The following is a 115,343-nucleotide window of genomic DNA, read 5'->3' as shown; positions in this document are numbered from 1 at the left end:
CGTGCAGGGCGAGCAGGTTGGTGGTGCCGAGGCCGCGGACCAGGGTGAGGATGTCCAGCTGATAGCGGATGTCGAGGTGGTTCGTCGGCTCGTCGAGGACGAGCAGGCGGGGCTGCTGCACCAACGCCCGCGCCACCAGGGCGCGTTGGCGCTCGCCGCCGGAGAGGCCCGGGAAGGCGCGCTCGGCCAGGTCGAGGACGCCGACGCGGGCCAGCGCCTCGGTGACGAGCCGTTCGTCGGCGGCGGTGTCCGGCTCCCAGAACCGTTTGTGCGGGGAGCGGCCCATGGCCACGACCTCCCGTACGGTCAGCTCGAAGGCCGACTGGCCGTCCTGCGGGACGGTCGCGATCCGCCGGGCCCGTTCCTTGGCGCCGGTCAGCTCGGTGCCGTCGACGAGGACGTGTCCGGACGAGGGCCGCAGCGTCCCGTACACGCAGCGCAGGAGGGTGGTCTTGCCGCTGCCGTTCGGGCCGACCAGGCCCACGGTCTCCCCCGTGTCCGCGTGCAGAGTGACGGCGTCGACGAGGACGCGGCCGCCCGTCTCGTACGAGATCTCCTGGAGCTGCAGCATCAGGCAGCCACCCCTTCGGCAGAGCGGCCGCGGTGCAGCAGCCACAGGAAGAACGGTCCGCCGGTCAGGGCGGTGAGCACGCCGACCGGGATGTCCTGAGGCGCGGCCGCCGTGCGGGCCGCGAGGTCGGCGGCGACCAGGAACACCGCGCCGCCGAGCGCGGCCACCGGCAGCAACCTGCGGTGGCTCGCGCCGACGATCATGCGGGCGGCGTGCGGCACCATCAGGCCGACGAAGCCGATGGCCCCGCTGTACGCGACGGCCGCGCCGGTCAGCAGCGAGGTCAGCACGAACACGGCGGCGCGGAAGCGGCCGGTGTCCAGGCCGAGCACGGTCGCGCCCTCCTCCCCCGCGAGCAGCAGGTCGAGCGGCCGGGCGAGCGCGAGCAGGAGGAGGGTGCCGGCGAGCAGGGCCGCGGCGGGCAGCGCGAGCATGTCCCAGCGGGCGCTGCCGAGGCCGCCGAGGGTCCAGTACAGGACCTCCTGGATGTGGTTGGCGTCGGCGGACGTCACCAGGAGCAGGCTGGTCAGGGCGGACAGGATGTACGCGACGGCGACGCCCGCGAGGACCAGGCGCGCCCCGGTCATGGCGCCGCCCCGGCCGCGCGCGAGCACGTAGACGAGGGCAAGGGAGGCCATCGCGCCGGCGAAGGCGGCGGCCGGGATCGTCACGGACATCGCGGCGCCCGCGCCGATCCCGAGCACGATCACCGCGACCGCGCCCGCCGAGGCCCCGGAGGAGACGCCGAGCAGGAACGGGTCGGCGAGCGGATTGCGGACGAGGGCCTGCAGAACCGTGCCGATCACGGCGAGTCCGGCGCCGATGACCGCGCCGAGCAACACCCTGGGCAGCCGTACGTCGAGCACGATCGTGCGCAGCGGGCTCGGCTCCGCGCCGCCCGTGAGGATCCGTACGACCTCGGCCGGTGCGATCCGCACCGGGCCGAGCGCGAGCCCGGCGACGGCGGCCACGGCCAGGGCCGCCGTCAGGGACACGATGACCAGGAGGTAGCCGCGCCTCACTTCGCTTTTGCCGCCGCGCCTCGCTTCACTCTTGCTGCCGCGCCTCACTTCGCCACGTCCGGGTGGAGCTGCTCGGCGAGCTTCTCCACCGCGGCGGGGGCGCGGACCCCGAGGACCGCGTCGGACAGGGGCAGCACGGCGAACCGCTTGTTCCTGATCGCCGGCACGTCCGCGAGGGCCGGGTCCTCAAGGAGGCGCTTCTTCTTCTGGGCGACGGTCTGGGCGCCGTAGTCGTAGATCACGATGACCTCGGGGGCCCGCTCGACCACGTTCTCCCATGAGGCGTCGCCGAAGGACTTGTCCAGGTCGGCGAAGACATTGCGGCCGCCGGCGCGGGTGATGATCTCGTTGCCGATGCCCTGGCCGCCGGCGGTGAACGCGGTCTTGTCACCGCTGTCGTACACGAAGACGGAGAGCGGCTTCGTGCCCTTCAACTGCCGTGCGGTGTCCGCGAGTTCCTTCTCCGCACCGCGCACCCACGCATCGGCGCGCTCCCGCACCCCGAAGGTGCCGCCGACCTCCCGCACCTCGCGGTAGAGGTCCTTCATCGTGACGGCGGACTTCGCGCAGCCCTCGACGTTGAGCCGGGTCTCGATGCCGGACTTGGCGAGCGCGCCGCGTGAGCGGCCCTCGTTGCCGGCGAAGGCGCTGGCGTACCCGCCGTAGACGAAGTCCGGGTTCACCGAGAGGAGCTTCTCGTACGAGGGGTACTCGTCGGCGAGCACTGGGCGGGACTTGTAGTCCGCGGCGTACTTCGGCAGGACCTCGTCGTCGAGGTAGGCGGTGCCGGCGATCCGGTCCTTCAGACCGAGTTCGAGCAGCACCTCGGTGACGTGCTGGTTCATGGTGACGGCGCGCTCGGGCGGTGCGGTGAAGGTGGTCTTCACTCCGCAGTTCGTCACCGTGTACGGGAATCCGGCGGCGGTCGCCTGCGGCTTCGCGGAGTCGGCGGCCGGGGAGCAGGCGGCGAGCGGGAGAAGCAGGGACGCGGTCGCGAGGGCGCGCGTCGGTATACGCCAGGACATGGCTGGGCCTCCTGTGGGGATTTCCTCGTCCCCAGTCGGTGGAAGAAGGCGGCAGGTCAGTTCCTGACTCTCCGGCCGGTACGCGTGCATCGGAATGCACGGCGTCCCGACCGGTCACAGTGGCGGGACCGTCCCGGATTCACACCGGGTTCCTGGGTCCTGCAGCCCAAGGTCGAGGCTCAGTATGCCTGGACGACCTTCACCTCTTCTTCGGTGACCTCGCCCTCGACGATCCGGTAGGAGCGGAACTGGAACTCCCCCGCGCCGTCCGTGTCCGCCGTGGAGACCAGCACATAGTGCGCGCCGGGCTCGTTCGCATACGTGATGTCGGTACGGGACGGGTAGGCCTCGGTCGCCGTGTGCGAGTGGTAGACGATCACCGGCTCCTCGTCGCGGTCGTCCATCTCGCGGTAGAGCTTGAGCAGATCGCCCGAGTCGAACTCGTAGAACGTCGGGGAGCGCGCGGCGTTCAGCATCGGGATGAACCGCTCGGGGCGGCCCTCGCCGACCGGTCCGGCGACGACACCGCAGGCCTCGTCGGGGTGGTCCTCGCGGGCGTGGGCGACGATCTGGTCGTACAGGGCCTGGGTGATGGTCAGCATGTGGCTGAGCATAAGCAGGTGGGCCAGGGATCCGAGATCCCTGGCCCACCTGGTGAGACGCCGCCGTGAGACGGAGAACGGGGACGGCCGTCCGGCAGGAAACGGCCGTCCCCACGAAGAGCTAGCTCTTCACGTCCTCCAACTGCCCGGTGTTCTTGCGCTGCACGAACTGGTAGCCGATGAAGAGGATCAGCGCCCAGAGCGGAGCCGCGTACAGGGAGATCCGCGCGTCCTTGTCGATGCCCATGAGCACGATCACCATGAAGATGAAGGCGAGTGCGAACCAGCTGGTGAACGGGGCGCCGGGGGCCTTGAAGGAGGACTGCGGCAGCTCGCCGCGGTCGGCCTTGGCGCGGTAGCGGATCTGGCTGATCAGGATCATGATCCAGGCCCACATGCCGGAGATGGTCGCGAAGGAGACGACGTAGTTGAACGCCTCGCCCGGCCACTCGTAGTTGATGTAGACGCCGACCAGCATCAGGGCGGCGGACACCGAAGTGCCGTACAGCGGAAGGCCGTTCTTCGTCAGCTTGGTGAAGAACTTCGGGCCCTGGCCGTTGAGCGCGAGGTCGCGGAGCATACGGCCCGTCGAGTACATGCCCGAGTTGCAGGAGGAAAGGGCCGCGGTCAGCACCACGAAGTTCACGATGGCGGCGCCGACGCCCAGGCCCATCTTCTCGAAGGCGGCCACGAACGGGCTGACGCCGGGCTGGAAGTGCGTCCACGGCACGACCGACAGGATCATGATCAGCGCGCCGACGTAGAAGACGGCGATACGCCACGGCACGGTGTTGATCGCCTTGGGAAGCACGGTCTTCGGGTCCTTGGACTCGCCCGCGGTCACACCGACCAGCTCGACGGCGAGGAAGGCGAACATGACCATCTGCAGGGTCATCAGGGTGGAGCCGATGCCGTTCGGGAAGAAGCCGCCCTGGTTCCAGAGCATGCCGACCGAAGCGGTGTCACCGGCGTCCGAGAAGCCGATGGTGAGGATGCCGGCGCAGATCAGGATCATGCCGACGATGGCGGTGACCTTGACCATCGAGAACCAGAACTCCAGCTCGCCGAAGAGCTTCACGGAGATGAGGTTCGCGCCGAACAGGATGACCGTGAACAGCAGCGCGAACACCCATTGGGGTTGATCGAGCCAGCCGTCGGCGTTCTTCGTCCAGTACTGCATGTACGCGGAGGCCGCGGTGACCTCGGTGATGCCGGTGACGACCCAGAACAGCCAGTACGTCCAGCCGGTCACGAAGCCCGCGAACGGGCCGATGAACTCCCGCGCGTACTCCGAGAAGGAGCCCGACACCGGGCGGTACATGAGGAGCTCGCCGAGCGCGCGCATGATGAAGAAGATCACCAGACCCGCGATGGCGTACGCGAGGATCAGGCTGGGGCCCGCCTTGTGGATGCCCTTGCCGGCACCCAGGAACAGGCCGGTGCCGATGGCACCGCCGATCGCGATCATCTGGATCTGCCGGGCTCCCAGTCCTCGCTGGTAGCCCTCCGCGGACGTGCTCTCGCCGTCCGCCACGGCCTCACTGCCGTCGTTGTGCTTGTCGACCTGCACTGAGGTCATGGTGGTGCGCCTTTCTCCATGCCGACCCGTGCCGTACGTGCGGTGTACGTGCCCGGATCGGGTCCCGATCCCCCCGGATGTGGATGGAGCTGTGCCTGCCGGCGGTCTGCCGGTGGGGCGCCCCTGCCGGGCACATGGGTGGCGTCCCGGCAGGTGGTCGTGAACATCTATCACGCGCACAAGTGGGACGAAACGCTGCCAATGTGGCGGGCGCCACAGGAAGAAGCGGACATAAGTCGTCGAGGCGACGAAGTGAGGCGGCAGTTTTTGAGTGTTCTTTATGCGGAATTGAGGCTCCTCTGAGCGAACGGACGCCTGGATTCCGGTGCCTCGTACGGCCGTCCCGGTTCCGCAGACACGAACGGGCCCGCCCGCACCGTTGAGGGTGCGGGCGGGCCCGTCGGCGGATACGGGTCCGGTCAGACCTTGAGGAGGTCCTTCTTCTCCTCCTCCGGCTCCGGCTCGCCGTTGTCACGGCGCTGCGCGTAGTCGAGGAAGGACTTCAGCTCCCGCCTGACCACCGGGAACAGCAGGTAGAGACCGATGATGTTGAACACCGCGAGGATGAACAGGACCGCGTCGGCCAGGCTGAACAGCGCCGTCAGCGTGAGCAGCGAACCACCCGCGGCACACACCGTGTACAGCACGCGGAACAGCGTGAGGCTGGGCTTCGAGCGGCCGAACAGGTGCGACCAGGCCTTCTCGCCGTAGTAGCCGTAGGTCAGCGCGGTCGACAGCGCGAACAGGATGACCGCCACGGTCAGCACGTACGGGAACCAGGGCAGGACGGTCGCGAAGGCGTCGGAGGTGATGACCACGCCACCGGGGGCGTTCGGGTCGGTCCGCGCAGCCTCCAGCGACGGCGGGCTGACGACCACGACCGTCAGGGCGGTCATGGTGCAGATGACGACGGTGTCGATGAACGGCTCGAGCAGCGCGACCAGGCCCTCGCTCGCGGGGTGCTTGGTCTTCACGGCGGAGTGCGCGATCGGGGCGGTGCCGAGGCCGGCCTCGTTGGAGAACGCGGCCCGCTGGAAACCGGCGATCAGGGCGCCGATGAGGCCGCCGGCGAAGCTCTCCGGGTTGAAGGCGTAGGAGAAGATGTCGGTCACGGCGCCCGGCAGCGCGCCGGCGTTGACGGCCAGGACCGCGAGGCAGCCGAGGATGTAGATGATCGCCATGGCCGGGACCAGCTTGGAGGTCACGCTGGCGATCGACTTCATGCCGCCGATCAGGACCACACCGATGAGCAGGGCGACGACGATGCCGAAGACCATGGCGCCGGCCGAGGAGTCGATGAAGCCGTTGTCGCCGCCGGTGGTGTTGGCGAGCTGGCTGTAGGCCTGGTTGACCTGGAGCAGGTTGCCTCCGAAGAGGCCGAAGAACAGCACAAACACCGCGGCGCAGACGCCGAGCACCTTGCCGAGCTTGTGGCCGAGGGAACCGGCACCGAAGCGGTCGGCGAGACCGGCGGGCAGGTACTGCATCGGGCCGCCGGAGACCGTGCCGTCGGCGTGCACCTTGCGGTACTTCACACCGAGGGTGACCTCGACGAACTTGGTGGCCATGCCGAGCAGGCCGCAGACCGCCATCCAGAACGCGGCGCCCGCGCCACCGATCGTGATGGCGACGGCGACACCGGCGATGTTGCCGAGGCCGACGGTGGCGGAGACGGCGGCGGTCAGCGCGCCGAAGTGGTTGACCTCGCCGACCGCGCCCTTCTCGTCGTACTTGCCGCGCACGACCTTGAGGGCGAGCTTGAACTTGCGTATCTGGAGGAAGCCGAAGAGGCCGGTGAACAGCAGACCGGCGACGACCAGCCAGGCGACGATCAGCGGAAGCTCGGCGTCACCGACAGGCACGGAGTAGAAGACCCACTTGGTGAGAAATTCGGCCACGGGATCGACCACGCTGTTGACGCTCTCCTCGATGGAGTTCGTCAGGGATTCAAGAGACATCGGACACCTCAGGGCAGGCACATGGGGGGTGTGCGGAACGGCGGCATCCGGCGAGGGATGCGGCAGGCAGGGCGGTGGGGGCACGAAGGGAGCGAACGCCGTTGTCCGGTCGGCGACTTGAGGGCGGCGGTCCGTGGACGCGGAACACGCGGCCCTGGTCGTACGGGTCGTGCGGTCGTGCTGGGGCCAGACTGCCTGGCGGTGCGCCAGGTCTCCGAGGGCGGCGAGGGGTGGTGCCGCCACCGAAGTGCCGAAGTTTTACCACGGCCTTAAGGGGTCTTTACGTGACGCGCATCACGGCCTGAAGTGCCGAGACGCCCGCCACCAGGCATAACGGCAGCGGGCGTGACGTGATCGTTATTCGGACAACGCTCACCGGTATCCGGACGTCAGCACCGTCCCTGGAGTGTGGGCCTTACGCCATCAATGTCTCGACGAGCGTCTCCTGGAGCCCGCCGAGCCACAGGTAGGCCATCACCATCGGCTTGCGCGGATCGCTGTCCGGCAGCCGGTAGAGCAGTTCGGTGTCCTCCTCGCTGATCACGTCGAGCCGCGAGGCGATCGCGAGCCGCAGATCGTTCAGGGCGCCGAGCCACTGCTTGGAGTCGTCCGGGGTCAGCTTCAGGACCGCGCCGCCCTCGCCGTCGAGCGTGAGCGCGTCGAGGGTGCGGACGACCGCGAGGGCGTTCTCGCGCTTGCCGGCCCGCAGGTCGTTCTCCGTGAAGCGGCGGAACTCGGCCGAGTACGCCTTGAGTTGATCGTCGGGCACGGCCTCGGGATCGCCGTACGCGTCGGGGAAGAGCCGCTGCAGGACGGGGTCGCTCGGCGGCTCGCTCGGGCCTTCGGCGAACAGCTCGGCCAGCGGGTCGGGGTCCTTCTCGCCGCCGGGCCCGGGGCCGATCAGCTCCAGGAGCTGCACGGCGAGCGAGCGCAGGATGGAGACCTCGACCTCGTCGAGTGCGACGGCCGCGCCGCCGCCGGGTACGGGTTCGAACATCCCGGCCATCAGTTGCGGTCCTGGCTCAGCGTCGCCCACAGGCCGTAGCCGTGCATCGCCTGCACATCGCGCTCCATCTCCTCGCGGGTGCCGCTGGAGACGACGGCGCGGCCCTTGTGGTGGACGTCCATCATCAGCTTGTGGGCCTTGTCCTTGGAGTAGCCGAAGTAGGCCTGGAACACGTACGTCACGTAGCTCATGAGGTTCACGGGGTCGTTGTGCACGATCGTGACCCAGGGGACGTCGGGTTCGACCACCGCCGCGTTCTCTTCGACGGGGTTGGTGATCTCTACCGGAGATACGTCAGGAGCCACACTCACTTGTCCCATGCTGCCACTTGGTCGGGGGGCGCGCACAAACGGGGCCACCCCCGATGGCGGCACCGAAATCGTCAGAGTGACGAGATGGGAGTACTCTGCGTCGTATGAACACAGCGGACCTTGGGCTGCCGGTGGATGTTCCCTCGACGGCGCTCTTCACGGACCAGTACGAGCTGACGATGCTGCAGGCCGCTCTGAAGGCCGGTACGGCCGAGCGCCGGTCGGTCTTCGAGGCGTTCACGCGGCGGCTGCCCGAGGGGCGGCGCTACGGCGTCGTCGCCGGGACCGGGCGGGTGCTGGACGCCGTGGAGAACTTCCGGTTCGACGCGGGGGTCCTGGACTTCCTGTGCGAGCGGAACATCGTCGACGAGCCGACCCTCGAATGGCTCGGTGACTACCGCTTCCGCGGCGACATCTGGGGCTACCCCGAGGGCGAGGTCTACTTCCCGGGCTCGCCTATCCTGCGCGTCGAGGGCTCCTTCGCCGAGTGCGTGCTGCTCGAGACCGTGATCCTGTCGATCCTCAACCACGACTCCGCGATCGCCGCCGCGGCCTCCCGTATGTCCGCGGCCGCCGGCGAGCGGGGCCTGATCGAGATGGGCGCGCGCCGCACCCACGAGCTGGCCGCCGTCGCCTCGTCCCGGGCCGCCTACATCGGCGGGTTCAACTCGACCTCCGACCTGGCCGCCGGATTCCGCTACGGGATCCCCACGGTCGGCACGTCGGCGCACGCCTTCACGCTCCTGCACGACAACGAGCGCGACGCGTTCACCGCCCAGGTGGACTCGCTCGGCCGCGGCACCACGCTGCTCGTGGACACCTACGACGTCACCGAGGCCGTACGGCTCGCGGTCGAGATCGCCGGGCCCGAGCTCGGCGCCGTCCGGATCGACTCCGGTGACCTGCTGCTCGTCGCGCACCGGGTGCGTCAGCAGCTCGACGAGCTCGGTGCCGCCCGTACGAAGATCGTGGTGACCAGCGACCTCGACGAGTACGCGATCGCCTCGCTGGCCGCCGCCCCCGTGGACGCCTACGGGGTGGGCACCCAGCTCGTGACCGGGTCGGGGCACCCCACCTGCTCGATGGTCTACAAGCTCGTCGCGCGCGCCGAGTCCGCCGATCCGGGCGCCCCGCTGGTCCCCGTGGCCAAGAAGTCCCTCGGCGCGAAGTCCTCGATGGGCGGCCGCAAGTGGGCCGCGCGCCGCGTGGACGAGGACGGGGTCGCCGAGGCCGAGGTGATCGGCACGGGCGAGGTGCCCGCCGAGCTGGCGGGCCGGCAGCTGCAGGTCGAGCTGGTCAAGGGCGGCGAGGTGCTCGGCCGCGAGCCGCTCGATGTCGTACGGGACCGGCATGCCGCCGCCCGCGCCTCGCTGCCGCTGTCGGCGACCCAGCTGTCGCGCGGCGAGGCCGTCATCCCCACCGAGTACGTGTGAGCGACGGGTGCGCGGCGGGTGCCCCGAGGGCCCACACCCGCCGCTCACCCCCAACCGCCCTCTCCCACAACTGACTTGAAGTCTCTACTCTCGGTCAGAACGGCCGAGCCTGACGACCGCCGACAAACAGAAGGACAGGGATCATGCGCCGCGCCTTGATCGTCGTGGATGTGCAGAACGACTTCTGCGAGGGCGGCAGCCTCGCTGTGGCGGGCGGCGCGGATGTGGCCGCCGCGATCACGGACCTGATCGGGGAGACCGGCGGGCCCTGCTACCAGCATGTGGTCGCCACCCGTGACCACCACATCGAGCCGGGCGGCCACTTCTCGGAGCACCCCGACTTCGCCGACTCCTGGCCGGCGCACTGCGTGGCCGGCACCGAGGGCGTCGGCTTCCACCCGAACTTCGCCCCGGCCGTCGCCTCCGGCGCCGTCGACGCCGTCTTCGACAAGGGCGCCTACGCGGCCGCGTACAGCGGCTTCGAGGGCGCGGACGAGAACGGCGTGACGCTCGCCGACTGGCTACGCGCCCGCGAGGTCACCGAGGTCGACGTGGTCGGGATCGCCACGGACCACTGCGTACGGGCCACGGCCCTGGACGCCGTCCGCGAGGGCTTCCGCACGCAGGTCCTCCTCGACCTCACGGCCGGGGTCGCGGAGGACTCCACGGAGCGGGCTCTGGAGGAGCTGCGGGCGGCGGGCGTGGAGCTGTCGGGCAAACCGGTCGTCTGAGGACCCCGGCGGCTCCCTGCCCGAAAGAGACGCCCTAGACCACGTACCGCGTGGACGGCGGCGTCATGGTCCTCAGGAGCGCCCTGATCGGGTGCCAGAGCTCCTCGGCCGTGTCCGGTGCGCCCCGCCATATCAGGCCGTCCGGATGGTGCAGCACGGCCGTGACCTCGTCCGGGGTCGGCGGGGCGGCGTTCCCGCGCAGGTAGACGGCGCGCAGCCCGAGGTTGCGCAGCCGCGTCAGGGCCCGGGCGCGGTTGGCCGCGTGGATCACGACGCGCACCCCCGGAGCCCCGCTGGGACAAGGGTTCGGCAGGTCCAGAGCCACGACCACATCGCCGCCGGGCAGTCTGCAGAAACCGCCACCAGCCATCCGTATCACTCCCCCGTGAGACGTCATGTCAATAAGAAATCCACAGCAGGCACATAAGCACGTTCGGCCGCCGCCCGCTAGAGGGCGACGGCCGAACACTCTGTGACCTGCGGTTTAACGGATTACTTCGCGGACGGACCCACCTTGAGGGTGATCGTCGAGCCGCTCAGCGGCTGGTCCACGATCGCGATCCTCGTGTTGGTGTCAGTGATCTTGACACCGCCGAAGGGGTTCGCCTCGTCGTAGTACGAGCTGCGCCCGTCGTCGAAGACCGGGACACCCGCCTTCCAGTTGATCTTCGCCGCGACACCGTTGCGGTGCAGCGTGAAGCCCTGGGTCGGGAACCAGCTGAACGGCGAGTCGTACGCCTGGATGCGGTTGCGCATCACGTCCTTGCCCGGGACCTTGTCGAGGTCCTCGGTCCAGCGCTCGGCCTTCGCGTGCGAGTCCACCGGCAGGATCAGGCCCTCGCCCGGGTGCTGCGAGGTGTTGTTGTCGCCCTGCGAGGTGTCCCACTTCCAGACCATCAGACCGCGCTGGTACGGGAAGTGCTCGACCCAGTTGTCGCGGGTGGAGGCCCAACCGAAGTTGTACGGACCGGTCTTGAGGGTCTTGTCGTACGACACGTACTGGCGGTTCTCGGCGATGTAGAACTGGTCGTGATCGCTCGTGATCGCCTCGCCGACCCGGGCGAAGCCCTTCGCGGTCCAGCCGTTGTCGTCGCCCTCGGCGCCGTCCGTGAAGAGCGCGGCACCGTCGGCGATGACGCTGATCTCGTCGCCGGCGAAGCCCTTCTCGTTGTAGCCGCCGTCGGTCGAGTAGCGCAGGCGCAGGTCGAACTTCTGGCCCGCGTACGCGTCCAGGGAGTACGAGAGCTTCTTGTACGCCTCCGAGTGACCGGTCAGGGCCGGGGTGTCGGAGCCGTCACGGGTGATCGGCGCACCGTCGGCCGTGCCGTCGAGCGCGGTCCAGTTGGCGCCGCCGTCCGTGGAGACCTCGGCGTACAGGTAGTCGTAGTTCTCCTCGATCTCCCACCAGCCCGACAGGTCGAAGCTGGCCTTCGACTTGCCGGTCAGGTCGACCGGACGGGTCAGGGTGTTCTTGAGGTCGTCACCACGGCCGCTGTACCACTGCTTGGTGCCCGCGGCGGGCTTGGTGATCGGCGAGGTGACCGTCTTCTTGGGCAGCTCGACGATCAGCGCCTGCGGGTTCGAGGTGTTGTACTCCGCGACGCCCAGCTTGTGCGTGGACTTCGTACCGGCCTTGGCCAGGTCGTAGTCCAGCCAGCCCAGCTGCAGCTTGTCCCAGGCGGTCATGTCGCCCGGCAGGTCGCCGATCGACTCCTCGCCGCGGCCGAGCCACGAACCGGAGGACATCAGCGACCAGTAGCCGGTGGAGTTCTCGCCGCCGCCGGAGGTGTCGTACAGGTCCGGCAGGCCCAGGTCGTGGCCGTACTCGTGCGCGAAGACGCCGAGTCCGCCGTTCTCCGGCTGGACGGTGTAGTCGCCGACCCACACACCGGTGTCACCGATCTGCGTACCGCCGGCCTTGTTCTCGGACGGACCGGTCTTGCCGGCGTCCGTGCCGTACGCGTACCAGCGGTGCGCCCAGATGGCGTTGGTGCCCTCGGCGCCGCCGCCCGCGGACTCGTCCTCGCCCGCGTGCACGATCTGGAAGTGGTCGATGTAGCCGTCGCGCTCGTTGAAGTTGCCGTCGGCGTCGAAGTCGTAGCGGTCCCACTGGTCGTACTCGGCCAGCAGGGCCTTGATCTCGGCGTCGGTCTTACCGGCGGCCTTCTGGTCCGCGGCCCACGCGTTGGTGCCGTCACGGACGACGTCCCAGACGTTGGCGCAGTTGCTGGAGCCGCAGTAGTTGGAGCCGTAGCGCGCTTCGTTGTACTCGACCTTGACCCAGTCGGAGACCTGGCCGTCGACCGAGTAGCGGCCCGAGGACTGCTTCTCGTAGTACTTCTTGACGGACTCCTTGTCCTTGTCCGTGGAGAAGTACAGGTCCTGGAAGTGCTGCTGGTTGAAGTCAGCGGTCCAGTCCGTGGAGTTGTCGTTCTTGCGGTCCGGCTCGGGGATCTCGTTGTGCTGCGGACCCGGCGTGCCGCCGTACTTCTTGACCGGCGGCTTGGGGCCCTCGCCGTCCGGGTCGTACATCGTGGTGTCGTCGACCTTGTCGCCGAACTCCACCAGGATCGTGAAGATCTTGTCCGTCTTCTCACGGCCGAGCTCGACGTACTTGCCGTCGTCGAGCTTCACGACCTTGGAGGCGCCGCGCGTCTCGGCCTTGGCCTCGCCGGAGACGACCTCCTGGAGGGCGGCCTGGCGCTCGGCGGCCTGCTGCGCGCTGAACGGACCGTCCAGGTCGTGATCCACGTGCCCCTTGTGGGGCGCGGGGTCCTTCCGCTCGACCCCGGCCGAACCGGCCGGGGCGTGGTTGTCGGCCTGAGCGCTGCCGTACGACATCGCACCGGTGGCCGCCAGGGCCACACCGACGGCGAGCGCGCGTATGGAACGGCGTCTGCCTGACTGACTGTTCACTTGGGTGTTGTCCTCCCCCGCGACTGCGTCTGCGGATGGGGGGTCCGGAATCGGAGCGATCCGCGCGCAGTGTCGCGTCACAAGTGACGACATTCGACCGGAGTTACGGGAGAAAAGACAGACCTTGACTTCGGACGCCCAAGTACGTTAGTTGCAGCGCGAGTTGCACTATCCGGACACTCGCAGGCCGCCGACGGGACACCATCCGGGTCCCGTACGGCGCGCCCATCTCAGGGCATGAGATACGAAATGAGCCCGTGCGCCCCCCATGCATCGGCACCGTGGGTTAGGTCACGCTTACTGGCCGTTCCGTGCGGGAACCCAGCTCAATAGAGTCAGTTGACGGTGATTTTGCCGGAGCAGCCCACCCGACCGACCGAGACCCCCGCACCCTCTTAGAGGACGGTTCGCCATGCCGCGCCCGACTGCTGCACAGCTCGCCTACGGATCCGTGACGGTCGTGGTCGCCACGCTCGCCATGCTGCTGCTCTCCCAGACCCGCACCGGTCTCGGGGTCGCCGTCATCACCGTCGCGGCCCTGGGGCTCGGTCTCCTGGTCGCGGTGACGGTACCGACGCCGCGCCCCGCGCCCGCTGCCGCGACTGCCCGGCCGGCCGAAGTCCCCGTGGAGCGCGTGCCGTTGCCGCGCGCGCACTCCGGGGCCGAGGTCCGCGTCGAATCGCGGGTCGGGGAGCACTCGCTGCGCAACTGAGCGGGTGACAAGGCTTTTGGGACAGGGGCACACGTGAGCGGCGGGACCGTGCGCATCGCACGGTCCCGCCGCTTGTGTTCGCCGCCCCCTGGGGTCAGACGGTGCTGACCACCACCGTCTTCGCGGCCTTGTCGTGCAGGCCCTGCTTGTACGGCTTGTCGACGGCCATCATCACGATGACGATCAGCCACCACACACACGGGCAGCACAGGAGCGCCGGGAGCCAGAGCACGGCTCCGCGCATGAGCGCCGCGTTGGACAGCGGAGTGGAGCCGTCCTGCAGGTTGGCCACGCGCAGGTTCATCAGCTTCTTGCCGACGGTCTGGCCGTTCTTCTTGACCATGAACCACTCGTAGCCGACGAAGGCCACGCACGCGATGATCGTCCAGATGAAGGACGAGCCGCTGTAGCTCTGGCTGACGACGTCACCGAGGTCGTCGGTGTCGGTCTCGACCTTGCGGAACGGCAGCTGGATCAGGGCCAGCGGGACGCCGATGATCAGCGCGTCGATGATCCGGGCCACGACGCGCTTGCCCATGTCGGCGAGCGGGGGCATGCCCTGGAGCGGGTCGGGGCCGCCGCCGTAGCCGCCGAAGGCGCCACCGCCTCCGCCGTACGGGTCGCCGCCGCCGGGGGGCGGGGGCGGCGGAGTGCCGTACGGGCCCTGAGGGCCTCCGTACGGGGAGCCGCCCGAGGGCGGGGGCGGCGGCGGAGGCGGGGTGCCGTAGGGGTCGCCGGGCGGCGGCGTGGCGCCCTGCGGGCTGTCGTAGGGGGAGCCGCTGCCACTGCCGGACGGCGGCTGCTTCCTGAAGGGGTCGTCCTCCGGCTGGCCTGAGCCCGGGGGCGGCGGTTCGGTGGTCATGCCCTCGAGTCGACCGTGCGGATGCCTCTGCCGCATCCGGGTGTGGGCCGACCGGGTTACGGGGTGGCCGCGTGGCGCCTGCGGGTGGGTGGGGGTGCGGGTGGGTGGCGCCTGCGGCGGGCTTTTCTCCCCGACCCGCCCCTTCCCGAAACCGGGGCTCCGCCCCGGACCCCGCATCCGAGCTGCGCTCGGATCTGCTCAAGCGCCGCAGGGGCTGAACAGTCAGCCCGCCACGAACGTGCGGGCCGCCTTGTCGTGCCAGCACTGGCGCCAAGGGCGGTCGAAGAGGCACCAGATGATGCCGACGACGCCGATCAGCAGGACGCCGGGGAGCGTGTAGACCAGCCAGCGCTTCACTGCCGCGCCGAACGACGGGGCGTCGTGCTCCTCGATGTCGCGGACCGAGAGGCCGAGCAGCTTCTTGCCCAGGGTGCGGCCCCACTTGGCCGTGGGGAGCGCCTCGTAGAGCAGGCCGACGACGAGGAGTACGCCGAGCACGATGCCGAGGTAACCGGCGATCGTGCCGTCGAGCAGCCAGACCGTGGTCTTCAGACCCGACATCTTGGCCTCGTCGATCTTCGCCTCGATGTGGTCGATCGCCTTGGGCACCACGGGGATCGCGGCCGCCGCGGTGACACCGCCCACGATCAGGGTGTCGACGAGGCGGGCCGCGAGCCGCTTGCCGAGTCCGGCGGGCCGGGCCGAGGCCTGCGCGCTCGCCATGGCGAGGAACGGGTCCTCGGCCACCGGCTTGAACGGCGTCACAGGGCCGCCCTCGGCCGGGGCCGGCTGGGCGAGCTGGTGCACCTGCTGGGCCCAGGAGGCGCTCCCGCCGCCGGGACCCGGCGTGACGGGCGAGCCCGCCTGCGGATAGCCGTAGCCGGACTGCGCAGGCTGCGAGGTCCGGGCCGCCGCGGGGGCGGAGGGGGTCGCGGGCTGCGGATACCCGTAACCCGGCCCCGGCGAGGCGGGCTTGGCCTGCGCGGGCGGTGCCGCCTGGGCGGGCGGTGCGGCGGCCGACGCCTTCGGCGCGGCGGCGGACGGCTCGACCCGGCGGATCGACATCGTGCCGTCCGTACGGTGGGACGGTCCCTGCGGCGCCGCGTTGCCGGCGTCGCCCGCGCGGGGCCGCACGGCGCGCTTCGTCATGGTGCCCTCGGCCTGGACGTCACCGGTGGCGGATGCCTGGGCCGGGGCGTGCGCGGATGCCTTGGGCGGGGCGGACGCGGAACCGGCCGCCGAGGCCGGGGCGGACGAGGACCCGGCGGCCGAGGCAGGGGTGGATCCGGCCGCCGAGGCCGGCACGGATCCGGCCCCCGCTGCCGATGCGGCACTGGATTCCGTACGGGACGCGGTGCCTGATCCCGTACGAGAGGCGGCGCCCGATCCCGTACGGGAGGAGTCCGCCGGGGACGCCGTACGTGAGGCGTCCGTGGGAGAAGGGGAGGACGCGGCGATGCGCGGGTCCTGGCCGGAACCGGCCGGTGCGCCCCACGACACCCGCTGGTCCTGCTCGCCGCCGAAACCGGACTGCCGGCCCGCGTCGGCCTGCCACGCGGAAGCGGGCTCGGGCCGTGCGCCGTGCAGTTCCTCCGGCTCAACGGACGAGGACGAAGCGGCAGAGGCGGACGAAGCGGCAGGGACGGACGAGGCGGCAGAGGCGGGCACCGCGTCGGCAGGCTCGGCGGAAGCCGGCACCGCGTCGGCGGGCCCCGCCGAGGCCGGCACCGCGTCCGACGGCTCCTCGTCGAAGAACATCGGCCCGGTCTCGTCCGCCCGCGGCCCATGCTGCACCGGCACCGCGGGCGCCGCCACGCCGCCGGGCGGGGCCGGCATGGCCTCGCCCTCGGACGGAGCGGGGCGGCTGGTGCCCGGGACCCAGGCAACTCCGTTCCAGTACCGGACATATCCGGGAATGGACGGATCGGGGTAGTAGCCCGCGCGCGGGCTGGTGTCGCCGGGTGCCGGGGTGGGGGCGCTCATGGTCCGTCGTCCCGTATCTGCTCGGGGGCCTTCATTTAGTGGGTCCACATCTATCAGACCGCCGCCCGCACACGGGCCCGTCCCGCCTCATCGCCCCCTAACGAGCGGGCTCCCCCACGGACACCGGCGTGACCCAGGTCACCTTCAACTCCCCCAAGAAATCAGAGAACCCGCGTAAGCAATCCGCCGTACCCCGCTCTCTCCTTCTGTGGGCCGCCCAGGAGCCCGCAGAAGGAAAGGAAGCTGACGCACATGCACACCGTGGTGGAACGCGAGCTGGAGCTGAGGCTGGTCCTGTCGCCGGAGCGGAGCATCCCGGTGCCGGCCAGGCTGACCTATCGCACGGACGACCCGTACGCCGTGCACATCACCTTCCATGTCAACACCGATCTGCCCGTGAACTGGACGTTCGCCAGGGAGCTCCTGGTCGAGGGCGTGTTCAGGCCGTGCGGGCACGGGGACGTAAGGGTCTGGCCGACGAAGGTCGAGGGGCGCAGCGTGGTGCTCATGGCGCTGAGTTCGCCCGACGGGGACGCGCTGCTGGAGGCGCCCGCCGCCGCCGTGTCCGCCTGGCTGGAGCGCACGCTGCGGGTGGTCCCGCCGGGTGCTGAGTCCGAGCAGCTCGGCATCGACGAGGGCCTGGCCGAGCTGCTCGCACCCGCACCGCGCGGTCACGACGATCTGTGGCTGAGCGACCCCTGGCCCTCGGACGAGTCGAAGGACGGTGAGTGATCTCCGTACATGAGAGAGCTAGAACAGCTTGCCCGGGTTGAGGATGCCGAGCGGGTCGAAGGTCTGCTTGATGCCCCGCTGCAACTCGACGCCCACCGGGCCGATTTCGCGCGCAAGCCACTCCTTCTTGAGGACGCCCACGCCGTGCTCGCCGGTGATCGTGCCGCCGAGCTCCAGGCCGAGGGCCATGATCTCGTCGAAGGATTCGCGGGCGCGCCGGGACTCGTCGGGGTCCTGTGCGTCGAAGCAGACCGTGGGATGGGTGTTGCCGTCCCCCGCGTGGGCGCAGACCCCGATCGTCAGGCTGTACTTCTCCGCGATCCGTGCGGTGCCTTCGAGCAGGGCGCCGAGCTGTGAGCGCGGCACACAGACGTCGTCGATCATGGAGGACCCCTTGATCGCCTCCAGTGCGGTGAGGGACAACCTCCTTGCCTGGAGCAGCAGTTCCGACTCGGCGTGGTCCTCCGCCGGCACCACCTCGGTGGCGCCCGCCGCCGTGCACAGCGCGCCCACGGCGGCCAGATCGGCCGCCGGGTCCGGGGTGTCGAAGGCCGCGAGCAGGAGCGCCTCGGTGGTCTCGGGCAGACCCATCTGCGCCATGTCGTTGACGGCGCGTACCGTCGTACGGTCCATGAGTTCGAGCAGCGACGGCACATGGCCGCCTTCCATGATCCTGCATACGGCGTCGCAGGCGGCCGCGGTCGAGGCGAACTCGGCCGCGAGCACCAGCTGCTGGGGCGGCTGCGGCTTGAGCGCGAGCACCGCGCGGACGACGATGCCGAGGCTGCCCTCGGAGCCGACGAAGAGCCGGGTCAGGTCGTAGCCCGCGACGCCCTTGGCCGTACGGCGTCCGGTTTTGAGCAGTCTGCCGTCGGCGAGCACGACATCGAGGCCGAGGACGTACTCGGCGGTGACCCCGTACTTCACACAGCACAGGCCGCCCGATGCCGTGCCGATGTTGCCGCCGATGGTGCACATCTCCCAACTGGACGGATCCGGCGGGTAGTACAGGCCCTGCTCCCCCACCGCGCGGGACAGGACGGCGTTGATGACGCCGGGTTCGACCACGGCGATACGGTCCACGGGGTTGATCTCGAGGATCCGGTCCATCTTGACGAGGGACAGGACGATGCAGCCGTCGCTCGCGTTGGCCGCTCCCGAGAGTCCGGTGCGCGCGCCCTGGGGGACGACCGGCACGCGCAGCTCGGTCGCGGTGCGCATGACGTGCTGCACCTCTTCGACGGTGCGCGGCAGGACGACCACGGCGGGTGCGCCCGCCTCGCAGAAGCTCGCCATGTCGTGGGCGTACGAGGCGGTGACATCGGGGTCGGTGAGGATCGACCCGTCGGGGAGCGCGGTGCGCAGGCGCTTGAGGAGATCCGGAGCGGCGGTCATGATCTCCAGCCTGGCACCCGGGGCCATCGGTGTGAACCCGTCGGTCAACCGCTTGCCGTACATCCGTGTGCTCTTCATATGGGCGCACAGTTGCGCCATGGAGAACGAACAGGAACGTGAGGCTCCGGACGCGGGAGCCCTCACCACCCAAGCTCAGCGCACTCCACCGCCCCGCAGCAGCGCCCAGACCCTGCGCCGGACCATGATCACGTCCGTCGTGGGCTCGGTCGTCCTCTCCTGCACCGTCTTCGCGCTCCCGCTGCTCGTGGACCACGGCCCCGAGCCGGCGCCGGGGCCGGTGGGCCGGGCGATGCAGGCCGTGGGCGCCGGGGCGCCGGCCGCGCTGACGGACCTCGGCGCGCTGATCGCCGACCGCGAGGCGCATCTCGCGAAGCACCCCGGGGACGAGGAGTCCTGGGCGGTGCTCGGCGGCGCGTACGTGGAGCACGGCAGGCGCACCGCGGACCGCGGGCTCTACACCCGGGCCGAGCAGGCCCTGAACCGTTCACTCGCGGTGCTGCCCGCCGACAAGGGCAACATCGAGGCGCTCGCCCAGATGGCCGCGCTCGCGCACGCACGGCACGACTACCGGGCCGCCAAGAAGTGGGGCGAGCTTGCGGTGATGCAGAAGCCGGGGCGCTGGAACCTGTATCCCGTCCTGGTCGACACCTATGACCGGCTCGGCGACTACAAGGCGGCCGACAAGGCCCTGGAGAAGCTCCAGGAGCTGCACAACAACGCGGCGATCATGGCGCGTTCCGCCGAGCTGTACGTGGACCGCGGCTGGCGCGAGAACGCGGCCGCCGCGATCGCGGACGCCGCCGCGCTCGCCGACGCACCCGCCGAACAGGCCGCCTACCAGCACAGCGTGGGCGAGCTGGCGTGGGAGCGCGGGGAGGCGGCGGACGCGCTCCGCTGGTTCGAGACGGCGCTGCGCACCGACCCGGAGCACTACCCGTCCCTCGGCGGCCGGGCCCGCGCGCTCGCGGCGCTCGGGCGGACCACGGACGCCCTTGCGGGGTACCAGGACGCACAGCGCAAGCTGCCGCTGCCGCAGTACGCGGTGGAGCTGGGCGAGCTGTACGAGTCGATCGGGCTCGACGCGGCGGCCAACGCCCAGTACGACGCCGTACGGCGGCAGTTGGCGGACCCGGGAGCGGATCAGCTGGTGCTCGGGCTCTTCGAGGCCGACCACGGGGACGCGGAGGCGGCCGTCGCACGGCTGACCGCGGAGTTCCGGCGGCATCCCGGGCGGCAGGTCACCGACGCGCTGGGCTGGGCACACTACAAGGCCGGGGACAACAAGCGGGCCCTTGCGTTCTCGAAGCGGGCCATGGACAAGGACGCCCCGCGCAGCGCCCTGTTCGCGTATCACCGCGGGCAGATCGAGCGGGCCTCGGGCGAGTACGGGGCGGCCCGGCGCTTCCTGACGGAGGCGCTGAAGGTCAATCCGTACTTCTCGCAGCTGCACGCGCCGGCCGCGCAGGCGGCCCTGGACACCCTGGGCGAGCCGCCGCCGGGCGGTCCGGTGAACGTCACGGGCGAGAAGCCGAAGCCGCCCTCGCTCGGCCGGTCCTCGGGGTCGGGTCAGCAGCAGACGCGGCCGGTCGGCCGGGGCGGGCCCAAGTCGTCCTCGCAGGACGGGGGTTCCTCGCAAGGGGGTTCCTCGCGTCAGGGCTCAGGTTCGGGCTCCGGTTCCGGCTCTGGGTCCGGCTCCGGCTCCGGCTCCGGCTCGTCCTCGTACCGGAAGCAGACCCCCCGTACACAGCAGGAAACACCGCAGGAAACACCGCAGCGGACGGCTCCGCGCAAGCAGAGCGGTGGCGGAAGCGGCGGCGGTACCAGCAGCGGCAGCGGGGGCGGCGGAAGCAAGAAGCCGGCGCCCAAGCGCACCGCACGCTGAACGCGAAGGGGCGGGACCCCGGAAGGTCCCGCCCCACTCGTCGCGCACAGGCCGTAGCGGCCTCACCCGGCCCTACAGGTTGCCGCGCTTCTCCTGCTCGCGCTCGATCGCCTCGAACAGGGCCTTGAAGTTGCCCTTGCCGAAGCCCATCGAGCCATGGCGCTCGATCATCTCGAAGAAGACCGTCGGGCGGTCCTGGACCGGCTTGGTGAAGATCTGCAGCAGGTAGCCGTCCTCGTCGCGGTCGACCAGGATCTTCAGCTCGCGCAGGGTCTCGACGGGGACGCGGGTCTCGCCCGCCCACTCGCCGAGGGTGTCGTAGTACGAGTCCGGGGTGTCGAGGAACTGGACGCCGCCGGCCCGCATGGCGCGGACGGTCGCGACGATGTCGTTCGTGGCGAGCGCGATGTGCTGGACGCCGGCGCCGCCGTAGAACTCCAGGTACTCGTCGATCTGCGACTTCTTCTTGGCGATCGCGGGCTCGTTGATCGGGAACTTGACCTTGAGCGTGCCGTCGGCGACGACCTTGGACATGAGCGCGGAGTACTCGGTGGCGATGTCGTCGCCCACGAACTCCTTCATGTTGGTGAAGCCCATGACCTTGTTGTAGAAGCCGACCCAGTCGTTCATCTTGCCGAGTTCGACATTGCCCACGCAGTGGTCGATGGCCTGGAAGGTGCGCTTGGCCGGCGGCTCCACGATCGGGTCGGCGGCCACGAAGCCCGGCAGGTACGGGCCCGTGTAGTCCTTGCGCTCGACCAGCGTGTGGCGGGTCTTGCCGTACGTGGCGATCGCGGCGCGCACGACGACGCCGTGCTCGTCCTTCGTCTCGTAGGGCTCCTCGAGGCCGCGGGCGCCGTGCTCGACGGCGTAGGCGTACGCGGCGCGCGCGTCCGGGACCTCGATGGCGAGGTCGATCACGCCGTCGCCGTGCTCGGCGACATGCGCTTCCAGGAAGCGGCCCCAGTCGGTGGAGGCTTTGATGACGGAGGTGAAGACGAAACGGGCGGCGCCGTTCTTGAGCACGTAACTGGCGGTCTCGCGGCTGCCGTTCTCCGGTCCGGAGTAGGCGACCAGCTGCATGCCGAAGGCGGTCGAGTAGTAGTGCGCGGCCTGCTTGGCGTTGCCCACGGCGAAGACGACCGCGTCCATTCCCTTCACCGGGAAGGGGTCGGCCTGCCGGGCGGTTTCGGGGCTGGAGTGAAGGGTCTCAGTCATGGCCGTAGGGTCTCTCCGGCTCGCAAGGTGCGCAATAGTCCCCGGATTCACTGGGCAATCTGCACAGCTGTACGCCAGGATGGCCGGACGATCTGTACATGATGACCAGTCGGAGTGTGAGCCACGCCATGCCTGCCTCCTCGTCCGGACCGTCCGGCATCGACGAGCTCGACGGCCGCCTCATCGTCCTGCTCGCCCGTGAACCCCGTATCGGCGTCCTGGAGGCCTCGCGGCGGCTCGGGGTCGCGCGCGGGACGGTGCAGGCGCGGATGGACCGGCTTCAGTCGAATGGAGTCATCCGGGGCTTCGGCCCGGATGTGGACCCGGCCGCGCTCGGCTACCCGGTGACGGCCTTCGCGACGCTGGAGATCAAACAAGGCCAGGGCGCGGAGGTACGCGCGCACTTGGCGACCGTGCCGGAGGTCCTGGAGCTGCACACCACGACCGGGCACGGGGACATGCTCTGCCGTCTCGTGGCCCGTTCCAACGCGGATCTCCAACGTGTGATCGACCGGGTTGTGGGTTTTGATGGCATCGTCCGGGCCTCCACGGCGATTGTTATGGAAAATCCCGTTCCGCTGCGGATCATCCCGCTGGTGGAGCAGGCGGCGGCCTGGGAGGACAGCGGCCCCTGAGCCGAGTCGGCCCCGATCCGAGAGGTGAGCTGGTGTGAACTTCTGGGATTACCTCAGCAGCCGCCACGAGCAGTTGCTCGCGGACGCGTTCCAGCACGCCAGCGCGGTCTTCCAGTGCATGGTCATCGCCACGCTCCTCGGCGTCCTGATCGGCGTGGTCACGTACCGCAGCGAATGGGCGGGCAATCTCGCCACCCTCACCACCTCGACGATCCTCACCGTCCCCTCCCTCGCCCTGATCGGTCTGCTGATCCCGATCGTCGGCCTGGGTGTCCCGCCGACGGTGATCGCGCTGACCCTGTACGGACTTCTGCCGATCGTGCGGAACGCGATCGTGGGCCTGCGCGGGGTCGATCCGTCGCTGGTGGACGCGGCCAAGGGCATCGGGATGTCGCGTACGGCGCGGCTCTTCAAGGTCGAACTGCCGCTCGCGTGGCCGCCGATCCTCACCGGCATCCGGGTCTCCACGCAGATGCTGATGGGCATCGCCGCGATCGCCGCGTATGCCTCGGGGCCCGGGCTCGGCAACGAGATCTTCCGCGGGATCGGCTCCCTCGGCTCCAAGAACGCGCTGAACCAGGTGCTCGCGGGCACGCTCGGGATCGTCGTCCTCGCGCTGCTCTTCGACGCCGCCTACGTCCTGGTCGGACGGCTGACCATCTCTAGGGGTATCCGTGTCTGAGACGACCACGACCGCGGCGCCGTCCGAGAAGCAGACCACGGGCGCGACCATCGAGCTGGAGAACCTCACCAAGCGCTACCCGGGCAGTTCCGATCCCGCGGTGGACAGCGTGAACATGGAGATCAAGGCCGGTGAACTGGTCATCTTCGTGGGGCCCTCGGGCTGCGGTAAGTCCACGACACTGAAGATGATCAACCGTCTGATCGAGCCCACGGGCGGCCGGATCCGGATCGGCGGCGAGGACGTCACCGACATGGATCCGGTGAAGCTGCGCCGCAAGGTCGGCTATGCGATCCAGTCCTCCGGGCTCTTCCCGCACATGACCGTCGCGCAGAACATCGCGCTTGTGCCGAAGATGATCGGCTGGTCGAAACCGAAGATCAAGGACCGGGTCGAGGAGATGCTCGACCTGGTGGGCCTCGACCCGGGCGAGTTCCACGGGCGCTATCCGCGCCAGCTCTCCGGCGGCCAGCAGCAACGGGTCGGCGTGGCAAGGGCGTTGGCTGCCGATCCGCCCGTACTCCTGATGGACGAGCCGTTCGGCGCGGTCGACCCGATCACCCGGGACCATCTCCAGGACGAGCTGATCCGGCTGCAGCACGAGCTGCACAAGACGATCGTGTTCGTCACGCACGACTTCGACGAGGCCATCAAGCTGGGCGACCGGATCGCGGTCCTGCGGGAGCGCTCGCACATCGCGCAGTTCGACACCCCCGAGGCGATCCTCACCAACCCCGCCGACGACTTCGTGTCGGGCTTCGTGGGCGCCGGAGCCGCGCTGAAGCGGCTGAACCTCACCCGCGTACGGGATGTGGAGATCCGCGACTACCCGACCGTGACCGTGGACGATCCGCTGCAGGAGATCTTCAACAAACTGCGCGACGGCACCACCAACGAACTGCTCCTGCTCGACAAGCGCGGCCGGCCCTACAAGTGGCTCAGGCGCGGCGACCTGATGCGGGCGCGCGGCTCGCTGGCCCGCGCGGGCGCGCTCGTGCACGACACGGTGACCCGCGACGCCACACTGCGCGACGCCCTGGAGGCCGTGCTCACGGAGAGCGCGGGCCGGGTCGCGGTGACCGGGCGGCGCGGCGAGTACACGGGCGTCGTCGACATGGAGACGCTGATGAACTCCGTGCACGAACTCCTCGAACAGGACCGGCTCGACGCCATCGAGCACCAGCACGACCTGCAGGACCAGCGCGCCGAGCAGACCCATCGCGCACAGGAGGGCGAGGGCGCCGGCTTCACGGAGGACGCGTCATGAGCCCGTCCCCGGCGGGCGAGCCGCCGCTCGGCCCGCACCCCGCCGAACCACGCCGCCCCGACGGCGAGCACGAGGTCAGGGGCCATACGTTCCGCGACACCGGCGAGGGCGAGCCGGAGGCGACTCCGCCGCTCTCCCCCGTACGGGAGCCGCGCCGGCTGACCTGGCAGAAGCTGACGTTCCTGCCGGTGACGCTGCTCGTCGTGCTGCTGATCACCTGGCTGTGGTTCCGCAACGCCGAGCTCGACTCGATCTCGCAGAACGCCCTCGCGGACGGCAATGTCTGGGTGCGGCTGCGCCAGCACATCGAACTCACCGTGATCTCCACGTTCTTCGTGCTGATCATCGCGATCCCGCTGGGGATCCTCCTGACGCGCAAGCGGCTGCGTCCGGCGGCCCCGTTCGCGATGGCGCTCGCCAACATCGGCCAGGCGACCCCGGCGATCGGCCTGCTCGCGCTGCTCGTCATCTGGATGGGCATCGGCAAGAAGGCCGCCCTGGTCGGCATGGTGATCTACGCGGTCCTGCCCGTGCTCTCCAACACCATCGCGGGCCTCAAGGCCAACGATCCGACGCTCCTGGAGGCCGCGCGCGGCATCGGGATGTCGCCGGCCGGCGTCCTCACCAAGGTCGAACTCCCCCTCGCCGTACCGCTGATCCTCGCGGGCGTACGGACGGCGCTCGTCCTGAACGTGGGCACCGCGACGCTCGCGACCTTCGGCGGCGGTGGCGGACTCGGCGACCTGATCTCCACCGGGATCACCACCCAGCGCATGCCGGTCCTGGTCCTCGGCTCGATCCTGACGGTCGCGCTCGCGCTGCTCGTGGACTGGCTGGCCTCGCTCGCGGAGCTGTTGCTGCGGCCGCGCGGACTGGAGGTGCGGTCATGAGACGGCTTGCGTACGGGGCCGCGGCGCTCCTCGTGGCCGCGCTTGCCGGCTGCGGTCTGCACAGCGGAAGCCCGCTGGTCGCGGATGTGGCGCCGGGCTCGATCGGCAAGGGCAGACCGCTCGACGGGGTCGATCTCACGGTCACGTCCAAGGAGTTCACCGAGCAGCTGGTGCTCGGCCAGATCATGGGCATCGCCCTGAAGGCGGCGGGCGCCGACGTCCTCGACCGCACCGGCATCCAGGGCTCGATCGGTGCGCGCGAGGCGGTCAAGTCCGGTGACGCGGACGGGATGTACGAGTACACGGGCACCGGCTGGATCACCTATCTCGGCAATACGGAGCCGGTCGTCGGCGCCGAGGCGCAGTGGAAGGCCGTGCACGACGCGGACCTGAAGAACGGCATCGACTGGCTGCCGCCCGCCGAGCTCAACAACACGTACGCCCTCGCCGTCAACCAGGCCAACGAGAAGAAGTACGGCACGAAGACGCTCTCCGACGTCGCCGCGCTCTCGAAGTCGGACCCGTCGGCGGTGACGCTCTGCGTCAACCAGGAGTTCGCCTCGCGCGACGACGGACTGCCCGGGATGGAGAAGGCGTACGGCATGAAGATCCCGCCGTCCCAGGTGCAGACGATGGACTCCGGGATCGTCTACACGCAGGTGTCCGGCGGCTCGGCCTGCACGTTCGGCCTGGTCTTCACGACGGACGGCCGGATCAAGGCGATGGATCTGGTCGTGATGGAGGACGACAAGCACTTCTTCCCGTCGTACAACGCGGCGCCGATGATGAACGCCGCGACGATGAAGGAGCACCCCGAGATCGCGGACATCCTCGACCCGATCACCAAGAAGCTGACGAACTCGGTGGCGCAGGATCTGAACGCCAAGGTGGATGTGGACGGGCAGGATCCGCATCAGGTGGCGTTGGACTGGTTGGTTTCGGAGGGGTTTGTCACGAAGAGCTAGGGCGGGTTTCGGCCACTCCGAAGTTACAAAGACTTGGTTGCAAAGAACCCGTTGCAACCAAGTCTTTGCATCGCTACGGTGGGGGCATGGCCGAACCGGAGAAGAACACCGAGATCCGCGAGCTCGACCCGCGTTCCCTGCGCGGTCTCGCCCACCCGCTGCGCATGCAACTGCTCGACGCACTGCGGCGCTTCGGCCCGGCGACCGCATCTCAACTGGCCGACCGACTGGGCGAGTCGAGCGGGGCGACCAGCTATCACCTGCGACAGCTCGCCGCGCACGGATTCGTGGAGGACGCCCCGGAGCACGGGAAGGGGCGGGAGCGCTGGTGGAAAGCGGTGCACGTCGGCACTCGGATGACGTCCGAGCTGATCCACGACCCGGACCCCACGGTGCGCGGAGCAGTCGAGTCGATGCTGCACATGATGGCCGACCAGCACACATCTGAGCTCAACACGTTTCTGGGGACGCGGTACCAACTCCCCGAGGAATGGCGCGACGCGGCCGACATGAGCGGCTGGCGACTCAGCATCACGCCCGAGCAGGCACGCGAGCTGAGCGAACGGCTGATGGAAGTGATCGAGAGCTACAAGCGCGACATGCCCGGCGAACGGGGGCCGGGCGAGCGAGCATTCCGTGTACAGCTGCACGCGTTCCCCCGTACCGACGAGGAGGACTCGAAGTGATACCCGAAGCACATCTGTACGTACATCACCAGCGCACCACCGAACTCCCGCACGCCCCCGGGGAGTTGAACTCCGCCGAGGAGCCGTCCGGCATGCGCGTCCGCCTCGGCTGGACCCTGGTCCACGTGGGCCTGCGCCTGGCCACCCCGGGCCGTCCGGCCCCCGCCTTCAGCAGCTAGGAACGTCCCCGCCCTTGTCCAGGGCCCTGAGCGCCTCCACCGTCTGCTCCAGGGAGGTGACCGGGATCAGCCGGAGTCCCTTCGGCAGCTCCGCCTGCGCATCCGCGCACTCGGCCTTCGGGACCAGGAAGACCGTGGCGCCGTCGCGTTTGGCCGCCTGGGTCTTGAGCGAGACACCGCCGACCGGGCCCACCTTGCCGTCCGCGTCGATCGTGCCCGTACCGGCGATGGAGCGGCCGCCGGTCAGATCGCCGCCCGCACCGTCGCCGTCGAGTTTGTCGACGATGCCGAGGGAGAACAGCAGCCCCGCGCTGGGGCCGCCGATGCCGGCGAGTTCGAGGTCGACCTTGACCTTGGCCGGGTCCTCGTCCAGATAGTTCAGGGCCGCCGCGACCGCGGAGTTCTGCGACTTCCGCATCTCGGCGACATTGTGCTCCTCGATCTCCTTGACGCTGCCGCCGCTCGGATAGACGGCGTCGCGCGGCATCACCGCACGGTCAGTGCGGAACCAGCCGTCGACCACGTCGCCGAAGTCGACGTCCGCGTCCGGTCCCGTCGCGAGGATCGTGGTCATCCGCAGCTCGCCGCTCGTGTCGCGGGTCTGCGCGCCCTCGATGGTGATCACGGGCTTGCCGTCGTGCTCACCGAGCACGTCCGATGTCCCGCCGGGCTGCGCCACGGTGAACGGCAGCGGGGCGAGTCCGGCGACGGCGAGCAGCGCGGCAACGGGCAGGGCGCTGAGGCCGAGGGTGGCGCGGCGGCTGAGGCTGAGGGGCACGGGGTCAATCTAACGTGGTCGTTCAGGGCCCTGCTCCCGTGGGACGCCCAACCGCCGCGCTTGCGTGGCGCGCGTGGGCGGCCGCGGGCCGGTGGCCCCTTCCCGCGCAGTTCCCCGCGCCCCTGAAGCGCCGGCTACGCCGGGCGCCCCACCCCCGCGTACAGGTCCCTCCGGGCCAGTGTGAAGCGCCGCAGCGCATCGGGGCGCGGGGCCGTTCCGATGCCCGGACCGGTGGGCACCCGCAGATGGCCCGCCTCCAGTACGAACGGGTCGGTGATGTCCTCCGCGAAGTAGCGGCTGGAAGCCGACGTGTCTCCCGGCAGCGTGAAGCCCGGCAGCGCCGCGAGGGCGAGATTGGGCGCGCGCCCGATCCCGGTCTCCAGCATGCCGCCCACCCAGGCCGGCACCCCGTGCGCGGCGGCGACGTCGTGCAGCCGGCGGGCCTCCAGGTAGCCGCCGACCCGCGCGGGCTTCACATTGACCACGCGGCAGGCGTCCATCGCGATCGCGGAGGCCGCGTCGCGCGCGTTGTGCAGGGACTCGTCCAGGCATACGGGGGTCGTGATGCGCTGCTGCAGCAGGGCGTGCGCGTGCAGATTGTTCTCGTCCAGGGGCTCCTCGATGAGCAGCAGCCCGTACGCGTCGAGCTTCCGCAGCTGCTCCGCATCCGCGAGCGTGTACGCCGTGTTGGCGTCGACTTGGAGCGGCAGCTCCGCACCGAACCGCTCGCGCACCGCACGTACCGGCTCGACGTCCCAGCCCGGCTCGATCTTCAGCTTGATCCGTACGTAGCCCTCGGCGAGATACCGCTCGACGTCGTCCAGCAGCGCGGGCACCGAGTCCTTGATGCCGACCGAGACCCCGGCGGGCACCCGCTCGCGGACCGCGCCGAGGTAGGTCGCCAGCGACATCCCGTACGACCGCAGCTCGGCGTCGAGGAAGGCCGTCTCGACCGCGGCCTTCGCCAGCTCATGGCCCTTGACCTGGTGCATCACCGGGGCGAGCGCGGCCGTCGTGAGCTGCGGCAGCGCGGCGATGCGGGGCAGCAGGAAGTCCCGGATGACGATCTCGGCCCCGGCCAGGAACTCCGAGCAGTAGTCGGGCGCGGGATCGGCCGCGAACTCCGACCAGCCCTCCGCCTCGTCCGTGACCACCCTCAGGAGGAAGGTGTCCTTGGCGGTCATCGTCCCGAAGGACGTACGGAACGGGGTGACCAAGGGGAGGGCCACATGGTGCAGTTCGACGCGTTCGAGCTTCACGCGCTCGTCCTCTCAGGGGTCCGTTCCAGGGTGTACCAGCCGTCGCGGGACATCGAGGTGGCGACGTACCCCTCGGCGAAGGCCTGCGTGAAGACCTCCCGTACGGCGTGCCGCCAGCGCAGCCCTTCGTCCGGGTCGGCGGCGCGCAGCCGGACGATGTCCTCGGGCACGCGGCACCGGACCGTGTCGCCTTCCCGGTACGCGAGGGCGGCGCCGTCGGGGGCGGTCGCGATGACGTCGCCCGTCGGCGCCGGGGGCTCCGCGCGCGGGGTGGCGTCGGGGGCGGTCAGATCCCAGGTGACGGTGAGGCGGTCGCTCTCGTCGCCGTCGTTGAGGCCGTCGGCCATCGGCCCGTAGAAGTCGACGAGGTACTCGGTGCCGGTACCGCCCAGCTTGACCAGGTTGAAGCGGGCGTTGCGGCCGACCAGCGGGTCGAAGGTCCACCGCATGGTGCGCGCCCCGCGCTGCACCGCCCACTCGCGCTGCGCCCGCTTCACGAGCAGGCCGACACCGCGGTCGCTGGTGCGCGCGGCGGCCACGAACGAGTAGCAGTCGCGGTCCGCCGGCTCCCCGAACACGGCGACGGCCGCACCGGCCAGGGCCCCGTCCGTGCCATACGCGGCGTGCACCGCGCCGCCCGCGTGCCGCAGGCTGTGCAGCACCTCGGCCGGGTACGGCGGTGCGCTGCGCGGCGTCTGCCACACCTCGCAGAAGAAGTCGGCGACGGCGGCGATCCCGGCGACGTCGTGCACGGTACGGACGGTGACGGTCATGTCCCGATTGTGCCGTCACTCCCGCTATGCCTCACCCCGGCATCCGCCTCCGCCCCGACCTCTCGCGCCTCCGCTCCGCCCTCTCGCACCTCCACCCCGGCCCTCTTGAGCCTGCGCCCCGGCCCTCTTGAGCCCTCCGGGCCGCCCGTCCAGACTGGTCCGATGCCTTCACCCGCCCAACTGCCCGCCGTACGCGCGGTGTTGTTCGACTCCGGTGGGGTCCTGATGCGGCCGGTCGGGGGCCGCTGGAATCCGCGGGCCGATTTCGAGCCGACGGTGCTCGCCCACTCCCCCGGGATCACCGGCGGCCGGTTCGCCGAGGCCGTCGCGGCGGGCGACCGCTTCCTCGGCAGCGCGGCCGACACGCCCTCCCGCGACGCCTACCACCGGTTCCTGCTCGGCCGGCTCGGCGTGGAGCCGGCCGCGGAGCTCCTCGCCGAGCTGGTCCGCGAGGTGGACCCCTGCACGGTCCTCGAGCTCTACCCCGACGTCCTCGGCACCCTCGACGAGCTACGGCGCCGCGGCGTGCGGATGGCCGTCGTGTCCGACGCATGGCCGGAACTGCCCGCGCTGCACGACCGGCTCGGCATGGCCGGCTATTTCGAGGCGTACGCGATCTCGGCGGTGCTCGGCTGCACCAAGCCTGACCCGCGGATGTACCGGCACGCCAGTGACGCCTTGGGTCTCGAACCCGCGCAGTGCCTCTTCGTGGACGACGATCCGGAGCTGGTGGCCGCGGCGCTCGCACTCGGTTACGAGGGGCGCGCGATGCTCCGGCCGGAGGCGCCGTGGGGACCGGCGGCACCGGCGGGGGTCGCGTCGGTCGGCTCGCTGACGGAGCTCCTGGAGCTGCTCTGACACTCCGGCCTCAGCCGGGCCGGACAGCCGATGGGGCACGCCGGCCCGTCCCGCCGGCGCATCGGGGGTGCAGGGGGCAGAGCCCCCGCGTGGGACGCGCAGGGTCAGGCCCGCTGATGAACAGCCCCGCTCACCTCAGCCAAACGGCCCGCCCCGCCAGCACACCGGGGGTGCAGGGGGCAGAGCCCCCGCATGGGACGCCGCGGGGAGCAGCCCGCTGATGAACAGCTCCGCTCACCTCAGCCAGTCCGTGAGCCTGCGCTCGCACTCGCGCAGCTGCGTCACGGGCACGAACTCCCCCGCCGTATGGGCGAGTACCGGGTCCCCGGGTCCGTAGTTGAGGGCCGGGACGCCGAGTTCGGTGAAGCGGGCGACGTCCGTCCAGCCGAGCTTGGGACGCGGCGTCACGCCCAGGAAGCCGATCAGGGAGGCGACCGCCGGGCGGTCGAGGCCGGGCAGGGCGCCCGGGGCCGCGTCGGTCACGGTGAACTCGTCGTACTCACCGGCCGGGAAGAGATTCCGTACGTACGCCTCGGCGTCCGCGAGCGAACGGTGGGGTGCGAAGCGGGCGTTGACCGTGATCACGCACTCGTCGGGGACGACGTTCCCGGCGACCCCGGCCCGTACGGCGACGGCGCTGAGGCCCTCGCGGTACTCGAGCCCGTCGATGACCACGCGCTCGGGCCTGTGGTCGGCCAGCCGCTGCAGGATCGCGGCCGCGCGGTGCACCGCATTGACGCCCATCCACGCGCGGGCAGTGTGAGCCCGGGTGCCACGGACCACGATCTCCGCTTCGAGCACGCCCTGGCACCCGGCCTCCACCCCCGCGTCGGAGGGCTCCATGAGGATCGCGAAGTCGGCGGCGAGCAGGGCGGGGCGGTGGCGGGCGAGCTGCAGGAGACCGTTGCGGTCGCCCTCGACCTCCTCGCACTCGTAGAAGACATACGTGATGTCCCGTGCGGGGGCGGTCAGTTCGGCCGCCAGGCGCAGGGCGACCGCGACGCCGCCCTTCATGTCGCAGGCACCGAGGCCGTGGATGCGGCCGTCCTGCTCGCGCGAGGGGAGGTTGCCCGCGGCGGGCACCGTGTCCAGGTGGCCGGCGATGACGACGCGTTCCGGGCGGCCCAGGGCCGTGCGGGCCACGACGGTGTTGCCGAGCCGCTCCACCATGAGGTGCGGGAGCGCGGCGAGGGCCGCCTCGACCGCGTCGGCGAGCGGGCCCTCCTGGCCGCTCTCGGAGGGGAGGTCGACCAACGCGCGGGTCAGGGCGACCACGTCGGCGGTGAGGTCAAGGCTGGTCACGGGTGCTCCTGGGCGTACGGGCGTGCGTAGGCACAGGAGATCACAGCGGGGCCGCCCGAGCACGGCCACCTCGGCGCGATCGCCTACCGCAGCACGGCCACCTCGGCGCGATCGCCTACCGCAGCGCGTCCACCTCGGCGCCATCACCTACCGCAGCGCGTCCACCTCGGCGCCATCGCCTACCGCAGCGCGTCCGCCACCTCGCGGGCCGCGTCCAGGACACGGGGGCCCACCCGCTCCGGGATCGAGTCGGACAGCATGACCACGCCGACGCTGCCCTCTATGCCGGTCACACCCAGCAGCGGGGCGGCGGCGCCACTCGCGCCCGCCTCCAACTCGCCGTGGGTGAGCGTGAATCCGGGGTCGTCCACGAGGCCCTGACGCGCGGCGAGTATCGCCTTGCCGGCCGCGCCGCGGTCGAGCGGATGACGGAAGCCCGTGCGGTACGCGACGTGGTAGTCGGTCCATGTCGGCTCGACCACCGCGACCGCGAGGGCCTCCGAACCGTCGGCGAGCGTCAAGTGGGCGGTGGCGCCTATGTCTTCGGCCAGCGAGCGCAGCGCGGGCAGCGCGGCCTCGCGCACCAGCGGGTGCACCTGGCGGCCGAGGCTGAGCACCCCGAGGCCGACCCGGGCGCGGCCGCCCAAGTCCCGCCGTACCAGCGCATGTTGTTCCAGCGTGGCGAGCAGACGGTAGACGACGGTGCGGTTGACCCCGAGCTTCGTGGACAGTTCGGTGACGGTCAGCCCGTGGTCGGTGTCGGCGAGCAGCTTGAGGACACGCAGTCCCCGGTCGAGCGTCTGGGAGGTCTCCGCGGTCACGACGCCCTCTCCTTAAGGTGAGTGGCGACGGCCTTGTACGCGGCGGTGTCCGCGATGAGCGGAGTCACCCCGTCGCCGGTCCCGTCGGCGACGCGCGTCAGAGGCCGCCGGTCATCGGCTCCCCCGAAGGCCTGACTCCCCCGGGAAGCTTCACGCACCGGCTGCGCTCCGCGGCGGCGCTGCCACGGGGCGTGTGCGTTGCCGGGACATTAGCGAGCGGGTCCGCTGAGCGGAAGACTCCGTCCAGAATCCGGTCACCGGGTGCCATCGGGCCGGGTGGTACGGGACGTTTGGCCGGGAAGGTCCCTGCGGCCCTCAGGACGCGTGACCGGGCCCGTGGTGTCAGTTCCGCGACCCGAGCCTGCGCCCGATGACCACCATCGCCGCGCCGATGCCGAGGATGAGCAGGGCCCCGAGCACGGTCCAGAGCCCGGGCATCAGGGGCGAGACGAGCAGGGCCGCCACCACCATCGCGGCGCACAGGGCGAACAACGCGATACGGCGGTGCTTCATGGCGGCAGGACCTCGGTCGGCAGGGACGGCTCAGTCGCGGGGCGGCCGCGATGCGCACGACCGGTCCCGGACACCAACGTAATGATCAAATAAGGAGCCGTTGCCCGGCGAAAGTCCCCAGCCACGGGGGCGAAGGTCCCGCGCAGGCGGCCTCGGCCTGCCCGCGCGGGGTCCTCACTTCATCCGCGTCGCCCACTCCTGCACCTTGGCGATCCGCTGCCGCAGCTGCCCGGCCGTGGCCTCCGCGCTCGGCGGTCCGCCGCAGACCCGGCGCAGCTCGGTGTGGATCACCCCGTGCGGCTTGCCCGACTGGTGGACGTACGCGCCGACCATGGTGTTGAGCTGCTTGCGCAGTTCGAGCATCTCCTTGTGGGAGACCACCGGGCGCCGCTCGGCGGGCATTTCGAGCAGATCGGCCTCTTCGGCGGGCTTCTTGCGGCTGTGCGCGATCTGCCGCTGCTGGCGCTTCTGCAGGAGCAGCTCCACCTGGTCGGGTTCGAGCAGACCGGGAATGCCGAGGTAGTCCTGCTCCTCCTCGCTGCCGGGATGGGCCTGCATGCCGAACTCGGCGCCGTTGTACATCACCCGGTCGAAGACCGCGTCGGATTCGAGGGCCTCGAACGGGAGCATGTCCTGTTCGCCGGTGTCCTCGTCCTGCTCCTTGTTCGCCTCGTCCATCTCCTTCTCGGACTCGGCGTACGGATCCTCCTCGCCGTCCTTCTTCGGCTTGTCGAGCACGTGGTCGCGCTCGACCTCCATCTCGTTGGCGAAGCCGAGCAGGTCCGGGATGGTGGGCAGGAAGACGGAGGCGGTCTCGCCGCGGCGCCTCGACCGTACGAAACGGCCCACAGCCTGTGCGAAGAACAGCGGTGTGGAGATCGTGGTCGCGTACACACCGACCGCCAGGCGCGGGACGTCGACGCCCTCGGACACCATGCGGACGGCGACCATCCAGCGGTCGGTGCCCTCGCTGAAGTCGTCGATCCTCTTCGAGGCCCCCGCGTCGTCGGAGAGCACCAAGGTCGCCTTGGTCCCGGTGATCTCGCGGATCAACTTCGCGTACGCACGCGCCGACTCCTGATCGGAGGCGATCACCAGACCGCCCGCGTCATGGATCGACTTACGGACCTCGGTGAGCCGCTGGTCGGCGGCGCGCAGGACGTTCGGCATCCAGTCGCCGCGCGGGTCGAGCGCGGTGCGCCAGGCCTGGCTGATCGCGTCCTTGGTCATCGGCTCGCCGAGCCGGGCCGCGATCTCATCGCCCGCCTTCGTGCGCCAGCGCATGTTGCCGCTGTACGAGAGGAAGATGACCGGCCGCACGACGCTGTCGGCGAGCGCGTTGCCGTAGCCGTACGTGTAGTCCGCGGACGAGCGGCGGATACCGTCCTTGCCCTCCTCGTACTGGACGAAGGGGATGGGGTTGGTGTCGCTGCGGAACGGCGTACCGGTCAGGGCCAGGCGGCGCGTGGCCGGCTCGAAGGCTTCGAGGCAGGCCTCGCCCCAGGACTTGGAGTCACCGGCGTGGTGGATCTCGTCGAGGATCACCAGGGTCTTGCGCTGCTCGACGCGGTTGCGGTGCAGCATCGGGCGCACGCCGACACCCGCATAGGTCACGGCGACGCCGTGGTACTCCTTGCTGAGCGGGCCCGCGCTGTACTCCGGGTCCAGCTTGATCCCTATCCGGGCCGCGGCGTCCGCCCACTGCTTCTTCAGGTGCTCGGTGGGGGCCACGACCGTCACCTGCTGCACCACATGGTGGTGAAGGAGCCAGGAGGCGAGGGTCAGCGCGAAGGTCGTCTTGCCGGCGCCGGGGGTGGCGACGGCGAGGAAGTCCCTCGGCTGCTCCTGCACATACCGCTCGAGGGCCCCCTGCTGCCAGGCACGCAGCTTGTTGGCGGTACCCCAGGGGGCGCGGCCCGGGAACGCGGGTGAGAGGTGGTGCGAGCTGCTGGTGGCGGTGGTAGTCACGGTCTCCGGTTCGGCAGGTCGGCTACGTGGGGCAGGTGGTCGGGGGCCGACGACGGGCGTGTGCCGGCTCCGTATGACAACCGGGCCACCTTACCGGGGCGGGAGATTTGGGCTGGGGTGACCGAGCCGGGTCGGGTGCGGGTGCGACATGGGTCACATGGTGGGGGTGGCCGGACGCGGGTGCCTCTGGGCTGGGGTGGGGCCAGGTGCGGGTGCGTCTGGGCTGCGTGGGGCCAGGTGCGGGTGCGTCTGGGCTGCGTGGGGCCAGGTCGGGTACGTCTGGGCTGGGGTGAGGCCAGGTGCGGGTCCGTGGGGGCTGGGGTGGGGCGCCTGCGGCGGGCGGATTTCCCCTACCCGCCCCTTCCCGAAACCGGGGCTCCGCCTCGGCCCCCCTCATCCGAACTTCGTTCGGATCGCCTCAAACGCCGGCGGGGCTGGGATTGCCGTCGGAGCTGGGATTGCCGTCGGAGCTGGATCGCAACCGCCCCGCCACCCACACCCCCACCGCAGCCACCACCACCGACAGCGCGAACACCGACGCGAACGCCACCGCCGGGCCGCCCGTAGCCCCATCCGTGCCGTGGCCCGAGAGAGCGCCGCCGCCCAGCGCCGCGAAAGCCGCGCCGCCGCCCGCGAGCAGCAAGGCGTTGGACAGGCCGTCGGATATCTGGAGGGCCGCCGAGTTGGCGCCCGCCTCCGTCGGGGCCGACAGGCTCAGCATCAGGACGCTGGTCGAGGAGATCACCAGGCCCATGCCGAAGCAACCCCACGCCCAGGCGAGCGCGATGATCCACACCGGGACGGAGTCGATCAGGACGGTCGGCGCCGCCGCTATCGCCGCCGTGACCAGGACCATGCCGACGCGGACCAGCGGCACGCGCCGGTTTTCGAGCCGCGGCCGTGACTGGATGTACGAACCGAGCGCCCAGGTCGCACCGCCGACCGCCAGGGCGAGCCCGGCCATGGTCAGGGAGAGCCCGCGGCGTGCGACCAGCATCAGTGGGATGAAGGACTCCGCCGCGATGAACGAACCCGCCGCGAGCCCGCGCAGCAGGATGACCGAGGGCAGACCGCGCCCCGCGCGGAACGTGCCGCGCGGCAGCAGCGCGAGCACCGACGGCACGAGCACCGCCAGCCCGGCCGCCGCGGGCAGCACCGAGAACGGGCGCAGATCCTGGCCCGCGTACTGCAGCAGGCCCGCGCCGAGCGAGATGCCGAGCGCGAGGCGGATGCGGCGGGACTCGAAGCGCACGGGCGCCCCGTCGGGCGGTCCGCCCGCGGTCCGCCGTATCGCCGGCAGGGCGAGCAGCAGCGGGAGCGTCACCAGGGCCGGAATGCCGAGGAACACCCAGCGCCAGCCGAGCTGTTCGGTGACGGTGCCGGCCACCAGCGGGCCCACGATCGCCGGGACCACCCAGCCGGCCGCGAAGGCCGCCATGATCGCGGGCCGCAGCCGCTCCGGATAGGCCCGGCTGACCACCACGTACAGCGCGACGATCACCAGTCCCCCGCCGAGTCCCTGCACCGCGCGCCCGGCGATGAAGAGCCACATCGCCCCCGCCGTGCCGGACAGCAGCAGCCCCGCCGCGAACGCCCCGATGCCCGCCGCGAGCGCGCCGAGCGGTCCGCGCCGGTCGGCCCACTGGCCGGCCAGGACCATGCCGAAGAGCGAGGTCGTGAAGTACCCCGAGAACGCGAAGCCGTAGAGCGCGACCCCGTCCAACTCCCGTGCCGCCACCGGCATCGCGGTGCCGACCGCGGTCGCCTCGAAGGCGATCAGGACGACGACCGAGACGATCCCGATGCTCAGCGCGCGCAGCCGCCGCCCGAGCACCCCTTCGTCCGGGGTGACGGTGCTCGGGAGCGCTGCGGTGCGCGAGTCGACGGCCATGCGAAGACCGTACGGTCCGGCACTGACAATCGCCCCTGGCCAGGGACGGGACCTTTCTCGTCCGTTGGTCCTACGCCCCGCCCCGCCCTCGGCTCCTTCGCCCCGCCGGGACATGAACGCGCTGTGGCAGTCGTATTGCAGGAGCGGCCGTTCCCTTGGCGGGCGCATCGGGCCCGCCTAGCGTCGAAGACATCGACTCGGCCGTGTACCCGAGTGGCTCAGGGACTTGTCTGCAAAACAAGTTACGCGGGTTCGAATCCCGTCACGGCCTCCACCGCAGCACCCGCCACGCCCCGGACCGCGCCGTGCGCCTTACGCGCCCGCGCCCGGTCCCGACAGCTCAAGACGCCACATGACTTCACCGTCATGCACCACATCCGTCACCGTGAGCCCGGCCGCCGCCGCGACCGAAGCCGACGCGTGATGGTCCGGGTGCACATGGGCGATCACCGCGTCCAGCGGCTCCTGCGCGAGCGCCACGACCAGCGCGCACGCCGCCTCCCGCGCGATCCCCCGCCCCTGCCACGGAGTGCCCACGGTCCAGGCGATCTCGGCGATACGGGAGTCGTCGGCGTACCCCTGCAGATGGGCCGGCGCAGGCCCCACCGTGGCCTGTACCGCGCCGACGAACCGGCGCTGGGCGACGAGCTCGACCACCCAGTTGCACCAGGTCACTTGAGGGTCGGGGGATCCGGCGAGCCACCGTTCGTACCGCGCACGCAGCTCCTGTTCGCTCTCGGGCGCGCCGCCGATGAACGTGTGCAGCGCGGGATCGCCGAGCACCCGCGCCATCTCGGCGGCGTACGCGGGCTTCACCGGCAGCAACCGCAGCCGGGGTGTGCGCAGTTCACGGAGTATCAAGCGGATTCCTCATGCGACAGGCCGGCGCCGTCATGTGACAGGCCGGCGTCTTCATACGAGAGCCCGGCGTCCCCGTGCACGAGCCCGGCGTCCTCGTGCAGCCAGCTCGTGAGCAGCACGCGCCGCCCCTTGGACTCGATCCACTCGGCCTCGTCCTCGACGAGCCGGTAGCCCGCCGCCTCCGCGACGGCCCGGCTCGCGAGGTTGTCCTCGTCGATCTGCAGGCGGAGTTCCCGTATCCCCAGTTCTTCATGGGCGTACGAGGTGAGCAGCCGCGTGGCCCGTACGGCGAGGCCCTGGCCGCGGTGCTCGGGGCCGATGGCGTAGCCGAGCGTGGCCATCTCCAGGTTGATCATGACTTCGCCGAGGGCGGTGCCGCCGTCGGTCGTGACGGCGAGCCGCAGGTGGGTCCCGGCGGCACGTTTCTGCCGCGCGTTCGCCAGGTGTGTCCGGGCCTCTTCGGGACCGAAGGGCGCGGGCAGCGGCGTGAACCGGGCGACATCGCCGTTGTCGAAGATCCCGCGCATGGCGTCGAGGTCCTCGTCCCGCCACTCCCGCAGCACGAGCCCGTCCCCTTCGACGACCACGGCTTCCCCGCTCACGACAGCCACGTGGCCCCCTCCTGCTCCTGCATTGCTGGTACGGAGCATACGTGCGCTCCCGGCCGGGTGAGCCAGGTCACATCAACTGCCCTGTCACAGCCGGGGATCCGGCGGCATCCCGTGGTTGTCACCAGCTCGCACCACCGCATACGAGGAGCCCGCCATGACCGCACGACTGAACCTCTTCACCAACGAACTCGCCGCGAAGCATCTCAAGTACCTGGTCTCCGCGGGCAAGGTCATCACCGACTCGTCGCTGCCGACCGTGCTCCAGGAGCTGGTCTCGCTGCGGGTGAGCCAGATCAACGGCTGCGCGATGTGCGTCGACATCCACACCAAGCACCTGGCGCACGAGGGCGAACAGGCCGTACGGATCCACCTGGTCGCCGCCTGGCGCGAGGCCACCGTCTACACGGAGGCGGAGCGCGCCGCCCTGGAGCTCGCCGAGCAGGCCACCCGTATCGCGGACGCGTCGGGCGGTGTCTCGGACGAGGCGTGGACGAACGCGTCCAAGCACTACACCGAGGACGAACTGGCGGGCCTGGTCTCGCTGATCGCCCTGATGAACGCGATGAACCGGCTCAATGTGACGGTGCGGAACCCGGCCGGCTCCTACGTGGTCGGGCAGTTCTGAAACGACACCGCCCGGGCTACTGCCCGGACACCACCGCTGCCTGCGGCCTGATCGGCAGCCGGTTCACCGGCCGCCCGGTGGCCGCGCGCACCGCGCCCGCCACCGCGGCCGGGGCCGTGACCACCGGGACGGCGGAGGCGGCCTTGGCGCCGAACGGGGCGACGACGTCGCGCTCCTCGACCAGCTTGACGATCTGGATGTCGGGGGCGTCCAGGGCGGTCGGCAGCGCGTAGCCCGTGAGGTCCGGGTGGCGGACCACGCCGCGCGGGGTGCGGAGGTTCTCGGTCAGGGCCGCGCCCACGCCCTGCGTGACGCCCGCCTCGATACGGGCCGCCAGCTGGGCCGGGTTGAGGACGCGGCCGACGTCCTGGGCGACGGCGAGTTCGACGACGCGGATCGAGCCGAGCTCGACGTCCACGTCGACCACCGCGCGGATCGCGCAGAAGGCGAGGCCGACGAAGGCGTCGCCCTGGCCTGTCTCGTCGAGCGGCTCGGTCGGGTGCGGACGGCACTGGGCCGTGGCCCAGAGTTCCTTGCCGTCCATCGCCTCGGTGACGGTCGTGGACAGGACACCGTCGTACGAGGTGATCTTGCCGTCGGCGATCTGGAGCAGCTCCGTGGACATGCCGAACTTGTGGGCCAGGGGCTGCAGAAGCTGGGTGCGGACCATCTTGGCGGCGCGTTCGACGGCTCCGCCCGAGACCCACGTATGGCGGCTGCGGCAGCCCGCGCCGGCCGGCGGCTGGTCGGTGTCGACGGCCGCGACGTGGACTTCCTCGATGCCGAGGGTCTCCTGGACGATCTGGCGGGCGAGCGTGGAGAAGCCCTGGCCGGTCTCGACGGCCGCGCAGATCACGGTCGCGACGCCGTCCTGGACCTTCACGGTCGCGGTCGAGACCTCGTCCGCGCCTTCCGCGCCGAGCATGTGCACCATGCCGAGCGCGTAGCCGACACCGCGGCGGACGGCTCCCGGCTCGCCCGCGCCCTCGGGGCCGCCCGGCAGGATCCACTCCTCTTCCGGGGTGTCCTTGGGGAGCGGGGGGAGGTCGAAGTCCCGTACGGCGCGCAGGAGTTCCGCGACGGGCGCCGGGCACGTGACCGTCTGCCCGGTCGGCAGGATGTCGCCGGTGGCCATGACGTTGCGCATCCGCAGCTCGGCCGGGTCCACGCCCAGCTTCGCGGCCAGCTTGTCCATCTGGGCCTCGTACGCGGCGCAGACCTGCAGCGCGCCCTCGCCGCGGACGTGCCCGGAGGGCGGGTTGTTGGTGCGCACCGCCCAGCCTTCGATGAAGGCGTGCGGCACGACGTACGGGCCGCAGGCGAAGGCGACGGCGGCAGCCAACGACTCCGAGGACGCATCCGCGTACGCGCCCGCGTCCAGCAGGATCTGCGCCTCGACCTTGACGAGGCGGCCCTCGGCGTCCGCGTGGTGGCGGTAGCGCAGGAGCGTCGGGTGGCGGTGGGCGTGGCCGAGGAAGGACTCCTCGCGGGTCGCGGTGAGCTTGACCGGGCAGCCGGTCTTCAACGCGAGCAGGCCGAGCGGCAGTTGGAAGCCGGGGTCCTCGCGGTCGGCGGTCGCGCCGGGCACGCCCGTGACGACCACCTTCACGCGGTCGGGCTCCAGGCCGTAGCAGGCGGCGGCCAGATCGCGGTCGGAGTGCGGGTCGGTGGAGGCCACGTACAGCTCGACGCCGCCGTCGGGACGCGGCACGGCGAGACCGGCCTCGGCGCCGATGGGTGCGGGGTCCTGGCGGCCGATGCGGTACAGGCCCTCGACGACGATCTCGCCGGTGGCCTCGGCGTCCCCGTACTGCAGCGGGATGTGCCGGATCAGATTGCCGTCGGGGTGCAACGGCTCGGCGGCGAAGGCCTGTTCGGGGTCGGTGACCGGTTCGAGCACCTCGTACTCGACGACGATCGCGGCCGCGGCCATCCGGGCCGTGTCCGGGTGGTCGGCGGCGACGGCGGCGATGGGCTCGCCGTGGTGCCGTACGAGCTCGGAAGCGAACACGGGACGGTCCGCGATCCGCCGCCCGTGCGCCGCGTCACCGGGCACGTCGGCGTGGGTGACGACCGCGTGCACTCCCGGCATCTGCTCGGCGCCGGAGGTGTCGATGGAGGTGATCCGGGCGTGCGGGTGCGGCGAGCGCAGGATCGCCGCCCACAGGAGGCCCTCGGCCCACAGATCGGAGGCGTACGGGAACGTGCCCTCCGTCTTCGCGCGCGCGTCCGCGGGCGCAAGGGAGGCACCGAGCCCGAGGTGCTTCTCCTCGGCGGCGGGTGCGGTGACCGTCTCCTGGCTCACGACCGGCCTCCGTCCTGCGGGTAGTTCACGCCGCCCGCGCCAGGGGGTGCCTGGTGCGGGATGCGTGCGTGGTCCTCGGTCTCGTCCCCGGACCCGGTGTCGGACGCGGCCGTCTGCCGCTCGGCGACGACGTCCTTGACCGCTTCGAGTACACCCTTGTAGCCGGAGCAGCGGCAGAGGTTGCCGCACAGCGCCTGGCGGGTCTCGCGCTCGGTCGGCTGCGGGTTGCCTTCGAGCAGATCGTGCACGGTCATCGCCATGCCCGGTACGCAGAAGCCGCACTGCACGGCGCAGCTCGCGGCGAGCGCCCGCTGCACGTCGGAGGGCTGACCGTCCTCGGCGAGGCCTTCGACCGTACGTACTTCACTGCCCGCGGCCGTCGCGGCGGGCACGAGGCAGGAGGCCACGAGGCGGCCGTCGACCTGCACTGCGCACGCACCGCACTCGCCCTGCGAGCAGCCGTCCTTGGCGCCGGCGAGACCGAGGCGCTCGCGAAGCACGTAGAGCAGCGATTCGCCGATCCAGGCGTCGGTGACGGGCCGGTCGGCGCCGTTCACGCGCAGCACGTACGAGGCGTGCGGGTGTTCGTCGCCGAAGCCGGAGACCGGGGCAGCGGGCTCGGCGCCCTCGGACGGGTCGGCCCCGTCGGACGGCTCGGCGTCCTCGGCGGCTTCCTGCGCGGGGGGTTCGGGCTGTCCGTCCTGCGGCGATACGTCGGGGTCGGCGGGCTGTTCCGCTGCGGGGGCGGCGGACTCGGCGGGCTCTGCGCGCTGCTCGCCCTGCGCGGCCGGTTCCTCGGGCTGCGGCTCCGGCTCCGGCAGGTGCTGAGCCCACGGCGCCGGAGCGCCGCCCGGCAGGGTCGCCGGGGCGCGGTCGGCCCACTGGTCGACCAGCGAAGAGGTGGTGAACTCGCCCGATTCATCCGGAAGATCACCCTGCGCCAGCGGAATCGACCACTGCCCGGTGACCTGCGATTGCGGGTGCGGATGTGGGTCCGATGGCGCCTGCGGGTGCGACTCCGGCTGGGACTGAGGCTGAGCCTGCACGGGCTCATGCCCACCCTGCGCGGACTCGTGCCCACCCTGCTGACCGGACTCGTGCCCACCCTGACCAGGCGGCTGCGTGAACGACCACTGCCCGGTCATCCCCGACTCGTGCGGAGGCGCGGGCTGCTGCGGCGCGTTGGGCTCGGGCCACTGGACAGGAGCAGGAGCAGGCGCAGGAGCAGCAGGCGCGGCCTCGGGAGCGGAGTGCTCCGCACTCATCTGCGGCACCAGCGAAGGGATCACGAAGGTGCCGGTCGCCGCCGGATCGGCCGCCGCTCCGGGCACGACCGAGATCTGCGGCGGTACGAAGCTGCCGCCGGGCGCCGCGAGCGGGGTGTCAGCGAAGCCTTCGGGCAGCGCGACGAAGGCCGTCGCGTCGCCGTCGTACTCGCCCTGGCTCGTGGGCTGCCAGCCGCCGTGCCCGTAGGAACCCTCGGTCCCGTTCCCGTAGGAACCCTCGGTCCCGTTCCCGTAGGAACCGTCGGTCCCGTTCCCGTAGGAAGCCTCGGCCCCGTTCCCGTACGAGCCCTCGCCGGTGTGTCCGTTGCCCATGCCGTTTCCGTAGCCGTTCCCGTACCCAGGAGCGCCGTTGCCCTCCGTGCCGCTCATGCCAGCGCCCTCCCCAGAGCACGCCGCGCGAGCACGGCGACCGTGCGCCTCAGCTGCTGTACGGCGGGTGGCAGCTCCTGCGGGGAGCCGTCCGGCGCCTGGTCGGGGATGCAGGCCGCGGCGACATAGTCGCCGAAGGCGTGCAGCGCCTCGGGCGCGAGGGCGCGGTCGGCGTCCCAGTCGATCAGCGAGGAAATCCAGCGCTCGGCTTCCAGCGGGCGCAGCGGCATCGGCGCCACGGCGCCCACCGCGCACCGCACTCCGCGGCGCGCGGGGTCGAGCACGAGGGCGACGGAGGCGAGGGCGCGCCCGGGGCCGGTGCGGCCGGTGGCCTTCAGATACACCTGCGGGGCGTGCAGGAGCGGAATCCGTACGTAGCCGATGAGTTCACCGCCGCGCAGCCGCTCCATCCCGGCGAGCAGATGCGAGACGGGCACCTCACGGCGTGCGCCGCCGGGGCCCGCGACGATCAGCTCTGCTTCGAGGGCGGCGAGCACGGGCAGCGAGTCGCCGGTCGGCGCCGCGGTGGCGATATTGCCGCCGAGCGTCCCGGCGTTGCGGATGGTGGGCGGCCCGGCCGCGCGGGCGGCGGCGGCGAGCGCGGGGATCAGGGCGGCGAAATCGGGGCGTCCCATGCGGGCGTGGGTGAGGCCGGCGCCGAGCAGCGCGTGGCCGTCCTGGTACTGCCAGCCGCGGATCTCGTTGATCTTCCCGAGGCCGACCAGACCGGCGGGCCTGAGCTGCCCCTTGTTCACCGAGCTCATCAGATCGGTGCCGCCGGCCACGGGCACGGCGGCGGGCATGGCGGAGAGTGCCGCGACCGCCTCGTCGAGCGAGGTCGGCAACGTCACGGACTGCGCCACCTGCGGTGCGTGCGTGGTCAAGACCGGCTGCCCCTTCCCGTGCCCGACTCGTGAGGCCGTGGTGTGTCTGCTGCTCCCCCAAGCTCTTCGAGCAGGGGGTGCCCCCGGTACGGTACGTGCTCACAGGCCGGACGTGGCAACTCTGGCACATCTTCCGGGCCCGCCGACGCCGGGGTCCACTAGACCCCTTTCGTACGGGAATTCGCGCAATGCCCGGATTTCGTAGGGCATTGCCCACCAGCGGTTCTCAGCGCTTCCCGACGGTCCACGGCGATGCGCGCCCACGCTCCCAGGGCCGCACCCCCGGGACACATGGGTCGTGCACACCTCACACGTTTGGGGGCGCCCCCTCGATCGGGCGTCCGAGCACACCCGGACGCTTTTGCCACGGCAACGGGCCACCGGGCGGCCGGAACTCGACGCCGAGGGCCTCAAGTCGGGCGTAGTGCGCGCCCATTCGCCGCTCGAATCCGGCGAAGTCCCGCTCCCCCGAGGACGGCAGCGCGCTCCAGGCCACTTCGGCGAAGGCCGACAGCCGGGGGAACGCCTGGTAGTCGACGCGCCCTTGGTGCTCCATCACCTCGGTCCACAGATTGGCCTGCGTGCCGAGCACATGCGCGGCCTCCTCGGCGGACAGCTGCGGCGGCACGGGCTCGAAGCGGTACACGTCCTCAAGCGTGCGTACATAACCGATCGGCACCGGCTCGTCCTCGCCGCCGCCTTGCCGGTGGTCCAAGTACACCTGCTGCTCAGGGCACATGACGACGTCGTGCCCCGCCTGCGCGGCCGCGATACCGCCCGCGTACCCGCGCCAGCTGGACACCGCGGCGCCCTCGGCGAGACCGCCTTCGAGGATCTCGTCCCAGCCGATGAGCCGCCGGCCCCGCCCGGCCAGCCAGCGGTCGAAGTGCCGGATGAACCAGGACTGCAGCTCGTCCTCGTCCTTGAGCCCCAGCTCCTGCATCCGCGCCTGCGCGAACGCCGACTGCTTCCACTGGTCCTTGAGGCACTCGTCCCCGCCGATGTGCACGAAGGGCGACACGTCCTCGGGGAAGAGGCCGAGCAGTTCCTCGAAGACCCCTTCGTAGAACCGCAGCACGTCCTCGGAGGGCGCCAGCACATGCGGACTGACACCCCAGTTGTCCCAGACGCCCAGCGCCGCCGTGTCGACGACATCGCTGTTCCCGAGCTCGGGATACGCTGCGATCGCGGCCTGCGAGTGGCCCGGGATGTCGATCTCGGGGACGACGCGGATATGCCGCTCCCTTGCATACGCGACGATCTCGCGGATGTCGTCCTGCGTGTAGAACCCGCCGTGCGGCTTGTCCTCCCACAGCGGCGACGCGCGGTGCCCGTACTTGGTGCGGGCCCGCCACGAGCCGATCTCGGTCAGCCGCGGGTACCGCTTGATCTCGACGCGCCAGCCCTGGTCGTCGGTCAGATGGAAGTGGAAGACATTGAGCTTGTGCGCGGCCATGAGGTCGAGGTAGCGCAGCACGCCGTCCTTCGGCATGAAGTGCCGCGACACATCGAGCATCATGCCGCGCCAGCCGAAGCGGGGCTCGTCCTCGATGCGGACCGCCGGCACCTCCCAGGTGCCGCGCCCGTCGAGGGGCGCGCGCCGGAACGCCTCGGGTCCGAGCAGCTGCCGCAGGGTCTGCGCACCCCAGAACACCCCCGCGGGGCCGCCGCCTTCGATCCGCACGCCGGCGTCGTCCACGGTCAAGCGGTAGGCCTCGGCGGCCAGTTCGGGGTCGATCCGCAGCGTGATGTCGGCACCCTCGGCCGCCGGGTCGAGGAACAGACCCGTGGCCGCCCCGACGGTGGTGCGCAGCCAGCGCGCGACGCCTTGCGTGCCGGGTCCGGCGTTCAGCATCGACTCGGCGACCAGCGGAAACGTACGGCCCGCGGTCCCTTCGTACGTGACCGGCAGGGGTATCAGCGCAGGAGGCGCGTCAGGAGTCGTCATGCCAACGACCCTGTCACGCCCCCCGCTTACTCAACGAGCCTCAATAATTCCGCGCCCAGGGGTCCAGGTGAAATCCCCACCCGGAGATCTGAGTGCCCGTACTCATGCCTCACCGCAGCCCGCGGACCAGCATGTCCGTACGCACGATGCACGCACCGGGATCGGGCGGACGAGGAACGGAGCACACCCCCATGAACCGACAGGCCACCCCGCCGCACTCCATGACGCCGGGCCTGCGCGAGCTCTACCAGCCGTCCCCGCTCGGGCAGTCGGCGCCGGGCGGACACTTCGGCCTGATCCTCCTGGGCAGCGCGCTGTGGGCGGTCTCGCTGCTGCCGATCGGCTATGTGGCGACGGTGATCGGGATGGCGCTGCTCTGGGGCGTGGCGGCCGACGCATCCGTGGGCGAGCCGGTGGCGGCCCTGGCGGGGATCGTCGCAGCCTGGGCGGCGGTCCTCACCGCGCTCGCGTTCGCGCCGGGGGTACGGCGGCTCCCCGGCCCCGGCCGCTTCGCGACGCTCGGGGCGGTCAACTGCCTGTTCACGGCGGCCGTCACGATCCTGTGGACCACCGCCGGCTGAACCCTGCGGGCAGCCGCAAGCATGCGAGCGGCCCCCGGCGCGCAGCACAGACGCACCAGGGGCCGGGCAGGGGCTACTTCTTGCCGCCGCCCTTGCCGTCCTTGTCCTTGCCGCCGCCGCTGTCCCCCATGGACTCGTAGATCTCCTTGCACAGGGGGCACACGGGGTACTTCTTCGGGTCGCGGCCCGGCACCCAGACCTTGCCGCAGAGCGCGACGACGGGGGTGCCGTCGAGGGCGCTCGCCATGATCTTGTCCTTCTGGACGTAATGAGCGTAGCGCTCGTGGTCGCCGTCGCCATGCGACACCTGGGGTGTCGGCTCTACGAGGGTCCCCGTACCTGCGCCGCGCTCGGGCTCAAGAGTGCTCATATCCAAAGGCTACCGAAGGCTTCGGCCAAAGGCGGTCGGGCGTCAACCCACACCCCGTACAAGCGAGCGCTCTCTTGATTGAGGGGCAGATCGCCTAGTTAAGGGATGGGTCGTCCGGATATGTCGCGATCATCGCCAGCTCACTGCGCTGCCGCCGCAGCACCGCGCGCCACAGCTTCTCCGGCACCGGCGAGGAGACATCCCCCGGCTCGGACTCCACCACGTACCAGGCACCATCGGCCAGCTCGTCCTCCAGCTGCCCCGGACCCCACCCCGAATATCCGGCGAAGATCCGCAGCGAACCGAGCGCGGCCGCGAGCAGCTCCGGCGGTGCCTCCAGGTCCACGACCCCGATCGCTCCGTGCACCCGGCGCCAGCCGAGCGGCGCACGCTCCGTGGAATCGCCCGGGATCACGGCCACGCCGAGCGCCGAATCCAGCGATACGGGTCCGCCCTGGAACACCACACCGGGCTCGCCGGCCAGCTCGGCCCACCCTTCGAGAATGTCGCCGACGCCCACGGGCGTGGGCCGGTTGAGGACCACGCCGAGCGAACCCTTCTCGTCGTGGTCGAGCAGGAGGACGACCGCGCGGTCGAAGTTCGGGTCCGCCAGGGCGGGGGTGGCCACGAGCAACCGCCCTGTGAGCGAGGACACCTCGGTCATGGTCGACATGATCCCGCATATTCGGCCGCTGTGGACAGAACGCGGGTGTCACAGCCCCATATCCGGTGGTGAGCGGGGCGCCGCGGCTTTCGCCCGGCCTCACACCCGGACCCGCGATCCGGTGACCGTACGCAACTGCGAAGCAACGGCTCGTGTTGTGGCGAACTCATGACGGTTCTGAAGCGTCTTCGGGCTTCCGGAACATGGGTGTACGGCCATTACGCTTGCACCTTCGGACCCCCCTGCCCGACTCATCGGAACGCGAGATACATGACCGTCAACGGCACCGACGACGTACTCCTTGTCCACGGCGGCACCCCGCTCGAGGGCGAGATCCGTGTCCGCGGGGCTAAGAACCTCGTGCCCAAGGCGATGGTCGCCGCACTGCTCGGCCACGGGCCGAGCCGGCTGCGCAATGTGCCCGACATCCGCGATGTCCGCGTGGTGCGTGGCCTGCTGCAGCTGCACGGTGTGACCGTCCGCCCCGGCGACGAGCCGGGCGAGCTCGTGATGGACCCCTCGCACGTCGAGAGCGCGAACGTCGCGGACATCGACGCGCACGCGGGTTCGTCCCGTATCCCGATCCTCTTCTGCGGCCCGCTCCTGCACCGCCTCGGCCACGCCTTCATCCCGGGCCTCGGCGGCTGCGACATCGGCGGCCGCCCGATCGACTTCCACTTCGAGGTGCTCCGCCAGTTCGGCGCGACCATCGAGAAGCGCGCGGACGGCCAGTACCTGGAGGCCCCGCAGCGGCTGCGCGGCTGCAAGATCCGGCTGCCGTACCCGTCCGTGGGCGCCACCGAGCAGGTGCTGCTCACGGCCGTGCTCGCCGAGGGCGTCACCGAGCTCTCCAACGCCGCCGTGGAACCGGAGATCGAGGACCTCATCTGCGTGCTGCAGAAGATGGGCGCGATCATCGCCATGGACACCGACCGGACCATCCGGATCACCGGTGTCGACAAGCTCGGCGGCTACAACCACCACGCGCTCTCCGACCGTCTGGAGGCCGCGTCCTGGGCCTCCGCGGCGCTCGCGACCGAGGGCAACATCTATGTGCGCGGCGCCCAGCAGCGCACGATGATGACCTTCCTCAACACGTACCGGAAGGTCGGCGGCGCCTTCGAGATCGACGACGAGGGCATCCGCTTCTGGCACCCCGGCGGCGCGCTCAAGGCCATAGCGCTGGAGACGGACGTCCACCCGGGCTTCCAGACCGACTGGCAGCAGCCCCTGGTCGTCGCGCTCACGCAGGCCTCGGGCCTGTCGATCGTGCACGAGACGGTGTACGAGTCGCGCCTCGGCTTCACCTCCGCGCTCAACCAGATGGGCGCGCACATCCAGCTCTACCGCGAGTGTCTGGGCGGCTCCGACTGCCGGTTCGGGCAACGCAACTTCCTGCACTCCGCGGTGGTTTCGGGCCCGACGAAACTCCAGGGCGCTGACCTCGTCATCCCCGACCTGCGCGGCGGCTTCTCGTACCTGATCGCCGCGCTCGCGGCCCAGGGCACGTCCCGCGTGCACGGCATCGACCTGATCAACCGCGGCTACGAGAACTTCATGGAGAAGCTCATGGAGCTCGGCGCGAAGGTCGAACTGCCGGGCGGTGCGCTCGTCTAGATCCTCTGCGGTTACGTTTCCGGGGCGGTGCCATTCGGTTGGCGCCGCCCCGGTTTCGTTTGCGGAGGTCACCCGTGGTCACTCTTCCTGTTCCCGCCGCCCTGCTCTGCGACATGGACGGCACGCTCGTGGACACCGAGCACGCCTGGCTCGATGTCGTACGGGAATTCCTCGCGGCCGAAGGGCGGTTGGCGCCCGCGCCGCTGCTCGAGCCGTTCGCGGGTGCGACGATCGCGGTGGCCGCGGATCTGCTCGTACGGAATCAACTCACCGCGCGTCCGCGGGATGAGGTGGCCCGCGTCCTGGACAAGGCCTTCACGGAGGCCGTGGCGGGCGGTGTGACGGTGCAGCCGGGTGCGCTCGCCCTTCTGGACCGGGTGCGGGAACTCGGCGTCCCCACCGCGCTCGTGACCTCTTCCGAGCGTCATGTGGCCGACCTGGTCCTCGACACGCTCGGGCGCCATCGCTTCGACGCCTCGTTCGCGGAGGGCGAGTCGGAGCGCGGGAAGCCTTTCCCGGACCCCTACTTGAACGCGGCCTCGTCCTTGGGCGTGGACCCGTCGCTGTGCCTCGCCGTCGAGGACACGCCCACGGGGGCGTCTGCGGCTCTTGCGGCGGGCTGCCGTCTGCTGGCAGTCCCTTCGCTCCCGGGCATCCCCAAGGGGCCGCGTACGACGCTCGTGCGGTCGCTTGCCGAGGTCTCGTTCTAGCCGGTTCGCCTTCGGGTGCGGGCCGGTTGCGCCTGCGGCGGGCCTCTTCCCCCACCCCGCCCCTTCCCGAAACCGGGGCTCCGCCCTGGACCCCGGCACCCGAACTCCGTTCGGATCTGCTCAAACGCCGCAGGGGCTGAATGGTCTGCCGAAGCGCCGCAGGGGCTGGATGGGGAATGCCGAAGGGGCCACCGGGACGGACCCGGTGACCCCTTCGCGAGACAAGGACTTACTTACCCTTGGCCGCTTCCTTCAGCTTCGAGCCCGCCGAAACCTTCACGCTGTAGCCGGCCGGGATGTTGATCGGCTCGCCGGTCTGCGGGTTGCGGGCGGTACGAGCGGCACGGTGGGTGCGCTCGAAGGTGAGGAAGCCGGGGATGGTGACCTTCTCGTCGCCCTTGGCGACGATCTCGCCGACGGTCTCGGCGAACGCGGCCAGCACGGCGTCGGCGTCCTTGCGGGTCACCTCGGCGCGGTCGGCCAGCGCGGCCACCAGCTCACTGCGGTTCATGTTGTTACTCCCGTGTTCTTCTTGCTGTTGAGGCGGTGCCACGCGGCAGAGCCTGTCGGGCACAGCCAAGCCGATGCTGCCAGGGTCCCCGGCGACCCCGTGACCCGGGTCCGCCGGCCGGACCCTCGCGCCCGTGGGTGGTGCCCCTCGGACTAAGCCCTTGGGGAAGCATCCTGCCCCCACCTCCGGCGGGAAAGCCAATCCGGCGCCCCGTTATGGGTAGCGCAGTCACACGAAAAGCGCCCATCGTAGGCAACATGCCCCGAAATGGTGACGCTCCGTCGGCTCCCGGCGAAGCACCGTAGGGCATGAGGGCGTGGATTCCGCCCGCAACCCTAGAGTGCCCCGGGGCGCGCCGCGTTCCGCGACGCGCCGCCAATCAGGCCGTGGTTCCGGTCACATCAGGCCGAAGGCGCGGAAGCGGCCGCGGCGCCCGCGGCCTTGGCCGCGTTGCGCACCGCGCCGGCCACCGCACCGGCGACCTTGTCGTTGAAGACCGACGGGATGATGTAGTTCGGGTTGAGCTCGTCCTCGGAGACCACGTCCGCCAGCGCGGTCGCGGCGGCGAGCATCATCTCCGTGTTGACGGTGCGCGACTGGGCGTCGAGCAGACCGCGGAACACACCCGGGAACACCAGCACGTTGTTGATCTGGTTCGGGAAGTCCGAACGGCCGGTGGCGACAACTCCCGCGGTCTGGCGGGCGATTGACGGGTCCACCTCGGGGTCGGGGTTCGCAAGCGCGAAGACGATCGCGTCGTCGGCCATGGCGGCCACGTCGTTGCCGTCCAGGACGTTGGGCGCGGAGACACCGATGAAGACGTCGGAGCCGACCACCGCTTCCTTGAGCGTGCCGGTGACGCCCTCGGGGTTGGTGTTGTCGGCGATCCAGCGCAGCGGCGAGTCGGCGGCGGCGTCGACCAGGTCGGCGCGGTCCGCGTGCACCACACCGTGGATGTCGGCGACGACGGCGTGCTTGACGCCGGCGGCCAGGAGCAGCTTCAGGATCGCGGTGCCGGCGGCGCCCGCGCCCGACATGACGACACGTACGTCGCCGATCGATTTGCCCACCACACGAAGGGCGTTGGTGAGCGCGGCGAGCACCACGATGGCGGTGCCGTGCTGGTCGTCGTGGAAGACCGGGATGTCGAGGGCCTCGCGCAGGCGGGCCTCGATCTCGAAGCAGCGCGGCGCGGAGATGTCCTCGAGGTTGATGCCCGCGAAGCCGGGGGCGATCGCCTTCACGATCTGGACGATCTCGTCGGTGTCCTGGGTGTCCAGGCAGATCGGCCAGGCATCGATGTCGGCGAAGCGCTTGAAGAGCGCGGCCTTGCCCTCCATGACCGGCATGGCGGCCATCGGGCCGATGTTGCCGAGACCGAGCACGGCGGAGCCGTCCGTCACGACCGCAACGGTGTTGCGCTTGATGGTGAGGCGGCGGGCGTCCTCGGGGTTCTCGGCGATCGCCATGCAGACGCGGGCCACACCCGGCGTGTAGACCATGGAGAGGTCGTCACGGTTGCGGATGGGGTGCTTCGACTGCATCTCGATCTTGCCGCCGAGGTGCATGAGGAACGTACGGTCCGAGACCTTGCCGAGGGTGACGCCCTCGATGCCGCGCAGCTCTTCCACGATCTCGTCGGCGTGCGCGGTGGAGGTCGCCGCGATGGTGACGTCGATCCGGAGCTTCTCGTGGCCGGACGCGGTGACGTCGAGGCCGGTGACCGAGCCGCCGCTGGATTCGACGGCCGTGGTGAGCTGCGAGACGGCGGTTCCGCTCGCGGGCACCTCAAGACGGACCGTCATCGAGTAGGAGACGCTGGGCGCCGTTGCCATGCCGACTTCTCTCTTTCACCTGTACATCGCGTGCGTCATCCGATCGTCGCACCTACCTGCCGGTACGAGGTAGCCGTCCCGGGTTTAGAACGTTTTGCTCGCGGACAGGGGGCGGATTCGGAAAACTACTTCCACCATACGAGAAGCTGGGTTCGGGGTGGAACCCCTTTCATGGGGCACGTATCGACTCTGTGGCTACCTACAAGGGCGGCCACGGGCAGAGCCACGCAAAAGAGGTCCACGCCCCGGAGGGCGTGGACCTCTGATGAAGATCAATGACACCGACCCGCCATGCTCGCCTCGCGGCAAGTGGTCGCTCGTAGCGACGAAGGTTGGGCCCGGGGGCTTGGATCGAGCCGGTGCCACGTCCAAGGTAACAAACGATCCCCGCAAGGCAATTCCCGCACCAGGCGATACGTTCCGGGCGATACGCCAATGGCCCAGAGGACCGCTCAGGGGACCAGGACGACCTTGCCCGCCACGGACCGGGATTCGGCCAGGCGCAGGGCCTCGGCGGCCTTCGCGAGCGGGAGTTCGGCGGCGATCGTCGCGTGGATCTCGCCGCGCCGCAGGCCGTCGAGCACCTGGGTCAGATCCGCGCGCAGCCGCCGCCTGAAGCCCTTCGGGGCGTAGGCCTTTCCCGCCCAGAGGTTGTAGAAGTACGCCCGCCGGCCGTTGGGCAGCGCCTGCAGGACCCAGATTCTGCCGAGGAGCTTGAGGAAGGGCCGCATCTTGGGGCCCTCGCCGTCGAGGGTCGAGGCACTGCCGTACGAGACGAGCGTGCCGCCGCGCGCGAGCAGCCGCCAGGAGTCGTCGATGCTCCGCCCGCCCACATGGTCGAACACGGCGTCGACCCCGCCGGGCGCGAGCTCGCGGACGCGCGCCGGGATGTTCTCGGTGCGGTAGTCGACCGGCTCGACCCCCTGGGCGCGCAGGGCCTCGTGGTGGCGGGCCGATGCGGTGCCGATGACCCGTACGCCCGCGGCGAGGGCGAGCTGGACGAGCAGCGTGCCGACGCCGCCGTTGGCGCCGTGCACGAGGACGGTCTGCCCCCTGCGCACCCGGGCCTTGCGGTGCAGCATCTGCCAGGCGGTGACGCCGTTCTGGATGGCGGTCTCGGCCTCGGCGGCGCTCAGCCCTTCGGGCACGGGGACGGCATCCTCGGCGTCGAGGACGACATGGCTGGCCCAGCCGCCGATCTTGGTGAGCGCGGCGACCCGCTGCCCTTCGAGCGCCTGCGGCGCTCCCGGTCCGACGGCCGTCACACGGCCCACCAGGTCGTAGCCGGGCACGAAGGGGAACGCCGGCTGGTCGAAGTACCGGCCGCGGCGCATCTGCTGTTCGGCGAAGGAGACGCCGGTGGCTTCGACGGTGACGAGGACCTGGCCCGGTCCGGGCGCGGGGACCGGGCCGTGGCGGAGCTGGAGACCCTCGGGCTCGACCTTGCCGGGCAGGACGATCTCGGTGAGCTGCTGCTGTGCGGTGGGCTTGGTGGACATGGGGTCCGCCTTCCTTGATGGCCGTGCCGACGTGGAGACTCTCGCTTTCGTTATAAGTTGTAACTCCTCGGCGGAGTTGGAGTCAATAGCTTCAGTGATAGGGTCTAACCATGACGTCGACGACACCCCGCGAGCGCTACCGCACACAGGTGAAGGCCGAGATCAAGGCGAAGGCCTGGGAGCAGATCGCCGTCTCGGGCGCGCCCGGTCTGTCGCTGAACGCGATCGCCAAGCAGCTCGGCATGACGGGGCCGGCGCTCTACCGCTACTTCTCCTCGCGCGACGAGCTGCTCACCGAGCTGATCCGGGATGCGTACGGGTCGTTCTCGGCCGCGGTCGCCGCGGCGGGCGAGGTTGATCTGGCAGGCCTGGCCCGGGTCGTACGGGAGTGGGCGCTGGCGGATCCGCAGCGGTACTTCCTGACGTACGGGACGCCGGTGCCGGGGTATCAGGCGCCGGAGGACACCCGGGCGACCGCGCAGCAGGTCATGGACCGGCTCGTGGCGGCGTGTGCGGGGCTCGGGCCCGATCCCGAGATGCGGGCGGTGCGGGCCTGGACCCGGCTGCACGGGGTGCTCTCCCTCGAACTGGCGGGCCACTTCTCGGGGATGGATCTGGATCCGTCGGAGTTGTTCGAGGCCGAGGTCCGCTCGCTGTCTTGAGGCGGGTGAGTGGGTGCCTGCGGCGCTTTCTCCCCCAGCCCGCCCCTTCCCGAAACTGGGGGCTCCGCCCCCAAACCCCCTTTCGCGCTGAACGCGCTCGGCCTCAAACGCCGGACGGGCTGAAATCCGCCGGTCCGGCAATCCAGCCCCTGCGGCGATTGAGCAGATCCGAGCGAAGCTCGGATGCCGGGGTCCGGGGCGAAGCCCCGGTTTCGGGAAGGGGCGGGTAGGGGAAAAGTCAGTCCCTCAGGAGGTCAGGCACGCCAGCAGCATCCGGTGCGTCCACGGGCGCCGAGACCACCGTCAGCTGCTGCGTCGCGCGCGTCAGCGCCACGTACAGGACGCGCAGCCCCGCAGGGGACTCGTCGGCGATTTCCGCCGGGGAGACGACGATCGTGGCGTCGTACTCCAGGCCCTTCGCCTCCAGGCTGCCGAGCGCGACCACCCGCTCGCCCAGCGAGGAGAGCCAGCGCCGGGCCTCCTCGCGGCGGCGCATCGCCACGACCACGCCGACCGTGCCGTCGACCTGGTCGAGGAGGCGGGCGGCCTCCGCCCGTACGGTCGCGCCCAGATCGTCGCGTACGACCGCGAAACGCGGCTCCAGGCCCGTCGAGCGGACGGCCTTCGGCGAGGGCATGCCCGGCATCGCGAGCGCGAGCACCCTCGCCGCGAGGTCCGCGATCTCGGACGGATTGCGGTAGTTGACGGTCAGCTCGAAGCGGCGGCGCGGACGCGTGCCCAGGGCCTCGTCGCGCGCGGCGGCCGCGTCGTCCGGCTCGGACCAGGAGGACTGCGCGGGGTCGCCGACCACCGTCCAGGTCGCGTGCCGGCCGCGGCGGCCGACCATCCGCCACTGCATCGGGGTGAGGTCCTGGGCCTCGTCGACGATGACGTGGGCGTATTCGACGCGCTCCTGGGCGAGCCGCTCGGCGCGCTCGCGCTGGGTCTCCTCGCGCTGCGGCATCAGCTCTTCCAGACCGCTGAGCTGGTCCAGGGGGTCGAGTTCACGCTTGCGCTTGGGGCGGGCGGGCGTGCCGAGGATCGAGTTCAACTCGTCGAGCAGCGCCACGTCGTGGACCGTGTAGCCCTCGCGGCGCAGCGAGCGGGCGACCTTGCGGACCTCGCCGGGGTTGAGCACCCGCCGTCCCCAGCGGTTCAGGCGGCGCTCGTCCGCCATCGCCGCGAGCACCTTGCGCGGGGTCAGCTCCGGCCACCAGGCGTTCAGGAACGAGGTGAAGCTGTCCTCGTCGCTCACGTCGTCGTCGAAGGACGAGCGGAGTTCGGCGGCGAGCTCCGGGTCCGTGTGCCGTGCCGCCGCGCCCGACTTGGCCCACAGCGCGTCGAGCAGCAGCTTGCGGGCGCGCGGGCGCAGGAGGTTCACCGGTGCGGTGCCGCCGAGGGCGACCTGGCGGATCCGGCGCAGTTCGTCGGCGTCCAGCTCCAGGCGGCGGCCGAAGGCCACGACACGGAGCAGGTCGGTACGGACCGGGCTGCCTGCTTCCCGTACCTCTTCGTCGACGGCGTCGAAGGAGAGCTGGCTCTCGGCGGGCGCGGGCGGCGCGTCGAGCACCCCGCGGGCCGCCTTGCGCAGGACCTTGAGCATCCGCGAGGCGCCCTTGACCCGGGCGACCGCCGGATCGTCGTACAGCGTCGCCTCGACGCCGTCGACCAGGGAGCCGACCGCGCGGATCGCGACCTGGCCCTCCTCGCCGAGCGAGGGCAGGACGCCCTCGGTGTACGCGACGAGCAGCGGGGTCGGCGAGACGATCAGGATGCCACCGGAGTAGCGGCGGCGGTCCTGGTAGAGGAGGTACGCGGCGCGGTGCAGGGCGACGGCCGTCTTGCCGGTGCCGGGGCCGCCCTCCACGTACGTGACGGAGGCGGCGGGGGCGCGGATGACCAGGTCCTGTTCGGCCTGGATGGACGCCACGATGTCGCGCATCGAGTGGCTGCGGGCCTGGCCGAGCGCGGCCATCAGGGCGCCGTCGCCGAGGACCGCCAGCTCCTCGCCGTTCAGGCGTGCGGTGAGCTCCGGGCGCATGAGGTCGTCCTCGACGCCGAGCACCTTGCGGCCCTTGGAGCGGATGACGCGGCGGCGGACGACCCGGCCGGGGTCCACGGGCGTCGAGCGGTAGAAGGGCGCGGCGGCGGGCGCGCGCCAGTCGATGACCAGCGGCGAGTAGTCCGCGTCGAGGACGCCGATACGGCCGATGTGCAGCGTCTCCGCGATATCGGCGGTGTTGTCCGGGCGCACGGCGTCCTCGGCCGGCTCGACCGAGGTGTAGGCGCCGTCGGGGCCCTTCTTGCCGTCCTTGCCGAGCAGCAGGTCGATCCGGCCGAAGAGGAAGTCCTCGAACTCGTTGTTCAGGCGGTTCAGATGGATGCCCGCGCGGTAGACCTGCGCGTCGCGCTCGGCGAGTGCGCCGGGCGTGCCGACCTGGGAGCGCTTGGCAGCGTCCTGCATCAGGAACTCGGCCTCGTGGATCTTCTCCTCGAGGCGCGCATAGACCCGGTCGAGATGCCGCTGCTCGACACCGAGCTCCCGCTCCCGGGTCCCTGAGTGCTCCTGTGTTCCGGCGGGCACTCGCGTGCCGGACGGCGAGGCGGCATTGACGTCGGCCACCGAGGTCCCCTTCTACGTGCTGCTGCTCGATATGAGCAGCCGTCCACCGTAATCGAAGGGGACCCCGATGCGCACTATGCCTTTACGTCCACGAGCTTCTTGCCCTCGAAGGTACGTACCTCGAAATGGTCGATCTCGTCCGGATTCAGGGCCGCGCCGCCGTGGACGTACAGCGGCTTGGCCGCCCACTTGTCCGTGCTGCCCTCGATGCCGTAGCCCTGGTCGGGCACGGCCCACGAGGTGACCGTCTCCTCCTCGCCGTTCTTGCCCACGGCGATCAGCGAGCACTTCAGCGGGCCCTTGACGTTCTTGAGCTCGAGGACGGTGTGGGTGCCCCAGCCCTTCTTCTCGAGCCCGACCGTGGCCGTGACGTCGGTGTCCGGATCGGTCGCGCTGAGCTTCTCGTCCATGTGGTGGAAGAACGCGTCCTCGGCCGGGCTGGTCGAGTGGGCGCCCGGGGTGGTCGTGCCGCCCGTGTCGTTGACGGCGACGACCGTCAGCGGACCGCCGATGATCAACGCGGCCGCGGCGGCCACCAGATAGAAGCCGCGCCTGCGCTTCTGCGCGCGCTTGTGGGCGACCTCGCCGACGAGGTTGTCGAGGAGCCGCCGGCTGGGCTGCGCGGAGAGCTGGTCGCCCACCTGCCGTACCGGCTGCTGCGGCAGATCGGCGAGCGCGGCGAGCATCGGCTCCATGCCGGAGAGCTCGTCGAGCTGGGCCGCGCAGTAGGGGCAGCCGGACAGATGGGCCTCGAAGGCGGTGGCCTCGGCCTCGTCGAGGATGCCGAGCGCGTACGCGCCGACGGTCTCGTGGATGTCGGGCGTCTCGTGCATGCCCTGTGTGTCGGGCCCGTAGAAGCCGCTCATGCCGACACCCCCCGCTCCTGAAGCGCCAGCTTCATCGAACGAAGCGCGTAGAACACCCGGGAACGGACGGTGCCGCTGGGTATGCCGAGCACCTCGGCCGCTTCGTTGACCGTGCGTCCCTTGAAGTACGTCTCGACGAGGACCTCCCGGTGCGCGGGGGTCAGATCGTCGAGCGCGTCCGAAAGTGTCATCAGCCAAAGCGCCTTGTCGATCTCATCCTCCGCGGGGATGACCTCAAGTGGTGCCGGGTCGACCTCCTGCGGCCGGGCCTGCCGGCTGCGGTGTCCGTCGATGACGATACGCCGCGCGACCGTCACCAGCCAGGGGCGGACCGAGCCGGTGGCGGTCTGCAGCTGACCGGCGTTCTTCCACGCGCGGATCAGCGTCTCCTGCACCACGTCCTCGGCGCGCTGCCGGTCCCCGGCGACGAGCCGGAGCACGTACGCGAGCAGCGGGCCCGCGTGCTCCCGGTAGAGCGCGCGCATCAACTCCTCGTCCGGGGGGTCCTGTTGTGAGGCCGAGGGCACCCGGTGCCTGGCCCGCGGAGGTCGCTCGTCGGCCACTGCGGAATCCTTGCGCACGCCTGCCTCCGGTGTCCCCTGGTCGACGGGGGCTGCTCCCTGCTGCTTCGCCCGCTGCATCGCTCACTGCATCGCTCACTGCTTGCTCACAGGAGAGTTACGGGGAGGGCGGGCCGCGTGTTCAACGGGTCCGGAAACTTTTTCCTGACTGGCCGTTCAGGGGCGGGGGCCGACCGGTTGTGCTCGGGCGATGGCCGTACGGACGCTCGGGTGACCGTCGCACGGAGGCTCAGGTGACCGCCATGCGGCGGCGGTGCCGGGCGACTCTCTCCCGGTTGCCGCAGACCTCGCTGGAGCACCAGCGGCGCCGTCGCCCCCGGGACGTGTCCAGGTAGATGCGCGGGCAGTTGTCGCCCTCGCACTGGCGGATACGGGCCGCGGCCACGGGGTCCGTGAGCAGTTCGACGAAGTCCCGGGCGATCGCGGCGAGCAGGGCCGCGCAGTCGGGTTCCGCGTGCAGGACCCGCACGAGCCGGCCGTCCTCGGCGGGCACGGCGCGGGGTGCGGGCGGGGGCGCGGCGGCGGCCTCGTTGACCCGGGCGAGCGCGGCGGCGAAGGGCTTGCCGTCCAGAGGCGGCTCGCCCGCCACCAACTGGGCCATGTCCTGGCGCAGTTGACGGAACCGCTGTACGCAGTCGAGCCCGATCCGGTGCAGCCGGGTCCCCGCGGGCAGCAGGTCCGCGCTTCTCAGCCACTCCCCCAGCGCCTCGGCGCCGTCGAGCCGTTCCTCCGGGTGGGACGTGGCGAGCAGGTCGAGGCTGACCCGCCCGGCGTCGAACCGCGGCTCGTACGCGGCCGTACTCGCCACCATGCGCCTGTCACCGCCTTGTGGGGGTCGTCGGTGATTCCCTCACAGAGTGCCCGGCCAGGCGCGCGGCCGGAAGACCCCCGGCCCCTCCGGGGCCCGATCCAGGACCGGCCCTAGGAGAGCGGCGGCGGGTCGTCGTGCAGGATGCGCTGGAAGAGGAAGTGGTCCCGCCAGGCCCCGTTGATGTGCAGATACATGGGGGCGAACCCGATCTTCTCGAAGCCGCACTTGGCGAGCACGCGCTGCGAGGCCACGTTGTCGGTCAGCGTGGAGGCCTCGACGCGGTGCAGGCCCAGATCGTCGCGGGCGTGCGCGAGCATCGCCTCGGCGGCCCGCAGCGCGAGGCCGCGGCCGAGGTACTCGCCGTCGATCCAGTACCCGAGGCATGCGGTGCGGAAGGGCCCGAGGACGATCCCGGAGAGATCGGCACGGCCGATGACCTTGTCCCCGTGCGTGACGACCCAGCGTGCGGTGCCGTGCTCGGCGAGACGGGCGCGCTGGCCCTCCACGGTGTAGAACGCGTCGGACCGCAGGGGATCGGTGGAGCGCAGGTGCTCCCTGTTGCGCAGGTGCGCCTCGACGAGGGCCTGGGCGTCGTCCGGGGTCGCGGGCCGGATCTCGAACTCGTCTTCCTTCGCTTCGATCATCGACGCACGGTACACGGACGCGGCGCGGCGTGGACCCTCACGTATGGCGGCGAGTGATTCAGCCATGGTCAACTCCGCTTTCAACGACTTGACTTGGGCACATGACGACGACGCGCATACAAGGCCGGCGCACCGGCAGTCCGCTCCTGATCGCCGCCGTGCTGGTGAGCGGGCTCATGGCCGGGGTGTGGTTCGCCTACGCCACCTCCGTGATGGGGGCGCTGGGACGGGCCGACGACCGGACGTTCATCTCGGTGATGCAGGACATCAACGAGGTGATCCAGAACCCGGCGTTCTTCCTGGCCCTGTTCGGCGCCCTGGTGCTGCCCGCGGTGGCCGCGTGGCGGGTGCGCGGGGACCGGCCGCTGCTGCGCTGGGTGCTGGCCGGACTGCTCCTGTACGTGGGGGTGTTCGTGGTCACGTCGGGCGCGAGCGTGCCGCTCAACGACCAGCTCGCGGCCGCGGGCGATCCGGCGAAGATCGCCTCACCCGGTGCCGTACGGGAGGACTTCGAGGATCCGTGGGTGCTGTGGAACCTGGTGCGGTGCCTGCTCAACGTGGCGGCCGTGGTGTGCCTGAGCCGGGCGCTGGCGATCGCCGGCAGGCGTGCCGCGTGACGCCTGCGGCTTCCCCTTCGTGAAGATCATGGTGAGGGATGGGTGACGGGCCAGTGGTGAGGCCGAGCCGAAAGGCCCAACGAGGGATGTGTCCACCCATGGAGTTCAAGCTGCCCAAGCGGGCACTCTCGCTCGCCGTCGTCGGCGCGAGCGCCATAGGCGCCTCCGCCCTGGCCACGGGGTCGGCGTCCGCGGCCGACTGGAAGTGCGTCACGTCCAAGCGCACCATCGACGACGCGTCGGTTCCGGCAACGGATCGGCGAGCACGGCCACCTTCAAGGTGCGGGTGGGCAGCACGAGCGCGTACACGGACGGGACGCTGCGCTTCAACTGGCAGAACGACGGCAAGGGCGTCAGGAGCTACGGCTTCACCGGGACCCCTTCGCGGTGACCTCCTGAGCGGGCTGGGCGGCCCCACCCCTGCACGACCGGCCGCCTAGTCCGCGTACTTCGCGTCCGACGCCGGGTCGAGCGCGAGCCGGTACCCCCGCTTCACCACCGTCTGGATCACCTTCGGCACCCCGAGCGCCGCCCGCAGCCGCGCCATCGCCGTCTCCACCGCATGCTCGTCCCGGCCAGCGCCCGGCAGCGCGCGCAGCAGGTCGGCCCGGGACACCACCCAGCCGGGGCGGCGGGCAAGCGCCCGGAGCAGGGACATGCCCGCCGGCGGCACCGGACGCAGATCGCCGTCGACCACCGCCGCATGTCCGCGGATCTGCAGCTGATGGCCCGCGATGGGCAACGTACGGGAGCGGGCGGGGAGTTCGACGCACAGAAGCTGGACGAGGGGGCCGAGGCGGAAGCGCTCCGGCTGGACGGTGGTCACCCCGTGCGCCTGCAGGGGCAGCGCGGTGACCGGGCCCACGCAGGCCGGAAGCACATCGTGTTCGAGCGCGGCGAGCAGCTCCGCGTCCTGGCCGCGCTCGGCGGCCCGGGTCAGGAGCGAGGCCGCGGCGGGTGCGCTCGTGAACGTCAACGCGTCCACGCCACGCGCCAGTACGGCGTCGATCAGCCGGTCCACCGGCGTCAGGTCCTCCGGCGGCATCCACCGGTACACGGGGACGCCCACCACCTCGGCGCCGCCCGCCCGCAGCGCCTCGATGAAGCCGGGCAGCGGTTCGCCGTGCAGCTGCAGTGCGATACGGCGGCCGTCGACGCCCTCGTCGAGCAGCCGGTCGAGCACCTCGGCCATCGACTCGGAGGCCGGCGACCAGGCCTCGGTGAGCCCGGCCGCGCGGATGGCGCCCCGCACCTTGGGCCCGCGCGCGAGGAGTTCGACGCCGCGCAGGCGCGCGAGCAGGTCCTCGCCGATCCCCCAGCCGTCGGCCGCCTCGACCCAGCCGCGGAAGCCGATCGCGGTGGTCGCGACCACCACGTCGGGCGCGTGGTCCAGCAACTGCTTGGTCGCGGCGAGCAGTTCGCTGTCGTCGGCGAGCGGCACGATGCGCAGCGCGGGCGCGTGCAGCACGGTCGCGCCGCGCCGTTCGAGCAGCGCGCCCAGTTCGTCGGCGCGCCGGGCCGCCGTCACGCCGACGGTGAATCCGGCGAGCGGCTGCCCGGCCGAGCGAGGTGGTGTCTGGTCTGCCATGGTCTTGTCCCATCGTGCGGTCGACCGAGCCTGCCAAGGGTGCATGACAGGCTCGGTTCGCCCTCATTGCGCAGGTGTTACGCGACCCGGGAACCGGGTCGCGTGGCTCACACCTCCGCGTAGCTGAGCTGCGGCTTCGGCTCGGCCGCCGGCTGCTCCGACTCGGTCACCGGCTCGGTCCTGCGCAGGTATACGGCCCAGGTCACCACCGAGCACACCACGTAGACCCCGAGGAAGACCACGAAGGCCGCCGTCCCGGTCCCCGCGGTCTGGAACGACTGCCGGAACGCCAGGTTGATGCCGAGTCCGCCGACAGCGCCGACCGCACCGATCAGACCCATGGACGCGCCCGACAGACGCCGTGCCCAGGCGTCCGCGGCCTCGCCCGCCAGGCCCTTCGCGTACGCCTTCGCCGTGAAGATGCCGGGGATCATCTTGTACGTGGAGCCGTTGCCCAGGCCGCTCAGGATGAACAGGGCGATGAAGCCGACCAGGAAGACGGGCAGCGACTCCCGTACGGAAGCGAAGATCACCACCGAGGTGGCGACGCCCATCCCGGCGAAATTCCACAGCGTGATCCGCGCGCCGCCGTGCCGGTCCGCGAGCCGGCCGCCGACCGGCCGGATCAGCGAGCCGAGCAGCGGGCCGATGAAGGTGAGCGAGGCGGCCTGCAGCGGGGTGCGTCCGAACTGGGTCTGCAGCACGAGCCCGAAGGCGAAGCTGTAGCCGATGAAGGACCCGAACGTGCCGATGTACAGGAACGACATGATCCAGGTGTGCGGGTCGCGTACGGCGTCGAAAGCGGCGCCCGTGTCATTGCGCACCGGAGCGAGGTTGTCCATACGGATTGCGGCGAGCACCGCCGCGATCACGATCAGCGGAATGTACGCGCCGAGCAGGATCCGCGGGTGGCCCGCGCCCGCCGTACCGATGACGAGCAGGCCGACCAGCTGCACCACGGGCACACCGATGTTGCCGCCGCCCGCGTTGAGGCCGAGGGCCCAGCCCTTCTTCCGCAGCGGGAAGAAGGAGTTGATGTTGGTCATCGAGGAGGCGAAGTTGCCGCCGCCGACGCCGGCGAGCGCGGCCACCACCACGAAGGTCGTGTACGAGGTCCCGGGTTCCATCACCACGAACGCCGCGATCGTGGGGATGAGCAGCAGACACGCGCTGACGATGGTCCAGTTGCGTCCGCCGAAGATCGCCACCGCGAAGGTGTACGGCACCCGGATGATCGCGCCGACCAGCGTGGCCGTGCCGATCAGGAAGAACTTCCCGGCCGGGTCGACCCCGTACTCGGGGCCCATGAACAGGACCATCACCGACCACAGGGTCCAGATCGAGAACCCGATGTGCTCGCTGAAGACGGAGTACAGCAGATTGCGGCGGGCCACCTTCTCCCCGGTCCGCGCCCAGAACTCCTCGTCCTCCGGGTCCCACTGCTCGATCCAGCGGCCCCCCTTGCGTCCGCTTGTGGCAGCCGGTGCTGTCATCACGCCTCCACTCCCGCGTCGTCTGATCGTGGATGACGCTAGGGAGCGGTGATTTCAGGGCGGTGCCCGATCAGATGACCGCGGCGCAACCTTGCTCTCACCCGGAGCGCGGGGCCTGTGTGAGCGCACCGCACACGGATCAGCGGCTGTGCGCGCCACTCTTCCTCTGCTTCGTGCGGTTCGCGCCCTTCGGGTCCTTCGGGTCCTTCGAGTCCTTCGGGTCCTTCGACTTCTTCGATCCGTCGGGCCACAGCCGCGGCTTGCGCTTCGCGGCGATGTCCTCGACCCAGCCGAAGCAGGCGATGGCCCCGAAGACCAGCGGCCAGGTCAGCACGAACACCCAGATCTGATACGTGTCGGTGAAGCTGGCGCTGAGGTCGTGGCCGAAGGCGTCGTACAGGATCGGCCAGTCCCAGACCTGGTTGAGGAGCGCGAGGGCCACCTCGATGGCGAGGTTGTGCCAGAGATAGATCGTCACGGCGCGGTTGTTGGCGAGGGTGACGAGCTTGTCCCAGGCGGCGAGTCTGCCCGGCAGTTTCTCCCAGGACGGCGAGTACGTGAGCAGGATGGCGACGGCGCCGAGGGACCAGACGGCGTTGGCGAGCGGTGCCGCCTCGATGCTCTCGCCGAAGCCGACCTCGCGGGTGTACCACCACAGGGCTCCGGCCATCGCGAAGGCGGCGCCCGAGACCAGGATGTAGCGCGGTACGCGCTGCAGCATCCCGTCGTTGTGGGCGAAGCCCAGCATCCAGCAGGCCGCGTAGACGCTGGTGTCGAAGACCGAGTTGCCGAGCTCGCCGGGGAGGCTGACCCAGCCCTCCATCATCACGGCGACGATGATCAGCGGCGCCACCATGGTGGGCACGGGGAACCTGCGGAACAGCGGGAGCAGCAGCGGTGAGAGCACCACGAGCCAGAGGTAGGTGCGCAGATACCAGAGGGTCTCCACACCGTTCTGCAGCCACGAGGACTCCAGCAGGCCGCTGGGGAAGGCCGCCTCCTCCGGGAAGGGCGGTGCGCCCGCGGGCACGACGAAGTTGAGCATCGACAGCCAGCCCGAGAAGCCGCCGTCCTCGCCCGGGTCCCAGCCGTACATCAGGCCGAGCGGCACGACGGCCAGGGCGAGCAGCCACACCGGCGGCAGCAGCCTGCGCATCCGGCCCCTGATCACGCCGAGCGCGGGACGCGAGAGCGAACGGGCCATCAGCGAGCCGGCCAGGGCGAACATCACGCCCATGGACGGGAAGACCAGCGGCAGCCACCACCAGCCGAAGGTGTGCAGAAGCACCACACGGAAGAGCGCGACGGCGCGGAGCAGGTCGAGATAGCGGTCGCGGACGGGCCGCTTCTTCGCCGGCTCCGCCTCGGCGGGCGCCGGTTCCTCGGGCCCGGACGGCGGTGCGGGGAAGGGCACTTGGTGGTCCCAGGCCTCCTGCTGCGGCTGCTGCTGCGTCCAGCCCTGATGCGGCGGCGGCTGCTGCTGCGTCCAGTCCGTCTGCGTCCCGTAGGCCGCACCCTGCGCAGGTGCCGGACCCTGCAGACCATCCCTGACCCAGTCCGGCTGCTGTTCCCGGCCCCAGGTGATCGGGCTCGGTTCCTGCCCGGGCCCTGCGTAGGGCGCCGTCGACCGCTGCTCCGGCACCCCGTACGAGGGCCGGGCCGCGTCGTCCGGGGCACCGGACGCCGACGGCTCGTGGCGGTGCTTGCTCATCCCACCGGCCTCCGGTCCCCGCCGTGCGGCTGCGCGGGGATGCCGGGGGCGGAGCCCACCACACCGGTGCGCCGCAGCTTCTGCCAGCGCAGCCGGCCGCCGGTCATGGCGGTGATCCAGGACTGGAGCAGCACGACGTACATCAACTGCCGGTAGAGGATCTGCTGCAGCGGCAGCGAGATCAGATGCCGCATCTTCTCGCGGTCGAGCCGGAAGGCGTACGCGGCACAGACGGCCTGGATCGCGAGGACGCCGAGCCACGCGATGATCGTCCTCTCGGTCGGGCCGAAGATGAGCCCGTACAGGAGGAAGACGTCGATCAGCGGCGCCAGCAGCGGAGCGAGCACCATGAACAGCGAGACCAGCGGAAGACCGACCCGCCCGAAGCGGCCCGAGGGACCGCGCTCGATGATGGCGCGCTTGTGCTTCCACATCGCCTGCATCGTGCCGTACGACCAGCGGTAGCGCTGCGACCAGAGCTGCTGCACGGTCTCGGGGGCCTCGGTCCACGCGCGGGCGTTCTCCGCGTAGACCACCCGCCATCCGTCGCGGTGCAGGGCCATGGTGATGTCGGTGTCCTCGGCGAGCGTGTCGTCGCTCATCCCGCCGACCCGCTCGAGCGCCGAGCGGCGGAAGGCGCCGACGGCACCGGGGATCGTGGGCATGCAGCGCAGGAGGTCGTACATCCTGCGGTCGAGGTTGAAGCCCATCACGTACTCGATGTGCTGCCAGGCGCCGATCAGCGAGTCCTTGTTGCCGACCTTGGCATTGCCCGCGACCGCGCCCACGCGCGGGTCGCCGAAGGGCTGCACCAGCTCGCGGACGGTGGACGGCTCGAAGACGGTGTCGCCGTCCATCATCACGATCAGGTCGTGACGGGCGTTCGCCACACCGCGGTTGAGCGCCGCGGGCTTTCCGGCGTTGTGCTGGCGCACCACCCGTACACCCGGCAGCCGCAGGCTCTCCACGAGGCGCGCGGTGCCGTCGGTGGAGCCGTCGTCGATGACGATCACCTCGATGGGGTGATCGCTGCTCACCAGCGAACGCACGGTGTTCTCGATGCACTTGGCCTCGTTGTACGCCGGGACGAGCACCGACACCGGCTCGAGCACCGGCGGGCCCCAGCGGAAGTCGCGGCGCCTGGTGCGGCGGGCGTGCACGACGGAGAGCACCAGCATCAGGCCGAAGCGGCCGATGACCAGGACACCGATCACGGCGAGACCCGCGACCAGGACGGAGGTCACGTGCTCGGAGGCCTGGACGGCGTAGACGAAGGCCTTGCCCTTCCACAGGTCGAGCCCGGTCACCTCGATATGGGCGCTCTGGACGTCGAGCGCACCGGTCAGATGCGTGAAGTCATAGCCCTTGGCCTGCAGTTCGGGGATGAAGCGGTCGAGGGCCGCCACGGTCTGCGAGCGGTCGCCGCCGGAGTCGTGCATCAGCACGATCGCGCCCTTGCCGCCCTTGGGGGTGGCTTTCTTGATGATCGCGTCGACGCCGGGGCGCTTCCAGTCCTCGCTGTCGTTGTTGTTGACGACCGTGATGTAGCCGCGGCTGCCGATGTACTCGGTCACGGGCCAGGACTGGTTGTCGAAGGCGTCGTTGAATGAGGAGTACGGCGGCCTGAACAATGTTGTCCGGATTCCGGCCGAGCCCGCGAGCGTCAACTGGTTCTGCGAGAGCTCCCAGTCGATACGGCTCTTCGACTGGTAGGAGAGATCGGGGTGGTTGAAGGTGTGCAGACCGATCTCGTGCCCTTCGTCGACCATCCGCTGCACGAGGTCGGGGTGGCGCGAGGCCATCGTGCCCGCGACGAAGAAGACGGCCTGCGCGTCGTGCTCCTTCAGCACGTCGAGCACCTTCGGCGTCCACGTGGGGTCGGGGCCGTCGTCGAAGGTGAGCACGAGCTTCTTGCGCGGGACCTGACGGGTGGTGATGGAGTCCTTGCGCGCGTCGATCACGGGCCCGCCGCCGAGCACGCGGTGCGGCACCTGGTCGGTGGCCGCGGGCGGGCGCACCCGGTGGTCGGCGAGGATCTCGCTGTGCGTGTAACCGCGCAGCATCAGCATCGCGAGCAGCGCGACGAGGAAGAGCAGCGGCAGCAGATACCGCAGGGGGACGCGGCGGCGGCGCACCGCGCCGGATGTGCGGGGGGTCATAGAGCGGCGCCTGCCTGAAGGACGTTGCTGTCGGCGGGGGTGTCCGCACCCGATTCGGCCACCACTCCGTTGACGCCGCCGTTCTGGTTGTCGGGCGGGTCAGGGGTCAGCGTGGGATCCGGGTCGGGCGTGGTGGGGTCGGGGCCGGGCTCCGACGGGGACGGGTCGGGGTCCGGTGTGCTGGGATCCGGGTCGGGATCGGGTTGGGTCGTGGTGGGCTTCCCGGAGGGCTTGGCGGAACTCGACGCGCTCCCGGTCGGCTTCGGCGAGCCCGTGATCCCTGTGGACAGCGTGGGATCCGGGGCGCCGGCGACGCTCTCACCGGGCCCGGGGGGCGTCCCCGTACTGGCGGTGGCATCGCCCGGACCGGTGGGCGAGGGTGACGGCTTCACCTTGCTCGCCGGTTTGTCGTCCTTGCCGATGTCCGGCATCCAGGGCGCGTCCGAGTTCCCCGAGGCGAGCGTGGACACGAGCACGACGGCGTAGACCGCGCAGACCACGCCCATGATCCAGCCGATCCGGCGGATCCTGCGGCCACGGCTGCCCGATTCGTCCACGAACACCGGTTTATCCGAGGCCTCTTGAGTCTCGGCTGCCACCAACTCGCTGTCCCTGAGGCGGCCCAGGCCGTCGATCTGAACGGTGACCTCGTTCGGATCATGCGTATGCCCCGACAGGGCGTCTTCGCGCCAATTCTCCACTGATGTACGCCTATTCCCCCAAGGAACCGACGGGGCTCACAAGAGACCGGTGCTCACCACTGAACCGGGCCCCCACCCGGTGTGCGGTGCACCTCTCTTCACTCCGCGCTTATACGACGAATGTAGCGCAGAAGGGTGACCCTCTGGTTCAGATGTCCATGGCTACAAGCCGCTCCCCGTACGTTCCTCCGGGCCGCACCCGCTCTCGCCTTCGCATCGTGGGGGACACGACTCGCCAGGAGGCTGGTTCCTCGGTTCGGCAAAACTTTCCCCATACGAGTCGGAGGTGCCCGCCTCCGACTCGTATGCCTTCGCGTCTCAGCAGCCCGGGTGCTTGCTCCAGGAGCACTCGATGTCCGAAATCACCTCGGCCGAGCGGTTCTTGAGTGGCTTGATCGTTGCGGCCCCGCCGGCATCGGAGGAGGCGAGCGTGACCACGACGGCGTCCTCGATGCTCTTCACGGACGAGGCGAGGTAGTTGTTGAGCACGATCGCGTAGACCAGTTCCCGACCGTCCTTGTCCTTCACGTAGCCGGAGAGCGCCGACGCGCCCGTCAGCGACCCCGTCTTCGCCCGGGCGTTGAGCGCGGCCGGCGTGCCGCACATACGGGACCGCAGGGTGCCGCCGACGAACCGGTCCGGGTCGCAGGCCACGGGCAGGGACCGCAGCCAGTCCGGGTACCAGGGCTCCTGCCGTACGGAGAGCAGCAGTTCGACCAGCTGCGCGGCGGGGAAGTTGTTCATGCGCGAGAGCCCGGAGCCGTCCACCTGCCGCATGCGGGCGCTGTCCACGCCCGCATGCTTCAGATACCCGCTGATGGCGGTGAGCCCGGCGCTCCACGTACCGCGGCCGGACTTCTCGTATCCGATGGCCTTGGTGAGCGCCTCGGCGTGCATGTTGTTCGACAGCTTCATGAACGGTACGAGGAGATCCTTGAGCGGCATGGAACGGTGAACTGCCAGCTCCTGAGCGGTTTGTGGCGCTTTGCGCCCGAGCTGTGTCCGGCCGAGGACCCGTACGCCCTCGTCCGCGAGCGCCCGCCGGAAGACGTCGGCCGCGTAGCCGGTGGGCTCCCAGACGGTGGCCCACTCCTTGGCGGGGTCGTCACCGGCCGCGATGCCGCCGCTGACCACGATCTCGTTCGTACCGTGCCGGCGTTCGACGGCGAGGGTGCCGTCCTGTCCGGCGGGCAGGGTCTCGGCCTGATTGACGATCTCGACGTATCCGGTCCGCGGCGTGACGGCGACGCGCGGCCGGTCGCCCGCCGCGGCGCCCGGGAACACCTCGACGATCACCGTTCCCGAGTCGTAGTCCTTGTCGGGTGCGACGGTGAGGGCGGAGATCTGTGCCGAGTAGTACGAGGACTCGTCGTCGGCGGCCCAGCTCCGGCCGAGCCGCTGGGAGTCGAACCGGGTGTCGTCGGCGACGAGTCCGCCGGTGACGGTCCGTACGCCGCGGTCCGCGACGGCGGCGGCGAGCGCGCGGTAGTCCTCCGCCAGGGCCGTGGGGTCCCCGCTCCCGCGCAGATAGAGGTCCCCCTGCAGTACGGAGCCGCGGCGCGGCCCGTCGGCCAGGGCCTCGGTGGTGAACCGGTAGTCGGTGCCGAGCAGTTCGGCCGCCGCGGCGGAGGTGACCAGTTTCGTGTTGGAGGCCGGCATCAGGCGGTCGCCCGCCTCGTGCCGGTAAAGCACCTCCCCGCTGCCGGCATCGGCGACGACGACGCTCGCCGCGCCGCCGTCCATCCGCGGATCGGCGAGGATCGTCTCGATGGCCTCGGTGAGCCCGGGCCTGGGGGCCGCCGCACTGTCCGCGCCGGCGGGCCCACTCCAGGTGAGCACGGTGACGGCGAGACCGACGACGAGGGGCAGGGCGAGAGTCCGCTTGCGCATACGTCCCAGAGGTCTGCTCATGGCACTGGAGCATCCCGGATTCGGGGCGGGTGCGACAGAAGGCGTGGGGGGCGGGGGCGCTTTCAGGAGGGTGCGGGTACTTGCGGGCGCGCGCCGGGGCCCCTTCACACATCGCCGGTAATTCGTTACGAATCGTCCCTATCGCCGCAATGGCGACTTCTTACGCTCGAAGCAGGGGACAGCGATACGGAGTACCACCATGACCTCGACTTACCCGCACACCACCCGCGCCGCGGCGGCGCCGGACACCTCGGCCGCCCTGTTCGGCCACGCGTCCCATGTCGTGTGCCTGCTCACGGGCTTCCCGTACCTGGCGTGGATCCCGGCCCTGTGCCTGAAGGCCGCCGCCAAGAACGACCATGACCGCGCCCACGCCACGACGGCCCTGAACTTCGCCCTGACCCAGCTGATCGTCTGGACCGTCTGGGCGGCGGCCTTCGTCACGGCGCTCCTGGCGGTTTCGTCGACCGCGGCCGCCGTCGCCCTGGTCGTCCTCGGCCTCGCCGGCCTGGCGTATTTCGCTCTCGGAGTGCGGCACACTTTCCGCGCGCTGTTCCACGCGTATCGCATCGAGCCGTTTCGCTATCCGGCGTATCTGGCGTTCCGTATGGTGCGGTAGGAAAGCGCACGCCTCTGCAGCGCATAACGCACGCCGCAGCCCCGCAATGCGATGTCCGATATCCGCCAGCGCCTGCCTTCCCGAGCGTGGATGCTGAATTCCATGACGCCGACTTACGCCATCAAGGCCATCGACCCGACCGTACTGAAGCAGCTCCGCGAGCAGGACGACGCCGGACACACCCGCGCTCCCCTCACCGATTCCGAGGGCGGGGCACCGCTGCGCTGCTGTCTGCGGCGCAGCGCGGTCGGGGACCGGATCGTGCTGGTGTCGTACGCGCCACTGCGGCGCTGGGCCGCGGCCACCGGCGCCGAGCCCGGCGCGTACGACGAATACGGACCGGTCTTCATCCACGCCGAGGAGTGCACGGGTCCGGGCCGGGCCCGGCCCCACTCGCCTATCCCGCCGACTTGCACGGCGACCGCCGCGTCCTGCGGATGTACAGCGCGGAGGGACGCATCCTCGGCGGCCGCCTCCTGGAGATCCCCCCGGCCCGCGCCACCGAGGTCGACCAGGCCCTCACCGAGACCTTCGCAGACCCGGCAGTGGCCCTCGTCCACGTCAGGGCCGTGGAATACGGCTGCTTCATGCTGGAGGCCCAGCGCCTGCCATAGCCACCGCGCCAGGCGAACCCGGGTCTACTCCGCGGGACACACCTCATGACCCAAGGTCCAGAACCCCGCCTTCGCCAGGACCCACTCCCCCGACACCGGATCGTCCAGTGTCTCCCGGTCCACGAACGCGAAGCTCACCCGCACCTTCTCGCCGGGCGACAACCAGAGGTCCCGCTGCCCGAAGGGATACTCCCTGACCTCCCACCGGCACCCCGCATCGACCAGGGCAGAGATCAGGTCGGACTCGGTGACCTGTGCATCGAAAGTCCGCTGTCCCGGGCCCGGGCCCGGCAACTCCACCGTGTCCAGGACGAGCGACAGCGTCAGCGATCTGAGCGTCCGGCAGCGGCAGATGAGCAGCTCGACCGACCCCGAACCGAAGCGGCGCGGCCACCGAGCCTTGCGGCTCACCGGCCCGAGGTCCTCGGGTTCCCCGTACGCGGCGGCGATGTCGGCCAGCCCTGCCCCGGGCGACAGCGCACCCATCCCGCCCGTCGCGGCCAGCCGCGCCAGCTCCTCCACCAAGGTCATCCCGAGATGATCGCACCGGTCGGGCCCCAACAGAAAACCCCCGGTCCGACGAGTGAATCGTCAGGCCGGGGGCCACATGGGGTGGTGGAGATGGCGGGAATCGAACCCGCGTCCAACGGTGCTGAATCAGGGCTTCTCCGTGTGCAGTTCGCTGTGCTTTTCTCGGCCCCGGCAATCACGCGAACAAGTCGCCGACGGGCCCAGTCACTGTTTGATTTCCTCTTTCACCCCGTGACCGGGTGAAAGAGTTTAGTTCCCTAGATTATGCCAGGATCCGGGTCGGGAACTTCCCCGGGCTGACACCCTTTTAGGGTCCTTCAGTCGCTGTTATTAGGCAGCGAGGGCGAAGGACTGGGAATCGCTCTTGGTGTTGGCGATTATTGGTTGCGACATATGGTTAACGAGATCATTGCCGCTTCCTCGACACGCTTCCCCTGCTTCGACATCCGCTGTCGAAACCGATCATCCCCATGTTGATTTTTCAAAGCCGGACCCCCCGGAGGAGGCCCACGCACCTTCGGTGAGGTGCAGATCCCATCGTACGGGAACAGCGCCTGGCGAGGCCAACTTATTTCCGACCGGACCGACCGGAGGCTACGAGCGCTCCCTGCGCTTGGCCGCCGACATCGCCCGGTCCGCCTCGCGCCGGTCCTGCTTCTCGCGGAGTGTCTGCCGCTTGTCGTACTCCTTCTTGCCCTTGGCGAGCGCGATCTCCACCTTCGCCCGGCCGCCCTTGAAGTACAGGACGAGCGGCACGATCGTGTGCCCCGTCTCCTGCAGCTTCGAGGCGAGCTTGTCGATCTCGGAGCGGTGCAGCAGGAGCTTGCGCTTGCGGCGCGCGGAGTGGTTGGTCCAGGTGCCCTGGGCGTACTCGGGCACGTGCACGTTGTGCAGCCACGCCTCATGGTCGTCGATCTGCACGAAACCGTCCACGAGCGAGGCCCTGCCCTGCCGCAGCGACTTCACCTCGGTCCCCGTGAGCACGAGACCGCACTCGTACGTGTCGAGAATGATGTAGTCGTGCCGCGCCTTCTTGTTCTGCGCGACGAGCTTGCGCTCGGGACCCTTGTCCTTCGCCTCGGACTTCCGGGTCTGCTTCATCTTGGCCATAGTGCTGGCCATTTTCGCACTACGAGGGGGGTCCGAGGCCACCCAATACTGTGCGGGCCCTGGACTCGGCGTCGTCGTCCGCCTTCAGGTCCGGTGTGATGCCCCGCCCGTCGACCCCGCGGCCCGACGGAGTGCGGTAGTGGCCGACGGTCAGCTCGGCGACCGAGCCGTCGGGAAGGCGGGTCGGCATCTGGACCGACCCCTTGCCGAAGGTGCGCGAGCCCACGACGACCGCGCGGCCGCGGTCCTGGAGGGCGCCGGCGAGCAGTTCGGCCGCGCTCATCGTGCCGCCGTCGACGAGCACGACCAGGGGTCTGGAGGTCTCGCCGCCGCGGATCGCGTGCAGCGCCCGCTGTTCGCCCCGTACGTCATAGGTCGCCACGAGACCACCGTCGAGGAAGGCCGAGGCGGCGTCCACCGCCTCGGCGACCAGGCCTCCGGAGTTGCCGCGCAGGTCGAGCAGGATGCCGTGGCCCGCGGGCGCCGACTTCACCGCCTTGCGGACCTCGGCGCCCGACCCCTTGGTGAAGGAGGCCACCTTGACCAGCCGGGTGCCGTCGGCGAAGTCCCGTACCGTGACGGTCTGCTTGGCGAGGGTGGCGCGGTGCAGGGTGGCTTCCCAGGTGCGCTTGCCGCGCTGCAGGCCGAGCGTGACCGCGCTGCCGGGGCCCGCGCCCTCACCGCCGCGCAGCAGCCGTACGACATCGGCCGTGGGACGGCCGTCGAGCCGCTGTCCGTCGATGGACCGCAGCCGGTCGCCCGCGGTGATGCCGGCCCGTTCCGCAGGTCCGCCGTGCTGCACTGCCGCGACCTCGATCCGTCCGGAGCCCGCACGCCGGGCCCACAGGCCCACGCCCGTGTACTCGCCGTCGAGGGACTGCTCGAACTCCTCGAACTCCTCCTCGTCGTACACCTTGCCCCAGCGGTCGCCGCTGCGGCTGACCGCTTCCCTGGCGGCGTCGGTGGGCGACTTGCCGTCGGCCATCGCCTCGGCGGCGGCCTCGGAGACGTCCTGGGCGACGGGGGTGGAACGGGGTGGGGCCTCGGCCGGCTCGTGCGGCTCCGAGCCGAAGGAGCCGGTGGCGGCTCCGGCGGCGAGCACGCTCGCGAAGAGCAAGGTCAGGCCCGCCCCGCGGCGCATGCCGCGGGGTCTGCGGAAGAGGCTCGAGGGGCCTGACATGTCGGCGAGTCTAGGACAACAAGGGGCGCCGTACGGTCGGTTGACCGTACGGCGCCCTGGACATGTCTCACACCTTCAGGTACTTGCGCAGCGCGAAGAACGCGGCAAGACCGGGCATCAGGAGTCCGATCACGATCACGAACGGAAGGACCGCGAGGACCTCGTTCCAGCCGACGAAGTTCACCAGGGGCATCTTGTCGGCGAGTTCGAGACCGTGGTCGATCATGAAGTAGCGCCCGCCCACGAGCAGCACGGTCGCAAGGCCCGCGCCGAGGACGCCGGCGAAGGCCGCCTCCATGATGAACGGCAGCTGGATGTAGAAGCTGGACGCGCCGACGAGCCGCATGATGCCGGTCTCGCGGCGGCGGCTGAAGGCCGATACGCGCACGGTGTTCACGATCAGCATCAGCGCGACGACCAGCATCAGGCCCATCAGCGCGAGCGCCGCCACGTTCATGCCGTTGAGCAACTCGAAGAGCTTGTCGACGGTGTCTCTCTGGTCCTGCACCGACTGCACCCCGGGGCGGTCGGAGAAGGCGCTGGAGATGACCTTGAACTTCTCGGGGTCGTCCAGCTTGACCCGGAACGACTCCTGCATCTGGTCCGGCGTGAGGCTCTGGGCCAGCGGCGAGTTGCCGTACTGCTCCTTGTAGTGCTTGTACGCCTGGTCGCTGGTCTCGAAGAGGACGTTCTCGACCGGGTCCAGCTTGTTGAGGTCGGCCTCGATCGTCTTCTTCTGCGCCGCGGTCACCGCGCCCTCGGTGCAGTTGGGGTCGGACTCCGCGTCGCCCTTGTTGCAGAGGTAGATGGCGACGTTGACCTTGTCGTACCAGTAGCCCTTCATCACGCTGACCTGCTTGAGGCCGAGCAGGGCACCGCCGAACAGCGCGAGCGACAGGGCTACAGAGACGATCACCGCGATGGTCATCGTGAGATTACGGCGGAGACCGACGCCGATCTCCGACAGGACGAATTGGGCGCGCATGGCGTCCTTTCAATGCTCGGGTTGCTCTGTGCCTCAGTGCTGGTAGCCGTAGACGCCGCGCGACTGGTCGCGCACCAGGCGGCCGCCTTCCAGCTCGATGACGCGCTTGCGCATCTGGTCCACGATGTTCTGGTCGTGGGTGGCCATCACCACGGTGGTGCCCGTGCGGTTGATGCGGTCCAGCAGCTTCATGATGCCCACGGAGGTCTGCGGGTCCAGGTTTCCGGTGGGCTCGTCCGCGATCAGCAGCATCGGACGGTTCACGAAGGCGCGGGCGATGGCCACGCGCTGCTGCTCACCACCGGACAGCTCGCCCGGCATGCGCTCTTCCTTGCCGCCGAGGCCGACCAGGTCGAGCACCTCGGGGACGGTCTTGCGGATGGTGCCGCGCGGCTTGCCGATGACCTCGAGCGCGAACGCGACGTTCTCGCCGACGGTCTTGTTGGGCAGCAGCCGGAAGTCCTGGAACACGGTGCCCAGCTGGCGCCGGATGTGCGGCACCTTCCAGTTGGACACCTTGCCGAGGTCCTTGCCGAGCACATGCACCTGGCCCTGGCTGCAGCGCTCCTCGCGCAGGATCAGCCGCAGGAAGGTCGACTTTCCGGAGCCGGAGGACCCCACAAGGAAGACGAACTCGCCGCGCTCGATCTCCAGGGAGACATCTCTGAGTGCGGGACGGGTCTGCTTGGGGTAGGTCTTGGAGACGTTGTCGAATCGGATCACGGATGCACCACGAGTCGCCGGGGGTAGGTGAGCGTGACCATACGCGAACCGGGGTGCGCGGCGCAGGGGGCGGCTGGGGTTGCGCGTGAGTTGTGCGATTTGTCGCGTATCCGCCGCGGTTCTCGTCTGGTACGGGAGGGGAACAGACCGGTCCGAATCAGGCCCTGCGTCCCTGGTGGGCGGCCTGTCGGGCGGGGGCGGCGCAGGGGCTCTTCCCGTGGGGCGCGCCGAATCGTGGCGAAGCTGGCACAGTGGTAGGGGGAACCGCCGAGTTCCCGGAAGCGTTGTGCGCGGTGAGACCATGCGGTGGGTACCCGCCGCAATGGGATGCGTGACGCGGCTTGGCCCGCGCGGGAGGAGGACAGGCGCATGACCTATGACCGATTGGTGTGCGCGAACTGTGCTGCGCCCGTCAGCGAAGGCCGGTGCCCTGTGTGCCGGGCGAATCGTGAGCGGCTCGAGCAGCAGGGTCCGTTCGGCGGGCTGAATCCGGTGACGCTGATAGCGCTGCTCGTGATGGTGGTCGCGGCGATGGCGCTGGTGGCGCATCAGGCGACGGCTTAGCGGCAGACAGGCTGCCCCGAGCGTGGTGCGGCCCTGACGGCCTGCGGCCTCTTTCAGGCTCGCGGCCCCCTGAAGACATGAGAAAGGCCCGGAGCCTGGTGGCTCCGGGCCTTCTCACTGTCTCGGTGCAGCTGCCTCAGTGCGCTCAGACAGCGGCGTTACGGCCGGAGACCAGGCGCGGGAGCAGCCGGAAGCCGATACCGCCCGCGATCATGGTCGCGGCACCGATCAGGAGAGCCGTGGTCTCGGCGGCACCGGTCTCGGCGAGCTCGCCGCCACCGTTGCCGGTCTCGGCCGGGGCAGTGCCCGTGTCCTCGAGACCTTCCTTGCCGCCCTGCTCGACGGGCTGGTTGCCCTCGTTGTCGGGGTCGGTCTCGTTGCCGCCGGTGCTGGAGCCGCCGCCGTTGTCGGAGCCACCGTTACCGGAGCCGCCGCCGTTGCCGGAGCCACCGTTACCGGAGCCGCCGTTGCCGGAACCGTTGGAGACGCCACCGTCGGTGTCGCCGCCAGTGGTGCCGCCATCGGTCGTGCCACCGTCAGTGGTGCCACCGTCGGTGCCGCCATCGGTCGTACCACCGTCGGTCGTGCCACCGTCGGTGCCGCCATCGGTCGTGCCACCGTCAGTGGTGCCACCGTCGGTGGTGCCACCATCGGTCGTACCACCGTCGGTCGTGCCACCGTCGGTGCCGCCGTCGGTGCCGCCGTTGTCACCACCCTCGGAGACGCCGCCGACGGTGTCACCGCCACCATCGGTACCGCCGTCAGCGCCACCGTCGGCACCGGGCAGGTCGACGTCGACACCGAGGCCGCCCTCGTCCGCGGTGGCGCTCACGCCACCCAGAGGGCCGAGGTCCACGTCCACGCCGGCGGCCGAGGCCGCGCCCGCCGCCGTCAGCGACGCACCGGCCGCGATCACGGCGCCGGCGGCTATTCGCGCAACGCGGATCCGCGTCTTCTTGGTCATCTGGCTGCTACCCCCAGTAGCTGATCTCGTCAATGGAGCAGCTGTAGTTGGGGCCACGGCCCGGCGGGGTTTGCTGTTCTCGTACGGGACTGCCTCACTGAGGGCCCGTCCCGCTCGCCCCGTTCACACCCGCCCCAGACATACGCATGCTTCGCAGCAGCCTGTCCAGAGTTGAGAGTTACGTCAAGGTCAGTACGCGCAGGATGCCCGTTTCATAATCACTTGCCCGGCAAGAGCGTCATGACTGTGACCGATCCCCCATCTCCTCCACAGGTTTCACACCGGACGCTGTGAATGCCCGTGCAACAGCGGCGCGTTGTCAGACCCGACTGCCACGATGGATGCAGTTGGGAAGAAGACACGAAGTAGACACGAAGAAGGCCTGAAGAAGGCCTGCGGAAGGCCTGCGGAAGGCGCTAAGAGCCGGCGACGGGGGGCAGGGTGACAGCGGACGACGGTCGGACGCCCGTCGGGGCGCGGGCCGGAGCGCTGCTGCGGGCCGGGCATGACCTGCTCGGCGCCGCGCGCTCGGTGCTGCGCGAGCACGACGCGGCCCACGCGGAGGTGCGGCGCGCCTACGGGGTGCTCGCGGAGGTCTTCGTACAGAAGGAGCTCGCAGGGCTGCCCCTGACGGTCCTGCGGGACGTGACGCGCGGCCAGGTGCGCGAGGCGACTCTGCAGGCCCTCGAGGCGGCCGGGATCGGCTCGGTGGGCCGGGTGCGGGAGGCGCAGCCGTATGCGCTGCGGCAGATTCCCGGGATCGGGGCGCAGACCGCGGGGCAACTGCACGGTGCGGCCGGGCAGTTGGCGCGCGCCGCCGCGGAGAGCGTGGCGGTGCGGATCGATGTGGACGCCCAGGGGGACGACCGGCACACCGCTCTCGTACGGGCGTTGAACCGGCTCGTGCTCGCCGGGCCGCACAGCGCGGAGGCGGTGGCCCTGGCCCGCAAGACCGCCGAGGCACTCGAGGACGATCTGCACACGGCCGCGCCCGCTGCCTCCCGTACGCAGTGGTTCCTGGCCGGACGCCGCCGGCGGGACCTGGCGCGGGCCGCGCTGCTCCGGGTGCGCGAGGCGCTGGCGCAGGCAGCGGCCGAGGACGTACGGATGACGCTGGACCAGGCCGTCACGGATCTGCTGCGCGGACCCGAGCCCGCCGACCGGGCCTGGCTGGACTTCCAGGTGCGGGCCGCCGAGTACTACACGGTGCTCGGCAAGGTCGCCGATCTGCCCGAGGACCGGGAGTCGGCCGAGGGGTACATTCCGACGTCCATTGCCGAGGAGGTGCGGGCGCAGCCGCTCGACGAGTCGCTGCTCCAGGTCTCGCTGCGCGGCTACCAGGCCTTCGGCGCACGCTTTGCGCTGGCCCGGCGGCGGGTCCTGATCGGCGACGAGATGGGGCTCGGCAAGACGATCCAGGCCCTGGCCGCGCTCGCCCATCTGCGGGCCGCCGGCGAGGGCCGGCACTTTCTCGTGGTGTGCCCGGTGGGCGTGCTGCTCAACTGGATACGGGAGATCGAAGGCCGCAGTTCCCTCGTCGCCCATCGTGCGCACGGGCCCGGGCGGTCCGGTGCCGTACGGGCCTGGGAGGCGGAGGGCGGGGTGCTCGTCACGACGTATGACGTGCTGCGGGCCCTCGACATACCGAAGGTGCCGCTCGCCATGGTGGTCGCGGACGAGGCGCAGTACGTGAAGAACCCGCGCACCCAGCGGGCCGGTGCGCTGGCCGCGCTGATACGGCGGCCGTCCACCGGCCATGTGCTGTTCCTGACCGGCACACCGATGGAGAACCACGTCGCCGAATTCCGCGCGCTGCTCGGCCAGTTGCAGTCACCGGACGCGCGGAAGGTGCCGTACACGGTGGGGACACGGGATTCACGGGCGTTCCGCGCGGCCGTCGCGCCCTGCTATCTGCGGCGCAATCAGCCGGATGTGCTCGGCGAGCTGCCCGGGGTGATCCATGCCGACGAATGGGAGGAGTTCTCGGACAGCGACCGTGCCGCGTACCGCAGGGCGGTCGGCGAGGGGAACTTCATGGCGATGCGGCGGGCGCCGTATGCGGACCCGGCCCGCTCGGCGAAGCTGCACCGGCTGCGCGAACTCGTCGCGGAAGCGGCCGTCAACGACCTGAAGGTGGTGGTCTTCTCCGGCTTCCTGGAGGTGCTCGCCACGGTCGGCGCGGCCCTGGAGGGCGCGGCGCTCGGCCCGCTCACGGGCGCGGTGCCGGCCGATGAACGCCAGGCCCTGGTCGACGAGTTCACCGCGGCGCCCGGCCACGCGGTGCTGCTCGCGCAGATACGGACCGGGGGAACCGGCCTGAATCTGCAGGCGGCCTCGGTGGTCGTGCTGTGCGAACCGCAGCTGAGCCCCGCCCTGGAAGCCCAGGCCGTGGCCCGCGCGCACCGGATGGGCCAGGTGCGGCGGGTGCAGGTGCACCGGCTGCTCGCCGCGGACAGCGTGGACGTCCGGCTGCTCGAACTGCACCGGGTCAAGCAGGAGGAGTTCGACTCGTACGCGCGGCGCAGCGAGGTGGCCGAGACCGTCCCGGAGGCGGTCGACGTCTCGGACCCGGAGCTGGCGCGCAGGATCGTGGAGGACGAGCAGCTGAGGCTCGCCCTCCAGGCCTGATGCGGGCAGTCGGTCCTCCGGGACGGGTGCGGGACGTCAGCCCTGCCCGCCTGCGACGGCCGGCCCGCCACGCCCGCGGACCGTCAGTCGGTCTGCGTCTCCTGCTGCTTGCGCCAGCGGATGCCGGCCTCGATGAAGCCGTCGATCTCGCCGTCGAGCACGGCCTGCGGGTTGCCGACCTCGAACTCCGTACGGAGGTCCTTGACCATCTGGTACGGGTGCAGGACGTACGAACGCATCTGGTTGCCCCAGGAGCTGCCGGAGTCCTTGAGCGCGTCCATCTTGGCCCGCTCCTCCTGGCGCTGGCGCTCCAGGAGCTTGGCCTGGAGCACGTTCATCGCGCTGGCCTTGTTCTGGATCTGGGAGCGCTCGTTCTGGCAGGAGACCACGATGCCGGTCGGCAGGTGCGTGATGCGCACCGCCGAGTCGGTGGTGTTGACGCCCTGGCCGCCGGGGCCCGAGGCGCGGTAGACGTCGATGCGCAGCTCGGACTCGTCGATCTCGACGTGGTCGCTGGACTCCACGACGGGGAGCACCTCGACGCCGGCGAAGGAGGTCTGGCGGCGGCCCTGGTTGTCGAAGGGCGAGATGCGCACGAGGCGGTGGGTGCCCTGCTCGACGGAGAGGGTGCCGTAGGCGTAGGGCGCCTTGACCACGAAGGTGGTCGACTTGATGCCGGCCTCTTCCGCGTACGAGGTCTCGTACACCTCGGTCGAGTAGCCGTGGCGCTCGGCCCAGCGCAGGTACATGCGCTGCAGCTGCTCGGCGAAGTCGGCGGCGTCGACGCCGCCGGCCTCGGCGCGGATGTTCACGAGGGCTTCGCGGGCGTCGTACTCACCGGAGAGGAGCGTGCGGACTTCCATCTCGTCCAGCGCCTTCTTGACATCGGTCAGCTCGGACTCGGCCTCCGCGAGGGTGTCCGCGTCGTCCTCCTCCGCGGCCATCTCGAAGAGGACGGCGAGGTCGTCGATGCGGCCTCGCAGGGCCTCCGCCTTGCGGACGTCGGCCTGCAGGTGCGACAGCTTGCTCGTGATCTTCTGGGCGGCCTCCGGGTCGTCCCACAGGGACGGCGCGGCGGCCTGCTCCTCGAGCACGGCGATGTCGGCCCTCAGCTTGTCGAGGTCCAGGACGGCCTCGATGGACGTCATGGTCGTGTTGAGGGACTTGAGCTCTTCGGAAATATCGACGACTGCCACGCCCTCCAGACTACCGGTGGCTGTGGGGCTGCTCTTCCCCCGCTCGGTTTCGTCGCCGTCTGCGGGTGGGTTGCGCCTGCGGCCCGCCGCGGGCGCAACGGTCCGCAGCGGACAACGAACCCGCAGCGCCGGGCTTCAGGGCGTAGCCGAAACCGAAGGGTTGCCGTCCGAGGGCGGGTCCTCGTCGCCCGAGACCGCCAGCCAGCCGCCCACCCCTATCGCCGCCGCGAGGACGACCCCCGACGTCGCCAGGACCAGACGGCGGCGGCGGGCCGTGGCCGCGCGGTGGCGGGCCGAGCCCGGGCGGGGGGCGCCCGCCGCGCGGGGGGCGCGGGCCGTGCCGCGGGCGCCGCCGGCGAGCTCGTCCGGACCCGGGACGCGCATGGAGGTGTGGGTGTCGCGGTTGGAGTCGGGGGTCGAGCCCGGCACCAGGGGGACGGCGCCACGGCGCGGGGCCGTGGGCTCGGCGGGCGGGAAGGCCGGCTCGGGGTCCTCCGGGTGTTCGGGCTCGGGTTCGTCGACGTCCAGCGGCGGCATGCCCGCGACCAGCGGGAGCTGCTCGCGCAGGCGCGCGGCCAGCTCGGAGGCGCGCAGACGGGAGGCCGGCGCCTTGGCCAGGCACTGGACGATGAGCTGCCAGAGCTCGTCGGGGATGCCGGGGAGCGGGACGACCGTCTCCGTCACGTGACGGCGCAGGACCGCGCCCGGGTGCCCGCCGCCGAAGGGCGTGAAGCCGGCGAGGAGCTCGTACAGGACGGTCGCGAGGGCGTAGATGTCGACCGCGGCGCGGGGCGGCAGGCCCTCGATGATCTCGGGGGCGAGGTAGTCCGGGGTGCCGATGACCTTGGTCGCGCGGGTGCGGCGCGGGGAGTCGACCAGCTTCGCGACACCGAAGTCGGTGAGCAGGGCGGGGTGCGCGCCGCCGGGGCCGAGCGGGCCCTGCATGTCCAGGAGGACGTTCTCCGGCTTGACGTCGCGGTGCACGATGCCGGCCGCGTGCGCGGCGGCCAGACCGTCCGCCACATCGGCGACGATCGCGACGGCGGCCTCGGGGGCGAGCCGGCGTTCGCGGTCCAGGCGGGTGCGCAGGTCGGTGCCGCGGACCAGGTCCATGACGAGCGCCAGGTCGTTGCCGTCCACGACCAGATCGCGCACACCCACCACGCTCGGGTGGTCGAGGCTGAGCAGCGCGGTGCGCTCCTGCACGAAACGGCCGACCAGTTCCTGATCGGCGGCGAGGTCCTCGCGAAGGAGTTTGATCGCGACCGGCCCCTCTGGACCTTCACCCAGCCAGACCGTGCCGGCGGAACCGCGCCCCAGGATCTGGTGGGCGGTGTACCGGCTGCCGATTTTCCGTGCCAAGACTGCTCCTACGGGCTCCTGTTGGCGACGCTGTGCCCATCCGGGGGCCGAGACCCCCGGACCCCCCGGCCGACAAAACTACGCGGCTTCGGTGCCAACCTTCACTTCCGGGAGGGAAATCACCCGCCAGGTGTCGACAAGTCGATGACCTCACGCCCCACTTGGTCCGCATGGTGCACCTGTGGGCACGAAAAAGCCGGGCTCCTTCAAGGAGCCCGGCCTTCCCACATCTCCGCGCGCTACTGCCCGCCGCTGCCCGAGTCGGCGCCCAGCTCACCGATCCAGTCCGAGACATTCTCGTACCAGTGCGAGATCTGGCTCCAGAACGTGCGGCCCTGCCCGATCCAGTCCTGCAGCGGGCTCAGCTCCCAGATCAGCCACGCGGCCACGACCATGATGACGATCGTGAACAGGCAGCCCTTGAGGCAGCCGAGTCCGGGGATCCGCATCGGGTTGGCGCTGCGCTGCCGCGGCTGACGCGGCGGCTGCGGCTGCTGCGGAGGTGCCGGCGGCGCGTACCGCTGCGGCTGCTGCTGGGGCTGCGGGGCCGGTGCGTACCGCTGCGGCTGCTGCCGCTGAGGCTGCTGCTGCTGCTGCTGCGGATAGCCGTAACCCTGCGGCGCCTGCTGCGGACGCTGCTGCTGGCCGCGCTGGACCTGGCGCTGCGGGCGGCGCCGCAGCGGGTCCTGGTTGGGGTCGAGGTACTGGACCTGCGTCTGCTCGTTGCGGTCGCGGGCCGCCCGCATCTGGTTCTGCCACGGGTGCGGGTCGTCCGGGTTACCGCCCTGCGGTGCGCCCGGCGGCACCGGCGGCATCACGGCCGTCGGGTCCGCGGCGCCGCGGTTCGGCAGCACGGAGGTGGGGTCCGCGTCGGAGGAGCCCGATGTGTGCGGCATCACATTGGTCGCAGCGTTCGGGTCGTACGAACCCGCGTTGTGCGGCAGCACCTGCGTCGGGTCCGCGGCACCGGGCGTCCCGGGGACGGCCGCGGGCGCCGGGTCGGGGGCGAGCAGCGCGCCCACGCCCTCGGCGGCGGTGATCTGCGAGGAGTTCGCGTGGATGCCGATGCCCTCGGCGACCACGCGCAGCGCACGCCCCAGGTTCTCGGCGCTCGGCCGCTCCTCGGGCTTCTTGCGCAGACAGCGCTCGATGACCGTCCACAGCGGCTCGGGGACGGTGCTCGGGCGGCGCGGTTCCTCGGCGAGGTGGCGGTGAAGCACTTCGAGCGCGCTGCCGCCGGAGAACGGCGGACGGCCCGTGACCAGCTCGTACAGGAGGATTCCGGCGCCGTAGATGTCGACGGCGGAGGTCTGCGGACGGCCCTCGGCGGACTCGGGTGCCACATACGCCGGGGTGCCGACGAATTCATGGGTACGGGTCAGGCCCGGCGAATCCGCGAGACGCGCGATGCCGAAGTCGGTCAGCATCGGGGTCATGCCGTGCTCGTCCTCCTTGAGGAGGACGTTGGCGGGCTTGAGGTCCCGGTGCACCACGCCGTCGGCGTGGCTGGCGGCGAGCGCGTCGGCGATCTGTGCCGTGAGCAGGGACGCGGCGACCGGGGTCATCGGGCCGTTGTCACGGATGTAGCGGTGCAGGTCGGGACCGTCGACGAGGTCCATGACGAGCGCCAGGAGATCGCCCTCGACGACCAGGTCGCGGGTGCGCACGATGTTGGGGTGCGTCAGACGCAGGAGCACGGAGCGTTCGCGCAGGAAGCGCATCACGACGTCCGCGTCGTTGGCCAGCTCCTCCTTGAGGACCTTGATCGCGACGGTCTCGCCGGGGTGGCCCTGGACCGCGGCTTCCGCGCCCGCGGTCTCGCGCTGGCGGGCTCGCCAGACGGTGCCCGTGGCGCCGCGTCCGAGCGGCTCCTCGAGCAGGTACTTGCTGCCTACCGGCCGCACGTCATGCGCTCCCGTCGATCGTCGATCCCTGTCTCTTACGTTCCGCCCCACTGTAGTGCGGCCGAACGGGGCACTGGTGTGCGCTCGGCCACCCGTTCCGTGGAAGCCCGGCCGACCGTCGCGTACCTCCGGAATCGGTTCCGTTCCGGAGGAAGACGCAGGCAGTCGGCCGTTGGTTGCCGGGTGTCCCTGTCCGCGTCGCGCCTGCTTACACCCCGGGTTCCCCTCAGGGGACCAATTCCGCATGACGGAGGGCGATTTGGACTCCAAAGACGGAAAACCCGATCAATCAAGATCACTTAATGGTGGGCGCCGGGCGTGTTGTCGGTGGCAAGTGCGAGGATGCCTACGAGCACGGTGTCAGGCCGTGTGCGGTGGGGGTCACCGACGGGGTCGCCCGTCCCCCGCCGGGCACCCGCGCAGAAGGGACCGCTGACGGCGATGCAGATCCGGCTGACCGTCCTCGGGCCGCCCAGCGGCCGCACCGCGCAGTCGGCGCGGGAGTGCGACGTGCTGGTGACCGCGCCCGCGGGCACCGCACTCGCGGCCGTGGCCTCCGGCCTCGCCGCGGCGGCGGGCGCCGACGGGGCTTCCGGGTCGCAGGTCGTCCTCTATGCGGGTCCGGACCGGCTCGACGCGAAGAACTGCCTGATCGGTGAGCCTCCGCTGGTCGACGGCGCGGTGCTCACTCTGCACTCCCCCGCCGAGCCCGCCCCGACCGCGCAGGGTGCGGCGGCGCGTCTGCATGTGATCGCGGGCCCCGATGCGGGCGGTGTCCATCTGCTGCACGGCGGGAGGATCACGATCGGGCGGTCCGCCGACGCGGACGTCCCGCTCGACGACCCCGATGTCTCCCGGCTGCATTGCGCGGTCACGCTCGCCGACGACGGCCGCGTCTCGGTGACCGACCTCGGCTCCACCAACGGCACGGTCCTCGACGGCACCCCCGTATCCGACCGCCCCCTGCGTCTCACGCCGGGTGCACTGCTGCGGATCGGCGAGTCCACGCTGCGCCTGTCGACCACGGCCGACCCGGCTCCGCTGGCCACGGCGCCGGACGGTGAGGGCCACCTCAGGGTGGCGGCCGCGGATTCGCCGGCCGGATTCGCCGTGCGGCACGAGCCCGGTTCCGTACGGCAGGACACCGGTCCCGTACGGCAAGGGCAGGCCGTCCCCGTGCAAGAAGGTGCTCCCGTACGAGAGGGTGCCGGGCCACGAGACGGCGCCGCCGTACGGGAAGGTGCCGCGGTACGGCAAGAGCCGCCGCGCGTCCCGGCGCAGGGCGCACCCTCGGGCCTGACCCATCACGCCTACGGACAGGCCGGGTTGGATCCTTCCGCCGAGCACGCCCGGGCCGACTCCCGGGCGGACGAGCCGGCCGAGCAGCTCGGCGAGCACAGCCGTACGGGCACGCCCGCGCGCGGCACCACCGTGCCCCGGCAGCTGCGCCGGCGCGGGATCGGCGCCTGGGCGCGGCGGCTCGCGGGCGGACGGGCCGAGGAACCGCAGGCCGCGGCCGAGCCCGCCGTCGCACCGCAGACCGTGGATCTCGCTCCGCAGCCCGAGACCTGGCCCGACCCCGCCACGCTGCTGCTGACCGCGCTCGGTCCGGGACCGCGCCTGTGGGAGCGCGGCCGTGAGCACCCGGAGGCGCTGGCGGTACGGCTCGGCACCGTGGACCGGCCGCTGACCGACCAGGGTGGCATGCTGCCCCTCCCCAAGCTCTCGGCTTCGCTCGAGCAGGGGATGCCCCATGTGCCCGTCACGGTCGGGCTGCGCGAGGCCGGCGGTCTGGGGCTCGCGGGTCCGCGGGCGCGCCTTGCCGGGCTCGCGCGCGCCGTGCTCGCGCAGCTCGCGGCGCTGCACGCGCCCACGGACCTGGAGATCGTGCTGCTCAGCACGGACCGCTCGCGCACCGTGGAGCAGCGCGTGGCCGAGTGGTCCTGGCTCGGCTGGCTGCCGCATTTGCGTCCGGCCCGCGGCGAGGACTGCCGGCTGCTCGTCGCGTACGACCGCGAGCAGGCGGCGGCGCGTACGGACGAGCTCCTGCGCCGGATCGACGACCGGCTCGACGATCCCGAGGTCCCCGGGCGCCCCACGGGGCCCCGCACGCTGCTCGTGGTGGACGGCGACCCCGGTTCGGCCGCGCTGCGTGCGGCCACGGTGCGCCTCGCCGAGGAAGGGCCGGCAGCCGGGATACACGTCCTGTGTCTCGCCGAGACCCCGGCCGCCTCGCCGTCCTCGCCGGTCTCGGTGACGTACGAGACGGCGTGCACGGCGCTCCCCGCGTTCCGTTCCTGTGGTGCGGTGGCGCTCCTGAGCGGCGATGTGGCCACGGCGCTGCGGCTCGTCAGGGTGGCGCGGGGACAGCTCGCCGGGCAGGGCACGGTCGCGTCGGTGGACGCGGTGTCGGCGGCGTGGGCGGAGCGTTTCGCGCGGGCGCTCGCCCCGCTGCGTACGGCGGAGAACGGGCCGCAGGCGGCCCGGCTCGCCTCCCCGCTGCCCCAAGCGGCCCGTCTGCTGGACGAGTTGGGGCTCGCACGGGCCACGCCCGCCTCGCTGCTCGCGCGCTGGGCGGCGGCCGCGGACGACCACGATTCGCCGGGCGGGCGCGCCTGGGCGGTGCTGGGTGCGGGGCCGCGCGGACCGGTGTGCGTGGACCTGGTCGCGCAGGGGCCGCACGTCATGATCGAGGGTCCGGCGGGCAGCGGGCGCAGCGAGCTGCTGCGCGCGATCGCCGCCTCGCTGGCCTCGGCGGAGCGTCCCGACCGGCTCGGTCTCGTGCTCGTGGACGGGGCGGGCGCCGAGCGCGGCAGCGCGGGTGGCGGGTTGCTGCCCGCCCTGGATCTGCCGCATGTCACCACGCATCTGTCGGCCAACGACCCCGTACGGATGCGGGAGTTCGCGCAGTCGCTCACGGCGGAGCTGAAGCGCCGCAGCGAGCTCCTCGGGCGCAGCGACTTCGCCGAGTGGCATACGGGGCGTGCGGTGGCCGGGCGGATGGTCGCGCAGCGGACGGGGCCGGGCTCCGGCGACGGGTCCGCGGACCTGGACGCGCCGCCGAGCTCCACGCTCAAGTTGCGTGCCGGTGGCCGCAGTTCGGCGGACGCGGGCGATACGGGGATCACCGCGGAGACCGCGCTTGCGCGTCTGGTCGTGATCGTCGATGACGTCGACGCCCTGATCGCCCCCTCGCTCGGGGCGCCAGGGCGGCCCTCGGCCGGGTCGGTGGTGCGGGCCCTGGAGGCCGTCGTACGGGAGGGTGAGCGGCTCGGCGTGCATCTGGTCGCGGCGACCGGGCGGCCCGAGCGGACGGTGGACTCCCTGCCGGCGCGCGGGGCTTCCGTACGGGTCGTGCTCGCCGCGCCCTCCGCGGCGCCCGAGGATCCGGCGCCGGGGCGGGGGCGGGTACTGCTCGCGGACGGCGGGGTGGTGCCGTTCCAGGCCGGGCGGGTGACCGGGCGGATTCCGCGGACGGCGACGCTGCGGCCGACGGCGGTGGTGCTCGAGTGGGAGCGGATGGGGGATCCGCCGGACCGGCGGCCCGTTCGTGAGCTGGGGAATGGGCCCACCGACTTGGCGTTGCTCGCCAGTGCGTTGGAGCGGGCGGCGCGGTCGGTTTCGGCTCGTGAGGTGCCGTCGCTTCTGTGACGATGCGGGCTCGCTGTCGGGTGCGGGTGGGTGGGTGGGCGCCTGCGGCGGGCTTTTCTCCCCGCCCCGCCCCTTCCCGGCTGTGACATGTGCGGCTCCGCCGCGTGGGGGGCTGCGCCCCGGACCCCGGTTCGCGGAGCCCCCAGGGTGGGTGGGACCGCGGCGGCTTCGCCCCCCTGCACCCCCTTGGGGCTTCGCCCCTCGCCCCCACTGGGGGCTGCGCCCCCAGACCCCGCCCCGTCACGACCCCATCACGATCACCTACTTGACACCGCAGGCGCTATTGCGGCCCCCCATCACCGGGCGTAGACCAGATCGCACGGGACAGCGCAACGGGAGAAGAGACGGGGCAGTGATGCGCACAACTCTTCGGACACGCAGGGCCGCACTGGCGATCGTGGCGGTGGGCGCGCTGGCGCTCAGCGGCTGCGGGGACGACAAGAAAAGTGAAGACAAACCTGGCGGCGGGAAGGATACGGGGGCCGCCGAGACGGTCGAGCTGCCCAAGCTCGACGGGCAGACACTGGAGGTCTCGGCCGTGTGGTCCGGGCCCGAGGAGAAGAACTTCAAGGCGGTGCTCGCCGAGTTCGAGAAGCGGACGGGCGCCAAGGTCAACTATCTGTCCACCGGCGACAACACCGCCACCGTGCTCGGCACGAGGATCGAGGGCGGCAAGCCGCCGAACGTCTCCTTCCTGCCGCAGGTGGGCGTGTTGCAGCAGTTCGCCGAGCGCGGCTGGGTGAAGCCGCTCGGACCCGAGGCGATCAAGCAGCTCGACAAGAACTTCAGCAAGGGCTGGAAGGAACTCGGGGCGTACGAGGGCAAGCAGTACGGCGTCTACGCGAAGGCCGCCAACAAGTCCCTGGTCTGGTACAACACCGAGGGCTTCGAGACCGCGGGCATCAGCGAACCGCCCGCTGACTGGAAGGGTTTCGTCGAGACGGCGCAGACCCTGTCCGACGCGGGCTGGCCGGCCGTGTCGATCGGCGGGCAGGACGGCTGGACGCTCACCGACTGGTTCGAGAACATCTATCTCTCCCAGGCCGGGCCCGAGAAGTACGACCAGCTGGCCAAGCACGAGATCAAGTGGACCGACCCTTCGGTGAAACAAGCGCTCACCACGCTCGCCGAGCTGTGGGGCAAGGACGATCTGATCGCGGGCGGTGCGGAGGGCGCGTTGCGCACGGAGTTCCCGAAGTCCGTGACGCAGACCTTCAGCGGTGACACCCCGGCCGCCATGGTCTTCGAGGGCGACTTCGTTGCGGCCAACATCAACGCCGATACGGACGCGAAGCTCGGCGAGGACGCCGATGTCTTCAAGTTCCCGGCGGTGGGCGCGGAATCGCCGGTCGTGAGCGCGGGCGACGTGGCCACGATCCTCAAGGACGGCGAGGGTTCGCAGGCCCTGATCACCTTCCTGGCCTCGAAGGACGCGGCCGAGATCTGGGTCGCCCAGGGCGGTGTGCTCTCCCCCAACAAGTCCGTGGACATGGCCAAGTACAAGGACGGCATCACCCGCGAGATCGCCCAGGCGCTGCTCGACGCCGGTGACGACTTCCGCTTCGACATGTCGGACCAGGCTCCGGCCGCGTTCGGCGGGACGAAGGGCCAGGGCATGTGGAAGGGGCTGCAGGACTTCCTGAAGAACCCGAGTGACGTGGAGGGGCTGCAGCAGCAGCTGGAGAGCGCCGCGGCCAAGGCCTACAAGGGCTGACGGCATCCGATGTCGACCCCTGCAGTGAGCGCGGGGGCCGCCGGTGCTGCCGGTGGGCCCCCCGCGAAACCGCGCAAGAGCGTGCTCGGCACCAGGCCGTGGGTGGTGGTGCTCTTCCTGCTGCCCGCCCTGGTCATGCTGGGCGCGCTCGTGGTCTACCCCATCGGGTACTCGGTCTGGCGCAGTCTGTACGACGAGACCGGCGACGGCTTCGTCGGGCTCGGCAACTACGGCGATGTGTTCTCCGACGACGCCACGTTCACCGCGCTGAAGAACACCGCGATCTGGGTCGCGGTGGCCCCCGCCCTGGTCACCGGGCTCGGCCTGATCTTCGCCGTGCTCACCGAACGGGTGCGCTGGCAGACCGCGTTCAAGATGATCATTTTCATGCCGATGGCCATCTCGATGCTGGCCGCGGGCATCATCTTCCGTCTCGTGTACGAGGCGGACCCGGACCAGGGCGTCGCCAACGCGGTGGTCGTGGGCGTGCACGACACCTTCGTCGAGTCCACCGCGTATCCGAAGGCCAACGCGCCCAACTGGTCGGACATGGAAGGGCCGCGCGCCAAGGGCCCGTACACCACCAAGTCCACGGTGTCCGCGGGCGATCCGGTGCTCCTTCCGCTGGTCGGCATCCCACCGGACAAGGTGCCCGGCGACCCCGGTCCCGCCAAGGCGGCCGAGGCCTCGGGCGAGGAGATCACCGGCACCGTATGGCTGGACTTCCAGAAGGGCGGCGGCGGCGAGAAGGGTGCCGTCGACGCGGCCGAGCGTGCCCTGCCCGGCGTCAAGGTCGAGGCGGTCAAGGACGGCTCGGTGGTCGCGTCCACCACGTCCGGCGACGACGGCACGTTCGCGCTGCCGAAAGAGGCCGAAGGAGCCCAACTCCGGCTGCCCGCTTCGAACTTCGGGGCCGCCTACAACGGTCTGGACTGGCTCGGCCCGACCCTCGTCACCCCCGCCGTGATCGGCGCGTACGCCTGGATGTGGGCGGGCTTCGCGATGGTCCTGATCGCGGCCGGGCTCGCGGGCGTGGACCGCAATCTCCTGGAGGCGGCGCGCGTCGACGGGGCCAATGAGTGGCAGGTGTTCCGCAAGGTCACGGTGCCGCTGCTCGCACCGGTCCTCGTGGTCGTGTTCGTCACCTTGATGATCAACGTGATGAAGATCTTCGACCTGGTCTACGTCATCGCACCCGAACCGGTGCAGGACGACGCCAACGTCCTTGCCCTGCAGCTGTATCTGGTGGCCTTCGGGCCACGCGCCGACTACGGGCTCGGCAGCGCCATCGCGATCGTGCTGTTCATCCTCGTACTGCCGGTGATGATCATCAACATCCGGCGCCTGCGGAAGGAGCGCCGACTGTGAGCGACTCATCGGCAGCATCCGAGTTCTCCGGCCCTACGGAGCCGTCGGCCGCCACAAAGCAACCGAAGGAACCCGAAAGCCAAGCGCAGGCGGCCACCGCCTCGTCCGGGCCGCCCAAGCGCTCACTCGCCAGCAGGCTCGCGACCCGCTCGGCGGGCGGGGTGCTCCGTGTGTTCCTGATCCTGACGGCCCTGTTCTGGCTCACGCCGGCGGTGGGCCTGCTCGTGTCCTCGTTCCGCGAGCCGGAGGACATGACCGCGTCGGGCTGGTGGACGGTGCTCTCCAAGCCGGCCGATCTCACCACCCGGGCGTACTCGACGCTCCTGGAGAACGACGAGATCACCGACGCCCTGCTCAACACCGTCTGGATCACGGTCCCTTCGACCCTCGGAGTGGTCGTGATCGGTGCGATGGCCGGTTACGCCTTCGCCTGGATGGACTTCAAAGGCCGCGACTGGTGGTTCGTGGCCGTGGTGGCCATGCTCGTGGTCCCCATCCAGATCGCGCTCATCCCGCTCGCCCGGCTCTTCGGGGACATCGGGGTCTTCGGCACGATCGGCGGCCCGATCCTGTTCCACATCGGCTTCGGTCTGCCGTTCGCGGTGTTCCTGCTGCGGAACTTCTTCGCGGAGATCCCCCGTGAACTCCTCGAAGCGGCACGGCTCGACGGTGCGGGAGAGGTCCGTCTCTTCTTCACCGTGGTGATGCCTCTCGCGGGCCCCGCCCTCGCCTCGCTGGCCATCTTCCAGTTCCTGTGGGTGTGGAACGACCTTCTGGTGGCGCTGGTGTTCACCACCACCGACTCGCAGCCCCTGACGGTCGCCCTCATCCGCGAGACCCGGGCGTTCAGCCAGAACATCGAGACGCTCGCGCCCGGCGCGTTCCTCTCCCTGGTGATCCCGCTGGCCGTGTTCTTCGCGTTCCAGCGGCAGTTCGTGTCCGGTGTGATGGCGGGAGCCGTCAAGTAGACGCCGGATGAACGCTGTCGGAAGGCGCCCTGACCTGCAGGGCGCCTTCCTCCGTTCCCGAGAGTTCCCCCGTATGCCACGTCTGGCGTAACTGACCTACGCCAAGGGCCGTTTCACGGCAGTATGCCCGTGCCGACCCATGGATGTGCCTTGCCCCGGTTCAGTGTCATCGTCCCCGTGTACAAGGTGCAGGCATACCTGCACGAATGCCTCGACTCGGTCCTCGAACAGTCGTATACGGACTTCGAGTTGATCGTCGTCGACGACGCGTCCCCCGACGGATCGGCCGCGATCATCGACGAGTTCGCCGCGCGGGACGCCCGCGTCAAGGCGATCCATCTGCCCGAGAACATCGGTCTGGGACCGGCCCGCAACAAGGGCATGTCCCAGGCCTGCGGCGAGTACCTGATCTTCCTCGACAGCGACGACACCCTCACCCCGGACGCCCTGCGCTCGGTCTCCGAGCGGCTCAAGGAGACCGACAGCCCGGACGTCCTCGTCTTCGACTACGTCAGCGCGTACTGGGACGGCAGGCTGGCCCCGAACCGCTTCTCCGCCCAGCTGAGCCAGGAGGGCGTCGGGGTCTTCGAACTGGCGGAGCGGCCTTCGCTGTTGAAGGTCATGCACGTCGTGTGGAACAAGGCCTACCGCCGGGAGTACATCGAGGCCGAGGGCTTCACCTTCTCCCCCGGCTACTACGAGGACGTCTCCTGGACCTACCCGGTCCTCGTGCGCGCCGCCACGATCACCGTCCTCGACCGCGTCTGCGTGCACTACCGCCAGCGCCGCAACGGCGCCATCACCCGGTCCACCGGCACCCGCCACTTCGAGGTCTTCGACCAGTACGACCGCGTCTTCGCGTATCTGGACGCCCACCCCGAACTCGCCCGCTGGTACCCGCACATCCGGCGCAGGATGCTGGACCACTTCAGCACGGTGTTCACCGTCCGCGGCCGGCTGCCGCGCGGCAGCCACGCGGCGTTCCTGCGCAAGGCCCGCACCGTCGCCCGCCGGCACGGCCACCGCGGCGCGCCGGTCGGCCTGCGCACCGCCGTACGGCACACGCTGGTCGGTCTCGGCGCCCACCGCACGTTCCGCCTGATGTGGCGCGCCCAGGGTCTCGCGGGACGCTTCCTCGCGATGGGGCGCGCGACGGCCCGCAAGGTGCGCTCGGCGCTGCTCCAGGTGCACTACCGCATCCAGCTGCGGCTGCCCCTGCGCTCCGACCAGGCCGTGTTCAGCGCCTATTGGGGGCGCGGCCACAGCTGCAACCCGGGGGCCATCGAGGAGAAGGTGCGCGAGCTCGCCCCCGGGATCCGTACGTCCTGGATCGTGCAGCCCGCGCACCGGCACCAGGTGCCGACCGGCACCCGCCGCCTGACGCCCAACACGGCCGCGTACTGGAGCGCGCTCGCCCGCTCCAAGTACCTCGTGAACAACGTCAACTTCGACCGCAGGCTCGTCAAGCGGCGCGGCCAGGTCTTCGTCCAGACCCAGCACGGCACCCCGCTCAAGCACATGGGCCTCGACCTCGTCGACCGCCCGCTGGCCCACGGCGACCACGACACCGAGCGGATGCTGGCCAACTGCGACAAGTGGGACTACGTCCTGTCGTCGAACCGCCACTCGACCCTGGTGTGGGAGCGGGTCTACCCCTCCTCGTACGAAGTGCTCGAATACGGCTATCCGCGCAACGACCGCTTCCAGAGCGCCACTTCGCTGGAGGTCGCCCGGCTGCGCGAGTCGCTCGGCATCCCCGAGGGCTCCACGGCGATCCTCTACGCCCCCACCCACCGCGACTACTGCCGCAGCCAGCGCCCGCCCGTCGACCTGGACCGGATGCTGCGCGAACTCGGCCCGCGCTTCACGGTTCTGACCCGCGCCCACCACAGCTACGAGGGGCCGCTCGCGGACGGCGAGTCCGCGCGTCTGGTCGACGTCTCGGCCCACCCGAGCGTGGAATCGCTCTGCCTGGCCAGCGACGCGCTGATCACCGACTACTCGTCCCTGATGTTCGACTACGCCAACCTCGACCGGCCGATCGTCATCTACGCCGACGACTGGGAGGCCTACGAGGCCGCCCGCGGCACGTACTTCGATCTGCGCGCCTTCCCGCCGGGCACGGTCGCCCGCAGCGAGGACGAGCTGATCGACATCTTCGCGACCGGGCACTGGCGCGGCTCGCGCTCGGCGCAGCTGCGGGCCGCCTTCCGCGAACGGTTCTGCGCCTACGACGACGGACGGGCCGCCGAACGCCTCGTACGGCATCTGTTCCTCGGCCAGACACCTGGCCTTCCCCCGGTGGTTCCCCTGGCGGACAGGCGCCCGGTACCGGCTGTGGCCGCACGCGTCACCGTGCCGCAACCGGCCGAGCCGACGCTCGTTGCCCCTGTGCCCGAACGGCCGTGATCCCCCCGGGAGTTCCGATGCAAGACGCGCAGTCCGACGCCGCCGCGCTGCCCCGCCCCACCAGCCTGTCCGAGGTCAAGGGCTGGTTCCACAGCCCGGATCAGGTGCTCTTCGACTGGTTCCTGACGCGTCAGCGCGAACAGGGCCAGACAGGTGACCTCCTGGAGATCGGCGCCTATCTCGGCAAGAGCGCCATCTTCATGGGCCGCTATCTGCGTCCCGGTGAACTCTTCACCGTCTGCGACCTCTTCGACTCCCCCGCCGAGGACGACGCGAACAGCCGCGAGATGAACCGCTCGTACGCGACCCTCACGCGTCGCGCTTTCGAGGCGAACTACCTCTCCTTCCACGACGAGCTGCCGAACGTCGTGCAGGGCCCGTCCTCGGTCATCACCGAGCATGTGAAGCCCGGCACCTGCCGCTTCGTCCATGTGGACGCCTCGCATCTGTACGAGCACGTGCACGGCGACATCGCCGCCGCCAAGGAGCTCATCGGCCCGGACGGCATCCTGGTGCTCGACGACTTCCGCGCCGAGCACTGTCCGGGGGTCGCCGCCGCCACCTGGGGCGCGGTCGCCACGACGGGGCTGCGGCCGCTGTGCATCACGGCGACGAAGTTCTACGGGACATGGGGCGCGTACGACGAGGTGCACACGGATCTCGCGGCGATGCTCGCCGGCCGCGACGACATGTGGCACGGCGCCGAGATGGTCGCGGGGGACCCGATGATCCGGATCAGCGGCCGCAAGGCGCGCCTCCCGGAGCAGCCGGTCTCCCGCCACCGGGCCGCGGCGCCCGCCGAGGTGCCGGAGCCGCGCAGGGGCCTGAAGGCGCTCTTCGGACGGCGCTGAACCGCCTCGTGTGCCGGGCGGCGCCGATCCGCCCCTTTCTGCCCGCCACCCGGGGGAGTGTGACGCGCCGCTCCCCCGGCCGCGGGCGCTCCGGCGTTTCCCTTTGCCCATGATCCGCAAGAGAACTTGTCAGGGCCTGGCCCTGTTCCTCACCGTGGCGGCGGCGCTCCCCGCGACCCGGGCCGCGGCCGATCCCGCACCGCCGGCGCCGCAGCCGTCGGCCACGTCCGTGCCCCAGCCCATGCCGTCCCGGGTCGACGACTCCGTGGTGCTCGCCCCGGAGATGACCCAGATCTGGCCGCTGAACGGCGCGCAGCGCCTCGTCCCGGGGGTGCGTCAGCTGCCCCCGCTGCCCGACACCCCCGACCAGGCGCTCGCGCCCGAGGTGTACCGGCCCAGTGCCGCCGAGGACGCCCTGGAGCCGATGGCGCCCCCGTCCTCCTCGTACGCGCCCGTCGAGTACGTGACCCCGGCGGACGCCGCCGAGGCACCCGCCTGCACGGCGAGCACCGGTCCGTACCAGAAGCAGGTCGAACGCTGGCTGAAGCTGAAGGCCGACGGGAAGCAGTCGCCGGCCGACTGCCGCGCCATCAAGGCCTTCCAGCAGAAGCAGGGCATCCGGCCGGCGATCGGCTTCGCCGGTCCCGTGACGTATGCGCGGGTGCGCCAGCTGCAGGCCCGCAAGGACCCCGAGAGCCTGTGCCCGAAGCGGGCGGGGCGGGTGGCGTGCGTCGATCTGAACCGTCAGCTGATGTGGGTCACCAAGGCCGGCAAGCGCGTCTTCGGCCCGGTGCCGGTACGCAGCGGCCGGGCGGGCTACGGCACCCGCACCGGCTGGCACAAGATCTACTGGCGGCACAAGAACCACTACTCGACGCTGTACGAGGCGCCCATGCCGTACAGCCAGTTCTTCGACGGCGGGCAGGCCTTCCACGGCATCTACGGCAGCGTCTACCGGCCGCCGGGCTCGCACGGCTGCGTCAACATGACGTTCCGCGACGCCAAGAGCCTGTGGGGCGTGCTGAGGTCGGGAGACCAGGTGTACGTGTGGGGGCGCAAGCCTTAGCGCAGGCCTCGGCGCACGCCCCCGACATGGCTCACCGCTCCAGAAGCTCGAACAGCTCCTCCCACAGGTCGAGCACATGCTCCTGCGAGAACCGCTGGACGTTCACCCGCGCCCGCTCCCCCATGTCGTCCCGCAGCCGCGGGTTGCCGGTCAGGCGCAGGAGCCGGTCGGCGAGCGCGTCGATGTCGCCGACGGGGGCGAGCAGTCCGTCCTCGCCGTCGCGCACGATCTCCCGTACGCCGGGAGCGCAGTCGAAGGCCGCGCACGGCACCGCGCTCGCCATGGCCTCCATCAGCGCGAGCGGAAAGCCCTCGCCGCGCGAGGACTGCACGAACACCGAGGATCCGGCGAGCACGCCCGGCACATCGGAGGTGCGGCCCATCCAGCGGACCGAGGCGTTGAGCCCCAGCTCCGTGCACTGCGCCCGGAGTTGGGGCTCGTCCGCGCCCGCCCCGTGGATCCTCAGCTCCCAGTCCGGCCGCCACGGAGCGACCTTGGCCCAGGTGTCGAGCAGCATGTCGACACCCTTCTGGTCCGCGAGCCGTCCGATGCTGGCGACGACCTTCTCCGTACGAGGGGAGGGCACGGCCGGCAGGTGCGCGAGGGCGTTGGGCATATGGCCCACGTTGTCCAGGCCCTCGTGGATCCAGATGTCGGCGTCCTCCTGGGTGAGGGCGAGCCAGCGGTCCACGTGCGGGTAGTGCCGCTTGATCCAGTGGTAGCGGTGGCAGGCCCGCGAGTACGCGAACGACTCATGGCTCATGCCGACGACCCGCAGCCGAGAGGTGTCCACCTCGCGCAGCCACTCCATCGGCCAGACCTGCGTGGCGATGACGACGGAGCCGGGCCGTGCATCCGCGAGGATGCCGGACAGCTTGGCCACGGCGCGCTTCTTGTCGGCGATCCGTACGGCCTCGCGGCGGCGTTCGGCAAGGTTCAGGCCGCGCAGACCGCCGAGGCGGCGGGGGCTGCGGGGGTGATGCGGATACAGCGGGGTGACGGGGTAGCCCAGGTCGTCGGGCAGCGGCATCTTGAGCTCGGCCTCGTGCACGCCGAGCACATGGACGCGGTGTCCCTGGGCCGTGAACAGGCGGGCCATCTGATGGGTCCAGGCGGTCACTCCGCCCAGCTCGTCGGTCGTGTTGCCGATCAGGAACAGGTCACGCTGCTTCATCGCGTACGGTCCTTCCTGCCGAAGCCGCCGGAACGGCCCGGGCCGCCGGATCGGCCCGTGAAGAGCTGGTCGACCACGGCCCGTGCGGAGCCCCCGTCGTCATAGGTGCCGAACTCCTCGGCGAACGCCCGCCGTTTGGGCTGCCACTCGCCGTCCGCCTCCTTGAGGCCCGCGAGCGTCCGCAGGAGCTCCTCCTGGGTCTCCACGACCGGCCCGCCGGAGCGCGCGCGCAGATCGAAGTAGCTGCCGCGCTCGGCGGCGTACGTGTCGAGGTCGGGCGCGAAGTGCACCAGCGGGCGGTCGAGCAGCGCGAAGTCGAACATGATCGAGGAGTAGTCGGTGATCAGGACGTCGGTGAGGCAGAGGATCTCGCTGACGTCCGGGTGCGCCGACACGTCGAGGACGGTGCCCGGCGGTGTCGCGGGCAGCGTGGCGGTCTCCATGTAGTGGGCGCGGACGAGCAGGACGTGGGTGTCGCCGAAGCGCTTGGCGAACTCTCTTACGTCCAGCAGGAGTTCGGCCTTCTTGTTGCCGGGCGTACCGCGGAAGGTCGGCGCGTACAGGGCGATCGTCCTGTGGTCCGGGATGCCGAGCCGGGCGGCGAGCTCGGGCCGCGGGAAGCGGCCCTCGCGCTCGTCGCGCCTGCGGGCCTCGACCAGGCGGTCGTTGCGGGGGTAGCCGACGCGCAGCAGGCGGCCTTCGGGGATCCGGTAGGCGTGCGCCAGGGTCTGCACGTCGTGTTCGGAGCGGACGAGGAAGTGGTCGAAGCGGCCGATGGCGCGGGCGAGTTTCTCGCGTTCGGGTGCGTTCTGCGTCTTGTGGCGGATCTCGTCGAAGCCCATGCGCTTGTACGCGGATCCGTGCCAGGTCTGCAGGTAGCGGGTGTGCCGCGGCTTGTCCAGGGCGTGCGGGAAGCCCTGGTTGTCCACCCACCACTCGGCCCGGGCGAGCGCCCACAGATACCGCCAGGACCAGCGCCGTACGAGCCGGGCGTCCGACGGGAACGCGGCGGGGTCGCCGGCGTAGGACCACACGGGCTTCATGTCCGGACGCCGGGCGCGCAGTTCCTCGTACACAGCGCGCGGGCTGTCGCCGTAGCACTTGCCCATGTGGGCCTCGAAGACGACGCTGCCGCGCCGCACCGGGAGCCGGGTGAGCAGCCGCCGGTAGACGCGCAGCTTGAGGTGCTGGGCGTGCAGCGCCTTGTGCCGCTTCTGCGCCTTCTTGACCAGGGTCTTGAGGGCGCGGGCCGGCCGGAAGCGGGTGAGGTAGCGGGCTGCGGCGTTGGCCTTGCGGGCCGCGCGGCGCCGGGGCAGCAGACAGACGGCCAGGTGGTGCTTGGCGGTGACGTAGGGCTGCCAGGTGTCGGCGGTGAGCCGGGTCAGGCGCGGGCGGGCCCGCAGTGCCGCGCTCTTTCCCCGTACGGTCTCGGGGTCGGCGAACAGGTCGCAGGGGCGGGCCGGTTCGCCGTCCACGACCAGCTGCAGCCGCGGGTCCCAGACGCGGTCGCCGATGCCCTTGGGGCGCAGCCCGTCGGTGAGCGGGACGCGGGCGCTCCAGTGCAGGGCGTCCTCGCCCATGCGGACCTCGTCGACGGGCAGGGTGACCGTCCGGCCGTCGGCGTCGCGGACGGTGCAGACGAGCCGCGCGGTGAGGCTCTCGTACGGGAACGGGCCGAAGGGCAGCGGGACTTCGCCCTCGATGAGCAGCCGGCCCTTGTCGGCGGCGCAGCGTGTGACCCGGGCGAGCAGCCGCTGTGCGGTGAAGGTGCGGTACTGGTGGCCGAGTTCGGTGACCTCGTGCATGGGGTCGGTGTGCTCGGCATCCCAGTACACACGGCCGTCGCGTGTCGTCAGCGGGGTGACGACCGTGCCGGGCCGGGCCAGCGCGTACGCGGCGCGGCGGGCGCCGGGGGCGTCGCCGTCGGCGAGCAGGCGCAGGGTCACCCGTTCCAGGGGCGGCAGTTCGCGCAGGTCCTGGTCGTCGATCAGCCCGTCGAGGGTGTCCGCGATCTCGCCGACGGCCTTCGCGCAGGCCTCGGGTCCGAGGCCGAGCAGGGCGGTGGCGCAGGGCAGGACGCGCTCGGTGAGGAACACCCGGCGGGCCGTGCGGCGCAGCTCATCGCCCGGCAGCAGCGCGTCGGCGCGGCGCCGGTAGGCGGCCGCGGCGGGCAGGTCCCGTAGCGGGTCGGGGGCGGCGCGGCGGGTGGTAATCAGGTTCGGGACGAGGGCGATCCGGCGTGCGGCGAGGGCGAGTTCGAGCCCCGGCATCGGGTACGGGAGTGCGGCGCGGCGGACGCAGTAGCCGCTGTCGAGCGCGTCCCGTGTGAGCAGCTCGGGGGCGTCCGCGGCCGCGTCGAGGGTGCGCGAGCGGGCGTACAGGTCCTTCTGCCAGGCGGGCACGTGCTCCTTGCGGCCGTTGCCGGTCAGCCGGCGCCAGCGGCCGGCGACCAGATCGGCGCCCGTGGCGACCGCGGCCGCGTACAGGTTGCGGGCCGCGTTGCGGTCGAGGAGTTCGCCGGGGACGAGCGGGATCACGAACGTGCCGCGCGGCGCCCCGAGATGGACCCGGTGCGGCTGCTCGGCGGCGAGCGCCACGGCATGGTCCGGGAGTTCGCCGACCAGGGCGGCCTCGGTGCCCGCGAGGCTCTGGGCCAGGACGGAGCGCACCGAGTCGGCGAGCGCCTGGGGCGCGGTGTCCTTGTCGCAGGTGAGGGCGACGCTGATGTCGAAGAGGTCTGCGGTGCTCATCGCCTCACGCCCCGTTTCGCAGCATGGCGTCGACGACCTGGGCGGCCGCCGTCCCGTCGTCCAGATCGCAGAACGTCTCGCGGAAGCGGTCGTACGCCTCCTGGTGTGCGGCGGCCGTGGCCGGCAGGCCGCGCAGCGCGGCGACGACCTCCTCGCCGGTGCGGAGCAGCGGTCCGGGGGCCTGGGCCACGAAGTCGAAGTAGAAGCCGCGCAGTCCGTCCCGGTAGCGCTCCAGGTCGTACGTGTGGAAGACCATGGGGCGGCCGGTCTGGGCGAAGTCGAACATCATCGAGGAGTAGTCGGTGACCAGGACGTCCGCGATCAGGAGCAGTTCGGCGGCGTCCGGGTGGCGCGAGACATCGCGGACGAACGCGGTGCGCGGCACCGAACCGCCGACCAGATAGTGCCGCCGTACGAGCAGGACATGGTCCTCGCCGAGGGCCTCCTCGGCCGCGGCGAGATCGATCTGCAGGTCGAGTCCGTAGCGGCCGGACTTGCGCGGCTGGTCCTCGCGCCAGGTCGGGGCGTACAGGACGACGCGCTTGCCCTCGGGGATGCCGAGCTGTTCGCGGACCGCGGCGGCGACCTTGCCCCGATCGGGGGCGTGCAGCAGGTCGTTGCGCGGATAGCCGCTGGCCAGGACGTCGCCGGTGTAGGCGAACGCGTTGCGCAGCACGGGCGTGGAGAAGCTGTTCGGCGAGACGAGCAGCGACCACTGCGCGGCCAGCTGCGGCAGGCTCGCGATGTAACGCGGGTCCGCGGAGGCGGTGCCCGCGACGTCGCGGCCGATGCGCTTGAGCGGGGTACCGTGCCAGGTCTGAACGACGAACTGCCCCGGCGCGCGCTCGAACCAGTCGGGCAGCTGGCTGTTGGTGACGATGTACCGGCTGCGGGCGAGCGCCTCGTACCACTCGGCGCTCCACAGCGCGACGGCCCTGGTGCCGGTGGGCAGTTCGACCTGCTGGTCGCGGACCACCCATAGGTGCTCCAACTCGCTGTCTCTGCGCAGGAGTTCCTGGTGAATCGCGCGCGGCGAGTCGGAGTACTGGCGGCCGCCGAAGCCCGCGTACAGGACGGCGGGGCGCAGCGGCCGGGTGCGCAGCTGCGCGTACTGCGCGCGCAGCCGCTGCTGTGCGACGCCGCCGCGCTCGTCGACGGACAGGGACGAGCCCGAGGTGATGAGCAGTTGGTCGTGGTGGCGGCGCTGGACCGTGAAGTCCCGTCCGTGCAGGGTGCGTACGGCGGGCAGTTCACTGTGCAGGGCGGTCGCGATCAGGACCGGGACGCGCCGGTCGGAATCGTGCTCGCCCACCTCGCGCAGGAACAGGTACCAGTCGCCCTCGGCGAGCGGCAGCGCACCGGCCGGCCCGGGGACGGCCTGCGGGCGGACGGAAGCGGTGAACCGGCCGTCGGCGACGGAGAGTTCACCGAGTGCCTCCTCTTGGTGGCCGCTGTGCACGAGGAGCAGCTCACGAGGGACATCACGCGGGCTGGGGAAACTGCCCTCGATTTCGAGGAGACCGCTGTCCCCCTCCGCCCAGCGCAGGCTCTCGACGACCGGGCGTACGTCCTGTTCGCGCAGCTCGGTGTTGCCGGAGGGGTTGGCCAGGACCATGAGTTCGCGTCCGTCGCCGAAGCCGTAGCGGCCGGGCGCGATGTCGGGGCGTACCGCGAGCGAGGCCCAGGCACCGCCGGTGCGCACCACGCCGACGCCCCAGGGGTCGGCGGGCCCTTCGGCGGACCGGAGCAGGGCGAGCGGGACGGCGGCGGTGAAGGTGCGGCCCTCGACGGTGACGGGCAGGTCGCGGCTGTCGCGGGTGCGCCAGTTCTCCACCCGTACAGCCTCGATGGAGGTGTTGGCGCGGGGCGCCAACTCGCCGGTGATCACGAGGTGTTCACCGTCCAAACGGTGCTCCACGAGCCGCTGCTCGGGCCGGTCGACGCGGAGCCGGAAGCGGCCGCCGCTGAGCGTGGGCACCACGCGCAGGAAGTCCTCCAGGTAGCGCACCGGGACGGGGCAGGGCCCGCTCATCCGCAGCGGCCCGGTGCGCGGCCGCGGACCGCCCGCGAACGCGCCCATCTCCAGGTTCCAGCTGGTGCTGGCCCGCCCGGTGACCAGCTTCGTCACGTCGACGACGGTCTCGAAGCCGGCCCGGTCGTAGTTGTGCAGCCCCTGCCGGGAGGCCAGCGTGGCCTCCCGGGAGGCCACCGTACGCAGCTTCAGCGGGATCGCGCGGCGCCCGGCACGCAGCCAGGCGAAGCGGGCGCGGGCGGCGAGGCGGCCCGGCGGCAGATTGCGCACGTACGCATGGCCCGAGAGCCGGAGCCGGCCGTCGGCGTCCCAGGAGGCCTGGGTGACGCGCGCTTCGAGTGGCAGGTCGGAGCGGTCGATCGCCGCCGTACGCGCGGGCAGCGGCACGGTGAGCGCAGGGAACTCCGCACGCCGTCCGCGCAGGGTGCGGCGGGCTCGGAAGGCGTGCAGATTGGCCTTCTGGTACGCCATGAACGCGAGCAGTTCGTCGATCCGGCGCTCCTTGATGAGCTGCCAGCGCACCCGCAGCCCGAGCGGAAGCTCGTCGAAGACGGACGGATCGACGCTCTGGGCAAAGGAGTTGGCGTGGTCGAGGAACGCTTCGTGGAAGGCGGCGTCGCCGTCCGGCAGGGCCTCCATGAACAGCCACAGGTCGCCGGTGAGCGCGGAGGCGTCGTACCGCCGCTTGGCCTCGCGCCACTGCTCGCGCGAGGCGAGGAAGGAGCTGACGGCGGCGACGGAGACGGTGCGGTCGCGGATGGCCCGGGGTTCGGCCCGCTGGTTGGTGATCGAGCCGCCCCGGTCGCGCCACAGGTACACGGTGTCGTTCAGGACGTCCACGGAGCCCGCGAGGAAGTGCGCCGGAAGCACGACGGGGGCGTCCTCGTAGAGCATCCCGGTCGGGAACGCGAAGGCGTTGCTCTCCCAGAAGGTGCGCCGGAACACCTTGTTGCAGGCGATGCGGTCGCCGAGCAGTTCCCAGTCGCGGGTGACATGCGTGCCGGTGCGCGTGGTGGCCATGATCTTGCGGAACATCGGCGACTGGCCGCTGGTGCCGTCGGGCCGCAGCCGGAAGACATTGCCGGTGACGAGGTCGGCGCCGGAGGACTCGGCACTGGCCAGCATCAGCTCGTACGCCTGCTCGGGGACCACGTCGTCGCTGTCGACGAAGGCGAGGAAGGTGCCGGTGGCCTGCCGCGCTCCGGCGTTGCGGGCCGCGCCGAGGCCGGCATTGGCCTGCTCGACCAGCCGGAATCTGCTGTCCCCCGCGGCGAATCGGCGTGCGATCCGCCCGCTTCCGTCGGTGGATCCGTCGTCCACCATCACGACCTCGAGATCCGGCATGGTCTGCGCCGAGAGCGACTCGAGGCAGGCGCCGAGATAGTCCTCGACGTTGTAGATGGGGACGACGACGGTGAGGCGGGGTGTCATGCGCTGCGCACATTCCTTCCGGCGAACGGGGACGGGCGTCCTCGTGAACAACCGGTGACCGGGCACCGGGTCACCCCGCATGGGCCATACGGGTGATCAAGCAGAAAGGCCCCCGCGCTGCGGCCGGGGCCGCGGCACGGGGACCGCTGGGTCAACTTGCTTTGTACGAACGGCGGTTCACGGCTTGACCGCGATCCGCCCCTCGTCCATGCGGAGCAGCAGCAGCCGCTCGCCGGTCTTCTCGAGGAACTCGTCCACGGCCTGGCGCGAGCCCTGCCAGTAGCCGTAGTCGTCGATCAGGAGGACGCCGCCGGGCACCAACCGCTCGTAGAGATGGTCGAGTTCGTGCTTCGTGGAGGCGTACCAGTCGGTGTCCAGACGCAGGATCGCGATCTGCTCCGGCGCCTCGCCGGGCACGGTGTCCTCGACCTTGCCCTGCACGTAGTGCACGCGCTCGGCGGGGTAAGGCACCTGCTCGAAGCCGGACTTGACGTCGTCGAGCGTGGCGACGGCCCAGATCGGGCGGTCCTTGCCCTGCACGGCGAGCAGGTCCGCGGCGGACTTGCCGTCGCGCCGCAGGTCCTCCTCGGTGGGCTCGGTCATGCCCTCGTACGTGTCGAACAGATACAGATCGCGGTCGCTGACCCCGCAGCTGAGCAGCGTCTTCGCGCAGGCCTGCATCGAACCGCCGCGCCACACACCGCACTCGACGATGTCGCCGGGGATGCCGTGCTTGACGACATGCCGGGTCGCGAGGATGAAGGCGTTGAGCCGCTCCGGCGAGGTCATGGTCCACGGCTTGACCGCGCGGATCGTCTCCTTCGCCTCCTCGTCGTAGTCGACGGGCAGCGTGAGCCCCTTGCTCTTCACCTTGGGGGCCGCGGCCTTCGCCGACTCCTGCGCGGTGCGGGGAGCGGGCAGCTGCGGTCGGGTCAGCTGGTATCCGGTGAGCGTCCGGAGTGCGCCGTTGACGGCGTTCTTCCATGCCATGGGGCGGGACACTACGCGCAATTCACCCTTCATGTCACACTGCGTCAACTGCTCGTTACTTTACGTGGGTTGATGGCGCATCCACCATCGCCTGGCAGGCTCCTCGACATAGCGGTAGGCGGCCCAGGACAGGGCGACGACCACGGCCGCGACGCCGAGCAGCGTGAACACGGAGAGGTCCGTGGGTGCGGGGCGGCCCCAGTGGTCGAGGATCATCCGGTTCACGGTCTGGTGCAGCAGATAGAAGGCGTACGACCAGGCGCCGAGCCGCACCATCAGCGGGGTGCACAGCCAGCCGCGGACGCCCGCGCGTTCGCGCTGCACATAGGCGACGATCACGAGGATCGAGAAGACGGCGACCATCGGCCTTACAGACCAGGCGAGTTGATCCACCGCGGCGGCCGGCAACCAGTCCTCGCGGTGCACGTACACCACCGTGTATGCGGCGAACGCGGCGGCGAGCGGTCCGGGGCGCGGGCGCAGGGGCAGACCGCGGCCGATGGCGAGCGCGAGGCCGAGTCCGAGCGCGAACTCGGGGAGGCGGGCCAGCGGGTGGCGCATCAGCCACTCGCAGTGGAAGGGCGAAAGATGCGTGGCCGCCCACCAGTTGACCGCCCACATGGCCACGAGTCCGGCGGCCGCGAGGGCGAGCAGTACCCGGGTGCGCAGCCGGTAGGCGCCGCGGATGACCAGCGGGAAGAGGAGATAGAAGAAGACCTCGACGCTGAGCGTCCACGACACCCCGTTGCCCGGGAACATCGGGACGACGCCGGGGAACCAGGTCTGCACGAGCAGCAGCGAGGCGAGGAAACTCGGCAGGTCCCACGGGACACCGCCCCACAGGTGGAACACCCAGATGCAGGGAATCGTGGCGGCCAGGTGCAGCGGCAGGATGCGTCCGGCCCGGCGCCAGTAGAAGACGCGGGCGCGCGTGCCGGCGCGATGGCCCCAGGCGAGCAGGAAGCCGGAGAGCACGAAGAAGAACCCGACGCCGTTGACGCCCATCGTCGAGTACGGAAAGAGCAGGGGCGCGTGGGCGACGCCGCCGGCCGCGCTCACGCCCGTGAAGTGGTGCACGAACACGGCGAGCGCGGCGAGGAAGCGCAGCCCGGTGAGCGAGTCGAGCCGGTCACTGCGCGGGGCGGCGGTGGCACGGGACCTGGGGGAATGCTGCTTCGGCAGCAGGACGCTGCTCATACGGCGGCTCCCTCGGCGGGACCGCTGTGGAGACCCGCCAGCGCAAGACCGCTGACCGCGCTCTGCCCCGGCTCCAGCCGGTCCCCGCACCCGCCGAGCCGCCCGCCCCGGTGGTGTTTCTGGTGCAGCATCCGGTCGAGCCGCGGCTTCGCCCACTGCTGTACGGCGTCGATCCGGGCGTGCCCGCCGGGCACGGCCGAGGCGCGGACGAAGTCGCCGCCGTTGTCCTCGCGGTACAGCGGCACGTATCCGGCCGCGGCAATCCGGTCCCTGGTCAGGCCGGACTTGCCGGGCCAGGCGGCGTGCACATGGAGCAGCGCGGGCCGCACCTCGTCGAGGACGTAGCGGCGCAGCGCGTCCTTGTCCTTGGCGGCGTACGCGTCGGCGATCCTGCGGTCGGTGAGACCGGCGATGTCGACGACCTGCAGGCGGGTGGTGAGCAGCATGCCGCCGAGGTCGGGCAGCGCGGCGGTGCTGCCCGGTGGCAGGGCGAGGCGGTCGGCGTAGGCGTTGAAGGTGCGGCCGTAGCGGTCGGCGACCCAGCACATGGAGAGCGTGGGCTCGTGCCGGAACCCGGCGTTGCGCAGGTCCTGCGAGGTGAGGGAGAGGGTCAGCGCGCCGGCGAGCGCCACACCGAGCACCATGCGGGCCCGGGCCCGCGCCCCGTCCCAGGCGGCGGCGACGCAGAGCGCGGCGAGCGCGGCGCCGAGCACCCACACAGGGGTCGCGAACCGGTACAGCGGCATCCAGTCCGGCGCGAGCGCCCCGTACGCGGCCAGCGTCAGCACGAGCGGTACGCACAGCACGGCGATCACATGGCGCACGGGTCCGCGGCCCGCCAGGACCAGTCCGGCGCACCCCGCGCAGACGAGCACCAGCGCCCAGCCCGCATAGCCGAGCAGCTCGCCGACCTTGCCCAACTCGCCCAGTTCCGGGGGCTCCTGGGCCTTGGCCACGGCGGTGTTGGGCACCCAGAGCCCGAAGACCGCGCGCCGCCACAGCAGGAACAGCCCGTATCCGGCGGCGAACACCCCGCAGCTGAGCAGCGCGCGGGCCACCGCGTCCCGGCGCCACCGGAGCAGCACGACCAGCGGGTACGCGGCCGCGAGCACGGCGCCGTCCGGGCGGGTCAGGGCGGCGGCGAGCGCGAGGAGTCCGGCCGCGCAGGCGAGCCGTGGTCCGCCCGGTGCGCGCACGAGCAGCAGGGCGAGCGCGGCGGCGAGCAGCCCGTACAGGGGGTTCTCCAGACCGGAGAAACTCCACACCACGTACGAGTAGTTGGCGGCGAGCAGCGCTCCGGTGAGGAGCACCACCGCAGGAGCCGCCTTGGGCAGCGCCACCCGCGCGAGGGCGCCGACGCAGGCCAGCGTCCCCGCGACGCAGGCGAGCGCGAGGAGCTTGGGGAAGAGGGCGAGATCGCTCACGCCGAACCAGCCGCCGTGGTCGAAGAGCCCCAGCACGCGCCCGATGAGCAGCAGCACCAGCCACGCCGGGTTGGAGTACCCCTCGACCGGCGCGTCCCCGGGCAGCTGCACCGGGCCGTGCCCCTCGCCGATGCTGCGCACGTACGCGTAGGTCACCGCGGCGTCGTCGACGATCCACTGTCCGAGGGCCGCGGCCCGCAGGCCGACCAGCGCGGTGGCCACGCCCACCGCCGACGGCATGACCCACCTGCGGGCCGGGCCCTCGAGTGGCGCTTCGGGCGAACGGGCGCCGGGCACGGCGGCGGGGGGCGGCTGGGGCGGGGCGGTGGACCGGCTCACGATGTTCATCCAGGGCCCAACCACCGAGCGCCCACCCGGTCACTGACGCTGGGCCGATCGGGTGAGCGGCCCGCCCGCCTCAGGCCCGGGCGCCTGAGGCCCGCCCGCCTCAGGCCCGCCCGCCTCAGGCCCGGGCGCCTCGGGCCCGGGCGCGGAGCAACTCCCGTACAGGAAGCGGCCGTACGTCGATCCGCAGCGCGTCGCCCTCGGTGGTGAGTCCGATCCGGTACGGACGCATCCGGTGCCTGCGCGGCCGCTCCGGTCCCGCGTCGGCGGGGCCGGGCGCGAACGCCATACGCGGCGTGGCGCCGAGTGCCTCGGCGACGAGCCGGGCGCTCCACCGTTCGAAGGGCGGCTCCTTCGCCGGGAACAGCTCCCCGAGCGGCAGCTCCACCCGCACGACGCTGCCCTCGCCGTCGCCGCTCACCTCGGCCGCGTACGACCGCGTGACCTGCTCACCGGCCCGCTCGCACACGGTCTCGGCGCGCACGGCACCCGTCCCGAACGCGGCCAGATCCGGCAGCGAGCTGCGCGCCTCGACCACCACGCGCCCGTCCGCCACACGCACCTCGGCCGCGCCGAACTCCTGCCCGGCGAACCGCTCGCGTGTGGCGTCGGTGATGTCGAACCACTCGTCGGGCAGGGCGAGTTGCGGGTCGCGGAAGCAGGGATAGGCCGCGTAGGCCCGCTCCCCGTCGACCACCACACCAGGCCCACCGGCCGCCGCGCACTCCAGGACGGCGACGAAGGCGTCCAGCGCCCCCCGCTCCGCCAGCCGGAGCAGCAGCCGCTGCTGCAGCGTCAGTTTGCGCAGGGCGAACTCGCTGGCGTACGAGCGGTGCAGCTCCCCCGCTCCCTCGCAGACCACCCGGCGCTGCTCCGCGTCGAGCCCCAGGAACTCGGGGCTGATCAACCGCGCCACCTCCCAGGTGAAGTGGCGCTGATGGATCCACTCACGGCCGCGGCCCGGCTCCGACAGCCGCCGCGTGAGCGCGAAGAGCTGCCGGGTGCCGCGCAGCCGGTCGAGGGCGCGGTAGGAGACGGTGGCGTTGGTGGCCTCGTCGCGGCGTACGGCGAAGTAGTAGTCGTAGTCGGCCAGTACGGTGATCCGCCGGGCCCGGAAGCAGGCCTCCAGGGTGAACGGCTGGTCGCTCAGGACCGGCAGGTCCTCGGGGAAGCGCAGCCCGTGCTCCTCGATCAGCGCCCGCCGGAACAGCTTGGTGTTGGACAGCGCCCAGGGCAGCGCCGAGTCGTACAGCGTCACCTCGTCCCGGCTCTCGCCGAACACGGCCTTGGACACCCAGCGCCCGTTCACGCCCACCATCCGCCCGAGCACGACGTCGGACGCCAGCCGGTCGGCGGCGCGCACCATGCGCTCCAGGGCTTCGGGCCCGAGGTGGTCGTCGGCCCCGACGAAGAAGACGTACCGGCCGCGGGCCAGTCCGAGCGCACGGTTGCTGGGCTGGGCGGGGCCACCGGAGTTGTCCTGGTGGACGACGGTGAGGACGCCGGGGTACCGCTCGGCGAACCGCTCGAGCTCCTTCTCGCTGCCGTCCGTGGACCCGTCGTCGACGGCGACGATCTCGATCCGGTCGGTCCCGATGGTCTGCCCGACCAGAGAGGTCAGGCAGTCGGTCAGATACGGCATCGTGTTGTACACGGCGACGATGACGCTGACATCCGGCACTGCGCCGGGAGTGTTCGGCATGTCATGCAAACGACTGGCCGCGCCACTCGTTGCACAGCCGGGGAGTGAGCCCCGGGGCGCCCGCCGAACACGTTCGCGCATCCCCCTACGCAGGCGCCCCGAGCACGATCCGCCGCACCCCGCCCCACCGCTCCGGGTCGGTCACGCGCCGCCCGTCCACCAGGACTCGTACACCGGGGAAGTCCTCCGCCCCCAGCGTCGCGTACTCCTCGTGGTCGGCCTGCACCACGAGGGCCGTGACCTGCTGCCCCGCGTGGGGCGTGAGGCCGAGGCCGGCCAACTCCGCGTCCGTGTACAGCGGATCGGCGACATACGGCACGGCACCGGCCGACCGCAGCGCGCCCACCACCCCGAACACCCCGGAGAACGCGGTCTCCTTGACCCCGCCCCGATAGGCCGCCCCGAGCACCAGGACCTCCGCCCCGGCCAGCTCCCCGTACGCCTCCGCGAGCCGCGTCACCGCATAGCCGGGCATCGCCGCGTTCGCCTCACGGGCGGCGGCCACGACGGTGGCCGACGGGTCGTTCCACAGGTACATCCGCGGATACACCGGGATGCAGTGCCCGCCGACCGCGATGCCCGGCTGGTGGATATGGCTGTAAGGCTGCGAGTTGCAGGCCTCGATGACCGCGCGGATGTCGATGCCGGACCGGTCGGCGAAGCGCGCGAACTGGTTGGCGAGCCCGATGTTCACATCCCGGTACGTCGTCTCCGCCAGCTTGGCCAGCTCCGCGGCCTCCGCCGAGCCGAGGTCCCAGACCCCGTTCGGCCGCGGCAGATCGTCCCGTACGTCGAAGTCGAGCACCTGCTCGTAGAACACGGCGCCCGCCCGCGCCGAGGCCTCGTCGAGGCCGCCGACCAGCTTCGGATAGCGACGCAGATCGGCGAAGACCCGGCCGGTCAGGACCCGTTCGGGGCTGAAGACCAGCGAGAAGTCCCGTCCGGCGCGCAGCCCGGAGCCCTCTTCGAGCATCGGCGCCCAGCGGCTGCGGGTCGTGCCGACCGGCAGCGTCGTCTCGTACGAGACGAGCGTGCCGGACCGCAGGCCGCGGGCCACCTCGCGGGTCGCGGCGTCCATCCAGCCGAAGTCGGGGGTGCCGTCGGCACAGACGTACAGCGGGACGACGAGCACGACCGCTTCCGCGCCCGCCACGGCCGCGGCGGTGTCGGTCGTCGCGCTCAACCTGCCCTGCGCCACGGCCTCCTTGAGCCGTACGTCGAGATCGTGCTCGCCGGGGAACGGCTCGGCCCCGTCGTTCACCAGGGCGACCACCCGCTCGTCGACATCCGCGCCGGTCACCTCGTGCCCCTTGGACGCGAACTGGACGGCCAGCGGAAGCCCGATCTTGCCGAGGGCCACTACGCAGATACGCACGGGGAGTTACCTCCGGGGAGAGGCCGGAACGGGGCTTCGAGAAGCCGGAACGGAGCATCAACGAGCCCCTTCGGCGCACGGCAACGCCGGGTGACCACAGATCACCCCCAGGAGGTCCGACAAATGGGATGAACAGCAGTTTTTTCGCCTATACACGGACACTTCGTGCTAGCGTCCCGCACCATGCCAGCACCCTCGGACGGGCCGGGCCGCGGCCGCCGCCATCTCCTCCATGTCGCCATCGGCTTCCCTCCCGCGGCCAAGAGCTCCACGTACCGGCTGCGCGAGACGGCCAACCAGATGTGCGCCGCGGGCTGGGACGTCACCGTCGTGACCATCGCCCGGGAGTCCTGGGAGCTGGAGTCCGGCATCGACCCGAGCCTGCTCGACGGTGTCGACCCCCGGGTGCGCATCGTGGAACTCCCGTTGCGCCGCGCCGACTTGGAGACGGACATCCGCCGTTTCCCCGAGGCGCGCGCCGCCGATCCCGTGGGCTGGGTCAAGAAGTGGCGGGCCCGCAACCAGGAGTCGTTCCCCGAGCCCGTGTTCGGCGGCTGGCGGCCGGCCCTCGAACGCGCGGTCCTCGCTCTGCACCGCGCCCGGCCGGTGGATCTGACCCTGGTGACCTGCACCCCGTACGTGACGCTCAGCGCGGCCTGGACGCTCTGGCAGCAGCACCGGGTGCCGTACGCCGTCGACTTCCGCGACGGCTGGTCCGTGGACGTCGTCCGCAGCAGGACGGCGTTCGGCCCGGACAGTCCCGAGGGGCGCTGGGAGCGCAAGGTCCTCGACGAGGCGCTGTCCCTCTGGGTGGTCAACGACCCCATCGCCGAGCACTACCGCACGCGCTATCCGCACCTGGCCGACCGCGTGACGGTCGTGCGCAACGGCTACGACGCCGACAGCACACCCGACGTGACCGGACGCGGGGCCGCGAAAGCCCCGCTCACCTTCGGTTATCTCGGCATGCTCAGCTCCACCGCCGGCGAGTGGCGCGCGCTGCTCGACGCCTGGCGCCTGGCCCGGAGCACCGAACCGCTGCTCGCGGACGCGCGCTTCGAGGTGCGCGGGCACAGCGGGTTCGGCGCCGACCGGGGCGGCGGCCCCAAGGTCGAGCTGCTGCGCCGGTACGAGGACGCCGGAGTGCACTTCGGCGGTCCGGTGCACAAGGCGGAGGTGGCCGGTGTGTACGCCCGGTGGGACGCGCTGGTCCTGCTCGTGCTCGGCGGCCGCTACATGACCTCGGGAAAGGTCTACGAGTACGCGGCGGCCGGACTGCCGATCGTCTCCGCGCACGCCGTCGACCACGACGCCTCCCGCGTCCTCGCCGGGCACCCTCTGTGGACCGGGGCCTGCGGCCTCGACCGGGACGGTCTCGCGGCGGCGTTCGCGCACGCGGCCCGGCTCGCCGTCGCGTCGGGACCCGCCGAACGGCTCGCCGCGCAGGCCCACGCGCGGCGGTACGCGCGCTCGGCGCTGCTCGCCGCGGGCGCCCGCGATCTCACCGCACGCATGGACCGCACGCCCCTGCTCGCCGGAGGGCACACACCGTGACCGACATCCTGCTCATCGCCGCGCAGCGCCCCGGGCTCGCCGTGCTCACCGATGCGGTGGGCGCCCTCAAGGAGCGGGGCGCGACCGTACGGCTCGCGGCCGCCTTCGACCTGGACGAGGACCGGGCCGCGCTGGAGCGGACGGGCTGCGACGCCCTGCACCAGCTGCCGCGCGGCTTCCACGGCCGCTCCTCCGTGGTGCGCCGGGAGGCCGAACGCCGGGGTCCCGGCGAGCAGTTGTGGCTGCGCGCCGCGCACGACCGGGCATTCCGTGCCCTCGCGCGCGAGGCGCGGCTCCTCGTGGCCCTCGACGCCGACGCGGTGTACACGGTGTGGCGGCTGGCCCGGCGCCACCGGGCGGCGGGCGCGGTCCACGGACTCGCACCGGCCGTCCAGGCGATGCGTACGGGCGCGGCCGCCTCCGGTGCGGGCCGTCTGCGCCGGACGCTGCCGTCCCCCGCGCTGCTCGCCGGCGACCTGCGCCGCGCCGTACGCCGGCTGCCCGGCACCCTGGTGCGCGCGGCCACCGTACGGCGGATCATGCGCCACCCCGCGGGCGCCCGCGCCTGGCGTACGGCCGTGGCGCTGCCCGGGCTGCCCGCGCGGTGGCGGGCGCCGCTCGCGCGGTCGGCGGCCGAGGGGATGACCTGGGCGGGACGGCCCGGCGGCGCGGCCCTCACCCTGCTCGGTGCGGCCCGGCGGACGGCCGCTCCCGAACTGCGCGCCGCGCTCCTGCGGGAGTCGGCCTTCGCGGACCTCCCCACCGGCCGGCCGCCCCGCGCCCTGGACGAGGCCGTCACCGCCTGGCTCGGTCTGGCCGACCGCCGCCTCGCCGATGGCGACCGCGTGGAGGCGGCGACCGCGCTGCACCACGCCCTGCCGCTGGCCTTCCACCGGTCCGTGCACATCGACCAGTTGACCTCGCCGCTGGCCGAGGACCCCGCCGCGTACACGCGCCGCCTGCGCGACTGCCGTACGTTCCAGGCGGTGACCGGCACCGCGCGCGGCCGGGCACAGCAGGCCGCGCCGCCGCCCGCCGACCGTCCCGTACGCCTGCTCGTCCTCACCAACGGCAACGCCAACTTCCTCGGTCTGGTCCTGCGCCACTACGCGGACCGGCCCGATGTGGAGCTGCGCTTCCTCGATGTCGCCGAGCACAAGGAGCTGGCCCGGCTGGCGCGTTCGCACTGGCGGATCATCGCCGACCGGCTCGACGCCCGTACGTGGTACCGCGAGCACACCGAGAAGCACCTGCGTCCGTATCTGGACTGGGCGGACACCGTGTTCGTGGACTGGTGCACGGGCCCGGTGGCGATGCTGACGACGATCGACCCGGGCACGACGCGCATCGTGGTGCGGCTGCACAGCTACGAGGCGTTCACGCAGTGGCCGCTGCTCGCCGACTTCTCCCGCGTCGACGAGCTGCTCTTCGTCGCCGCGCACGTACGCGATCTGTGCACCGCGTACGTGCCTCAGCTCGCCGGACCGTCCGCGCCCCGGATGCGCCTGATGCACAACGCCGCGGACCTGTCGTCCTTCGAGCGCCCCAAGTCGCCGGACGCCCGCTTCACGCTGGGCCTCGTCGGTCTGGTCCAGATCGCCAAGGACCCGCTGTGGGCCCTGGACGTCCTCGATCGCGTACGGGCGCACGACGAGCGCTACCGGCTGCTGCTCGTCGGCGATCCGATGAGCCCGCTGACGAGCGGCGCGGCCCGGAACTACCGCGCCGCCCTGGAGGAGCGCCTCGCGCCCCTGGAGCGGGCCGGTGCCGTGGAACGCAGGGGGCAGACCGACGACGTGCCCGCGGCGCTCACCGACATCGGAGTGATCCTCTCCTCCTCTGTACGGGAGGGCTGTCATCTCGCCGTCCTCGAAGGCGCGGCGAGCGGTGCCGTGCCCGTGGTGCGGGACTGGCCGTTCGCGGCGGGCGGCGTCAACGGCGCGCGGACGGTGTACCCCGAGGAGTGGGTGGTCCCCGATCCGGATGCCGCGGCCGAGCGGATCCTGCGGCTGACCTCGGACGTCGACCGCTGGCAGGCGGCGGGCGCCGCGGCGGCCAAGCATGCGCTGTCCACCTGGGACTGGTCGGTGGTGTGGAAGGATTTCGACGCCGCGCTGCTGCGCGGCGGGCAACTCTCGTAGGGGAGACGGGTCTTGAAGGCACGCAGCGGTTTTCTCCTCGGCCGCCTGGCCCCTCCGTCCCTCGGGGCCCGCCGGTTCGCGCTCCCCTTCGTCGTGCCGCTCGTGTTCGTGCTGCTGCACCTGACCGTGGCCACACCCCCGACCGTCTGGCGTGACACCACCCGCTACGCGCGCGCCGCGGAGCAGCATCTCGGCATCGACCGCGCCACCGCCCAACATGACGTCGTGGCACTGCTGTGCGCGGCGCAGGCGGACGTGGCCGCCCGCGAGGCACGCCTGTCCCCTGTGCCGCCGGACCCCGGGACGGTGCGCGGGACGCAGGAGCAGGAGTGCCTGCAGCGGTACGCGGGGG

At 71.2% G+C, this 115,343-nt stretch carries 93 protein-coding genes, 1 tRNA gene, 1 other RNA gene, 1 pseudogene and 1 riboswitch (2 of these 97 cut by a window edge); of the genes and pseudogenes, 34 read left to right on the top strand and 62 right to left on the bottom strand.

Annotation, left to right across the window (positions count from 1 at the left end):
• The 8 genes from H9Y04_RS37600 to clpS all read right to left on the bottom strand — a co-directional run.
• Positions 1-571 carry the 5' portion of an ABC transporter ATP-binding protein gene (locus H9Y04_RS37600; RefSeq protein WP_187818683.1) on the bottom strand. The gene continues 242 nt to the left of window position 1, outside the view, so the window shows 571 of its 813 coding nt (coding positions 1-571); it begins with the start codon at positions 569-571; its stop codon lies beyond the left edge, outside the window.
• A complete protein-coding gene (locus tag H9Y04_RS37595; protein WP_187818682.1) occupies positions 571-1,593 on the bottom strand; it encodes a FecCD family ABC transporter permease in 1,023 nt (340 codons plus the stop codon). The genes H9Y04_RS37600 and H9Y04_RS37595 overlap by 1 nt, the downstream gene beginning before the upstream one ends.
• Positions 1,594-1,637: 44 nt before the next feature.
• Entirely contained in the window at positions 1,638-2,618 is a 981-nt protein-coding gene (locus H9Y04_RS37590) for an ABC transporter substrate-binding protein (RefSeq protein ID WP_187818681.1), read from the bottom strand.
• A gap of 37 nt (positions 2,619-2,655) precedes the next feature.
• A riboswitch (cobalamin riboswitch) is annotated at positions 2,656-2,832 on the bottom strand.
• The gene (locus tag H9Y04_RS37585; protein WP_187818680.1) at positions 2,798-3,220 is read right to left on the bottom strand and encodes a M67 family metallopeptidase; all 423 of its coding nucleotides are present in this window, start codon (positions 3,218-3,220) and stop codon (positions 2,798-2,800) included. Its footprint overlaps the riboswitch before it by 35 nt.
• Positions 3,221-3,341: 121 nt before the next feature.
• Positions 3,342-4,799, bottom strand: a complete 1,458-nt coding sequence (locus tag H9Y04_RS37580; protein ID WP_187818679.1) for an amino acid permease — start codon at positions 4,797-4,799, stop codon at positions 3,342-3,344.
• 419 nt (positions 4,800-5,218) lie between these two features.
• Positions 5,219-6,757, bottom strand: coding sequence for an alanine/glycine:cation symporter family protein (locus H9Y04_RS37575; RefSeq protein WP_187818678.1), 1,539 nt, complete (start codon positions 6,755-6,757; stop codon positions 5,219-5,221).
• Between the two features lie 415 nt (positions 6,758-7,172).
• Positions 7,173-7,763 carry a DUF2017 domain-containing protein gene (locus H9Y04_RS37570; protein WP_187818677.1) on the bottom strand — a complete coding sequence of 197 codons (591 nt, stop codon included), beginning with the start codon at positions 7,761-7,763 and terminating at the stop codon, positions 7,173-7,175.
• A complete protein-coding gene (gene clpS, locus H9Y04_RS37565) occupies positions 7,763-8,083 on the bottom strand; it encodes an ATP-dependent Clp protease adapter ClpS (protein WP_187818676.1) in 321 nt (106 codons plus the stop codon). Before clpS ends, H9Y04_RS37570 begins: the two co-directional genes overlap by 1 nt.
• A 95-nt stretch (positions 8,084-8,178) precedes the next feature.
• On the opposite strand from clpS, the gene H9Y04_RS37560 reads away from it, so the two are divergent.
• Together H9Y04_RS37560 and H9Y04_RS37555 are read left to right on the top strand one after the other, a co-directional pair.
• On the top strand, positions 8,179-9,507 hold the full coding sequence (locus H9Y04_RS37560) for a nicotinate phosphoribosyltransferase (protein WP_187818675.1): 1,329 nt from the start codon (positions 8,179-8,181) through the stop codon (positions 9,505-9,507).
• Between the two features lie 143 nt (positions 9,508-9,650).
• Positions 9,651-10,238, top strand: coding sequence for an isochorismatase family protein (locus H9Y04_RS37555; protein ID WP_187818674.1), 588 nt, complete (start codon positions 9,651-9,653; stop codon positions 10,236-10,238).
• 34 nt (positions 10,239-10,272) lie between these two features.
• Here the strand turns inward: H9Y04_RS37555 and H9Y04_RS37550 are convergent, their stop codons facing one another.
• Together H9Y04_RS37550 and H9Y04_RS37545 are read right to left on the bottom strand one after the other, a co-directional pair.
• The gene (locus H9Y04_RS37550) at positions 10,273-10,608 is read right to left on the bottom strand and encodes a hypothetical protein (protein ID WP_187818710.1); all 336 of its coding nucleotides are present in this window, start codon (positions 10,606-10,608) and stop codon (positions 10,273-10,275) included.
• 122 nt (positions 10,609-10,730) lie between these two features.
• Positions 10,731-13,154 (bottom strand): immune inhibitor A domain-containing protein, encoded by a 2,424-nt coding sequence (locus H9Y04_RS37545; protein ID WP_438818202.1) that lies wholly within the window; start codon positions 13,152-13,154, stop codon positions 10,731-10,733.
• 412 nt (positions 13,155-13,566) lie between these two features.
• On the opposite strand from H9Y04_RS37545, the gene H9Y04_RS37540 reads away from it, so the two are divergent.
• The gene (locus H9Y04_RS37540; protein WP_187818672.1) at positions 13,567-13,866 is read left to right on the top strand and encodes a hypothetical protein; all 300 of its coding nucleotides are present in this window, start codon (positions 13,567-13,569) and stop codon (positions 13,864-13,866) included.
• 94 nt (positions 13,867-13,960) lie between these two features.
• Here the strand turns inward: H9Y04_RS37540 and H9Y04_RS37535 are convergent, their stop codons facing one another.
• Together H9Y04_RS37535 and H9Y04_RS37530 are read right to left on the bottom strand one after the other, a co-directional pair.
• Complete coding sequence (locus tag H9Y04_RS37535; protein ID WP_187818671.1) at positions 13,961-14,728, bottom strand: RDD family protein; 768 nt, start codon at positions 14,726-14,728, stop codon at positions 13,961-13,963.
• A gap of 222 nt (positions 14,729-14,950) precedes the next feature.
• Positions 14,951-16,711, bottom strand: coding sequence for an RDD family protein (locus tag H9Y04_RS37530; protein WP_187818670.1), 1,761 nt, complete (start codon positions 16,709-16,711; stop codon positions 14,951-14,953).
• 252 nt (positions 16,712-16,963) lie between these two features.
• Here H9Y04_RS37530 and H9Y04_RS37525 point away from each other — a divergent pair, with 252 nt between their 5' ends.
• Positions 16,964-17,443 (top strand): SsgA family sporulation/cell division regulator, encoded by a 480-nt coding sequence (locus H9Y04_RS37525; protein WP_187818669.1) that lies wholly within the window; start codon positions 16,964-16,966, stop codon positions 17,441-17,443.
• Between the two features lie 18 nt (positions 17,444-17,461).
• Here H9Y04_RS37525 and H9Y04_RS37520 read toward each other — a convergent pair whose 3' ends face one another.
• Positions 17,462-18,838, bottom strand: coding sequence for an FAD-binding oxidoreductase (locus H9Y04_RS37520; protein WP_187818709.1), 1,377 nt, complete (start codon positions 18,836-18,838; stop codon positions 17,462-17,464).
• Between the two features lie 97 nt (positions 18,839-18,935).
• On the opposite strand from H9Y04_RS37520, the gene H9Y04_RS37515 reads away from it, so the two are divergent.
• Positions 18,936-20,741 carry a tetratricopeptide repeat protein gene (locus tag H9Y04_RS37515; RefSeq protein WP_268980538.1) on the top strand — a complete coding sequence of 602 codons (1,806 nt, stop codon included), beginning with the start codon at positions 18,936-18,938 and terminating at the stop codon, positions 20,739-20,741.
• Positions 20,742-20,813: 72 nt separating this feature from the next.
• Here the strand turns inward: H9Y04_RS37515 and hppD are convergent, their stop codons facing one another.
• The gene (gene hppD, locus H9Y04_RS37510) at positions 20,814-21,959 is read right to left on the bottom strand and encodes a 4-hydroxyphenylpyruvate dioxygenase (protein ID WP_187818668.1); all 1,146 of its coding nucleotides are present in this window, start codon (positions 21,957-21,959) and stop codon (positions 20,814-20,816) included.
• A 98-nt stretch (positions 21,960-22,057) separates the two neighbouring features.
• On the opposite strand from hppD, the gene H9Y04_RS37505 reads away from it, so the two are divergent.
• The 7 genes from H9Y04_RS37505 to H9Y04_RS37475 all read left to right on the top strand — a co-directional run bounded on the left by H9Y04_RS37505 (position 22,058) and on the right by H9Y04_RS37475 (position 27,263).
• On the top strand, positions 22,058-22,594 hold the full coding sequence (locus H9Y04_RS37505) for an Lrp/AsnC family transcriptional regulator (RefSeq protein ID WP_236071944.1): 537 nt from the start codon (positions 22,058-22,060) through the stop codon (positions 22,592-22,594).
• A 34-nt stretch (positions 22,595-22,628) separates the two neighbouring features.
• Positions 22,629-23,276: an ABC transporter permease gene (locus H9Y04_RS37500; protein ID WP_187818667.1), complete on the top strand. Its 648-nt coding sequence runs from the start codon at positions 22,629-22,631 to the stop codon at positions 23,274-23,276.
• On the top strand, positions 23,269-24,543 hold the full coding sequence (locus H9Y04_RS37495) for a betaine/proline/choline family ABC transporter ATP-binding protein (protein ID WP_187818666.1): 1,275 nt from the start codon (positions 23,269-23,271) through the stop codon (positions 24,541-24,543). The genes H9Y04_RS37500 and H9Y04_RS37495 overlap by 8 nt, the downstream gene beginning before the upstream one ends.
• Positions 24,540-25,433: an ABC transporter permease gene (locus H9Y04_RS37490; RefSeq protein ID WP_187818665.1), complete on the top strand. Its 894-nt coding sequence runs from the start codon at positions 24,540-24,542 to the stop codon at positions 25,431-25,433. Before H9Y04_RS37495 ends, H9Y04_RS37490 begins: the two co-directional genes overlap by 4 nt.
• The gene (locus H9Y04_RS37485; RefSeq protein WP_187818664.1) at positions 25,430-26,398 is read left to right on the top strand and encodes a glycine betaine ABC transporter substrate-binding protein; all 969 of its coding nucleotides are present in this window, start codon (positions 25,430-25,432) and stop codon (positions 26,396-26,398) included. The genes H9Y04_RS37490 and H9Y04_RS37485 overlap by 4 nt, the downstream gene beginning before the upstream one ends.
• Before the next feature lie 86 nt (positions 26,399-26,484).
• Positions 26,485-27,084, top strand: coding sequence for an ArsR/SmtB family transcription factor (locus H9Y04_RS37480; protein ID WP_187818663.1), 600 nt, complete (start codon positions 26,485-26,487; stop codon positions 27,082-27,084).
• Complete coding sequence (locus tag H9Y04_RS37475; protein WP_187818662.1) at positions 27,081-27,263, top strand: hypothetical protein; 183 nt, start codon at positions 27,081-27,083, stop codon at positions 27,261-27,263. The genes H9Y04_RS37480 and H9Y04_RS37475 overlap by 4 nt, the downstream gene beginning before the upstream one ends.
• Here H9Y04_RS37475 and H9Y04_RS37470 read toward each other — a convergent pair.
• The 3 genes from H9Y04_RS37470 to H9Y04_RS37460 form a co-directional block, all read right to left on the bottom strand.
• Entirely contained in the window at positions 27,253-28,041 is a 789-nt protein-coding gene (locus tag H9Y04_RS37470; RefSeq protein ID WP_187818661.1) for a S16 family serine protease, read from the bottom strand. The two genes, H9Y04_RS37475 and H9Y04_RS37470, sit on opposite strands and share 11 nt — an antisense overlap.
• A gap of 134 nt (positions 28,042-28,175) precedes the next feature.
• Entirely contained in the window at positions 28,176-29,300 is a 1,125-nt protein-coding gene (menC, locus tag H9Y04_RS37465) for an o-succinylbenzoate synthase (protein WP_187818660.1), read from the bottom strand.
• Positions 29,297-30,073, bottom strand: coding sequence for a chorismate synthase (locus H9Y04_RS37460; RefSeq protein ID WP_187818659.1), 777 nt, complete (start codon positions 30,071-30,073; stop codon positions 29,297-29,299). Before H9Y04_RS37460 ends, menC begins: the two co-directional genes overlap by 4 nt.
• A gap of 162 nt (positions 30,074-30,235) precedes the next feature.
• On the opposite strand from H9Y04_RS37460, the gene H9Y04_RS37455 reads away from it, so the two are divergent.
• A complete protein-coding gene (locus H9Y04_RS37455) occupies positions 30,236-30,931 on the top strand; it encodes an HAD family hydrolase (RefSeq protein WP_236071942.1) in 696 nt (231 codons plus the stop codon).
• Between the two features lie 234 nt (positions 30,932-31,165).
• Here H9Y04_RS37455 and dapE read toward each other — a convergent pair whose 3' ends face one another.
• From dapE to H9Y04_RS37430, 5 genes are all read right to left on the bottom strand, one after another.
• A complete protein-coding gene (gene dapE, locus H9Y04_RS37450; RefSeq protein WP_308801669.1) occupies positions 31,166-32,233 on the bottom strand; it encodes a succinyl-diaminopimelate desuccinylase in 1,068 nt (355 codons plus the stop codon).
• Positions 32,234-32,412: 179 nt separating this feature from the next.
• On the bottom strand, positions 32,413-33,054 hold the full coding sequence (locus H9Y04_RS37445; protein ID WP_187818657.1) for an IclR family transcriptional regulator: 642 nt from the start codon (positions 33,052-33,054) through the stop codon (positions 32,413-32,415).
• A gap of 342 nt (positions 33,055-33,396) precedes the next feature.
• On the bottom strand, positions 33,397-33,567 hold the full coding sequence (locus H9Y04_RS37440) for a hypothetical protein (protein ID WP_187818656.1): 171 nt from the start codon (positions 33,565-33,567) through the stop codon (positions 33,397-33,399).
• A 174-nt stretch (positions 33,568-33,741) separates the two neighbouring features.
• A complete protein-coding gene (locus H9Y04_RS37435; protein ID WP_187818655.1) occupies positions 33,742-35,535 on the bottom strand; it encodes a DEAD/DEAH box helicase in 1,794 nt (597 codons plus the stop codon).
• A gap of 418 nt (positions 35,536-35,953) precedes the next feature.
• Positions 35,954-37,426, bottom strand: coding sequence for an MFS transporter (locus H9Y04_RS37430; protein ID WP_187818654.1), 1,473 nt, complete (start codon positions 37,424-37,426; stop codon positions 35,954-35,956).
• Between the two features lie 199 nt (positions 37,427-37,625).
• Here H9Y04_RS37430 and H9Y04_RS37425 point away from each other — a divergent pair.
• A tRNA-Cys gene (locus H9Y04_RS37425) sits at positions 37,626-37,700 on the top strand.
• 38 nt (positions 37,701-37,738) lie between these two features.
• On the opposite strand, the gene H9Y04_RS37420 is transcribed toward H9Y04_RS37425, so the two are convergent.
• Both H9Y04_RS37420 and H9Y04_RS37415 read right to left on the bottom strand, forming a co-directional pair.
• Positions 37,739-38,287 (bottom strand): GNAT family N-acetyltransferase, encoded by a 549-nt coding sequence (locus H9Y04_RS37420; protein ID WP_214662014.1) that lies wholly within the window; start codon positions 38,285-38,287, stop codon positions 37,739-37,741.
• The gene (locus tag H9Y04_RS37415; protein WP_214662013.1) at positions 38,284-38,898 is read right to left on the bottom strand and encodes a GNAT family N-acetyltransferase; all 615 of its coding nucleotides are present in this window, start codon (positions 38,896-38,898) and stop codon (positions 38,284-38,286) included. The genes H9Y04_RS37420 and H9Y04_RS37415 overlap by 4 nt, the downstream gene beginning before the upstream one ends.
• Positions 38,899-39,052: 154 nt before the next feature.
• Between H9Y04_RS37415 and H9Y04_RS37410 the strand changes: the two genes are divergently transcribed.
• Entirely contained in the window at positions 39,053-39,523 is a 471-nt protein-coding gene (locus H9Y04_RS37410; protein WP_187818652.1) for a carboxymuconolactone decarboxylase family protein, read from the top strand.
• A 16-nt stretch (positions 39,524-39,539) separates the two neighbouring features.
• Here H9Y04_RS37410 and H9Y04_RS37405 read toward each other — a convergent pair whose 3' ends face one another.
• The 4 genes from H9Y04_RS37405 to H9Y04_RS37390 form a co-directional block, all read right to left on the bottom strand.
• Positions 39,540-41,828: a xanthine dehydrogenase family protein molybdopterin-binding subunit gene (locus H9Y04_RS37405; protein ID WP_187818651.1), complete on the bottom strand. Its 2,289-nt coding sequence runs from the start codon at positions 41,826-41,828 to the stop codon at positions 39,540-39,542.
• On the bottom strand, positions 41,825-43,483 hold the full coding sequence (locus tag H9Y04_RS37400; protein ID WP_236071940.1) for a 2Fe-2S iron-sulfur cluster-binding protein: 1,659 nt from the start codon (positions 43,481-43,483) through the stop codon (positions 41,825-41,827). Before H9Y04_RS37400 ends, H9Y04_RS37405 begins: the two co-directional genes overlap by 4 nt.
• On the bottom strand, positions 43,480-44,367 hold the full coding sequence (locus H9Y04_RS37395; RefSeq protein WP_187818650.1) for an FAD binding domain-containing protein: 888 nt from the start codon (positions 44,365-44,367) through the stop codon (positions 43,480-43,482). The genes H9Y04_RS37400 and H9Y04_RS37395 overlap by 4 nt, the downstream gene beginning before the upstream one ends.
• Before the next feature lie 307 nt (positions 44,368-44,674).
• On the bottom strand, positions 44,675-46,315 hold the full coding sequence (locus tag H9Y04_RS37390; RefSeq protein ID WP_187818649.1) for a beta-N-acetylhexosaminidase: 1,641 nt from the start codon (positions 46,313-46,315) through the stop codon (positions 44,675-44,677).
• Positions 46,316-46,506: 191 nt separating this feature from the next.
• Between H9Y04_RS37390 and H9Y04_RS37385 the strand changes: the two genes are divergently transcribed.
• Positions 46,507-46,896, top strand: coding sequence for a hypothetical protein (locus tag H9Y04_RS37385; RefSeq protein WP_187818648.1), 390 nt, complete (start codon positions 46,507-46,509; stop codon positions 46,894-46,896).
• Positions 46,897-46,969: 73 nt separating this feature from the next.
• On the opposite strand, the gene H9Y04_RS37380 is transcribed toward H9Y04_RS37385, so the two are convergent.
• Positions 46,970-47,266, bottom strand: coding sequence for a DUF3039 domain-containing protein (locus tag H9Y04_RS37380; protein ID WP_187818647.1), 297 nt, complete (start codon positions 47,264-47,266; stop codon positions 46,970-46,972).
• Positions 47,267-47,360: 94 nt separating this feature from the next.
• A complete protein-coding gene (locus tag H9Y04_RS37375; protein ID WP_187818646.1) occupies positions 47,361-47,930 on the bottom strand; it encodes a YqgE/AlgH family protein in 570 nt (189 codons plus the stop codon).
• 270 nt (positions 47,931-48,200) lie between these two features.
• On the opposite strand from H9Y04_RS37375, the gene murA reads away from it, so the two are divergent.
• Positions 48,201-49,547 carry a UDP-N-acetylglucosamine 1-carboxyvinyltransferase gene (murA, locus tag H9Y04_RS37370; protein ID WP_187818645.1) on the top strand — a complete coding sequence of 449 codons (1,347 nt, stop codon included), beginning with the start codon at positions 48,201-48,203 and terminating at the stop codon, positions 49,545-49,547.
• Between the two features lie 74 nt (positions 49,548-49,621).
• A complete protein-coding gene (locus tag H9Y04_RS37365; protein ID WP_308801663.1) occupies positions 49,622-50,257 on the top strand; it encodes an HAD family hydrolase in 636 nt (211 codons plus the stop codon).
• Positions 50,258-50,486: 229 nt separating this feature from the next.
• On the opposite strand, the gene H9Y04_RS37360 is transcribed toward H9Y04_RS37365, so the two are convergent.
• The 3 genes from H9Y04_RS37360 to H9Y04_RS37350 all read right to left on the bottom strand — a co-directional run bounded on the left by H9Y04_RS37360 (position 50,487) and on the right by H9Y04_RS37350 (position 54,102).
• Positions 50,487-50,768 carry an HU family DNA-binding protein gene (locus H9Y04_RS37360; protein ID WP_016645140.1) on the bottom strand — a complete coding sequence of 94 codons (282 nt, stop codon included), beginning with the start codon at positions 50,766-50,768 and terminating at the stop codon, positions 50,487-50,489.
• Positions 50,769-51,169: 401 nt separating this feature from the next.
• Positions 51,170-52,603 (bottom strand): NAD-dependent malic enzyme, encoded by a 1,434-nt coding sequence (locus H9Y04_RS37355; RefSeq protein WP_187818644.1) that lies wholly within the window; start codon positions 52,601-52,603, stop codon positions 51,170-51,172.
• Between the two features lie 452 nt (positions 52,604-53,055).
• Positions 53,056-54,102 (bottom strand): medium chain dehydrogenase/reductase family protein, encoded by a 1,047-nt coding sequence (locus H9Y04_RS37350; protein WP_187818643.1) that lies wholly within the window; start codon positions 54,100-54,102, stop codon positions 53,056-53,058.
• A 110-nt stretch (positions 54,103-54,212) separates the two neighbouring features.
• Here H9Y04_RS37350 and H9Y04_RS37345 point away from each other — a divergent pair, with 110 nt between their 5' ends.
• Positions 54,213-54,764 (top strand): TetR/AcrR family transcriptional regulator, encoded by a 552-nt coding sequence (locus H9Y04_RS37345; RefSeq protein WP_187818642.1) that lies wholly within the window; start codon positions 54,213-54,215, stop codon positions 54,762-54,764.
• Positions 54,765-55,002: 238 nt separating this feature from the next.
• Here H9Y04_RS37345 and H9Y04_RS37340 read toward each other — a convergent pair whose 3' ends face one another.
• The 5 genes from H9Y04_RS37340 to H9Y04_RS37320 form a co-directional block, all read right to left on the bottom strand.
• A complete protein-coding gene (locus H9Y04_RS37340; RefSeq protein ID WP_187818702.1) occupies positions 55,003-57,348 on the bottom strand; it encodes a HelD family protein in 2,346 nt (781 codons plus the stop codon).
• A 113-nt stretch (positions 57,349-57,461) separates the two neighbouring features.
• The gene (locus tag H9Y04_RS37335; protein ID WP_187818641.1) at positions 57,462-58,253 is read right to left on the bottom strand and encodes an anti-sigma factor family protein; all 792 of its coding nucleotides are present in this window, start codon (positions 58,251-58,253) and stop codon (positions 57,462-57,464) included.
• Entirely contained in the window at positions 58,250-58,894 is a 645-nt protein-coding gene (locus H9Y04_RS37330; RefSeq protein WP_214662012.1) for a sigma-70 family RNA polymerase sigma factor, read from the bottom strand. The genes H9Y04_RS37335 and H9Y04_RS37330 overlap by 4 nt, the downstream gene beginning before the upstream one ends.
• 169 nt (positions 58,895-59,063) lie before the next feature.
• Positions 59,064-59,645, bottom strand: a complete 582-nt coding sequence (locus H9Y04_RS37325) for a CGNR zinc finger domain-containing protein (protein WP_187818639.1) — start codon at positions 59,643-59,645, stop codon at positions 59,064-59,066.
• A gap of 110 nt (positions 59,646-59,755) precedes the next feature.
• Positions 59,756-60,289: a GNAT family N-acetyltransferase gene (locus H9Y04_RS37320; RefSeq protein ID WP_187818638.1), complete on the bottom strand. Its 534-nt coding sequence runs from the start codon at positions 60,287-60,289 to the stop codon at positions 59,756-59,758.
• Positions 60,290-60,390: 101 nt separating this feature from the next.
• On the opposite strand from H9Y04_RS37320, the gene H9Y04_RS37315 reads away from it, so the two are divergent.
• Positions 60,391-60,906: an anthrone oxygenase family protein gene (locus H9Y04_RS37315; RefSeq protein ID WP_187818637.1), complete on the top strand. Its 516-nt coding sequence runs from the start codon at positions 60,391-60,393 to the stop codon at positions 60,904-60,906.
• A gap of 436 nt (positions 60,907-61,342) precedes the next feature.
• Here H9Y04_RS37315 and H9Y04_RS37310 read toward each other — a convergent pair whose 3' ends face one another.
• The 6 genes from H9Y04_RS37310 to dacB form a co-directional block, all read right to left on the bottom strand.
• Positions 61,343-62,494 (bottom strand): uroporphyrinogen-III synthase, encoded by a 1,152-nt coding sequence (locus H9Y04_RS37310; protein WP_187818636.1) that lies wholly within the window; start codon positions 62,492-62,494, stop codon positions 61,343-61,345.
• A 107-nt stretch (positions 62,495-62,601) separates the two neighbouring features.
• Positions 62,602-63,987, bottom strand: a complete 1,386-nt coding sequence (locus tag H9Y04_RS37305) for a nitrate/nitrite transporter (RefSeq protein WP_187818635.1) — start codon at positions 63,985-63,987, stop codon at positions 62,602-62,604.
• Between the two features lie 139 nt (positions 63,988-64,126).
• Positions 64,127-65,698, bottom strand: a complete 1,572-nt coding sequence (locus H9Y04_RS37300; protein WP_187818634.1) for an acyltransferase family protein — start codon at positions 65,696-65,698, stop codon at positions 64,127-64,129.
• Positions 65,695-67,857: a bifunctional polysaccharide deacetylase/glycosyltransferase family 2 protein gene (locus tag H9Y04_RS37295; RefSeq protein WP_187818633.1), complete on the bottom strand. Its 2,163-nt coding sequence runs from the start codon at positions 67,855-67,857 to the stop codon at positions 65,695-65,697. The genes H9Y04_RS37300 and H9Y04_RS37295 overlap by 4 nt, the downstream gene beginning before the upstream one ends.
• Entirely contained in the window at positions 67,854-68,558 is a 705-nt protein-coding gene (locus H9Y04_RS37290) for a hypothetical protein (protein ID WP_187818632.1), read from the bottom strand. The genes H9Y04_RS37295 and H9Y04_RS37290 overlap by 4 nt, the downstream gene beginning before the upstream one ends.
• A 318-nt stretch (positions 68,559-68,876) precedes the next feature.
• Positions 68,877-70,469, bottom strand: coding sequence for a D-alanyl-D-alanine carboxypeptidase/D-alanyl-D-alanine endopeptidase (gene dacB / locus H9Y04_RS37285; protein WP_187818631.1), 1,593 nt, complete (start codon positions 70,467-70,469; stop codon positions 68,877-68,879).
• Positions 70,470-70,668: 199 nt separating this feature from the next.
• Here dacB and H9Y04_RS37280 point away from each other — a divergent pair, with 199 nt between their 5' ends.
• Both H9Y04_RS37280 and H9Y04_RS37275 read left to right on the top strand, forming a co-directional pair.
• A complete protein-coding gene (locus tag H9Y04_RS37280; protein WP_187818630.1) occupies positions 70,669-71,088 on the top strand; it encodes a magnetosome magnetite crystal formation protein family in 420 nt (139 codons plus the stop codon).
• A 102-nt stretch (positions 71,089-71,190) separates the two neighbouring features.
• Positions 71,191-71,702: pseudogene (locus H9Y04_RS37275) on the top strand (DUF1203 domain-containing protein).
• Between the two features lie 24 nt (positions 71,703-71,726).
• Here H9Y04_RS37275 and H9Y04_RS37270 read toward each other — a convergent pair.
• The 6 genes from H9Y04_RS37270 to ftsE all read right to left on the bottom strand — a co-directional run bounded on the left by H9Y04_RS37270 (position 71,727) and on the right by ftsE (position 76,231).
• Entirely contained in the window at positions 71,727-72,233 is a 507-nt protein-coding gene (locus H9Y04_RS37270; protein WP_187818629.1) for a hypothetical protein, read from the bottom strand.
• An 82-nt stretch (positions 72,234-72,315) separates the two neighbouring features.
• Positions 72,316-72,703, bottom strand: a transfer-messenger RNA (tmRNA) gene (gene ssrA / locus H9Y04_RS37265).
• Between the two features lie 124 nt (positions 72,704-72,827).
• A complete protein-coding gene (gene smpB / locus H9Y04_RS37260; RefSeq protein WP_187818701.1) occupies positions 72,828-73,343 on the bottom strand; it encodes an SsrA-binding protein SmpB in 516 nt (171 codons plus the stop codon).
• A 19-nt stretch (positions 73,344-73,362) separates the two neighbouring features.
• Positions 73,363-74,523 (bottom strand): S41 family peptidase, encoded by a 1,161-nt coding sequence (locus tag H9Y04_RS37255; protein WP_187818628.1) that lies wholly within the window; start codon positions 74,521-74,523, stop codon positions 73,363-73,365.
• 67 nt (positions 74,524-74,590) lie between these two features.
• Positions 74,591-75,508: a permease-like cell division protein FtsX gene (ftsX, locus tag H9Y04_RS37250; protein ID WP_187818627.1), complete on the bottom strand. Its 918-nt coding sequence runs from the start codon at positions 75,506-75,508 to the stop codon at positions 74,591-74,593.
• Positions 75,509-75,541: 33 nt separating this feature from the next.
• Complete coding sequence (ftsE, locus tag H9Y04_RS37245; protein WP_052578648.1) at positions 75,542-76,231, bottom strand: cell division ATP-binding protein FtsE; 690 nt, start codon at positions 76,229-76,231, stop codon at positions 75,542-75,544.
• A gap of 369 nt (positions 76,232-76,600) precedes the next feature.
• Between ftsE and H9Y04_RS37240 the strand changes: the two genes are divergently transcribed.
• Positions 76,601-76,795, top strand: a complete 195-nt coding sequence (locus H9Y04_RS37240) for a hypothetical protein (protein WP_187818626.1) — start codon at positions 76,601-76,603, stop codon at positions 76,793-76,795.
• Between the two features lie 145 nt (positions 76,796-76,940).
• On the opposite strand, the gene H9Y04_RS37235 is transcribed toward H9Y04_RS37240, so the two are convergent.
• Positions 76,941-77,759, bottom strand: a complete 819-nt coding sequence (locus H9Y04_RS37235) for a hypothetical protein (protein WP_187818625.1) — start codon at positions 77,757-77,759, stop codon at positions 76,941-76,943.
• A gap of 441 nt (positions 77,760-78,200) precedes the next feature.
• Here H9Y04_RS37235 and H9Y04_RS37230 point away from each other — a divergent pair, with 441 nt between their 5' ends.
• Positions 78,201-80,387: a DEAD/DEAH box helicase gene (locus tag H9Y04_RS37230; RefSeq protein WP_187818624.1), complete on the top strand. Its 2,187-nt coding sequence runs from the start codon at positions 78,201-78,203 to the stop codon at positions 80,385-80,387.
• Positions 80,388-80,470: 83 nt separating this feature from the next.
• Here H9Y04_RS37230 and prfB read toward each other — a convergent pair whose 3' ends face one another.
• The 3 genes from prfB to H9Y04_RS37215 form a co-directional block, all read right to left on the bottom strand.
• Positions 80,471-81,583: a peptide chain release factor 2 gene (gene prfB / locus H9Y04_RS37225; RefSeq protein ID WP_187818623.1), complete on the bottom strand. Its 1,113-nt coding sequence runs from the start codon at positions 81,581-81,583 to the stop codon at positions 80,471-80,473.
• 135 nt (positions 81,584-81,718) lie between these two features.
• On the bottom strand, positions 81,719-82,945 hold the full coding sequence (locus tag H9Y04_RS37220; RefSeq protein WP_187818622.1) for a serine/threonine-protein kinase: 1,227 nt from the start codon (positions 82,943-82,945) through the stop codon (positions 81,719-81,721).
• Positions 82,946-83,184: 239 nt separating this feature from the next.
• Positions 83,185-84,849: a serine/threonine-protein kinase gene (locus H9Y04_RS37215; protein WP_187818621.1), complete on the bottom strand. Its 1,665-nt coding sequence runs from the start codon at positions 84,847-84,849 to the stop codon at positions 83,185-83,187.
• Positions 84,850-85,290: 441 nt separating this feature from the next.
• Here H9Y04_RS37215 and H9Y04_RS37210 point away from each other — a divergent pair, with 441 nt between their 5' ends.
• From H9Y04_RS37210 to H9Y04_RS37180, 7 genes are all read left to right on the top strand, one after another.
• The gene (locus tag H9Y04_RS37210; protein ID WP_187818620.1) at positions 85,291-88,500 is read left to right on the top strand and encodes an FtsK/SpoIIIE domain-containing protein; all 3,210 of its coding nucleotides are present in this window, start codon (positions 85,291-85,293) and stop codon (positions 88,498-88,500) included.
• Positions 88,501-88,855: 355 nt separating this feature from the next.
• On the top strand, positions 88,856-90,214 hold the full coding sequence (locus H9Y04_RS37205) for an ABC transporter substrate-binding protein (RefSeq protein ID WP_187818619.1): 1,359 nt from the start codon (positions 88,856-88,858) through the stop codon (positions 90,212-90,214).
• Between the two features lie 9 nt (positions 90,215-90,223).
• Entirely contained in the window at positions 90,224-91,582 is a 1,359-nt protein-coding gene (locus H9Y04_RS37200; protein WP_187818618.1) for a carbohydrate ABC transporter permease, read from the top strand.
• A gap of 161 nt (positions 91,583-91,743) precedes the next feature.
• On the top strand, positions 91,744-92,550 hold the full coding sequence (locus tag H9Y04_RS37195; RefSeq protein ID WP_308801679.1) for a carbohydrate ABC transporter permease: 807 nt from the start codon (positions 91,744-91,746) through the stop codon (positions 92,548-92,550).
• A 150-nt stretch (positions 92,551-92,700) separates the two neighbouring features.
• A complete protein-coding gene (locus tag H9Y04_RS37190) occupies positions 92,701-94,959 on the top strand; it encodes a bifunctional glycosyltransferase/CDP-glycerol:glycerophosphate glycerophosphotransferase (protein ID WP_187818616.1) in 2,259 nt (752 codons plus the stop codon).
• Between the two features lie 17 nt (positions 94,960-94,976).
• Positions 94,977-95,810, top strand: a complete 834-nt coding sequence (locus H9Y04_RS37185) for a class I SAM-dependent methyltransferase (RefSeq protein ID WP_187818615.1) — start codon at positions 94,977-94,979, stop codon at positions 95,808-95,810.
• 109 nt (positions 95,811-95,919) lie between these two features.
• Entirely contained in the window at positions 95,920-96,876 is a 957-nt protein-coding gene (locus H9Y04_RS37180) for a L,D-transpeptidase family protein (RefSeq protein WP_187818614.1), read from the top strand.
• 31 nt (positions 96,877-96,907) lie between these two features.
• Here the strand turns inward: H9Y04_RS37180 and H9Y04_RS37175 are convergent, their stop codons facing one another.
• The 8 genes from H9Y04_RS37175 to H9Y04_RS37140 all read right to left on the bottom strand — a co-directional run bounded on the left by H9Y04_RS37175 (position 96,908) and on the right by H9Y04_RS37140 (position 111,296).
• On the bottom strand, positions 96,908-98,050 hold the full coding sequence (locus H9Y04_RS37175; protein ID WP_187818613.1) for a glycosyltransferase: 1,143 nt from the start codon (positions 98,048-98,050) through the stop codon (positions 96,908-96,910).
• Complete coding sequence (locus tag H9Y04_RS37170; RefSeq protein ID WP_187818612.1) at positions 98,047-100,800, bottom strand: CDP-glycerol glycerophosphotransferase family protein; 2,754 nt, start codon at positions 100,798-100,800, stop codon at positions 98,047-98,049. The genes H9Y04_RS37175 and H9Y04_RS37170 overlap by 4 nt, the downstream gene beginning before the upstream one ends.
• A 4-nt stretch (positions 100,801-100,804) precedes the next feature.
• Positions 100,805-104,263, bottom strand: a complete 3,459-nt coding sequence (locus H9Y04_RS37165) for a bifunctional glycosyltransferase/CDP-glycerol:glycerophosphate glycerophosphotransferase (RefSeq protein ID WP_187818611.1) — start codon at positions 104,261-104,263, stop codon at positions 100,805-100,807.
• Between the two features lie 177 nt (positions 104,264-104,440).
• The gene (locus tag H9Y04_RS37160; RefSeq protein WP_187818610.1) at positions 104,441-105,286 is read right to left on the bottom strand and encodes a TylF/MycF/NovP-related O-methyltransferase; all 846 of its coding nucleotides are present in this window, start codon (positions 105,284-105,286) and stop codon (positions 104,441-104,443) included.
• Between the two features lie 27 nt (positions 105,287-105,313).
• Positions 105,314-106,450, bottom strand: coding sequence for an acyltransferase family protein (locus H9Y04_RS37155; protein ID WP_187818609.1), 1,137 nt, complete (start codon positions 106,448-106,450; stop codon positions 105,314-105,316).
• On the bottom strand, positions 106,447-108,114 hold the full coding sequence (locus tag H9Y04_RS37150; RefSeq protein WP_214662011.1) for a hypothetical protein: 1,668 nt from the start codon (positions 108,112-108,114) through the stop codon (positions 106,447-106,449). The genes H9Y04_RS37155 and H9Y04_RS37150 overlap by 4 nt, the downstream gene beginning before the upstream one ends.
• Positions 108,115-108,337: 223 nt before the next feature.
• A complete protein-coding gene (locus tag H9Y04_RS37145) occupies positions 108,338-109,921 on the bottom strand; it encodes a glycosyltransferase family 2 protein (RefSeq protein ID WP_187818607.1) in 1,584 nt (527 codons plus the stop codon).
• 85 nt (positions 109,922-110,006) lie between these two features.
• A complete protein-coding gene (locus tag H9Y04_RS37140) occupies positions 110,007-111,296 on the bottom strand; it encodes a nucleotide sugar dehydrogenase (RefSeq protein ID WP_187818606.1) in 1,290 nt (429 codons plus the stop codon).
• A gap of 183 nt (positions 111,297-111,479) precedes the next feature.
• Here H9Y04_RS37140 and H9Y04_RS37135 point away from each other — a divergent pair, with 183 nt between their 5' ends.
• The 3 genes in view from H9Y04_RS37135 to H9Y04_RS37125 are tightly spaced (at most 12 nt apart) and all read left to right on the top strand, a layout consistent with a single transcriptional unit that may run on beyond the window.
• Positions 111,480-112,850, top strand: a complete 1,371-nt coding sequence (locus tag H9Y04_RS37135) for a glycosyltransferase (RefSeq protein ID WP_236071937.1) — start codon at positions 111,480-111,482, stop codon at positions 112,848-112,850.
• On the top strand, positions 112,847-114,991 hold the full coding sequence (locus tag H9Y04_RS37130; RefSeq protein WP_187818605.1) for a glycosyltransferase: 2,145 nt from the start codon (positions 112,847-112,849) through the stop codon (positions 114,989-114,991). The genes H9Y04_RS37135 and H9Y04_RS37130 overlap by 4 nt, the downstream gene beginning before the upstream one ends.
• Positions 114,992-115,003: 12 nt before the next feature.
• On the top strand, positions 115,004-115,343 hold the start of the coding sequence (locus tag H9Y04_RS37125; protein ID WP_187818604.1) for a glycosyltransferase family 39 protein. 998 nt of this gene lie beyond the right edge of the window; 340 of the gene's 1,338 nt are visible here — the first part of the coding sequence; the start codon lies at positions 115,004-115,006; the stop codon falls past the right edge of the window.

Source organism: Streptomyces polyasparticus (genome assembly GCF_014493765.1).
In the GTDB taxonomy this organism is placed as follows: Bacteria; Actinomycetota; Actinomycetes; order Streptomycetales; family Streptomycetaceae; genus Streptomyces; species Streptomyces polyasparticus.
This window is presented reverse-complemented; position numbering and strand designations above follow the sequence as displayed.

What these genes read in the sequence shown, in the direction of transcription:
- H9Y04_RS37310 (WP_187818636.1), bottom strand. Translation starts at nt 62,494, where the DNA reads ATGGCAGACCAGACACCACCTCGCTCGGCCGGGCAGCCGCTCGCCGGA.
- H9Y04_RS37175 (WP_187818613.1), bottom strand. Translation starts at nt 98,050, where the DNA reads ATGAAGCAGCGTGACCTGTTCCTGATCGGCAACACGACCGACGAGCTG.
- H9Y04_RS37170 (WP_187818612.1), bottom strand. Translation starts at nt 100,800, where the DNA reads ATGAGCACCGCAGACCTCTTCGACATCAGCGTCGCCCTCACCTGCGAC.
- H9Y04_RS37325 (WP_187818639.1), bottom strand. Translation starts at nt 59,645, where the DNA reads ATGGTGGCGAGTACGGCCGCGTACGAGCCGCGGTTCGACGCCGGGCGG.
- H9Y04_RS37155 (WP_187818609.1), bottom strand. Translation starts at nt 106,450, where the DNA reads ATGAGCAGCGTCCTGCTGCCGAAGCAGCATTCCCCCAGGTCCCGTGCC.
- H9Y04_RS37440 (WP_187818656.1), bottom strand. Translation starts at nt 33,567, where the DNA reads ATGAAGCACCGCCGTATCGCGTTGTTCGCCCTGTGCGCCGCGATGGTG.
- H9Y04_RS37455 (WP_236071942.1), top strand. Translation starts at nt 30,236, where the DNA reads ATGCCTTCACCCGCCCAACTGCCCGCCGTACGCGCGGTGTTGTTCGAC.
- H9Y04_RS37575 (WP_187818678.1), bottom strand. Translation starts at nt 6,757, where the DNA reads ATGTCTCTTGAATCCCTGACGAACTCCATCGAGGAGAGCGTCAACAGC.
- H9Y04_RS37520 (WP_187818709.1), bottom strand. Translation starts at nt 18,838, where the DNA reads ATGACCGCCGCTCCGGATCTCCTCAAGCGCCTGCGCACCGCGCTCCCC.
- H9Y04_RS37320 (WP_187818638.1), bottom strand. Translation starts at nt 60,289, where the DNA reads ATGATCGAAGCGAAGGAAGACGAGTTCGAGATCCGGCCCGCGACCCCG.
- H9Y04_RS37295 (WP_187818633.1), bottom strand. Translation starts at nt 67,857, where the DNA reads ATGACCCCCCGCACATCCGGCGCGGTGCGCCGCCGCCGCGTCCCCCTG.
- dacB (WP_187818631.1), bottom strand. Translation starts at nt 70,469, where the DNA reads ATGAGCAGACCTCTGGGACGTATGCGCAAGCGGACTCTCGCCCTGCCC.
- H9Y04_RS37210 (WP_187818620.1), top strand. Translation starts at nt 85,291, where the DNA reads ATGCAGATCCGGCTGACCGTCCTCGGGCCGCCCAGCGGCCGCACCGCG.
- murA (WP_187818645.1), top strand. Translation starts at nt 48,201, where the DNA reads ATGACCGTCAACGGCACCGACGACGTACTCCTTGTCCACGGCGGCACC.
- smpB (WP_187818701.1), bottom strand. Translation starts at nt 73,343, where the DNA reads ATGGCCAAGATGAAGCAGACCCGGAAGTCCGAGGCGAAGGACAAGGGT.
- H9Y04_RS37355 (WP_187818644.1), bottom strand. Translation starts at nt 52,603, where the DNA reads ATGGCAACGGCGCCCAGCGTCTCCTACTCGATGACGGTCCGTCTTGAG.
- H9Y04_RS37430 (WP_187818654.1), bottom strand. Translation starts at nt 37,426, where the DNA reads ATGGCCGTCGACTCGCGCACCGCAGCGCTCCCGAGCACCGTCACCCCG.
- H9Y04_RS37235 (WP_187818625.1), bottom strand. Translation starts at nt 77,759, where the DNA reads ATGACCAAGAAGACGCGGATCCGCGTTGCGCGAATAGCCGCCGGCGCC.
- H9Y04_RS37535 (WP_187818671.1), bottom strand. Translation starts at nt 14,728, where the DNA reads ATGACCACCGAACCGCCGCCCCCGGGCTCAGGCCAGCCGGAGGACGAC.
- H9Y04_RS37315 (WP_187818637.1), top strand. Translation starts at nt 60,391, where the DNA reads ATGACGACGACGCGCATACAAGGCCGGCGCACCGGCAGTCCGCTCCTG.
- H9Y04_RS37505 (WP_236071944.1), top strand. Translation starts at nt 22,058, where the DNA reads ATGATGACCAGTCGGAGTGTGAGCCACGCCATGCCTGCCTCCTCGTCC.
- H9Y04_RS37180 (WP_187818614.1), top strand. Translation starts at nt 95,920, where the DNA reads ATGATCCGCAAGAGAACTTGTCAGGGCCTGGCCCTGTTCCTCACCGTG.
- H9Y04_RS37160 (WP_187818610.1), bottom strand. Translation starts at nt 105,286, where the DNA reads ATGAAGGGTGAATTGCGCGTAGTGTCCCGCCCCATGGCATGGAAGAAC.
- H9Y04_RS37185 (WP_187818615.1), top strand. Translation starts at nt 94,977, where the DNA reads ATGCAAGACGCGCAGTCCGACGCCGCCGCGCTGCCCCGCCCCACCAGC.
- H9Y04_RS37530 (WP_187818670.1), bottom strand. Translation starts at nt 16,711, where the DNA reads ATGAGCGCCCCCACCCCGGCACCCGGCGACACCAGCCCGCGCGCGGGC.
- H9Y04_RS37390 (WP_187818649.1), bottom strand. Translation starts at nt 46,315, where the DNA reads ATGACGACTCCTGACGCGCCTCCTGCGCTGATACCCCTGCCGGTCACG.
- H9Y04_RS37205 (WP_187818619.1), top strand. Translation starts at nt 88,856, where the DNA reads ATGCGCACAACTCTTCGGACACGCAGGGCCGCACTGGCGATCGTGGCG.
- H9Y04_RS37525 (WP_187818669.1), top strand. Translation starts at nt 16,964, where the DNA reads ATGCACACCGTGGTGGAACGCGAGCTGGAGCTGAGGCTGGTCCTGTCG.
- H9Y04_RS37400 (WP_236071940.1), bottom strand. Translation starts at nt 43,483, where the DNA reads ATGAGCGGCACGGAGGGCAACGGCGCTCCTGGGTACGGGAACGGCTAC.
- H9Y04_RS37570 (WP_187818677.1), bottom strand. Translation starts at nt 7,763, where the DNA reads ATGGCCGGGATGTTCGAACCCGTACCCGGCGGCGGCGCGGCCGTCGCA.
- H9Y04_RS37305 (WP_187818635.1), bottom strand. Translation starts at nt 63,987, where the DNA reads ATGACAGCACCGGCTGCCACAAGCGGACGCAAGGGGGGCCGCTGGATC.
- H9Y04_RS37540 (WP_187818672.1), top strand. Translation starts at nt 13,567, where the DNA reads ATGCCGCGCCCGACTGCTGCACAGCTCGCCTACGGATCCGTGACGGTC.
- H9Y04_RS37280 (WP_187818630.1), top strand. Translation starts at nt 70,669, where the DNA reads ATGACCTCGACTTACCCGCACACCACCCGCGCCGCGGCGGCGCCGGAC.
- H9Y04_RS37135 (WP_236071937.1), top strand. Translation starts at nt 111,480, where the DNA reads ATGCCAGCACCCTCGGACGGGCCGGGCCGCGGCCGCCGCCATCTCCTC.
- H9Y04_RS37480 (WP_187818663.1), top strand. Translation starts at nt 26,485, where the DNA reads ATGGCCGAACCGGAGAAGAACACCGAGATCCGCGAGCTCGACCCGCGT.
- H9Y04_RS37255 (WP_187818628.1), bottom strand. Translation starts at nt 74,523, where the DNA reads ATGTCAGGCCCCTCGAGCCTCTTCCGCAGACCCCGCGGCATGCGCCGC.
- H9Y04_RS37410 (WP_187818652.1), top strand. Translation starts at nt 39,053, where the DNA reads ATGACCGCACGACTGAACCTCTTCACCAACGAACTCGCCGCGAAGCAT.
- H9Y04_RS37200 (WP_187818618.1), top strand. Translation starts at nt 90,224, where the DNA reads ATGTCGACCCCTGCAGTGAGCGCGGGGGCCGCCGGTGCTGCCGGTGGG.
- H9Y04_RS37585 (WP_187818680.1), bottom strand. Translation starts at nt 3,220, where the DNA reads ATGCTGACCATCACCCAGGCCCTGTACGACCAGATCGTCGCCCACGCC.
- H9Y04_RS37345 (WP_187818642.1), top strand. Translation starts at nt 54,213, where the DNA reads ATGACGTCGACGACACCCCGCGAGCGCTACCGCACACAGGTGAAGGCC.
- H9Y04_RS37270 (WP_187818629.1), bottom strand. Translation starts at nt 72,233, where the DNA reads ATGACCTTGGTGGAGGAGCTGGCGCGGCTGGCCGCGACGGGCGGGATG.
- H9Y04_RS37515 (WP_268980538.1), top strand. Translation starts at nt 18,936, where the DNA reads ATGGAGAACGAACAGGAACGTGAGGCTCCGGACGCGGGAGCCCTCACC.
- H9Y04_RS37485 (WP_187818664.1), top strand. Translation starts at nt 25,430, where the DNA reads ATGAGACGGCTTGCGTACGGGGCCGCGGCGCTCCTCGTGGCCGCGCTT.
- hppD (WP_187818668.1), bottom strand. Translation starts at nt 21,959, where the DNA reads ATGACTGAGACCCTTCACTCCAGCCCCGAAACCGCCCGGCAGGCCGAC.
- H9Y04_RS37300 (WP_187818634.1), bottom strand. Translation starts at nt 65,698, where the DNA reads ATGAGCAAGCACCGCCACGAGCCGTCGGCGTCCGGTGCCCCGGACGAC.
- H9Y04_RS37490 (WP_187818665.1), top strand. Translation starts at nt 24,540, where the DNA reads ATGAGCCCGTCCCCGGCGGGCGAGCCGCCGCTCGGCCCGCACCCCGCC.
- H9Y04_RS37555 (WP_187818674.1), top strand. Translation starts at nt 9,651, where the DNA reads ATGCGCCGCGCCTTGATCGTCGTGGATGTGCAGAACGACTTCTGCGAG.
- H9Y04_RS37375 (WP_187818646.1), bottom strand. Translation starts at nt 47,930, where the DNA reads ATGACCGAGGTGTCCTCGCTCACAGGGCGGTTGCTCGTGGCCACCCCC.
- H9Y04_RS37335 (WP_187818641.1), bottom strand. Translation starts at nt 58,253, where the DNA reads ATGAGCGGCTTCTACGGGCCCGACACACAGGGCATGCACGAGACGCCC.
- ftsX (WP_187818627.1), bottom strand. Translation starts at nt 75,508, where the DNA reads ATGCGCGCCCAATTCGTCCTGTCGGAGATCGGCGTCGGTCTCCGCCGT.
- H9Y04_RS37150 (WP_214662011.1), bottom strand. Translation starts at nt 108,114, where the DNA reads ATGCCGTCGGCGGTGGGCGTGGCCACCGCGCTGGTCGGCCTGCGGGCC.
- H9Y04_RS37330 (WP_214662012.1), bottom strand. Translation starts at nt 58,894, where the DNA reads ATGCAGCGGGCGAAGCAGCAGGGAGCAGCCCCCGTCGACCAGGGGACA.
- H9Y04_RS37385 (WP_187818648.1), top strand. Translation starts at nt 46,507, where the DNA reads ATGAACCGACAGGCCACCCCGCCGCACTCCATGACGCCGGGCCTGCGC.
- H9Y04_RS37360 (WP_016645140.1), bottom strand. Translation starts at nt 50,768, where the DNA reads ATGAACCGCAGTGAGCTGGTGGCCGCGCTGGCCGACCGCGCCGAGGTG.
- H9Y04_RS37350 (WP_187818643.1), bottom strand. Translation starts at nt 54,102, where the DNA reads ATGTCCACCAAGCCCACCGCACAGCAGCAGCTCACCGAGATCGTCCTG.
- H9Y04_RS37240 (WP_187818626.1), top strand. Translation starts at nt 76,601, where the DNA reads ATGACCTATGACCGATTGGTGTGCGCGAACTGTGCTGCGCCCGTCAGC.
- clpS (WP_187818676.1), bottom strand. Translation starts at nt 8,083, where the DNA reads ATGGGACAAGTGAGTGTGGCTCCTGACGTATCTCCGGTAGAGATCACC.
- H9Y04_RS37460 (WP_187818659.1), bottom strand. Translation starts at nt 30,073, where the DNA reads ATGACCGTCACCGTCCGTACCGTGCACGACGTCGCCGGGATCGCCGCC.
- H9Y04_RS37380 (WP_187818647.1), bottom strand. Translation starts at nt 47,266, where the DNA reads ATGAGCACTCTTGAGCCCGAGCGCGGCGCAGGTACGGGGACCCTCGTA.
- H9Y04_RS37145 (WP_187818607.1), bottom strand. Translation starts at nt 109,921, where the DNA reads ATGCCGAACACTCCCGGCGCAGTGCCGGATGTCAGCGTCATCGTCGCC.
- H9Y04_RS37560 (WP_187818675.1), top strand. Translation starts at nt 8,179, where the DNA reads ATGAACACAGCGGACCTTGGGCTGCCGGTGGATGTTCCCTCGACGGCG.
- H9Y04_RS37550 (WP_187818710.1), bottom strand. Translation starts at nt 10,608, where the DNA reads ATGGCTGGTGGCGGTTTCTGCAGACTGCCCGGCGGCGATGTGGTCGTG.
- H9Y04_RS37165 (WP_187818611.1), bottom strand. Translation starts at nt 104,263, where the DNA reads ATGACACCCCGCCTCACCGTCGTCGTCCCCATCTACAACGTCGAGGAC.
- H9Y04_RS37580 (WP_187818679.1), bottom strand. Translation starts at nt 4,799, where the DNA reads ATGACCTCAGTGCAGGTCGACAAGCACAACGACGGCAGTGAGGCCGTG.
- H9Y04_RS37590 (WP_187818681.1), bottom strand. Translation starts at nt 2,618, where the DNA reads ATGTCCTGGCGTATACCGACGCGCGCCCTCGCGACCGCGTCCCTGCTT.